This window comes from Enterobacter cloacae complex sp. IR5401 (assembly GCF_049238425.1).
Classification (GTDB): Bacteria; Pseudomonadota; Gammaproteobacteria; order Enterobacterales; family Enterobacteriaceae; genus Enterobacter; species Enterobacter hormaechei_C.
This window is the reverse complement of record NZ_JBMKHN010000009.1, coordinates 57,672-170,326: the sequence shown is the minus strand read 5'-3', so window position 1 is coordinate 170,326 and position 112,655 is coordinate 57,672. Positions and strand designations below refer to the sequence as shown.

Sequence of the window (112,655 nt, the reverse complement as noted above, 5' to 3'; positions counted from 1 at the left end):
CAAAACCTCGTTGAGACAGTAAGTTACGCTCTGCCATCATGGCCGTACAGAAACCACTCAACAGGATTATCGACATGGCTAGCGCAGCTAAACCAGCCCGTAAGAAATTCCGCGTTGCTGTCTCCGGTGCCACCGTTGACGGGCGTGAAATTCGCCCTGAGCACCTTCGTGATGCAGCAGCAAACTACAGCCCGGACGTGTACGGCGCACGCGTCAACGTGGAGCACTATCTTTCGCCTTTCCCCGGCAGTGATTTCGGTGCGATGGGGGATGTTACGGCGCTGAGTGCTGAAGATATCAGTGAAGGCCCGCTCGCCGGACGTACCGCGCTTTACGCCGAGATTGAACCTTCTGAGCGCATGAAGAAGCTGACGGAAGAAGGCAAGAAAATTTACTCCAGCATTGAGCTGCACCCGCAGTTTGCGCTTGACGGCAAGGCGTATGTCATGGGGCTGGCAATGACCGATACCCCGGCGAGCCTCGGCACCGAGCGCCTGAAGTTTGCCGCGCAGCAGCGTCAGCAGGTTATGTCCTTCAACAATCAGCAGGGTGAAGCCCCGCTGTTCACCGATGCCATTGAGGCCGAAATCATCGAACTGGCTGAGCAGCGCAGCGATGAGGGTAAACAGTGGTTCGCGCGCGTCATGGGGATTATCGGGAAAGGCCGTAAATCTGACGGTGAGCAATTCAGCCAGGTGCGTGACGCCGTGGAGAACGTCGCCCAGTCCCATGCCGAACTGCTGGACAGCTTCAACGACCTGAGCCGCGCCCGCGAGCAGGACAGCCAGGCCATCCAGAAGCTGACCTCCGATCTTGCCGCGCTGACCAGCAAGCTGGGAAGCACAGACGCCAATTTCAGCCAGCGGGAACCCGCGAGCGGTGGCGCTAACGCGCAACTGGCTGATTACTGATATTCACAAAGAGAGCAGAGAACATGGATAACAATACCCGCCAGCTATTTGATCAGTACATCGCCCGGCAGGCACAGCTCAACGGCGTATCAACCGCCGCTGTCGCTGCAAAATTTGCCGTAGATCCTACGCGTCAGCAGCGCCTTGAACAGGCCGCACAGCAGGATGATTCTTTCCTGAGCAAAATTAATGTGTTTGGCGTAAACCAGCAGATCGGCCAGAAAGTCCTGATCGGCAGCAAAGGCCCGATGGCTGGCGTAAACAACAGCGTTACCAGTCGTCGCAACCCTGGCTCAAATCATTCAATGGAGCCGTTCGACTACATGTGTCGCAAGGTCAACTATGACTACGGCATCAGCTATGAACAGCTTGATGCATGGGCGCACATGCCGGAGTTCCAGCCGCTGATCAGTAAGGCAATGGCCCGCCAGATGTCGCTTGACCGCATCATGATTGGCTTTAACGGCGTGAAGTACAGCGACCCGTCTGACCGTGCCGCTAACCCGCTGTTGCAGGACTGTGGCATTGGCTGGCTGGAAAAAATCCGCCAGGAAGCGCCGCACCGCGTCATTTCCAATGTGACGATCACCTCGCGCGATGAAGATAACAAGATTGTCGCAAAAGGCACCTACGGCAACATTGGCGCTGCGGTGTACGACGCCAAAAACAGCCTGATGGATGAATGGCACAAACGTAACCCGGATAACGTGGTGATTCTGGCGGGCGACCTGCTGACGAGCAGCAATTTCTCGGCCATCAACGCCTTAAGCCAGACCAACCCGAATACCGAAACGCTGGCCGGTCAGCTGATTGTTGCGCAGGAGCGCGTAGGCAACATGCCGACCTTTATCGCGCCTTACTTCCCGGTGAATGGCGTGCTGATCACGCCGTTCAAAAACCTGTCGGTGTACTACCAGCGCGGCGGTCTGCGCCGGACGATCAAAGAAGAGCCGGAATACAACCGTGTTGCAACGTATCAGTCTTCAAACGATGACTTCGTCATTGAAGACTACGGCAATGTTGCGTTCATTGACGGCATTCAGTTCGCCCAGACCGAACAGGCTGGCCAGTGACAGACGCGGCGGGGGAATTCCCCCGCCATGACGGGGAGAAGTGACAATGTTAACACCGGCACAAAAACATTTTCAGAAGGTCATGGCAGAACGCCGGGGCCAGGCGGATGAAGAATCCGATATCCAGCGCACTGCGCATGAGCAAATTCTGCATCGCCTGCGTATGGATTTGTCCCGCCTCAGCGGCGTGCAGTCCGAAGAAACCAAAGCCGAAATGAAAAAATCCATGCTGCCTGAATATGAGGGATGGATTGAAGGCACGCTCGACGGCGACAGCGGGCGGCAGGATGAAGTCATTACCAGGCTGATGGTCTGGGCGATTGACTGTCGTGACTATGCGCTCGCGTTGAGGCTGGGGCGCTATGTGGTGCGCCACGGGCTGACGCTGCCGGATAACTTCAACCGCACGGCAGCTACCTTCCTGACCGAAGAAATGAGCAAACCGGTGCTGACGCTTGCCGCAGCTGATGCTGACGCTGATTTATCGGCCAGTACCGCAGTGCTTGATGAAGTGGCGGACATTGTCGCCGACAGTGATATGCCGGATGTGGTACGCGCCAAATTGTGCAAAGCCCGCGCGCTTGCCCGCCGTGGTGCGACTGATATCACGACCAAAGCTGAGGCGCTGGCGCTGTTCCGTGAGGCGCTGACGCGAAACACTAATGCCGGGGTAAAAAAAGAGATCGCAACGCTTGCCCGTGAAGTTAAGAAGCTGTCTGCGGATAGCGGCACGGGTGAAGGTGACTCGGCCAGCACCCACAAAACTGACGGTACTGCTGATCCCGTCCCTGAAAAAAGCGCCACCGCCAGCGCAGCAGGTAAAGCGACGACGCGTAAAACCACGACCAGGGCGGCAACAGGCAAAACGACAAAGCGCAAGCCTGCCAGCCAGAAAAAGAATTAACGACTTCGGCCCCGTCCGACAGGCGGCGCGGGTGGATATCTGACCGTTTACGGTCTTTTAACCACCCGCCCACCGCCTGATTTATGGGAGATAAGTGCATGAGCAGCCTTGTGGCAAATAAGCGCGTGTTGCCTGCCGACAGCGATACGCCTGATGTTGATGATGGTGATACCACCGTCAGCGCCGGGGACTTCTGGCCGGTGATTAAGCTGGCCGATCTTCGTCTGGCCGCGCGCATCACTGGCGGCATCACCACGTCCAGGCTGATGCACGTCACCACGGAAGCGGTAGCCCATGTCACTGCGCAGTTGCTTGACTGGCGTGCCGGTCAGGTCAAAGCAGGTTTTCAGTCGCTGGAAGATGTGCCTTCAGCCCTGCCATCAGGTGAGATGGAAAAGCTGGTTATCAATGGTGAAAACGTGAAGGTGTACCGCTTCCGCCGCGCAGTCTATTCGATTGCCAGGGCGCTGGTACTTGAAGGCTATCGCGACGTTGATACCACGGCGAAAGGCGATAAAGACGCCGCCGCGCTTGACCTGCAACGGGATGATCTCTGGCGGGATGCCCGCTGGAGTATCGCTGACATTCGCGACACCCCGCGCCTCTATGCGGAGCTTTGCTGATGAAAGTGAAGGCATTGCAGGGGGATACGGTGGATTTGCTTTGCTGGCGTCACTACGGCACCACGCAGGGCGTGACCGAAAAAGTGTTGTCTGCCAATCCCGGACTGAGCCAGCAGGTTTTTCTTGATGCCGGTCAGGAGATTGAACTGCCGGAAATCGCGCGTAAAGCGACACAGGAGATGGTGCAGCTATGGGATTAAGTTTTTTTCAGCGCCTGAATGACTGGCTGACATTCACGATGTCAGCGATGGTCACGAGTATCGGCGTCATGACACTAAGCGAAAAGATTGCGCTGGCCGGTCTTCTCGTCGGGATGGTTTTTGGTGCCCGTGGATGGCTCTATCGCGCCCGCATCGAACGGGGGCAGAAGCGTCGCAACGAACTGATTAACCAGATCCTTGAGCAGGCAGAACACAGACAGATGAGTGAGTCAGAGCGCCGGGCGCTTGATCTTCTGCAACAGAATGAGCCGGAAGATGAAACAGCTTATTAAAAAATGCTCCATTGCGGCCATTGTTGCGCTGGGTATAACGCTGAGTCCTGGCGCGTTGCGCACCACGCCTGAAGGCCAGCAGAAGATTGCTGGCTGGGAAGACTGCCGGAATACGCCCTACTACTGCACGGCTGGCGTGCTCACGGTCGGAATTGGTTCGACGGGACGTGTTGAAAAGCGTGAGTACAGCAACAGCGAGATCGCCGGTCGCTGGATTAACGATATGCGGCACGCTGAAAACTGCATAAACCAGAATTTTGAAGGCGCGCATATGCCGCAGTCTGCCTTTGAGGCCATGACGGATGCCGGTCTTAATGTGGGGTGTACTGGACTGATGTGGTTCACGGACGGCCAGAAGCGAAAGCAGCGCACGACCATCTGGAAAAAGGCGCAGGCGCATGAATGGCAGGCGATGTGTAATCGGCTGACGGACTTTGTAAACAGCGGCGGTAAACGCAGCCAGGGGCTGGTTAACCGGAGAACGGATTTTAAGGCGTGGTGCCTGCGTGACGTGGAGTCTGGAAAGTGAAGATTACAGCCATCTTATGTGCGTTGCTGGCGCTGACCTCTGGTGGCCTGCTCTGGCAGACACATCAACGCGGTAAAGACTCCGTCCGTAACGAGGAGCTTTCCCGCGAGGTGAAGAGCAATGGTGAGGTGCTGGGCGAGCTGCGTGCGCTGACTGCTGACGCCCGCGAAGTTCTTGCACAGCTGCGGGCAACCGAACAGCAAAGAAACGCCGAGGGAGAAAAGCGACGTGAATACATGCGCGATGCCATCAAAGACGATACGTGTGCCAGTACTGTTGTGCCTGCTTCTGTCAGTAACAGCCTGCAACACCGTACCGCCGCAGCCGCAAATGAAAATCGTGCACGAACCGGTGCCGGAAAGCCTGACGGCAGCAACGCCAGCGCCGGAACTGACCGCCCCGGTAACGTGGGGCGCAATAGCCATCTGGAGTGATCGCCTGCGCGATGCGCTGGATACCTGCAACGCCGATAAGGCGGCGATAGCCGATCTCGATCTGCGCCGCCTGAAAAGACTGACTGACCACGCGAGGGCAACACCATGACTTTATTCGACTACCTGAGCGCTCACCCTTACTGGACGCTTATTTATCTGCTGATCATTGCGGGCGCGATTGAACGTTTCGGGCGTTAAGAAGGTATCACCATGCTGAAAGCTGACTCACTGCGAGAGACCCTGACGCGCGCTAACAAATGGTGCAGGGCCAATCCTGAAGCCTTCACCGTTTTTGTGGAAGAAGGGAATATCGAGACGACCGGCGAAACGCCATCGTTTATGTACCGCTATACCCTGGTGCTGTTTGTAATGAACTTTGCGGGTGATATTGATGATTTCACGCTGCCGTTAATGGCATGGCTCTGGCACAACCAGCCCGATCTGCTGCTGAACCCGGAGAAGAACCGGAACGTTAAATTTACGACCCTTATCAACAACGACGATACCGCCGACATTCTTTTTGAAATGCCCCTGCACGAGCGCGTAAAGGTCACTCTGGACGCAAAAGGCATCCCCAGGGCGGAGCATTTACCGGAACCTAAACCACGTATCCCGTCAGCGGACGGAGACTGGAGCGCCATCTTTGAGGATGTGACGTGGGAGGCTGACGCGCATGAGTAACGATCTCTTCCGTGAGCTGGATCAGGTCTTCAGCGACATACTCGCGGGCACCTCGCAGGCCGGACGTGTTCGCACTGCCCGCGCTATAGGCCAGGCACTGCGAAAGAGCCAGCAACAGCGCATCAAAGCACAGCAAAACCCTGAAGGCTCGCCATATCCTGCCCGCCGTCGCCGGGTGTTGCGCTCTCAACAAGGTATTGTTTTTGTGTGGCAGGGTGAGATCCGCCGCCTGAAAAACTGGCACGGTGGCCGGGGAAAATACGGGCGAACCATTACTGGCTTTGACGAAGAGCGCAACGATATTCGCACGTTTTACCGCAGTGATATTGAGCGTTACATCGAGATCAATACGCGCTCAGTGCGCCGCAGCACTGCGAAGAAAGTGCCGATGTTTCAGCGGCTGCGCAGTTATCGCTTTCTCAAAATGCGCGCTGATGCAGGCGGCACATCCGTGGGTTATGACGGCGTGGCGGCACGCATTGCGCGTGTGCACCAGTACGGCCAGCGCGATCAGGTTGGGCCGGGTGCCTTTGCTAAATATCCGGTGCGTGAGCTACTGGGCTTTACCGCGGGCGATGAGCTGATGATTACGGAACAGGTGATTAACAGCCTGGGGAGTGCCGCACGATGAGCGCTGAACTGATCCGCCTGCTGGAAAATATCCTCCGCGTCGGCGTCGTTATTGCCGTTGATGAAGAGAGCTGGCGCGTGCGCGTGCAAAGCGGCGAGCTTCAGACCGACTGGCTGCGCTGGAACACCACGCGCGCCGGGGCATTCAGTATCTGGGTGCCGCCTTCCGTGGGTGAGCAGGTCTGGCTGGGCTGTATCGGTGGCAACCCTGAAACGGCGGTCATTATCGGCAGTCTCTACAGCAGTGACAACCCTGCGCCGGGCAGCAGCCTGAAAGAGATTGTACTGACAGCACCAGACGGCGCGTCTTTCCGCTATGACGCAGAAGCCAGCGCGCTGGAAGCGCAGGGCATGAAGACAGCACATATCAAAGCCTCTGCCAGCGTCACGCTTGAAACACCGATTGTGGAATGCACCGACCATCTGAAAGCGCGGACGTTCGAACTGTCGGAGGGCGGCACGATGAAGGGCAATGTTACCCATTCTGGCGGATCGCTTACATCTAACGGGGTGACGGTTCATTCGCACGTACATGGTGGTGTGCAGGGTGGCAGCAGCAACACCGGGGGGCCGAAATGACAGTCCGCTATACCGGAATGAACCCGGACGGCACGGGCCAGCTTACCGATACCGATCAGCTGTGGCATTCAGTACGCGACATACTGACCACGCCGCTGGCAAGCCGGGTGATGCGACGGGATTACGGCAGCATGATCCCAGATCTGCTGGATGAACCACAGAACGAAGTGACACGCCTGCAATGCATGAGTGCGGCGGTAATCGCCCTGACGATGTGGGAGCCGCGTATTGCCCTGAACGGCATCAATATCATTTATTCAAAGGATGGCGCTGTCACCGCTGAACTGGTCGGTATTATCACCGAAACCATGCAGACGGCTGGCAGTTCGTTGACGCTCAGGAGTGGCAGCAATGGCAACAGTTGATTTATCGCAGCTACCGCAGCCGCAAATTATCGAAGTCCTGGACTTTGAAGTCATACTCAGCGAGGTCAAAGCCGTCATGCTTGCGGCATTCCCACAGGAACAGCAACCATCTGTTTCCGCCGCGCTGGAGCTGGAATCCGAACCGCTGAACGTGATCGCTCAGGTGATTGCCTATCGTGAAATGACGCTTCGCCAACGCATCAATGAGGGCGCAGCGGCATGTATGCTGAGTCATGCCGTATCAACCGATCTTGATAATCTCGCAGCCAATCTGAATACCGAACGTCTGATCACCACCCCGGAAACGGCAACTGCTGACGCGGAAATGGAAAGTGATACCGCGCTGCGCCTGCGTGCTCAGTCTGCATTTGAAGGCCTGAGCGTGGCCGGTCCCACCGGGGCATATGAATATTTTGCAAAGAGCGTCAGCGGAAAAGTGGCGGACGCGAGAGCAACCAGCCCGTCGCCCGCTGTCGTGATCGTTTCTGTGCTTTCCACAGAAGGTGACGGTACGGCATCGGCAGAATTACTGAGTAGCGTCAGAAATGCCCTCAATGACGAAAACATACGACCTGTCGGTGACAGGCTCACGGTGCAAAGTGCTGCAATTATTGATTATCAAATCAGGGCGCAGCTTTATTTTTATCCCGGTCCTGAGTCTGAGCCGATCCTTACCGCTGCGCAAAACGCCCTTCAGTCATGGCTCACTCAGCAGGGCAAAATTGGTCGCGATGTCGCCCGTTCGGCCATCATGGCTGCCTTGCATGTTCAGGGTGTGCAGCGGGTGGAGTTGCAGGAGCCTGTCAGCGATCTTGTGATTGATGATACGCAGTCGGCGCGCTGCACGTCCTTCGCTATCAGCAAAGGGGGAACCGATGAGTAATAGCCTGCTGCCTCCATCGGCAAGTGATTTCATGCGAAACACTGAGGAGGTGACGGAGAAGATAACTGATATTCCGGTAATGCTTCGCACCTTGTGGAACGCTGATACCTGTCCGGTGAGTCTTCTGCCTTATCTGGCATGGGCGCTTTCAGTCGACAGGTGGGACAAGGACTGGCCGGAGCAGACCAAGCGGCAATCTATCCGCGACGCCTGGCTGATTCACCGACACAAAGGCACCATCGGCGCATTACGCCGCGTTGTGGAGCCGCTTGGATACATTATCAATGTTACGGAATGGTGGGAAACCAACGATCCCCCAGGCACATTTCGCCTTGATATCGGTGTATTAGAGTCTGGTATCACCGAGGAAATGTATTACGAAATGGAGCGGCTCATTGCCGATGCCAAGCCCGCAAGCCGCCATCTTATCGGGCTAAATATTATCCAGGACATACCCGGCTACCTCTACACCGGTGCCCTGACCTATGACGGCGACATCATCACGGTTTACCCCGGATAAGTGAGAACACAATGGCAGTGAAATTTAAAACAGTTATCACCAAAGCCGGTGCGGAAAAACTCGCGGCAGCAACCATTCCGAACGGGAAAAAGGTGAACTTTACGGCGATGGCTGTGGGCGACGGTGGCGGTACGTTGCCGACGCCTGACCCGAATCAGACAAAGCTGGTCAAAGAGGTCTGGCGTCACGCGCTGAACAAAATCAGCCAGGACAAAAAGAATAAGAATTATGTCGTGGCGGAGCTCGTTATCCCGCCTGAGACTGGCGGTTTCTGGATGCGTGAAATGGGGCTTTATGATGACGCCGGCACGCTGATCGCGGTCGGCAATATGGCCGAAAGCTACAAGCCAGCGCTGGCGGAAGGTTCAGGCCGTGCGCAGACCATTCGCATGGTTATCATGGTAAGCGACATCGAGTCAGTCGAACTGACCATTGATACCTCAACGGTGATGGCAACGCAGGATTACGTTGACGACAAACTCGCGGAGCATGAGCAGTCCCGCCGCCATCCTGACGCTACACTCACCGCAAAGGGTTTCACGCAGTTAAGCAGCGCGACCGACAGCACGTCGGAGAGCGTCGCAGCAACGCCGAAAGCAGTTAAAACGGCGTATGACCTTGCCAAAGGTAAATACACGTCTCAGGACGCCACCACGGCGCAAAAGGGTATCGTCCAGCTCAGCAACGCGACCGACAGCGCGTCTGAGGCGCTCGCAGCGACGCCGAAAGCGGTTAAAGCGGTAAATGATGAACTGGCGAAAGTAAAAGACAGTCTCAAGACAGCGTCGGGTAAGGATGTCGTCGCTTCTCAGACCGATACTACAGCGGGCAGAGTGTTGACAGTTGGCTATGGGGGGCTTGGTGGGACAGCCCCACGGACAACCGTGGCCGGGTCAAACAATTATGACAATATTCCAACCGGATTACCTTCTGGCTTCTGGACGCATGCTATTGGTGGTGGCCCGTACGCTCACACTATTACACTGCTACAGGATGGAGGAGGAAACAGGGACGACAGACATCTGATTATTCCGTCAGACAGCACAGGCAAAATTGCGATTCGCTGGGATGCCGGGCAAACAAAGAGTTACCAATATTTTTATACCGATAAGAATAAACCTACAGCCGCGGACGTAGGTGCGGTTCCTAGCGGGCGCAAGGTCAATGGCCGGGCGCTGATAGCCGATATAAACGTAACCTCTCAGGATATTTTCAACGGTCAGGCTATTGGGCTTTCGACAGAGGATTTGGATACGCTGAAAACGCCGGGAATTTATTACCAACCAGCGAACGCCAATACCTCAGCCGCTAGGCACTACCCCGAAAATAACGCCGGAACGCTGGTTGTTTATAAAAATGCCGGAGTAACGCAGGTTTACAGGGTTTATAACAGTTCCAGAAGTTATACCCGGAGCCAGTATTCAACTGGTGCCTGGACTGCGTGGACGCCTGTTGATGCGTTTCCTGTTGGTGCCCCTATTCCGTGGCCGTCCGATGTGGCACCGTTCGGTTATGCCATTATGGCGGGGCAAACCTTCGATAAAGCGGCTTATCCCCTTCTGGCGGCAGCATATCCGTCAGGCGTAATTCCTGATATGCGCGGATGGACGATTAAAGGGAAGCCTGCAAGCGGTCGTGCAGTGCTGTCACAGGAACAGGACGGCATTAAATCGCACAATCACGGGGCATCAGCTTCATCAACCGATCTCGGGACGAAAAATACCAGCGCATTCGATTACGGGACGAAAACGACCAGCGCCTTTGACTACGGGACTAAAACATCAAACAGCACCGGTGCACATACGCACAGCGTTTCCGGTACTGCTGCAAGTGCTGGCGACCACAGTCACGCCCAGAGAGCATGGCGTGATGGTGGGGGCGGGAATGGCGTTTATATCGACCGTAACGTCTTTAATAAAGCCGGCTTTGTTGATACGTCATCTTATACCGTAAATGCTGGGGCACACACACACAGCGTAACGGGTACTGCGGCCAGCGCTGGCGCGCATGCGCATACGGTAGCCGTAGGGGCTCATACGCATACGGTGGCCGTAGGGTCGCACACACACTCGGTTGTTATGGGGTCGCATACCCACACCATTACCGTTGCCGCTGCCGGTAACACAGAAAACACCGTTAAAAATATCGCTTATAATTACATTGTGAGGCTTGCATAATGGCTTTTAAATTTTCTGGTAAAGACCGCACTATCCGAATTTACAACCTCCGCGCAGACACCCGAGAGTTTATTGGCGCGGGGGATGCTTATATACCGGCTAATACTGGTCTCCCGGCAGACTGCACGAACATTGCCCCGCCCGACGTGCCAGAAGGAAAAGTCGCCGTATTCAACGGGGCTGCGTGGGATCTGGTCGAGGACTATCGAAATCAAACGCTATACAGCAAAGAAACAGGCGAGCGCGTATTTCTTACCGGGCCAGGTGCATTGCCAGCAGATATAACGACAATCGCCCCTGATGGAAACTTTATGCGATGGAATGGTGAAGGCTGGGAAAAAGACACGGAGGCAGAACGCGCCGCAGCGGTGTCGTTCGCAGAAAGTGAGAAAAAACGGCTGATGCAGGAGGCAACACTCACGATTGAAACATTACAGGATGCCGTAGATTTGGGGGTAGCGACCGAGAATGAGGTCAGCATGTTGACGGTGTGGAAAAAATACCGTGTTTACCTTAGCCGGGTTTCACCTGATGCCGTGCCGGATATTGAATGGCCTGCACTCCCGGTGTGATAGCTTTCTTCTGAGTATAAAAAAGCCCGCTATAAGCGGGTTTAATCATAGGGGCATTCTTCATAGTCTTTTTCTGTTTCATCACCTGCAAACAGTCTGAGCCAGCAAAAGCCAAAGAGCCACCATGCAGCCAGACCACCAACAATCCAGAGTAAAATCATCATTATCACTTCCTCGTTAGTGGCGCAACGATAACGACAATAGCCCTTCATTGATAATGGATTAAAACGATCGAATTACATTAATCGTTCGGTCAAAACGATCGTATCGCATCAGATGCTATCCTCCGCCAAACGATTTCGCTGCCGTTACGCATGGCCGGTTTTAACCGGGCTGGCCATTGGTATCGAGTACAGTCATTTTTAACGGTGCTGTAGCACTGTCAGTTATGGCAGTGCCGCAAGGAGAGGAAGCGGCCAAGTGCCCGCTTCCGATTTATGTGGGTGCCGTCAGAACAGGCCAGACAGCGTACTACTGGCAGAGTTGTAGGCGGATGTGGCTTTATCCTTCAGCCCTGAGAGCAGATCGCCAACTGACGACGCTTGCAGGCGCTCGCGTAAGTCTTCATCACAGCGCTGGAAGCTGATCGAAAACTCTATTTTCTTCGCCTTTCCGTAACGGTCAAACTCCGTATGAGTGGCCTGTAGCCCGGTCAGCACGTACATGCCGTAAATCTGCCCCGCCCCGCTGATTAAAGGCCAGGGACGCCCGGTGTATGCCTGAGTAGCCAGGACGGTAAGAGACACGTCGCCGCCTGTAATTTCAGGGTAAAGCACCCCGTCCAGATTGATTTGCGTCTCTCCTGCGCCGATGTATTGCCATTTCGCCGATCGGTTAATACGATCGTTTTTCACATGTCGCCAGTTCAGCGAGTGGCGCAGCTGCTGGTAGGGTAGTGTCTTCAGTTCAAAAACGAACATCCCGTATATCATCATCATAATGTTGCTTCCCCTTAATCTCTGTCTTTGAAGCTACCGCGATTGAGCCGCGCAAGACGGGCCATTTCGGCATTCACCGCGTCGGCAGCAATGCGGCCAATTTCGCGCGCGTCCTGCCGGTCAACGCCGTGCAGGTGTACGTGGATTTCCCCCGTAAAGCCGCCAGCGGCAACCGGTATATTGCTGGCGCTGCGGCTGACTGGCAGAAGTTCAGCCTGCTTAACGGAAAGCGATGCCGCTACCACTGCGGGATGTTCGCTTAACCCGTTGTTCCTGACCGTGCTGGCCAGCTGCGACTCCTTCCATTCCCCACGAACGGCCAGCGCACGGGGCAGGTTTTTAAACACGATATCGCCGGGGCCGATCTTCTTCGTGTTGTCGGCTGTTGCTTTGGTGTTGCTGTCGATATTCTGCAACCGGCGCAATGTGCCGTTATCGCCGGTCAGCGGTGATGAGGGTTGAGGTGCGCCAGGCGGAACGTTTTTCACCTCAACTTTTTTCGGTGCAATTTTAGCGATATCGCCCTGAAGAAGGGCTACTTTGTCCTGAAGAACGGCCATGCGTTGCGCGTGCTCGATCTTCTTCCTGGCTTTTTCAGCTTCATCAGGCAGAACGCCGAGCTTTTCAAGGATCCATGCCAGTGTATCCAGCAGCATTTTTGCAGGCGTCAGAACAAGCTGGAGAGCACCACCAAGAACGTTACCGAATACCTCACCGGCGCTGGCGCACTTATCCAGTGTTTCCTTGCTGGACTCCATCGGGGAAAGCAGAGATTTGAACCAGTTAAAGACCTGGCTGACAGCGCTGCCTATCGCGTCAAAGATGGGGCTGAACTGCGATAAGGCGTCACGTAACGGGGCCAGACTTTCCATGATGCCGGTGAATACGCCAGCAAAAAATGCTTTAAGAGGCTCCCAGTAACGCCAGATAAGAACTCCGGCAGCAACAAACGCCGCCACTATCAGGCCAATCGGACTAAACAGCAGTGACAGCGCTGTACCCAGCATAGACACCGCAGCAGTGATCATGCTCCATATGACCGGTAAGCCTGTCAGGCGAAGAGCGAGCATTCCGAGGTTTTTAGTCAACGCTCCCAGCGCGGCACCTGGTGCAAGAAATACCCCCATAAGTGCGCCACGCATAGAGGGTATGATGGTCGAAACGCCCCGCATTTTCCCTGCTAACGAGCCGAGAACTGGCCCCCATCCGCGCACGCTTGCCATCGCCGGGCCGGAAGCCGTGCCGAGCGTTCGCAGAGCGGCAATCGTTCCGGCTATGCCTCTGCCCCCTGTCAGCAGGGTAAAACCTAACTGGAGTTTAGCCAATGGCCCCATCAGCAGGCCGACCGCCAGCGATGTGCCGCCAATGGCGGCGGTCAGTGCCAGAACGCTACCGCCGACAACCAGCAGGGATTGGGCGAGCTTTGGATTCTCCTTCGCCCACTGCGTCATATTCCCCACAACATTACTCAGCCCCTGGGTCAGGGCGCGAAGCTGGTTGTTAACGAGATCGTTAATCTGGATGCGGAACCCTTCCCAGGCGCTGTCCAGATTCTTGAAATCGCCATCAAGGTTATCCGCCATTATTTTGGCGGCTTTCTGTGCCTCACCTTTGGCGTTTTTCAGTTCACCAAGCAATTTCTGAAGTTCGCCGCTCCCGGCCGACATAACCAGGGCCTGGAATGACTTTGACGCTTCTTCACCGGCGATATCCTTGAAGAATGAGAGTTTATCGGTATCCCCGTACTTGCTGATCTTTTTATAGAGATCGGTGAGAACCACTTCAGCGGGGCGCATTTTCCCCGTTGCGTCAGCGACTTCTACGCCCAGTTCTTTTAGCGCGTTTTTTGCCCTGCCGGTTGGTGCGGCAAGGCGTGAAAATGTGGCCTGCAAACCTGTACCGGCGATACTCCCACGTAGGCCTACGTTCGCCATCACGCCGATCATGGCCGTGGTCTGTTCGACGCTGACGCCAAGGTTGGAAAGCCCTGTCCCGGCGTACTTCATCGCCTCACCGATATTTTGCAGATCGGTGTTGGTACGGGTGAACGCGCCAGTTAATACGTCGCTGACGCGATCCATTTCTTTGGGATCGAGGCGGAACTGAGACAGGATGTTTGAGCTGATATCGGCGCTTTCACCTAAATCCATCCCACCGGCCAGCGCCATATTGAGTACGCCTGGTAGTGCGGCCTGAATAGCCTGAGGAGTGAAGCCGGCCATCGCGAGAAATGCCTGCCCGCTGGCAGCGTCAGTCGTGGTGAACTGCGTTTCAGCACCCAGCTTTTTGGCCTGGTCACGAAGTGCTGAAAAGTCAAAGGAGCTTTTATCTATGCGGGTCAGCGCCTGCACGCGGGACATTTCCCGATCAAACCCAACGGCGGGTGATAAGAAACGTCCCGCTACGTAACCGGCAGCAGTGGCCCCGGCAACGGCCATCGTGCCACCGCCGCGAAGTTTGCCCGCCGTTTGCTGCATCTGGTCATAACGCCCACGTGCCTGCGTGACCGCAGCAAGTTGTCGCCGTTCCCGCTCAAGTGTCTGGTTGTACTGTTCAGTTCGACGGATGGCACTCTGAATGGTGCGGTCACTGCCGACCAGTGAAACGCCGTGGCCGCGCAACGCCTGTGAAGCGGCGCGCAGCTTGATCATTTCCTGCGTGCGTGCAGAATTCAGGCGCTCCAGCTTTGCGGCAAGCGCTGCCATATGGGCTTTCTGCTTATCTGTGAGCTGTGTACCTTCCCGCTGCGCCTGATTCAGGCCTTCAAGGGTCCGGCTGGCGTCGTCGATTTTGCGGGAGGTCTTTTGTACGCTATCGCGCAGCCGGTTGAAAGTGCGGGACTGACTGTCCAGATCTTTAATGCTGGACTGCGTTTTTTTGAGGGACTCAGACAAACCGCCCGCACTCTGGCGGGCGGAATTGACCGGGCGGGTAAGTTTATCGATCGCGCTGAACGCGACGCGGATATTAAGGCTTTTCACTGTCACTGGCTCCACTTCGGACAGCCGCCCGCTCACGCCAGGCTATGACTTCGCCCAGTTCCATCGTGAAGACTTCAGAGGGCGGCCAGTTGAAAACAACCGCGATATCAGCAACCAGATCGTCGATCAGGTCGAACCGCAGGAGTGTTACTGATTCTCCGTCTCCGCCTCGCTCGACGCTCCAGACCCCGCAGGTGTCAAAAAAGGGACGAGCGCTTCAGACAGGCTGACAAAATCGCGGGTATCCATTTCGTTGATTTCGGTCTGTTTGAGGCGTGGTGATGTAACGCGAGTCAGCAGTATCGCCACCGAATCCACATCCATATTCATCACATTAACCAGCTTCAGACCGCGCAGGGAGCCAGCCTGTTTGATCTCATCTGTGATCGTTACCTGAGTGATTTTCTCATCGCCGCGAACAACAGGTTTTGCCAGCATAATGGCGTTATCAGTTTTCTTGCTCATTCTTGAATACTCCGGGCGGCACGGGCATACCGCCACTTAACAGGTTAATCAGTTACCCATTCCCAGCGCAGACGTAATGCGGTCAGGGTAGATATTCTTGCCGTCTTTCTTGTAGATGAAGTTCAGCAGATCAAACTCAAACAGCGGCTTGTCGTCGATGGTGAGCCTGTAATAGGTGTTCTTCATCGTGTAGCTGACGGAGGTATCTTCTCCCTGCTTGCTTTCACCGCCATCTATTTCGGTGATACGTCCGCGCAGTTCGACCTCAACCAGCAGGCTTTCGCCATCGGTGTAATATTCACCGGCGAAGCGGAAGCGGGTTTCGTCGATATCGCCGCAGTAGTTCAGCAGTAGCGACTGAACCAGACCACCAACCACCATCGTGGTGTCCAGCGCGCCACTGTCCAGACCGAGATCCACCGCAGCGGAGCCAATCATACCGCCGCCCTGAAAATCTTCAGTTTTACGGGTCAGTTTTGGCAGCGTCACGGAAGATACTTTGCCGATGCAGTTGCTGCCGTTCACAAAGCAGGTGAACAGGCGCAGTTTGTGAGGAACCGCCATTTATGCACCTCCCAAGGAAGAAAACGCCGATTCGAAATACTCGTCTGTGAAGGTCTGGTAGAGCGTCAGATCTTCCATTGGCGGAACCGGCGTATATTTATAGCGAATGCGTACCTGACCCTGGCGGAGACCGGTTGTCGGGTTATCCAGGATATCAAACCAGCATTCAGCACCAATTAGCCGCCCCTGCGTCACCAGCGAATTGAGTTTGCCGCTGATGCCGCTGACCACGTCCTTGACGTTGGCCGGGGTTAGCGGTTCGTCCACTAATTCAAATTGCGCCTCAGCGATACTGTCAGCCAGAATCTGTGCCGTTCGGGTATAAACCTCAAAGATATAATCTTTGGTGTCGGTAACGCGGTTTCCCCAGAACCGGAAACCGTTACGCTTGATGAGCGTCGTGATCTCCTTGTTGTTCAGTTCGTTCGCGTCGCTGTCTTCGGCCTGAAGCGACCAGAAAACATCCTGCGAAATACCCAGCACGTTCTTGACCGCCACGTTGGAAAGCGATTTATGCCAGCCCTGATTGTTGTCAATCAGCGCGCGGAGCCCGCAGGCATAGGCCGGGGCCGGGAAGATTTCATTTTCTCCGGTCTGCGGGTTGTATGCGATGAAGTCAGGCCAGATAAGCATTAGCTCACGATAAGCGAAGGTTGCGCGGTAGGCGATAGCTTCTGCCATCGTCGTGCAGCCGTAGCAACTGGCATAAACAAACGCGCGCAGGTTCTGCGCAATGACACACAGCGCGGAGGTCACGTCTTCCGTGTCGTAGTCTGGTGCGGCCAGAATGCGCGGACGATAGCCTACCCTCTGTTCAGCCGTCAGAAATGCATACATGCCGGTATAGCTACCGTCTTCTGCCGTGCCACCCATGATGAGCTGCGACTGCGTTTTACCGCCTTCTTCTTCGGTAGCTGCTGCCACCCGCACAACGATGACCTTCGGGCTGGTCTGGTCAGCGATGGCTTTAAGCGTTTTGTACAGGGAGCCAGTTTTACCCGCCTTACCTAGTACATTGTTAACCCGCGTCAGTAAAACGGGGGTATTCAGGGGAAAGGTATCCGCGTCGGCATCATCCGCCACAGCAACGACCCCAATGACACTTGATTCAATGTCATTGATGGCCGTTACCAGGTCGGTATTCTCCCGGACGCGTACACCGTGGAAACGTGTCTCTGACATGTTAGCCACCATTACGTTATTGAGTTCGCAGTGATAATCCCTCATGTCTGAACACCACTCACGCTATTGCGGGTCTGGCCGGACTGCGACAACAAAAACCGATTTAGTCTCTCCCGCGCGCGTGGGATCCTTCGCCGGAATAAGGAGGAGGCATGGCACTTACAGACCTGACAAAATCACTTAACGACGCCGTCAACAGCTATAACGATTCACTTTCCGATGCTGTAAAAAGTCCGGGATTCAGCATTACGATGGGCGGCGAGGTGCTGACGCAGCTTGATGATCGGATCATGTCGCTGTCACTGACGGACAACAGGGGATTCGATGCCGATCAGCTGTCCATTTCCATTGATGACAGTGACGGTATGGTTGCCCTGCCGCCGCGAGGGGCTGAGCTTGCCGTATCAATTGGCTGGCTGGGTGAGCCTCTGATCTACAAGGGGCTGTACACGGTAGATGAGGTTTCCCATGAAGGCCCAGCAGATACGATTGGCATTACTGCCCGCAGTGCTGATTTTCGTGAAGAGTTCAACGTAAAGCGCGAAGTCTCATGGCATGACGTGACCGTCGAGCGCGTCGTGTCGGCCATAGCGCACCGTTACGGACTTAAGGCACAAATCAGTGAAATGCTCATGGATATTGAGATTGATCACGCCGACCAGACGCAGGAAAGCGATATGTCTTTCCTTACCCGCATGGCGGAAATGCTGGGTGCAATTGCCACTGTCAAGAACGGCAGTCTGCTGTTTATCCTGCCGGGTGGCGGTGTAACCGCTTACGGGAAGGCAATACCCTCTGCCAGTATTGACCGCACGAGTGGCGACCGTCACCGCTTTCGTATTGCCGATCGGGATGCATATACCGGCGTTCGGGCTTACTGGCTGGATCTCAATTTTGGCAAAAAGAAAAAGGTCAGCGTTAAGCGCCGCAAGCCTGCAAAGCCAAAAAAAGAGAAGAGCCACAGCCGTGAGGGCGATTACATGGAGGGCGCAGACGGTAACGTTTATGTGCTGCGCAAGACCTACCAGAATGAAGAAGCGGCAAAACGCGCGGCGGCGGCTAAGTGGCAACAGCTTCAACGTGGCGCGGCAGAGTTTTCGATCACCCTGGCGCGTGGCCGCGCTGAGTTATACCCCGAAATGCACGTCACGGTTAGCGGTTTTAAGAATGAAATTGATAATCAGGACTGGATCATTGTGCGTGCTGAGCACGTCATCGACGACAGCGGCTTTACCACCCGACTGGAGCTGGAAGCGAAAATACCTGACTGGATAGCGGAAACTGAATAAAATGAAATGGAGTTCAACTCCCACAGGGGAGCCATCATTATGTTCAGATGTCCATTCTGCGGCGCTATGGCCCGCACCCGTACCAGCCGTAAAATAACCGATATGACAATCCGGCAATATCACCAGTGTCAGAATCTGGAATGTAGCCGGTCATTCACCACGCTTAACAGCGTAGAAAGGGAGGTAACAAAGCGTGCAGGTACTGCGCCGTTACCGCCAGACTTCATCCCCCGCGATGCCTTTCCCGCCTCGCACTATGGAAATAATCAACTTAGCCTGATTATTTAAACAAAAGCCCCGTTAGTGTAACGGGGCTTTTCACTTGTCAATGCGTCCAAATCCGATAAAATCCCAATGATTTGTAACAAAAAGATAAGATTTTCATTTAAGGAGATTTGTTTATGGCATTGGTTAGCTGTCCAGAGTGTCTTAAGGATGTAAGTGATACAGCATTACGCTGCCCGTCATGTGGGAAGCAACTTAAAAAGCCACGGCGTTCACTTTTTGGAAAAGTCATCAAGTGGGCTTTTATACTGTTCAACTTATTTATGATCTACTGCCTCTTCGCAGGATTAGGTGGTAGTGGTGAAGTAATAAATCACGCAACTTCCGATGCAGAAAGAGCTGGGGCTGCAATTGGTACCGGTCTAGGTTTAATGGCAATCGCTAGTGTCTGGGTTATAGGCGACATAATCATCGGTATCCTTGTATTCCTCACAAGACCAAAGGGATGATTAAATGAAAAAGCTGTTTTTAAATGCAATAGCATCATTTATGGCACTCAATGCAGCGTCTGTATACGCAGGAAGTGAACATAAAAACTTCAATGCAGTCCTTGAATGTCGGGCTATGGAAAATAATGCTGAACGACTTTCTTGTTACGACACATCAATACCGCCATCACGAACACAAAATGCTGATAAATTCGAGAGTAGAGATCAATGCCCTGAGGAGAAAGATAACGATAAACGACTATCATGTTACGATCGCTTCTTCTCACCAACGTTTAAAGCTACAACAAGCACGATAAACACGTCAGCAAAAACTGATTATCAGCAACCTGACCGAGCTAAGTTGTTAGAGTGCCAAAGTGAAATTAATGGCACTAAAAGGCTGGCATGTTTCGACCAGTTATTCCCGCAAACTACATCCGCAGAAACTGAAGCTGTAGAAAATTCTGTTTCTAACCCTGGCAAGTGGCAAACATCAATTAGCACCTCGCCGGTAGACGACTCAAAAAACATAATCCTCTCACTTAACAGTAATGATTACATTCGAACACCTTTTGGAGAAAGTGTGATTCCAACAATGTATGTAGCCTGCCGCGAAAAGAAAACGGAGGTATTCATTAACTGGGATGTGTACCTGGGCCTTGAGCAAACGAGCATGCTCTACCGCCTGGATAAGCAGAAAGCAGTTGAAAAAGAATGGTCTATCTCAACTGATACCAAAGCGGTTTTTTACAAGGGTAGTGACATTGATTTCATTAAATCTCTAGCCAAAGCAGACAAAATGTTCACCAGAATCACCCCATACAATGAAGCCCCTGTGAGTGCAACCTTCGATCTGAAGGGCCTTTCGGATGCAATGAAACCGCTTCAAAAAGCTTGTGGTTGGAAGTAAACCAAGTTTATGTCATTAAACAGAGCTACCTTCAGACGATGAAGAGTAACTTGTTATGAAAAAAGCCCCGCTCAATAAGCGGGGCTTTGTCATTGTAATGTGGACACTTTTGTCGAAGTGTGGACGCTATGTGGACGCTGATTTTAAAAATCCCTTTCAATCAGCAATTTAAATTCTTGACCTTCCCCTTGATGGAAGGTTTAACCTTCATAACAGTTAGCGAAAAGCAGAGTGAAGGTCAACAATTGACCAGAACATTATACGGGAGTTTTGTTATGTCTCACACTATTGACCTGACACTGGACGGCCTCTCCTGCGGCCACTGTGTCAAACGCGTTAAAGAAAGCCTGGAGCAGCGTCCTGACGTGGAAAGCGCTGAGGTGACTATCGATCATGCCGCCGTGACCGGCAGCGCCAGCGCCGACGCGCTGATTGATACCATTAAACAGGCCGGTTACGGGGCGGAGTTAAGCCACCCAAAGGCTAAACCGCTGGCAGAGTCATCATCCCCGTCGGAAGCACTGACAGCGGCCACTCCTGAGCTTCCGGTAGCTGATGACATTGATGACAGCCAACAACTGCTGATCAACGGCATGAGCTGCGCCAGCTGCGTTTCCCGGGTACAAAACGCCTTACAGGCGGTACCGGGTGTAGCACAGGCACGGGTAAACCTGGCGGAGCGTACTGCGCTGGTGATGGGCAGCGCCTCCGCCGCAGAGTTAGTGCAGGCCGTGGAGAAAGCGGGCTACGGGGCGGAGGCCATCGAAGATGATGCCGAGCGCCGCGAGCGCCAGCAGGAAACGGCTGTCGCCACCATGAAGCGCTTCCGCTGGCAGGCGATTGTCGCCCTGCTGGTCGGTATTCCGGTGATGGTGTGGGGCATGATGGGTGACAACATGATGGTCACCGCTGACAACCGCACCCTGTGGCTGGTGATTGGTCTGATTACCCTTGCGGTGATGGTGTTTGCAGGCGGGCATTTCTATACCAGCGCCTGGAAGAGCCTGAAAAACCGCACCGCGACGATGGATACCCTGGTCGCCCTCGGGACCGGCGCGGCGTGGCTCTATTCGATGAGCGTTAACGTCTGGCCGCAGTGGTTCCCGATGGAGGCGCGCCATCTCTATTATGAAGCGAGTGCGATGATTATCGGTCTGATTAACTTAGGCCATATGCTCGAAGCCCGCGCGCGTCAGCGCTCGTCGAAAGCGCTGGAAAGATTACTCGATTTAACCCCGCCGACGGCCCGCGTGGTCACGGACGAGGGGGAAAAAAGCGTTCCATTGGCCGAGGTTCAGCCCGGCATGACGCTGCGTCTGACCACGGGAGACCGTGTTCCCGTTGACGGTAAGATAAGCCAGGGCGAAGCCTGGCTGGATGAAGCGATGCTGACCGGGGAGCCTATTCCCCAGCAGAAATCCGATGGCGACGCCGTGCATGCCGGTACGGTCGTGCAGGACGGCAGCGTGCTGTTCCGCGCCAGCGCGGTCGGGAGCCATACCACGCTGTCACGCATCATTCGCATGGTCCGCCAGGCGCAGAGCAGTAAGCCGGAGATTGGTCAGCTTGCCGATAAAATCTCCGCCATTTTTGTGCCGGTAGTCGTCGGTATTGCCCTGTTGAGCGCGGCAATCTGGTATTTCTTCGGCCCGGCGCCGCAGATTGTCTACACCCTGGTGATCGCCACCACGGTACTGATCATCGCCTGCCCTTGTGCCCTTGGCCTGGCCACGCCGATGTCGATTATCTCTGGCGTCGGACGCGCCGCCGAATTTGGCGTACTGGTCCGTGATGCTGACGCCCTGCAACGGGCAAGCACGCTGGACACCCTTGTTTTTGATAAAACCGGCACGCTCACCGAGGGCAAACCGCAGGTGGTGGCCGTCAGTACCGTTGGCTGTACGGAGACGGATGCCCTGCGCCTGGCCGCCGCGCTGGAACAAGGCTCCAGCCACCCGCTGGCGCGCGCCATCCTGGAGAAAGCCGGTGATGCTCGTCTGCCGCAGGTAAGTAACTTCCGCACCCTGCGCGGTTTAGGGGTCAGCGGTGAAGCCGAAGGCCATACGCTGCTGCTGGGAAACCAGGCACTGCTGACTGAACACGGCGTTGATACGTCCGCGCTGGACGCTGAGCTGAACGCGCAGGCCTCTCAGGGCGCGACGCCGGTTCTGCTGGCGAGGGATGGTCAGGTGGCGGCGCTGCTGGCCGTGCGCGATCCGTTACGCCAGGACAGCGTAGATGCCTTACAGCGCCTGCACCGCGCGGGCTATCGTCTGGTGATGCTGACCGGGGACAACCCGACCACCGCCAACGCCATCGCCAAAGAAGCCGGTATTGATGAGGTGATCGCGGGCGTGCTGCCGGACGGCAAAGCGGACGCCATCAAGAACCTGCAAAGTCAGGGTCGCCAGGTGGCGATGGTGGGCGACGGCATCAACGACGCCCCGGCGCTGGCGCAGGCTGACGTAGGAATTGCGATGGGCGGCGGGAGCGATGTCGCCATTGAAACCGCGGCGATCACCCTGATGCGCCACAGCCTGATGGGCGTGGCGGACGCGCTGGCGATTTCGAAAGCCACGTTGCGCAACATGAAGCAGAACCTGCTGGGGGCGTTCGTCTATAACTCGCTCGGCATTCCGATTGCCGCCGGGATTTTGTGGCCGCTGACCGGTACCCTGCTGAACCCGGTTGTTGCGGGTGCGGCGATGGCGCTCTCGTCAATTACCGTGGTGAGCAACGCTAACCGTCTGCTGCGGTTTAAACCGAAAGATTGAACCTTGTACCCGTACGCGCTAGCATGAACCTTTCCGTTTATGGAGCGCGTATGGGTCTGTTTAATCGTATAAAAACATCGTTTCGCGCCCTTTTTCCCCGCCGTTATGCCTGGCCCGGTATGGATATTTCGCTTCCGGGTGGGCAGCATCTGCACCTGGTGGGAAGCATTCATATGGGCACGCAGGATATGTCCCCCCTGCCCTCCGGCCTGATTAAACTACTGAAGCGCGCCGACGCGCTGATCGTCGAAGCCGACATCTCCGGCCATGAATCGCCGTTTGCCGGGCTGGAAAGCGGCCGCCCCCTGGCGGAACGTCTTAACGAGACGCAGTTGGCTGAGCTTACTCGTCTTGCGGATGAGACCGGCGTCTCGCTCTCAATGCTCGACACCCTGCCCCTGTGGCAAATTGCCATGGTGCTACAGGCAACCCAGGCGCAGCGCCTGGGGCTGCGCGGCGATTACGGTATCGATTATCAACTGCTGAATGCGGCAAGGGCGCGCAACCTGTCCGTTATTGAACTGGAAGGCACGGACAGCCAGATTGCGCTCCTTCGCCAGCTTCCCGATGACGGCAAGATGCTACTGGATGATACCCTGACCCACTGGCACACCAACGCGCGTCTGCTGCAAACGATGATTGGCTGGTGGCTGGATGCGTCGCCCGCAGACGGTAAGCTGGCGTTACCGTCGACGTTCAGTGAATCGTTGTATGATGTGCTGATGAACGCGCGCAACCAGGCGTGGCGGGAGACGCTATATGCCCTGCCTGCCGGTCGTTATGTTGTCGCGGTTGGCGCGTTGCATTTGTACGGAGAAGGGAATTTGCCGTCGCTGCTGAAATAAAAAAATGGCCAATATTTCTATTGGCCCGTCAAAGAGGAATTTCATCGTTTTTATTATACCGAAGTGACCTTCGGCTACGCCGATTGTCGCTCAAAGTAACCATCACTGCCAATACTATTGCGCAAGATGGTGCTATTTTTTAGACAAACGTCAGGCGTATGCTGCTGGCATGAATCGTCTGTCGTAAGAAGGATAGCCATGACTCCCGCCGTTAAATTACTCGAAAAAAACAAAATTTCTTTCCGGATCCACACCTACGATCACGATCCGAACGAAACCAACTTTGGTGATGAAGTGGTGCGCAAGCTGGGGCTGAACGCGGACCAGGTCTACAAAACGCTGCTGGTCGCGGTGAACGGCGATATGAAGCACCTCGCCGTAGCAGTAACGCCCGTCGCCGGACAGCTTGATCTGAAGAAAGTGGCCAAAGCGCTGGGAGCGAAAAAGGTCGATATGGCAGACCCGATGGTTGCGCAACGCACAACGGGTTATCTGGTCGGCGGGATCAGCCCGCTCGGTCAGAAAAAGCGTCTGCCCACGCTGATCGATGCGCCTTCGCAAGAATTTGAAACGATCTATATTTCTGGCGGCAAACGCGGGCTGGATATCGAACTGTCCGCAGGCGATCTGGCGAAAATGCTGGACGCGAAATTTGCGGATATTGCGCGCCGGGATTGAGAAAATTGCCCGGTGGCGCTGCGAGGTAAAAGCAAAACGGTAACAGGCGTTACCGTTTTTTGTGTTCGCGCCCTCTCCCGGTGGGAGAGGGTTGGGGTGAGGGCATCAGGCCGCACAACACTACTGCCAGCTCACCTCACCTTTCGGCTCATACGCGTTCACGTCAATCGGTGAATTTTGCTGGATAAACTGCTTCAACACTTCCGCATCAATAAACCCGGTATTTACATAGCCCGGTTTGTTATCGATATGCGGATAGCCGTCGCCGCCGGTGGCGTTAAAGCTTAACGTTGCCAGGCGGTAGGTTTTCGCCGTATCAACCGGTTCGCCTTTGATTTTGAGATCGTTGAGCTTACCGTCCTTCGCGACGAAGCTGACGTTAGCAAACTGCGGATACGCCCCGGAATCTGGCTTCATCTGCGCCACGGCGGTCAGGTAGTCAATCACCTCCTTCCCGCTCATGTCCGCATAGACCACCACGTTGCCAAACGGCTGCACTTTGAGCACGTCTTTATAGGTGATGTCTCCGCCTTCGATGGAGTCACGAATACCGCCGCCGCTCATCACGGCGAAATCCGCATTCGTGCGCGCCATCTGCGCGGCCAGCACCAGACGCCCCATGTTGGTCTGCACGAAGCGGACTTTGCTGCGGTCCCCTTCCAGTCGTCCGTTAAGCGTGCCAATCTTCACGTCCAGCTGCGCTTTCCCTTTGCTCTGGAACGACGTCAGCAGAGAGAGCATCTGCTGGTTTTCAGCGATCTCTGGCGTGTAGAGTACCCGCTCGCTTTTGCCGTCCGGGTAGGTCACTTTCTTCTTCAGGTTGACCGGGATGAGCTGATAGTGCACCAGCTTCATCTCGCCGTTACGGAATTCGAAATCCGCGCGGCCAACGTATTTACCCCACTCGTGGGCCTGTACAATCCAGATCCCGTTCTGACGATCCGGCGCGCACGGCGTGCCGGGCACATAATCTACCTGCTTTTTATTCTCAGAAGCCATGCAGACCGGATCCTGCGAATGACCGCCCACAATCATCGCCAGCGAGCCCGCTGGAAGGCTGCGCGCCATCTCCACGTCGCCCGGCGCGTTAGAGCCGTGCTGACCGTTATCGTAATGCCCCATGTGGGTGGTCGCGATAATCACATCCGGTTTTTCATTCTGCTGCAACTCCTGGATCACCAGCTTCGCTTCGTCCGCCGGTTTACGGAATTCGATGTCGGTGAAAAATTCAGGGTTGCCAATTTTGGCCGTATCGTCGGTGGTTAAGCCGATGACCGCGATCTTCAGATCCTGACGCTTGAACAGCGCCCACGGTTTAAACAAGCGCTCGCCGGTGCTTTTCTGATAAATATTGGCGGAAAGGAACGGGAATTTGGACCACTTCTCCTGCTGGCGCAACACGCTCAGCGGATTATCAAACTCGTGGTTTCCGACCGCCATCGCGTCGTAACCAATTAAATTCATGCCGCGGAAATCAGGCTCGGCATCCTGCAAATCAGATTCCGGTACGCCGGTATTAATATCCCCGCCCGACAGCAACAGCACGCTGCCGCCCTGGGCCGCGACCTCTTTACGAATGCCATCCACCAGCGTTTTTTGCGCCGCCAGGCCATATTCACCGTATTCGCTGCGCCAGAAATGGCCGTGATGATCGTTAGTATGCAGAATGGTAATTTTATAGGTTTTATCTTTTTCATACGCCTGCGCGGGCAGGCTTGTTAGCCCCCATGCGGCGATGAGCGCCAGCGCGACGCCACGCTTCATTAACTTCATCTTCTCTCTCCCTGACCCATAGACAAACGCAAAAATTACAGTGACTCACAAGAATAGACAAATAAGTTTTCAGAATTGCGACTTTCTTCAAATGTCACGGACGGGTATGTTAGTCGGATAATAATTACTCCCTGCATCTCTAATAACAAATCGACGTGGTATTTATGGCAATCAGTGAATCAACCCAGCCCGTCCAGGGCGCTCCGGCGTCGCCGCCGAAATCGCGCACTTCCTTTAAAGTATTAGGCGCAATCAGTCTCTCTCATCTGCTCAACGACATGATCCAGTCGCTGATTCTGGCGATCTACCCGCTGTTGCAGTCTGAGTTCTCATTAACCTTCGTGCAGATCGGAATGATCACCCTGACCTTCCAGCTGGCCTCTTCGCTGCTACAGCCGGTGGTGGGCTACTGGACGGACAAATACCCGATGCCATGGTCGCTGCCCATTGGGATGTGCTTCACCCTGAGCGGGCTAGTGCTGCTGGCCATGGCGGGCAGCTATGAGGCGGTACTGGTTGCCGCGGCGCTGGTGGGAACCGGTTCATCGGTGTTCCATCCGGAATCGTCCCGCGTGGCGCGTATGGCCTCCGGCGGACGCCACGGGCTGGCGCAATCTCTGTTCCAGGTGGGGGGGAACTTTGGTAGCTCCCTCGGTCCCCTGCTGGCGGCGGTGATTATCGCGCCCTACGGTAAAGGCAACGTGGCGTGGTTTGTGCTGGCCGCGCTGCTGGCGATTGTCGTCCTGGCGCAAATCAGCCGCTGGTATGCCGCGCAGCATCGCGTAAATAAGGGAAAACCAGCCGCGAAGATAACCAACCCCCTTCCGCGCAATAAGGTGATCCTTGCCGTCAGCGTGCTGCTGGTGCTGATTTTCTCGAAATATTTTTATATGGCGAGCATCAGCAGCTATTACACCTTCTATCTGATGCAAAAATTCGGATTATCGGTACAAAACGCCCAGTTCCACCTCTTTGCTTTCCTGTTTGCGGTGGCGGCAGGCACGGTGATTGGCGGCCCTGTGGGGGATAAAATCGGACGTAAATATGTGATTTGGGGCTCTATCCTCGGCGTTGCACCGTTTACGCTTGTTTTACCCTACGCAACGCTGGAATGGACCGGAATATTGACGGTGATTATTGGTTTTATTCTCGCATCGGCATTTTCAGCCATCCTGGTCTACGCGCAGGAGCTGCTGCCGGGACGTATCGGTATGGTTTCCGGCCTCTTTTTCGGTTTTGCCTTTGGCATGGGCGGCCTTGGCGCAGCCGTTTTAGGGATGGTTGCCGACCACACCAGCATCTTCCTGGTCTATAAAATCTGCGCTTTCCTGCCACTTCTGGGGATGTTGACCATATTCCTACCTGACAACCGTCATAAAGCGTAACTTCACGGCTGCCAAAGTTAAACTTTGGCAGCCGGATAACCTGATGCCATAAGGCTTTCCTCTCCCTCCCCTCAGCAAATTTATCAAAATCTGCCTTTTTTCATGCTTATTGCCTTTTTATTGTGTTTTCAACAATTATTCATAAACATAAGCGTAAAAATTGTCATAAACTATTAATCGGCTTTTTGGTATTTGCACCAAAAATGGATCACCCATCGCAAAAGGAGACGGAATGCACCACGCCACACCGCTTATCACCACCATTGTTGGTGGACTTGTGCTCGCTTTTATTCTCGGCATGATTGCCAATAAACTGCGTATTTCGCCCCTGGTAGGCTATTTGCTGGCGGGCGTGCTGGCAGGGCCCTTTACGCCGGGTTTTGTCGCAGATACCAAACTGGCGCCTGAGCTGGCGGAATTAGGCGTGATCCTGCTGATGTTTGGCGTCGGGCTGCATTTTTCCCTGAAGGATCTGATGGCGGTAAAGTCGATCGCCATACCGGGAGCGATCGCCCAGATAGGGGTGGCGACGCTGCTGGGCATGGCGCTTTCGGCGGTGCTGGGCTGGTCAATCATGACCGGTATCGTATTTGGGCTGTGTCTTTCAACCGCCAGTACCGTGGTGCTGCTGCGCGCGCTTGAAGAGAGGCAGCTGATAGACAGCCAGCGCGGGCAAATCGCGATAGGCTGGCTGATTGTTGAAGATCTGGTAATGGTGTTGACGCTGGTTCTGCTGCCCGCCGTCGCCGGGATGATGGAAAAAGAGAATATCGGCTTCGCCTCGCTGGCACTGGATATGAGCATTACCATCGGTAAAGTCGTGGCGTTTATCGCCATCATGATGCTGGTGGGCCGCCGTCTGGTGCCGTGGATCATGTCCCGCAGCGCCGCCACGGGCTCGCGTGAACTGTTCACGCTTTCAGTCCTTGCGCTGGCGCTGGGCATTGCCTTTGGCGCCGTCGAGCTGTTTGACGTCTCCTTTGCGCTGGGCGCGTTCTTCGCCGGGATGGTGCTGAACGAGTCCGAGCTGAGCCACCGCGCCGCGCACGATACCCTGCCGCTGCGGGATGCATTCGCGGTGCTGTTCTTCGTCTCCGTCGGGATGCTGTTCGACCCGCTGATCCTCATTCAGCAGCCGCTGGCCGTGCTGGGTACGCTGGCAATCATCATCTTTGGTAAGTCCGTTGCCGCCTTCTTCCTGGTGCGGATGTTCGGTCACTCGCCGCGCACGGCGCTGACCATCGCCGCCAGCCTGGCGCAGATTGGCGAGTTCGCCTTTATTCTTGCCGGTCTGGGGATGGCCCTGAACCTGCTGCCACAGGCGGGGCAAAATCTGGTGCTGGCGGGGGCGATCCTCTCCATCATGTTGAACCCGGTCTTGTTTGCCCTGCTGGAGAAATATCTCGAGAAGACCGAAACCCTCGAAGAGCTGACGCTGGAAGAGGCGACAGAAGAAGAGAAACAGATCCCGGTGGATATCTGCAACCACGCGCTGCTGGTCGGTTTTGGCCGCGTCGGCAGCCTGCTGGGTGAAAAACTGATGGCTCAGGGCATTCCACTTGTAGTGATTGAAACGTCACGCACCCGCGTCGACGAACTTCGCGAGCGCGGCATCCGCGCGGTGCTGGGCAACGCGGCTAACGAAGAGATTATGAATCTGGCGCATCTGGACTGCGCTCGCTGGCTGCTGCTCACTATCCCGAACGGTTACGAGGCTGGCGAGATTGTCGCCACAGCCCGTGAAAAATGCCCGCATATCGAAATCATTGCCCGCGCCCATTATGATGACGAAGTGGAGTACATCACCGAGCGCGGCGCGAATCAGGTGGTGATGGGTGAGCGTGAGATTGCGAATACGATGCTGACAATGCTGACGAAACCGCCGGTTGAAGAGGCAGTAACGGGGTAAGTTTTGTGCTGCCTGATGCCCTCACCCTGACCCTCTCCCGCAGGGAGAGGGAACAAACACTAAAAACGGCAACCACAGGTTGCCGTTTTACTTTTACCTGTCCCAATAAGCCTCTTCGAGGCTGTCTTCCCGTTCCGGCAGCCCCCGCGTTAAGCGCGGAGAATGCTGGTTCAGCACCTGATAACTCACGCGGTTCGCGTACTTACACACCTGCGCCAGCGAGGAATAGGTCAGCCAGTCGAAGGTATGTTTGCTGGAATTCGGCACGTTGGTTTTGTGGTAGGCGTTGGCGGTAATGTCGTGCAGCAGCGCGGCCAGCGCGCCGTCGCCCGCGCCGTTAGTGTTCATGATCTTCTCAGGGCCACCCATATACGGTGCGATGTGAGAGAAGATACGCAGCGGGTTGATGCAGTCTTTATGACGCATAGCGCGGCTGAACTCATACTGATTAAATTCGGCGATTGCGCCCGGCAGCAGCGGGTGCTGGGTTTTACGCTTGCTCTCTTCTTCCGTGAAGCCCGCCATGTACAGCCCGACCGGCCCGGCGGTGCAGAGCACCAGGTCCACCCAGTCCAGCGCCTTATCAGACGCCAGCAGCGGATCGCTTTCGCCGGTCAGCGCTTCGGCTTCTTCTTCATTCATCGCCAGAATCGAGACGTGTTCTTTCAGGAAGGCCTGCCACCACTCCGGGTTGTCGGCAATGACGAATTTGGTGCCCAGCGTCAGAACCACAGGCACGTTGTATTTCTTCGCGTACTCAATTGCCTTCATGGTTGCGTCCGGCATTGGTTCGCCCGGCTTGCAGCGCACCAGATAGGAGGTCAGTACCAGCGCAGACGCGCCCGCGATCACCTCTTCCGGGATACTTTCAGCGCGCAGCTTATTCATATGGCCGGGGCTGATGGCAAAGGTACGCTCGCCGGAATCGCTTATCAGCGTAAAGCAGCGGCCAATCGGCCCGTCAACGCCCTGTAAATAGTTCAGATCGGTGCGGCTGGAGGTATTGCAAAGGTAGCGGTAGGCGTAGCCACCGATTTCGATATTGCTGCACATCACGCCAAGCAGCACCGAGCGGTCGTCTGCCAGTACGGAGTAGTTGTGCATGGTGTTGCCGATAGTGCCGCCGGCAAACTGGTGGGTGATAAGATTTTCGCGCACCAGCTCCTGATACAGCGCTTCAGCAACGTCATCCTCAATCACCAGCGAGTGCCCGGCGCTCAGACCGTAACGTGCGACAAACGCATCATCCACTTTGGCTTCAATGTCCACCAGCGTCTGATCGATACCGACCACCCAGGCAGCGCTGGTTTCGCTTTCCTGCTGAATTTGCTGTAACAGCGGATCGCGGGCATCGACGGGGAAATAGTGTTTGGACTTACGTTTACCGGGAAATTTCATGGTCTGAACTGTGCAAAGAATACGGGCCGGGAATGGTAGCACAAACCCGGCCCGTAACGCGATCAGCGGCGGGTGGTGACCAGTGACACCATCATGTCGATGTGTTCAGGGGAGTCGTTAAGCGCAGGAATATATTCGTATTTCGTTCCGCCCGCCTCCATAAAGAACTCTTTGTTCTGGACGGCAATTTCTTCCAGCGTCTCCAGACAGTCTGCCGAAAAGCCCGGCGACATCACCTGAATGTGCTTCACGCCCTTCTCGCCCAGCATTTTTAGCGTTTCATCAGTATACGGGGTCAGCCAAGGTTCACGGCCGAAGCGCGACTGGAAGGTCATCATCACCTTCTCAGGCGGCAGGCCGAGGGCGGAGACCAGCTCGCGGGTGGTATCGCGGCAACGCTGGGGGTAATCGTCCCCTTCGTTCGCGAAACGCTGCGGAATACCGTGATAGGAGAGCAGCAGCAGATCCGGCTCGCCGTGTTTTTCAAACGACGCGCGCGCGCTGCTGGCAAGCGCCTGAATGTACAGCTCGTTATCGGCGTAGTCGCGGATAAAGGTGATACCCGGTATACGGCGGCGGGTCGCCAGAATGCGCCCCAGTTCGTCCCAGACGGCAGCTACCGTGGAGCACGAATACTGCGGATATAGAGCCAGCACCACAATGTGTTCAACGCCCTGCGCCAGCAGAGAGTCAACGGCGCTTTCCAGGGACGGCTTACCGTAGCTCATGCCGAGCGCAACGGGCATGTCCGGCAGGCGGGCGGCCAGCGCCTTCTCCTGACGACGGCTGTACACCATCAGCGGCGAGCCCTCTTCCATCCACACGGACTGATAGAGCTTTGCCACACGCGGGGAACGAATCGGCAGAATGACGCCACGCAGCAGTGGCCACCACAGCAGTCTTGGGGTATCCACGACGCGCGTGTCGCTTAAAAATTGTCGCAGGTAGCGTTTTACCGCCGCTGGAGTAGGTGCTTCTGGGGTGCCCAGATTGGCAAGCAGGATGCCGGTTTTCGCCTGACTCATTCACGCCTCTTAACCATTTGATAGGCTGTCAATTGTAGCGGAAATGCGTTTAAACGAAACCCATTGCTGCAATAGGTAAGATGAGAATTTTTCTCACCCGGGGCTCCGGGTGAGAGAGGTGCGCTTAGCCGAGAATTTTTTCCAGCTCTGCACGTACGTCAGCCACGGCTTTGGTGCCGTCCACTTTCGCGTATTTGGTGTTACCCGCCTGCGCTTCTTTGGTGTAGTAGCCGATCAGCGGTGCGGTCATCTGATGGTATTCCACCAGGCGTTTACGCACGGTTTCTTCCTGATCGTCTTTACGGGTGGTCAGCTCTTCGCCGGTCACGTCGTCTTTGCCTTCAACCTTAGGTGGGTTGAATTTAATGTGGTAAACGCGGCCAGAAGCAGCGTGTACGCGACGGCCAACGATACGGTCAACGATCAGCTCGTCCGGTACGTCGAACTCCAGCACGTAATCCACGTTGATGCCCGCTTCTTTCATGGCGTCAGCCTGAGGAATGGTGCGCGGGAAGCCGTCCAGCAGGAAACCATTGCGGCAGTCTTCCTGAGCAATGCGCTCTTTTACCAGCGCGATAACCAGTTCGTCGGTCACCAGCTTGCCTGCGTCCATGATGTCTTTAGCTTGTTTGCCCAGCTCGGAGCCAGATTTAACAGCGGCACGCAGCATGTCACCAGTAGAGATTTGCGGAATACCGTATTTCTCCATGATGAACTGAGCCTGAGTTCCCTTACCCGCGCCCGGAGCGCCAAGCAGAATAATACGCATTGCGAAAATCCCCTCAAATGTCGATTCAATTTTTCAAAAGCGCTAAACAATACCACCAGAACGGGTATCGCTCAAGGAAGGCGGGGAGGCTGAAACGGTTAATGAGGGGAGATAATTTGGGAGAGTGCGGTCTGGTGCCCTCACCCCGGCCCTCTCCCACGGGGAGAGGGAGAAGACCAGGGGAGACGTGGTCAGTTACGCCAGCAGCAGCGCATTCACACGTTTAATGAACAGGTTAGGATCTTCCAGCGTACCGCGCTCGGCCAGCAGGGACTGATCCAGCAGCAGTTCAACCCACTCCGCAAAGCGGGCGTCGTCCTGGGTATCCGCCGCGCGTTTCACCAGCGGGTGATCCGGATTAAGCTCAAAGATATATTTCACATCCGGCACGGCCTGGCCCGCCGCAGCGAACAGTTTCGCCATCTGGGTGCTCATTTCGTCCGCATCGGTGGTGACAATGGCTGGCGTATCGGTCAGACGGTGCGTGAAGCGCACCTCTTTCACGCGGTCACCCAGCAGGGTTTTCACGCGCTCAATGAACGGCTCCAGCGCCTTCTCGGCTTCTTTCGCGCTTTCGTCCACTTCATCTGCCAGCTTGTCGATGGACTCGTCAGCTTTGGCAACGGACTGGAACGCCTTACCGTCGAACTCGGTCAGGTAGTTCATCATCCATTCGTCGATGCGGTCAGACAGCAGCAGCACTTCGATGCCTTTCTTACGCAGCAGCTCCAGGTGCGGGCTGCTCTTCGCTGCCGCATAGCTGTCGGCGGTGATGTAGTAGATCTTCTCCTGCCCTTCTTTCATGCGGGAGACGTACTCTTCCAGCGACACGGTCTGGGCGGAGGAGTCGTTGTGCGTAGAGGCGAAGCGCAGCAGTTTAGCGATAGCTTCCACGTTCGCGGTGTCTTCCGCCGGACCTTCTTTCAGCACCAGGCCAAACTGTTTCCAGAAGGTCTGGTATTTTTCCGCATCGTCCTTCGCCAGTTTTTCCAGCATCTGCAACGCACGTTTGGTCAGGGCGTTACGCAGGTTACGGGTGACGGTGCTGTCCTGAAGGATTTCACGCGAGACGTTCAGCGGCAGATCGTTGGAATCGATCAGACCACGCACAAAGCGCAGGTAGTTCGGCATGAACTGCTCGGCGTCGTCCATAATGAACACGCGCTGCACGTACAGCTTCAGGCCATGCTTGTGATCGCGGTTCCACATGTCCCACGGCGCCTGTGCCGGGATGTACAGCAGGCTGGTGTACTCCTGCTTACCTTCCACACGGTTGTGGCTCCAGGTCAGCGGGTCGGTAAAGTCGTGGGCGATGTGCTTGTAGAATTCGTTGTACTCGTCGTCTTTAATTTCAGCTTTGTTACGCGTCCACAGCGCCTGCGCCTTGTTGATTTTCTCCCAGGAAACCACGGTTTCGCCGTCTTTCTCTTCCTGTTTTTCAATCTCAACCGGCAGCGCGATGTGGTCGGAATACTTGCTGATGATGGAGCGTACGCGCCAGTCGTTCAGGAAATCGTCTTCGCCTTCACGCAGGTGCAGGGTGATTTCGGTGCCGCGATCCGCTTTGGTGATGTCATCAACGGTGTACTCGCCTTCCCCTTTGGATTCCCACAGCACGCCGTTCTCGGCGCTGTCGCCCGCGGCGCGAGTGCGCACGGTGACTTTGTCCGCCACGATGAACGCCGAGTAGAAGCCTACGCCGAACTGACCAATCAGCTGGCTGTCTTTCGCCTGGTCAGAGCCCATGGACTCAAGGAACGCTTTGGTGCCGGATTTGGCGATGGTCCCGAGGTGGTCGATCACCTCGTCGCGGTTCATCCCGATGCCGTTATCGGCAATCGTCAGGGTGCGGTTCTCTTTATTGAACGAGACGCGCACGCGCAGTTCGCCGTCGCCTTCATACAGATCCGGGTTAGACAGCGCGCGGAAGCGCAGCTTGTCCGCCGCATCGGAGGCGTTGGAAATCAGCTCACGCAGGAAAATTTCTTTGTTGGAATACAGGGAATGGATCATCAGGTGCAGAAGCTGTTTTACTTCTGACTGGAAACCACGGGTTTCTTGTCCTTTCATCTAAGTCGACCTCAACAATGCCATTTAATGGGGTTGTAAAACGTTGAGTGAGAGATGGGGATAAGGGGGGAAATTTTCAAGCGGAGGCCGCGCGCGCAGCCTCCGTTTGGTCAGAAAATAATCTTGTGACGTCCGGCCAGCGAGTGCGACAGCGTGGTGCCGTCGACCATCTCCAGCTCACCGCCGACCGGCACGCCGTGGGCGATGCGGCTGGCGTCAACGCCGTACTGCGCGCACAGTTCGGCGATGTAGTTGGCGGTTGCCTCCCCTTCCACCGTGGGGTTGGTGGCGAGGATCACCTCTTTGATGGTTTCCGACTCCAGGCGCTGCTCCAGACGATCGAGACCGATATCGTCCGGGCCGATGCCGTCCAGCGGGGAGAGATGCCCCATCAGCACGAAATAGCGGCCGGAAAACTGCCCGGTTTGTTCGATGGCGTAGATGTCCGCCGGACTCTCCACCACGCAAATCTGACCGTTTTCCTGACGACGCGGGTTCGTGCAGATGTTGCATACGTCCTGCTCGGTAAAGGTACGGCAATCCGCACAGTGACCAATTTCTGACATGGCGCGGGTCAGAGCCTGCGCCAGGCGCATCCCGCCGCTGCGGTCGCGCTGCAATAGCGTAAACGCCATACGCTGCGCCGACTTCGGGCCAACGCCCGGCAGGCAGCGCAGTGCTTCCATTAACTGCGTGAGCAGCGGACTGGTTTGCATCAGAATGGCATCTTAAAGCCCGGCGGCAGTTGCATACCGCTGGAAACAGAGGCCATTTTCTCTTTCTGGGTTTCGTCGATACGGCGAGCGGCATCGTTAAACGCGGCTGCAACCAGATCTTCCAGCATCTCTTTGTCGTCTTCGAGCAGGCTCGGGTCGATTTCCACGCGACGGCAGTTATGCGCACCGTTGATGGTCACCTTGACCAGACCGGCACCGGATTCACCCGTGACTTCCAGCTGAGCGATCTCTTCCTGCATCTTCTGCATTTTTTCCTGCATCTGCTGAGCCTGCTTCATCAGGCCACCCAGACCGCCTTTTCCACCAAACATAGGCTTCTCTCTTCTTTCACGTTAAGGATTACAACCGTAAGTCAGACTCACGATCAAATGGGGCGAATACTCTCTTCATCCAGATCGGCGTCGAAGAACCGGCGCAGGGTCTGGATGTTGTTATCCGCGATAATCGACTCGCGCGCCTGCGCGAGCTTCTCTTCATAAATCGCCTGTCGCCACTCAAGCGGCGTTTTCACCGCCGGATTATCATCTTCAATGATAGTCAATTCAACCGGCACACCCTGTAATGCGGTAAGCGCCTCGGCCAGCGCCTTTTGCGCGCCTGGGGAGTTGAGGTGCCGCTGGCCAGGGCGCAGGTGCAGACGCACCTGATTACCGTCCTGCTCTTTCCAGGCGTTCAGCGCGACCTGCTCAACCAGCTTCGGCAGTTGCAGTTTGCTGACCTCTGCGGCCCAGGCGTCGCGCGCAATGGACTCTTCCGCAAGCTTCGCGGACAGCTCCGGCGTTTTTTCATGCTCCAGCGCCTTTTTCAGCGCTTTTGGCGTGGCGACCACTTCCTTGACCGTTTCAACAACGGTAGTCGCCTTCCAGCGGTATGCCTCTTCTTTCGCCGGGGCTTTTTGCTCGAGCGCGGACGGTGCCGGACGCGACTGCACGCGCTCCGTTACCGAGGCCAGTCGTTCAAGCGCGGCGTTGTTCACCGGCCGCGCTCTTGCAGGCGCTGCCGGTTCACTCTTTTTTGGTTTGGTTGCTCCCTGCGCACGTTGCAACTGGCTTCGTGCGGCAAGCACCGAACTGGTGGCATCCGACAGCGGCACGTTTTGCGGCGGCGATGCCGGTTGCGGTGGCACCTGCTGCGGTGACATTACCGCGGTCGGCGCAACCGGCGCAAAGGACTGCCGGGGCGTTTCCGGCTCCGGCAATGGCTTGCGCGGATGGAAGGCCAGTGCGCGCAGCAGCGTCATTTCAACGCCCATCCGGCGATCCGGTGCAAACGGCAGCTCTTTGCGGCCGATCAGCAGCGTCTGATAATAAAGCTGAACGTCAGCCGGCGGCACGGTGCGCGCAAGTTCACGCATCCGCTGTTCAATGGTCGCCATGTCCGCGCCAATGGCCGACGGAGACAGTTGCAGCATCGCCACGCGGTGCAGCAGGCTGAGCATCTCGACCAGCAGCGCTTCCCACTCAATGCCACGGGCGGCGGCATCGTTGACGAGGGTCATTACCCGCTCACCGTTGGCGGCAATCATCGCTTCAATAAGCGACAGCGCCTGATCGTCATCCAGCGTGCCGAGCATGGTGCTGACCGCGTCGGTGGAAAGTTTACCGTCACCGCTGGCAATCGCCTGGTCGGTCAGGCTTAGCGCATCGCGCAGGCTGCCGTCCGCCGCACGGGCCAGCAGTTGCAGCGCGCGCGGTTCATGAACAATGTTCTCTTCATCGAGAATATGCTCAAGCTGAGCGCGGATCTGCTCAACGTCCAGCGCCTTCAGATGGAATTGCAGGCAGCGCGACAGGATCGTGACCGGCAGCTTTTGCGGATCGGTGGTCGCCAGCAGGAATTTGACATGCGCAGGCGGCTCTTCCAGCGTTTTCAGCAGGGCGTTGAAGCTGTGGCGCGACAGCATGTGCACTTCATCGATCAGATAGACCTTGAAGCGGCCGCGCGCCGGGGCGTACTGCACGTTGTCGAGCAGATCGCGGGTGTCTTCCACTTTGGTGCGCGAGGCGGCGTCGATCTCAATCAGATCGACAAAACGCCCCTGCTCGATCTCACGACAGTTGTCGCACACGCCGCACGGGGTGGCGGTGATCCCGGTTTCGCAGTTCAGACCTTTTGCCAGCAGACGGGCAATAGAGGTTTTACCGACGCCGCGGGTGCCGGAAAAAAGATAGGCGTGATGGATGCGACCTAGCGACAAGCCGTTCGCCAGGGCCGTCAGCACATGTTCCTGACCGACAACGTCAGCAAAGGTTTGTGGTCGCCATTTACGGGCTAACACCTGATAACTCATGGGCAGGCTCTGCAACGCTGGAAGGTGAATTAATGGAGGGGAATGCTATCACAACCTCACCCATTGAGCGAGGTTGTGAGATATGGGATTAATGTCCCGGGAATGGCACCAGGCTGTAGCTGGTAATACCCTGTTTTTCCAGACGCTGCTCGCCGCCGAGATCGAACAGGTTAATGATGAATGCCGCGTCGGTCACTTCCCCGCCCAGACGACGGATCAGCTTCACGGTCGCTTCGATGGTGCCGCCGGTTGCCAGCAGATCGTCCACCACCAGCACTTTGTCGCCTGGCTTGATGGCATCAACGTGAATTTCCAGCTGATCGGTGCCGTATTCCAGCTCATAGCTCTCAGCAATGGTTTCACGCGGCAGTTTGCGCGGCTTACGCACCGGCACAAAACCCACGCCCATCGCCAGCGCAACCGGTGCGCCAAACAGGAAGCCACGGGCTTCAGTACCTACTACTTTGGTGATCCCGGCGTTTTTATAACGCTCAACCAGCAGTTCAATGCTGAGGGCGTACGCTTTCGGGTCTTCCAGCAAGCTGGTGACATCGCGGAAAAGAATGCCAGGTTTTGGATAGTCCTGGATACTTTTGATGCTATTTTTCAGATATTCAAGCTGCTGTGCAGTTGCGGTCATCGGTTTGTGCCTAAATGAAACAGTGTTACTCACGGCGCGCGACGAGTCGGTCAAAGTAACAGTTGTTTAACCTTTGACCAGGCGCACCTGTGCTCGAAAACGGTCGAATTTACTGGCTGTGCGCCATAATTGCAACCGCCATGATGAGGCTTCAGTGCTTTTGTTGCTTTTCATCAACCACGGGGATCCGCCACATAAAGATCAGCAGGCAAACCAGGATCGCCAGCAGCAGAATGCGCACCCACATCATTTTCACCAGCCATAACGAGACGGCGAAGGTGATCAGGATGAAGGCAATGGCGCGCGGCTTGGCCCCGGGCGGCATAGCCCGGTGTTTTTGCCAGTGCCGCAGGTAGCCGCCGAACCACGAGCGGTACAGAAGCCAGTGGTGAAAACGCGGCGACGAGCGGGCGAAGCACCAGGCGGCCAACAGGATAAACGGGGTGGTCGGCAGCAAGGGCAAAACCACACCCAGCGTACCCAGCACTACCGCGAGCCAGCCAATGATGATTAAAATAGTACGCTGCATAATGCGAATCGTTATCAAACTGAACGGCTACTTTACCACTGGAGAGCGCCTTGAAAACAGCACTGCTTCTTGAGAGGCTGCAAAATCAGCTGATCGCGCTGCGGGCGCAGGCCACACCGCTGATGGGCCACGCCACGCTGAAACCGCGCTTTGACCGGCAGCTCTTCCGCACCCGCAGCACCGTCATTCAGGATTATCTTGCTGAAGCGCAGACCAACCTCGACGAGCTTCGCCACGCGGTTGAGAGTGAACAGCAGGAACAGGTCGCGTGGCTTGCGGAGCATCTTACCGAGCAGATCACCGCCCTGCACCGGGAAATCGCCGCCTGGCCGCTACGGGCGTGGGACAGCGCCTCGCCGGGACTGGGAAAATGGCAGCGCAAGCGGCTGGAGAACCAGGAGTTTGAGCGCCGTCTGTTTGAGATGAAGCGTGAGCGCGAAGCCCGCCTGAACACCAGCGAAACGCTGGAAGAGCAGCAGTTATTAATGCGTGAAATCAGCGCGCTGGAAGGCCGCATCGTTCGCTGCCGTCAGGCGCTGGATGAGATTGAACGCGTCATTGAACGCCTGACCCGTTAACAGGAGCCGCGGATGTCACTGGAAAATGCCCCCGATGAGGTCAAACTGGCCGTCGATTTAATTATGCTGCTGGAGAATCATGCGATCCCGGCTGAGACGGTGCTGAAAGCGCTGGAGATTGTGCGGCGGGATTTTGAGGGGAAACTCCCCCCTCACCCTGCCCTCTCCCCAGTGGGGAGAGGGAAATAATTCAGGCGGGAGTAGGGTCGTCCCCCTTAATCTCGCGCTTCACTTCCGTATGCTCGTCACCTTTCTCGTTACGCAGGTGCACTTCAAGCTGGTTGAAGGCGATATTAATGTTGTTTTCACGACACAGACGGTCAATGGTGCGGTTCAGCTCATCGACGGTGTAGCTGCGATCGCGCAGTTCACGTACGTACAGGCGCAGCTCATGATCCAGCGTGCTTGGCCCGAAGGTGGTGAAGAACACGTCAGGCGCAGGATCGTGCATCACTTTAGGATGTGATTTCGCGGCTTCCAGCAGGACCTCTTTCACTTTATCCAGATCTGAACCGTAGGCCACCCCGAGTCGGATCACCACGCGGGTGGTGGTATCCGAGAGCGACCAGTTGATCAGGCGCTCGGTCACAAAGGCTTTGTTCGGGATGATCACCTCTTTACGATCGAAGTCGGTAATGGTGGTCGCACGGATGCGGATCTTGCTGACGGTCCCGGAGAAGGTGCCGATGGTGACGGTATCGCCGATACGCACCGGACGTTCGAACAGGATAATCAGGCCAGAGACAAAGTTACCGAAGATCTCCTGCAAGCCGAAGCCCAGACCCACCGACAACGCTGCCGCCAGCCACTGAAGTTTATCCCACGAGACGCCCAGCGAGCCGAATACCGTCATCGCCCCGACAATAATAATGACGTAGTTCAGGATGGTAGTAATGGCGTACGACGCCCCCTGACGCAGGTTCAGCCTCGAGAGCACCAGCACTTCCAGCAGACCCGGCAGGTTGCGGATCAACGCCCAGGCAACCACTGACGACACCAGCGCAAAGAGCAGGCTGCCCATGGTGACGCTTTTCATTACCGCAGCGCCCGCTTCGGTACCGTTGTATTGCCAGAGCGTGATACTGTCGAGGTAGGCGAAAACGGTAATTAAATCAGACCAGATGGCCCAGAACATCACCGCAAACAGGGCGATCATCACCAGCATGGTAATACGCATCGTTTGCTGGTTGACCTGCTCCAGGGCGATAGTCGGCTCTTCCTGCGGCTCTGCCCCTTCAGCCCCCTCTTTCACCTGATGCTGCCGACGGGCAACAGCACGACGATACGCAATGCGGCGCGCCGCTACGCTCAAACCACGCAGCACGGTCTGGAACAGCAGGTTCCACACAATCACCAGATAAACCGTTTCGATCCAGCGGCCTGACAGACGCAGCGTGGTATAGAAGTAACCCGTCGCCGTCAGCACCATCAGCGCCAGCGGAATGATCGCCAGCACCGTTACGGTAACCAGACGAAGATTATGGGACTCTTTATCCCGCCAGCTGTCGCGGCACATCGGCCACATAAGGACGGCAATCAGCAGCAGGTTCAGCATAATCACCAGTTGCCCCAGTACGTCATCCATCAGATGCAGCGGCGAAAGCTCGGCCACAACTGACCAGAAGTGCAGCGGCAGCAGCGCGAGGCTGATGCGTACAATCTGGCGACGCCAGTGGCTGGTGAGTTTTTCCGGCATGTTGAAGTGGCGGACGGCGACGCCATCTTTTTCCAGCACTTTCCAGCACAGGCCAAACACCAGCCAGAACAGCGCCAGCTTCTTGCTGAACGCCCACAGCAGATCGCTGATATTCAACTGCATGGTCAGCAGGATCAGGCCCACGGCGAGTATCAACAGGCAGACCGGCAGAGCACGGATCAGATCGATCAGGATCGCTTTCGGGGTGTGCAGCTGGCTGTCGTTACGCAGTTGCCCCACTTCCGAGGCCAGCTTCGCCTGGTACTGTTTCAGCCATTTCAAACGCCAGCGTATTACGCCAGCGATGAGCAGCAAAGGCAGTCCCGCCAGGAAGGCAATCATTACTGCTGGCCAGGCTTTCTCCCAGTTCACTGTAATTTTCATGCTTTTTATCTGGGATTTCAGCGTTTCCGGGAAAGATTTAAACCAGTCCCAGTCCATGGGTTTATTGCTGTTCACCCAGAAAATCTGCTGGGTCAGGATCTCCTGGAGGCTTTTAGAAACGCTCACCAGCTGCTGCTGGTTGATTTGCAGGTTAATCGCCATCATCAACTGGTTGCCCAGCTGCTTGTTGAGCTGATCGAGCAGTTCGCGGCGCATGTCCACCACCTGCAACAGCGCGTCGTGAACTTCAGCGTTCACTTCACCTGAATGGCCCTCTTCCACTTTGGCAACAAACGTGTCGCTCTGGAATAGCGCATCGCGCTGCTGGTTGACGTCAAACTGTTCAAGACGCAAATCCGCAATGCGATTGGTCATGTCTTCCAGCTCGTCGGCGGACGGCAGCGTCTGCTGTTGCTGGTAGAGAATGCGCGACAGCAGCAGGCTGCCCTTCAGGACGGCAATCTGCTCCTTGACGTTACGCTCAGCCTGCAACGCGCGATCCAGCCAGTTTTTGACCTTGATATTCTGCTGTACCAGCGCGCTGCCGTTTTCAGTCGCCTGGATCAGACGTTCGCTCAGCTGGTGGTTAATCTCCAGCTCCTGCTTCACCAGCGGGTTGGCCTGAATACGCGCCGTCTCGTCTGGCGAGACCGCTTCCTGGGCCGTTTTTTCAGTCAGGGTCAGGCGCTTGCTGTTTACCGCTTCCTGCAACAGCTGAAGTTGATGCTCAAGCCGGTTGATATTCGCGGTCACGTAGTCACGCTGTTTTTGCAGCGCATCCTGTAGCACCGTGTTGCCTTCCAGGCTCTTACGCTGCTGTTCAATCTCCGCGTTTAGCAGCGTCTGCTGGATATTCAGCAGCGTTTGCTGGGTGGGACGAAGCGCCCCTTCCCCAACGGTGACGCCATTCAGACGGTTACGTATCTGCTGTAGCTGTTGCGATGCGGAGTACATGGCGTTCTGCACGCGCTCAGGCTGGGTTTGCAGCGAAACCAGCTGGCTGTTATAGGTTGAGAGATCGGACTGCGCCGTTTGCAGATCGTCCAGCAGCTGCGCCACGCGCGACTCAAGCTGGCGCAACGACAGCGTGGCAAGCGTTTTTCGGGTTTCATCGTCGTTGTCGACGTCGCTGAGCGCATTCAGCGCCTCCGTAGCCTTACGCATGTTTTCCGGCGCCTGAGCGACCTTCTGCCTCAGCTGGGCCGTTTCGGCTTTGATGCGCTCTATCTTGTCCAGCGTTTCCAGGGTTTCCGTCAGGTCCTGCTGAACAAGTTTTTCCAGGGCGGACAGATCTTTCTGCTTATTCAGGGTGTCGAGTTGCGCCTGAACATCAGCACGCGTGGGAATGTCACTGCCGTTGTCTGCACGGGCCCAGGAAAGCGGCGCGGCTGCAAAGTAAAACAGCAGGATCAAAAACAGGGCCAGAACAAGATGTTGCGAGCGATTGATGTGCAGCATAGTTGTGAATGTGATGTGAGAAATGACCGGAAATAGTCGGGCATGAAGGATATCACGCCCGGCTGAAGCAGAATAGTACGACGGAAAGGGTCTACGATTTTTCCCGTACCCGATCAGGTAGAACGGGGGTGATGCTTACTTTGAAGGGTCGGACAGAGCTGGCACATCTCAAGAAAAATGTCGACATAGCTGCGCGCCTCTGATCTGAGATCGAACGACTCCGGAGCAAAAAGCCAGTTTTCCATCAGGCCGGAAATATAGCCGCGCATCAGGATCGCCGCCCGGCGGGTGAGTAAGGTGGCAGGAAGCATTTTGGCCTGCATGCACTCCGTGAGGACCTGTTCGATGCGATCGTAGCTTTCCAGACACAGGTCGCGTTGCGCCTGCTGAACCACCGCCATTTCGCCAACGAACTCACATTTATGGAAGATGATTTCCATCATCAGACGGCGGCGCTCTTCAACAACTGTCGCTTCAAGGATATATACTAGAATTTCTCTTAACACAGAGAGTGGATCGTGAGGGAATTTTGCCCGATACTCACTCTCAAGATCGCTAATGCTGGACTCTGAAAGCTCCCAGATTTCACCAAACAGATCGGACTTGTCTTTGAAATGCCAGTAAATCGCTCCCCGCGTGACGCCCGCGGCCTGAGCAATCTGTGCCAGCGAGGTTGCCGAAACACCCTGCTGTGAGAACAAACGCATTGCCACATCCAGAATGTGTTGTCGGGTTTCCAGCGCTTGTTGTTTGGTTTTTCGTGCCATACGTTGATGAATTTACAGGAGTCAGATTTACATACATTTATGAATGTATGTACCATAGCATGACGATAATATAAACGCAGCAATGGGTTTTTAGACTCAGGACCCTTGATCAATTTGAAATCGGACACTCGAGGTTTACATATGAACAAAAACAGAGGGTTAACGCCTCTGGCGGTCGTTCTGATGCTCTCAGGCAGCTTAGCGCTTACAGGATGTGACGACAAAGAGGCTCAACAAGGAGCTCAGCAGGTGCCAGAAGTTGGCGTCGTGACGCTCAAATCCGAACCTCTCCAGATGACAACAGAACTACCGGGCCGCACCAGCGCCTATCGCATTGCGGAAGTGCGTCCGCAGGTAAGCGGTATCATCCTGAAACGTAACTTCACCGAAGGCGGTGATGTCAAGGCAGGTGAGTCTCTGTATCAGATTGATCCAGCAACCTACCAGGCGTCTTATGAGAGCGCTAAAGGCGATCTGGCGAAAGCAGAAGCGGCAGCCAAAATTTCGCAGCTGACGTTGAATCGTTACAAGAAGCTGCTCGGCACGCAGTACATCAGCCAACAGGATTATGATTCAGCCCTGGCCGATGCGCAGCAAGCCAACGCGGCCGTTGTGGCGGCGAAAGCGGCGGTAGAAACCGCGCGTATTAACCTGGCCTACACCAAAGTGACCTCCCCTATCAGCGGTCGCATTGGTAAATCTGCCGTCACCGAAGGTGCACTGGTGCAAAACGGTCAGACCAACGCACTGGCCACCGTGCAGCAGCTTGACCCGATCTATGTTGACGTTACCCAGTCCAGCAACGATTTCCTGCGTCTCAAACAGGAGCTGGCAAGCGGTCAACTGAAACAGGAAAACGGTAAAGCCAAGGTTGAACTGGTTACCAACGACGGTATCGAGTTCTCGCAGACCGGTACACTGGAATTTTCTGATGTGACCGTCGATCAGACCACCGGCTCAATCACCATCCGGGCCATTTTCCCGAATCCGGATAAAACCCTGCTGCCGGGTATGTTCGTACGCGCCCGTCTTGAGGAAGGGACTAACCCAAGCGCCATTCTGGTTCCTCAGCAGGGTGTGACCCGTACGCCACGCGGCGATGCGAGCGCGCTGGTTGTGGGTGCCGATAACAAAGTCGAAATGCGCAATATCACTGCAACGCAGGCGATTGGCGATAAGTGGCTGGTGACGGAAGGTCTGAAAGATGGCGATCGCGTGATTATTACTGGTTTGCAAAAAGTTCGTCCTGGCGCGCAGGTCAAAGCGCAGGAAGTGAAATCTGACGACAAACAACAAGCGTCGGCCGCTGGCCAGTCAGAACAAACCAAGTCTTAACTTAAACAGGAGCCGTTAAGACATGCCTAATTTCTTTATCGATCGCCCCATATTTGCGTGGGTGATCGCCATTATCATCATGCTGGCCGGGGGACTTGCGATCCTGAAGCTGCCTGTTGCGCAATATCCAACGATTGCGCCACCGGCAGTAACGATCTCCGCAACCTACCCGGGCGCTGATGCGAAAACGGTGCAGGATACCGTTACGCAGGTTATCGAACAGAACATGAACGGTATCGATAACCTGATGTACATGTCCTCAAACAGTGACTCAACCGGTACGGTTCAGATCACCCTGACCTTTGAATCCGGTACGGATGCGGACATTGCGCAGGTTCAGGTGCAGAACAAATTGCAGCTGGCGATGCCTCTGCTGCCGCAGGAAGTACAACAGCAGGGCGTGAGCGTCGAGAAATCGTCCAGTAGCTTCCTGATGGTTGTCGGCGTGATCAACACCAACGGCACCATGACGCAGGAGGATATTTCCGACTACGTGGGCGCCAACATGAAGGACGCCATCAGCCGTACGTCAGGTGTGGGTGACGTTCAGCTGTTTGGTTCCCAGTACGCCATGCGTATCTGGATGGATCCGAATAAACTGAACAACTTCCAGCTGACGCCGGTTGACGTGATTAACGCCATCAAAGCGCAGAACGCCCAGGTGGCGGCCGGTCAGTTAGGCGGTACGCCGCCGGTCAAGGGCCAGCAGCTTAACGCCTCGATCATCGCGCAAACCCGTCTGACCTCCGCGGATGAGTTCAGCAAAATTCTGCTGAAAGTGAATCAGGACGGTTCGCAGGTTCGCCTGCGTGACGTAGCGAAAGTGGAGCTGGGCGGCGAGAACTACGACGTTATCGCGAAGTTCAACGGCAAGCCGGCATCTGGTCTGGGTATCAAACTGGCGACCGGCGCTAACGCCCTGGACACCGCGACGGCTATTCGTGCAGAGCTGAAGAAGATGGAACCGTTCTTCCCGTCAGGTCTGAAAATCGTTTATCCGTATGACACTACGCCGTTCGTAAAAATTTCGATTCACGAAGTGGTAAAAACCCTGGTTGAGGCGATCATCCTCGTCTTCCTGGTAATGTACCTGTTCCTGCAAAACTTCCGCGCGACGCTGATCCCAACCATCGCCGTACCGGTTGTATTGCTTGGGACCTTCGCGGTTCTGGCGATATTTGGCTACTCGATAAACACCCTGACGATGTTCGGGATGGTGCTCGCCATCGGCCTGCTGGTGGATGACGCCATCGTGGTGGTCGAAAACGTCGAGCGTGTGATGGCGGAAGAAGGCCTGCCGCCGAAGGAAGCAACCCGTAAATCTATGGGCCAGATCCAGGGCGCGCTGGTCGGTATCGCGATGGTACTGTCCGCGGTATTTATCCCGATGGCCTTCTTTGGCGGCTCTACCGGTGCGATTTACCGTCAGTTCTCCATCACCATCGTTTCGGCGATGGCGCTGTCGGTACTGGTTGCACTGATCCTGACGCCAGCCCTGTGCGCGACGATGCTGAAGCCGATTCAGAAAGGCGGACACGGCGAGCATAAAGGGTTCTTCGGCTGGTTCAACCGCATGTTTGATAAGAGCACGCATCACTACACCGACAGCGTGGGTAACATCCTGCGCAGCACCGGTCGTTACCTGCTGCTCTATATCATCATCGTGGTGGGGATGGCATTCCTGTTCGTTCGTCTGCCAAGCTCGTTCCTGCCAGATGAAGACCAGGGCGTGTTCCTGAGTATGGCGCAGCTTCCGGCCGGTGCGACGCAAGAGCGTACGCAGAAAGTGCTGGATGAGATGACCGACTACTTCCTGACCAAAGAGAAAGACAACGTCGAATCCGTGTTTGCGGTTAACGGCTTTGGCTTCGCGGGTCGTGGTCAGAACACCGGTATCGCCTTCGTTTCTCTGAAAGACTGGTCTGAACGTCCAGGTGCAGAGAACAAGGTAGAAGCCATTACCGGCCGCGCGATGGGCACCTTCTCACAGATTAAAGATGCGATGGTCTTCGCCTTTAACCTGCCAGCGATTGTTGAACTGGGTACGGCGACCGGCTTCGACTTCCAGCTGATTGACCAGGGCGGTCTGGGCCACGAAAAACTGACGCAGGCGCGTAACCAGCTGTTTGGCGAGGTGGCAAAACACCCTGACCTGCTGGTGGGCGTACGTCCTAACGGTCTGGAAGATACGCCGCAGTACAAGATCGATATCGACCAGGAAAAAGCGCAGGCGCTGGGTGTTTCCATCAGTGACATTAATACCACGCTGGGCGCCGCCTGGGGCGGTAGCTACGTTAACGACTTCATCGACCGTGGTCGCGTGAAGAAAGTGTACGTGATGTCCGAAGCGCAATACCGCATGCTGCCGAACGATATCAACAACTGGTACGTTCGCGGTAGCGATGGCCAGATGGTGCCGTTCTCCGCCTTCTCAACCTCGCGCTGGGAATACGGTTCGCCGCGTCTGGAGCGTTATAACGGCTTGCCATCGATGGAAATCCTCGGTCAGGCAGCGCCAGGCCGAAGCACCGGTGAAGCCATGAACCTGATGGAAGAACTGGCCAGCAAACTACCTGCGGGTATCGGCTACGACTGGACCGGCATGTCCTATCAGGAACGTCTGTCCGGTAACCAGGCCCCTGCCCTGTACGCCATTTCTCTGATTGTGGTGTTCCTGTGTCTGGCGGCATTGTATGAGAGCTGGTCGATTCCGTTCTCCGTTATGCTGGTGGTTCCGCTGGGGGTTATCGGTGCACTGCTTGCCGCGACCTTCCGTGGGCTGACCAACGACGTTTACTTCCAGGTGGGCCTGCTGACAACCATTGGCTTGTCGGCGAAGAACGCGATACTCATCGTCGAATTCGCCAAAGATCTGATGGAGAAAGAAGGAAAAGGCCTGATTGAAGCCACGCTGGAAGCCGTTCGTATGCGTTTGCGTCCAATCCTGATGACGTCCCTGGCGTTTATCCTCGGCGTTATGCCGCTGGTTATCAGCTCCGGCGCGGGCTCCGGCGCACAGAACGCGGTAGGTACGGGTGTAATGGGTGGTATGGTCACGGCGACCGTTCTCGCCATCTTCTTCGTACCGGTGTTCTTTGTGGTGGTTCGTCGCCGCTTCAGCCGCAAAAATGAAGATGTTGAGCACAATCATTCGGTAGAACATCACTGATACCGGTTTCACATGATAAAAAGGCCGCATTTGCGGCCTTTTTCATTTTCAGAAAAAATCATAAAATAGACCTATTGCTTTTCTATTTATTTTCTTCTTTTTAAATGAGGCCTGGCATAATAGGCCGATAACTTACACCAGGAACTCAGCCTTCTTTTATTATCATTTTGCGGCGTAAATTATTCGGACTATTCCTAAGTAACGGAAATTATCTGAAGATATCTGGTTTCGGACTTCACATGAAACTTTGCGCTAACTCAATGAATTTTAAGGAACCGATAAAAAACGGTTTTTTATTTGATTAACGTGGTTGCTGCAAAAGGTACATTTGCGTAAAGGCTCGCACAGTAACGATTTAATTGTAATTTTTCGTAATAGCGCGGTGAAATCTTGATCAGAGTGGCTTATAGTTAGAGTTATCAGGAACACAGCTCCCATGTGGCTAAGCAAGTTGTATCCATCCCGACATGATGTTCGGTGAGTAAAAAATCACTCAGAAGGGGATGCGCTATGGACGAGTACTCGCCAAAAAGGCATGATATCGCGCAGTTGAAATTTCTCTGCGAATCCTTGTACCATGACTGCCTTGCCAATCTTGAAGAAAGTAACCATGGCTGGGTGAACGATCCAACGTCTGCTATCAATTTACAGCTTAACGAGCTGATCGAGCATATCGCCACCTTCGCACTTAATTATAAAATTAAGTACAATGAAGATAATAAGTTGATAGAGCAAATTGATGAATACCTGGACGACACCTTTATGTTGTTCAGCAGCTACGGCATTAACGCACAGGATTTGCAGAAATGGCGTAAATCAGGAAACCGTCTATTTCGCTGCTTCACTAATGTCAGCAGAGCTAATCCGGTTAGTCTTTCCTGTTAAAATTATTACAATTACTAAGGTGAATTTATGTCTGATAAACCATTAACAAAAGTCGATTATTTGATGCGCCTGCGACGCTGCCAGTCAATTGACACCCTCGAACGTGTTATTGAAAAAAATAAATACGAGCTCTCTGATAATGAACTGGCGGTATTTTATTCAGCTGCCGACCATCGTCTGGCTGAACTAACCATGAATAAACTGTATGACAAGATCCCCTCTTCGGTATGGAAATTTGTTCGTTAATCGTTGAAGAGAGACTGTAAAGGCACTACGCCCGTTGTTAAGCTGAATTTACCTTTCGAATTACGCTTCAAGTGCAAACGCCAGGTTCCCGTATAAAACGTATTTATGCGCATAAATGTTGTGACTCCCGTCACAGCCGCTTTTAGGGAACGTTCCCTTTCTGGTTAATCCTCTTTACGCTGCGTAAAACGATTCCAGAGAGGTTCCCATGAGTGAAGAAAAACAGAAGATGATTGCAGGTGAATATTACCGCCCTGGCGATGACACGCTGAGGGCTGACCGTTTACGCGCGCGTCATCTTGTTCACCGCTATAACCATACCGCACCCGATGAGAAGGCCGAACGTCGCGCCTTATTAGCTGACCTGCTGGGTCAAAGCGAAGGCGCCTATATAGAACCGAGCTTCCGCTGCGACTACGGGTATAACATCTATCTGGGCAAAAATTTTTATGCCAACTTTGACTGCGTCATGCTGGATGTCTGCCCTGTCCGCATTGGCGATAACTGTATGCTTGCGCCGGGGGTGCACATTTATACGGCCACGCATCCTCTGGATGTGACCGAACGTAACAGCGGGCTGGAGTACGGTAAACCGGTCACCATTGGTGATAACGTCTGGATCGGCGGACGTGCGATCATTAACCCGGGCGTAACCATTGGCGATAATGCGGTTATCGCTTCCGGCGCGGTAGTGACCAAAGACGTGCCGGCCAATGCTGTCGTGGGCGGCAATCCGGCGAAAATCATTAAAATGCTCTAAGCGCATCCTGAGTAACTGTTATGCTTTTTCCTGGCATAACTGTTACTTTCATCGCGTAAACCCCTCTCATAAAATAAGCAGATCACCTGTATTTTCAACAATCATAAAGGCAAAAAATGACAGAGATACAGCGCCTGCTTACCGCCACCATCGACGATCTCAATACTCGCGAAAAGCGCGACAATCGCCCGCGCTTTAGCATCAGCTTTATTCGCAAACACCCCGGGTTGTTCGTCGCCATGTACGCCGCCTGGCTGGCAACGCTTATCGTCATGCTGAAGTCTGAAACGCTGGTCGATTCCGTCTGGCTGCTGGTAGTGCTGTTCGTGGTGTTTAACGCGTTTTTCTTTTTCGACGTCAATCCGCGTTACCGGTATGAAGATATCGACGTACTCGATTTCCGCGTGTGCTACAACGGGGAGTGGTACAACACGCGTTACGTGCCGAAGGAGCTGATCGACAGCATCCTGCACTCGCCGGCTGTCGAAGCCGGGCAAAAAGAGAAGTTGCAGAAAATGGTCACCACCAAGGGCCAGCTCTCTTTTTATGATGTCTTTACCCTTTCCCGCCCCACTGCTGCGTAATTAACGCCTGAAGACGTCGGATACCCGGCGCAAACTGCGAAGCAGAGGTATTGCCGTAACCTAAAACCAGACCGGTTTGCCCCTGCTTCGTCTCAAGGTAATATCCGCTCAGCGCAGCGGGTGCCAGCTGAAACGCTCTTGCCTGCTCCACCAGCCGCTGGTCGTCGATACCGTCAATCGCCAGCGCCAGGTGCATCCCTCCTTCTCCGGCAAGAACGCGATGCGGCGTATGAAGCTCTGCGCTTAGCACCTCTCGCAGTTGGCGGTATCGCTTACGATAAAGTCGGCGCATGGCGGCAAGATGTCGCGCATAGTGGCCTTCCTCAATAAACAGCGCCAGGGTGCGCTGTTCAGCGCGATGCCCGCCGCGCAGCAGCGAGCCGATGGCGGGACGTGCCGCCTTCGCCAGCGCTGGCGGTAACACCATGAACCCCATTCGGAGCGACGGAAACAGCGTTTTGCTGAACGTCCCCAGATACACAACGGGCGCGTTGTTGACCATACCCAGCATCGCCGGGACGGGCTCACCGGTATAACGGAATTCGCTGTCGTAATCGTCCTCAATGATCCACGCGTTGTGCTGCCGGGCCAGTTCCAGCAGCGCCAGACGCCGCCGCGCGCTGAGTACGCTTCCGTAAGGGAACTGATGCGATGGCGAGGTAAAAATCAGCGTGGGTGAAGGCGCACACAGCCCTTCCCAGCACATCCCCTCGTCATCCACCGGTATGCCGGTCATCGCCAGGCCGGTTTTGACAAAAGCGCATTTGGCGCCGCTATAGCCGGGATTTTCCACCCAGGCGACATCCCCCGGCTCGCTTAACAGCATTGTGCACAGATTGACGCCCTCCAGCGCCCCTTCGGTTATCACTATCTGGCTGGCGTCACAGTCAATGCCGCGGGAGAGCGCAAGATGGCGGGCAATGGCGGCCCGTAGCGACGGCTCGCCGGCAGGGTCGCCATACCCTAACAGGGCGCTTCCCTCCTCGCGCAGGACGCGATCGTACAACCGCCGCCATAGCGGCAAGGGGAAATAGTTGATGGCAGGCGTTCCCGGCGTAAACGCCATCACCGGAGTGTCACGCGGCACAGGCGCGGGCAGCCGGGCGACACGTTTTGTCAGCCTGACGTCCGGGTCCGGTAATGTCCGGGCAATCGTACGAGGAGCGAATTGCCCCACCCGCGTGCCCTGGCGGCTACGCAGCAAATAACCTTCGAGCGTCAGCTGGTCCAGCGCCGCGTTGACGGTATTTCGGGACACCGAGATCTGATGCGCCAGCGTTCGTGAGCCGGGCAAATGGCTGCCGGACCGAAGCCTTCCGCACAGTATGGCCTCCCGCAAAGCAAGATAGAGCGCGCGCTGGAGCGTCTCTGTCCCACGTTTTTTCAGCGCAGCATGGAGCAAGGTGTATAGCTCATCACCCGGTATATTCATCATTCCTCCTCGTGGTACCAGAAAAACATAACCTGGTGGTTCTTTTTAAGGAACCAGCAATTCATTAATCTGGAGATCTTCTTAACATCATGGAAATAAAGATGAATACATTCAATGAGTTTGGTCAACCTGTAGGGGAAAGCCTTATCGACTGGCAGCCTCGGCCGCACCCGTCCCGGGTGGTACTTCAGGGTCGTTATTGTCGGCTTGAGCCGCTGCGCATGGAGCATGCCCACGCGTTGTTCTCTGCGTATTCCGTGGCCGGAGATACCCGAAGCTGGACGTGGCTGCTGCGTGAGCCCGATGCCACCGCAGAGGAGTTTGCCGAATGGGTGGCGAGCGTAAGCGAATTAGCCGATCCCATCCACTTTACCGTTATCGATAACCAGAACCAGTCTCCTGTCGGGACGCTGTCCCTGATGCGGATCGATCCTAAAAACGGCGTCGTGGAAGTGGGACATGTTCACTTCTCGTCACTGTTAAGCCGCACGCCCATGTCGACAGAAGCGCAGTATCTGCTGATGCGGTACGTGTTCGATACCCTGGGCTACCGGCGTTATGAATGGAAGTGCAATAGCCTGAACGAACCCTCCCGCAAAGCGGCCCTGCGTCTTGGCTTTCAGTTTGAAGGGCGTTTTCGCCAGGCGCTGGTCATTAAAGGCCGAAACCGGGACACCGACTGGTTTTCAATTCTCGACAAAGAGTGGCCAGCGCTGGCGAGCGCCTTTGAAAGCTGGCTTGCCACCGACAATTTTACTGCCGATGGCAAACAGAAAAGATCCCTGGAAAGCTGGCGAGAAACGCGCGTCTAGCGCCTTTTTTTACGCCCCTGCACCGCCTTAAAGCGCGGGTTAGATTTGCAAATCACGTATAAGCGTCCCTTGCGTTTGACTATCTGGCAATCCGGGTGACGCTGTTTTGCACTGCGCAATGAGTTAAGCACCTGCATGATTAGCCTCGCTTCGCATCAAGAAAGCCGCCAAAACGCTTGCGGAAGCGTGCCGCGCTGCCATCTGTCGAGAAGGTCTTCTGCTTCCCGGTGTAAAACGGATGTGATTTAGAGGAGACATCAAGAGTAACGTAAGGATACGTTTTCCCCTCAAGCTCAATTTCACGATCTGTCTTAATCGTTGAGCCAACTTTAAAATATTCATTAGCCGTGGTGTCGTGAAACACAACGGTGCGATAGGTTGGATGGATATTCGGTTTCATCTCTGGTCTTCATGTATTGTTATAACATAACAAGATACTATCTGAGCTTTGCTGCAAAAACAACCCCTGTGACGCGCAGCCTGTTTTTGAAAGGTTTATTCAGATACCTGCCTGAGACGGTTGCATGCTATAACTATATCATTTACCGATAAAAACTTTTTCCTCTGGCGCGCAAACTCCAGGCCCGGGGCGGGCATATGGGAAGGATAAAACAGCATGCGAACCCGACATCTGGTCAGCCTGGTGACAGGCGTACTGATCTTCTCTGTGCTGGTCCCTGTGTGCCTCAGTATCTGGCTGGCGCATCGTCAGGCTGAGGAGAAATTTGTGGACGCGCTGGACAGCTATGCCTCGCGTGTCCTGATCCGTACCGACAGAGTCGTTGCGCAGGCAAAACAGGCGCTCACGCACCTACAGACATTCCACGCCCCGCCCTGCACTCCCCCGCATTTACGCGAAATGCGCCGGGTCGCGTTCTCATGGCGCTATATCCAGGAAGTGATGTATATCGATAACCTGAAACCGCTCTGCTCATCGCTTGAACAATCCAGTGATACGGCGATCTTACCGCCCCCAATGCGGATCACCGAAGATGGTTATAGCGCGTGGCTCACCTCGCAAAACGACCTCGGCATTCAGCGTTATATGGCCGTTCTGGGGAAAGGACATTATCTGGTAATGGTCGATCCGGCGTCGCTTGTGGATGTTGTTCCGTTTGGTGAAATCTCAATGGATGCCGCCCTGGTGGGCAGCTCAACCCATCATATATTTGCCAGAAGCAATGTTCTAGACCCGTATATTCTCTCTGTCGTTAAGGAGCAGCAGGACGTTACGCGCGTGCAATACAACGGCTCAATGTACGTGATGAAACCTGTACCCGAACTGGGGTTTACGGTGATCGCTTGGGCGTCGTTAAAACCGCTGGCGGCTTCCTGGCACCAGCAACTGATCATCTGGCTACCGGCTGGCATACTGCTAAGCCTGGTTGCTGCCCTTATTGTCCTGCGCATTCTCCGCCGTTTGCTGTCCCCGCGTCACCGCCTGATCGACGCGATCAACAACCGGGAGATCGAGGTTCACTACCAGCCCATCGTGGCGCTGTGTAGTGGAAAACTGGTGGGTGCTGAAGCGCTGATGCGCTGGCCGCAGCCAGATGGCAGTAACCTGTCGCCTAATCTCTTTGTTCCGCTGGCTGAGCAGACAGGGCTTATTTCAACGCTGACGCGGCTAGTGGTAAATGAGGTATTTGAGGATCTAGGCGCCTGGCTACACCATCACCCGGAACTGCATATTTCTGTCAACCTTGCGCCATCGGATTTAACGTCCCCCGAGCTGCCTCGCCAGCTGAGTCAGTTGCTCAACAAATGGGGCGTCCACCCGCGCCAGATCGCCCTTGAATTAACCGAGCGCGGGTTTGCCGATCCTGCCGTCAGCGTACCTGCTATCGCTGCATTTCGCCGCGCCGGGCACGCTATCTACATTGATGATTTTGGCACGGGTTACTCCAGCCTGAGCTATTTGCAGGATCTGGATGTCGATACTCTGAAGATTGATAAATCCTTTGTGGATGCGCTGGAGTACAAGCACGTGACTCCCCACATCATCGAAATGGCCAAATCGCTTAAACTGGCGATGGTCGCAGAAGGCATTGAAACTGAAGGGCAGATCGAATGGTTGCATCGCCACGGCGTGCAGTACGGCCAGGGCTGGTATTTCAGCAAGGCGCTGCCTAAAGAGGATTTCATTCTCTGGGCCGCGCACAACCTCAGGAAATAAACCGATTGTGCGGTGTTACGTGCGGCCACGGCAGTGGCCGCACGTTTCGGCTCAGCCGTTCTGCTGCCAGCTAAACGTGTAGCGCAGCCGGCGGTTTTGCAGAATGAAGGCCGGGGCTACGCTCGGGCTCCATGAGTCGTCCCCCCCTACGCCCATGTGAAACGCATCAAGATTCAACCAGCAGCCAGCCTCTTCCCGCAGCAAGTGCTGATGCGTTGTCTCATGCAGCTGCCGCTGGCTATAACGGCTCAGGGAGAAATGGAACTGTCCCTGCAACTGATGGGAGCCAAACGTCAGCTCGCGGGTGTCGCAGCGCAAACCGTTCTCCGTCGGGAAGATATACGGCGTCTGCATCTCTTCCAGCGGTAACGCCCAGCGCCCCTGCTGCGCCGCCAGTTTTCTGTCCGGATAGTTTTCCAGCGGGCCTAGTCCCAGCCAGCGCACCGTTTCCGGGATATCCGCCAGCATAACGCTCAGGCCCACGCGAGCGGGCTCAGGAATGTCAGACGCCACCGTCACCTGCACATCACCGTGCAGCACCCCGTGGTCATCAATCCGCCAGACCTTGCAGCTCATAAATAGCGCTTTACCCTGATGCTCCCAGACGTGCTGCGTGGTCACCACCACCTCACGGTTATGCTGCTCCGCTTCACACTGGAGGAGGCGCGCGGACATCTCATACATCCCTGCCGCTTTCCAGCGTTCCACCCACGCGTTCGGATCGATGCGGGTCGCCTCGCTGACGCCAATGTCATTGTCCAGCGGCGCGCGGGTGAAGTTATCCGTTAGCGGAGAACGGAGCGTTTCAGCGCCCTCGTTCCACCACTGGGTCAAGTTTCCGGTGAGACGGCTAAACTGCCAGCGCTGCTGCTGATGAGTAATGTCCAGCGCCTCGTCCTGCACCGTTAGCTGCGGAGGGGTTCCGCCTGCTTTCGGTGGCGCAAGGTACAGCGGCGCCGGGAGCGGCCACTGATCCCAGGCACAACGGTGGCCGGGCGGCGACCACGGCGTGGCCTGCGGCTGAACGATCTCCACGTTGAGCCAGACCTCGCCCGGCTCAGCGACAAGTTCAGGCAGCGGGATCTCAACGTGCTGCGTCCCCTCGGGCGCAACAGAAAGGGGGGTTTCGCCGGAAGCCAGTACCGCACCGTCACGCGCCACCGACCATCGCAGATACTCGTTGTCAGTATGACGGAACAGATAATCGCTCTGGATCTCGACGACCAGCGGAGCGGTGCTCACCAGCGTAAAGGTAAAGAACTGCTGGGCACGCTGCGCCTCGTAAAGGGCGGGATGCGGAGTGCGATCGGGAAACACCAGTCCGTTGAGGCAGAACTGACGGTCGTTGGGCTTATCGCCAAAATCGCCGCCGTAGGCCCAGAATACCGTGCCGTCTTCCGCTTTTTTCGTCAGCGCCTGATCGACCCAGTCCCAGACAAAGCCGCCCTGCAACCGGGGATGGCTGCGGAATGCCTGCCAGTAGCTGGCAAAGCCGCCAAAGCTGTTGCCCATCGCGTGGGCATACTCGCACAGGATCAGCGGACGGGTTTCGTCCGGCATACCAATCCACTTTTTAATCGACCACTTTGGCACCGCCGGGAACGGCTGATCCTGATCGACGCGAGCGTACATCGGGCAGACAATATCGGTTGCCGCCGTACTGGCGCCGCCGCCTTCATACTGCACCGGCCGCGTGGGATCGGTGGTTTTCAGCCAGCGGTACAGCGCATCGTGATTCGCCCCATGCCCGGACTCATTCCCCAGGGACCAGATGATGATGGACGGATGATTCCGGTCCCGCTGCACCATACGCGTTACGCGTTCGCTCATGGCAGGCAGCCAGCGCGGATCGTCCGCCAGGCGGCTCATTGGCACCATGCCATGGGTTTCAATATTCGCCTCATCAACCACGTACAGGCCGTAGCGATCGCAAAGCGTGTACCACAGAGGATGGTTCGGATAATGCGAGCAGCGCACGGCGTTGAAGTTATGCTGCTTCATCAGTTCGATGTCGCGGCGCATGGTCGCCTCATCCATCACCTGCCCCTTCTCAGGATGATGTTCGTGACGGTTCACGCCGCGGATCAGCAGCGGTTTGCCGTTAAGCTTCAGCTGGCCGTTGCTGATTTCGACGCGTCTGAAACCGACATCGCAGGCTTCAGTCTCCAGCACGTTACCCTGCGCATCCCGAAGCGATATTGTCAGCCGATAGCATTCCGGTGTTTCAGCGCTCCATAGCGCAGGAGCGTTCACGGGTATCGCCACCCTAAGCCGTTCTGCCCAACTGCCGCGTTCGTCCACGATGGCCGATCCGGGCTGCTGCGTGGTTTGCGCGCAGGCTTCGCCGTTACGCCACAGGGTAAACGCCACCTCGCATTCGGCGTAGCGTGTGCCTTCCAGCGCAACGTCAACCCGGAGTATCGCCCGATCGCATTCGGCATTCAGATCGGTCACGATCTGATAATCGGCAATTCGCGTTTCCGGTTTGTGCAGCAGCGAGACGTCACGGAAAATGCCACTCATCCGCCACATGTCCTGATCTTCCAGATAGCTTCCGTCGCACCAGCGTAACACCATCACCGCCAGGCGGTTCTGCCCCGGTCGCAGCACCGCGCTGAGATCGAACTCCGCAGGCAGACGGCTGTCCTGCGAATAGCCCATCCACTGGCCGTTACACCACAGATGAAAAGCTGAATTCACCCCGTCAAAAATAATGCGGGTTTGCCCGCTGCACATCCAGGCGTCATCCATCTCAAATGTGAGCGAGTAACAACCGGTTGGGTTTTCAACCGGAACATAGGGCGGGTTCACATTTATCGGATAGGTGACGTTGGTATAGATGGGAGTATCAAATCCCTGCATCTGCCAGTTCGACGGCACGGGCATCTCAACGGCATCAGCCAGATCGTCCGTTATCCATGCCTCCGGAACCTGCTCTGGCGCCGGGAAAAAGCTGAATCGCCAGATGCCGTTAAGCAGACGCTTGCTCCGCGAAGGCTTATCCTCGCGGGCGAAGGTTTCATCGCGCCAGCTATGAAAAGGCGCGTGTGCGGCCAGACGATTCCACTGCGTCACACCCGGGTTTTCCCAGTCACGACGCGCCAGAAGTGCGCTGAGAGTCAGCAGCAATGTAGAAGACATATCAACCTCTTTGCGAAGCGCTCACAATTTTAGCCAACATGCCCTGGTAAACGGTAGCGGTAAAGACTTTGATCGTCACCAGGCGAGCACGATCACAAAAGTGCTAGCTGCGCGCCAGTTTCTCCGCCAGCAGCGCCAGCGTTCTGAGCTGTTGCGCAAGATCTTCACGATCGGCCTGCTGTGCGGCGCGCGGCGCGGTGGAATGACGCACGCTCAACGTAACGGGAAGTTGTTCCTGCCAGCATTCGTCGTGATGGGCAGGTGCCATCAGCCACTCCACGCTGCGCTCACCGGCCTCGCGGAACGCCTGCCGAACGGTGGTGAGCGGAGGTGAAAACCACGCGCTGTCAGCCGTATCATCAAACCCGACAACCGAGATTTGCCCCGGTACCGCAACGCCTTTTTCCGCACAGGCGCGTAAAACGCCAAGCGCCATCTGATCGTTAGCGACGAGGATCGCCTCCGGCAGCTGCGCGCCCGCCAGGAGCTGATGCCCTTTCTCATAGCCCGAAGCCGCGCTCCAGTCGCCCTGCGCCACCGCAAACGCCTCCACGCCGGCCTGAGCGAGCGTGGTTTTCCATCCCGCCAGACGAGCCCGGGCAGAGACAGAACTTTCCGGCCCGGCGAGCAGCGCAATTCGCTGGTGCCCCAGCGAAAGCAGATGCTCTGCCCCCAGGGCAGCGCCCTGTTCGGCATTGAAAACGAGACTGTTAACCCGAGCTGTGGGGGACACATCGAGAAAAAGAACCGGGGTCGGCGAGGCCATTTCCTGAAGCATTTCTGCCAGGGCATCTTCCAGCGGAACGTTCACCAGCAGCGCCTCTACGCGCTGCGCCAGTAATTCCTGCAAAGCAGCCTGACACTGCGCGGGTTGCTCCACCATGGAGATGAGTACGCTAGCCCCCTGCTCCACTGCCCGGGATTTTACAGCTGAGGCGATTTGCGACGGCGCATGTAGCGCCAGATCGCTGGTCATCAGCCCCAGCGTACGGGTGCGTTTCCCGGCCAGCTGCTGCGCGCCACGGTTGGGCACATAGTGTAGCGCCGCCATGGCCTGCCGGACCTTTTCCCGCGTACGGGCAGAAACGTGTTCCGCGTCGTTAATCACCCGGGAAACGGTCTGATAAGAAACGCCTGCCACGCGGGCAACGTCATAAAGAGTGATCGCTTTCATACATTCTGGCGTCGTGAAAAGAGAAGTCTCTATTCTGACACAGTTACGCCATCATAGCCTGTGAGCGCTTCGCAAAATTAAACAATCCGCTCCGGCTGTGCAGCTTTCTGAATGCGCGGTCTCTGGCGAAACCACGGCAAACAGAGCTGGATCAGCGGGCCGATGGTTAATGCATACAGCACGGTTCCAACGCCAAACGCTCCCCCGAGGAGGTAGCCGACGATCAACACAGTCACCTCGATCGCGGTACGCACGCTGCGGATCGACCAGCCCAGCCGGGCGTGTATGCCGGTCATCAGGCCGTCGCGCGGGCCTGCGCCAAAACCCGCGCCGATATACATCCCGGTGGCAAGGGCGTTAACCACAATGCCGGAAACCAGCAGGGTGATGCGCACGGGCAGCGAGGTGAGCTCAGGGATCAGCGCCATTGACGCATCTGCCGCCAGACCAATACAAATCACATTACTGATAGTGCCCAGCCCCGGCAGCTGACGCAGCGGGATCCACAGCAGCAGCACCGCTGCCCCGGTTAAAATAATCACCGTGCCGATGCTCATCCCTGTCTGGATGGCGACGCCAAGGTGAAAGACATCCCAAGGGTCGACACCCAGATCCGAACGAATAAACATCGCGGTTGAAAGCCCGTACAGGCCTAAACCGACATAAAGTCGTACCAGACGACGTACCATTTTCTCTTCTCCGAAGTACCAGGTTCCATCTTCGGTGAAAATGGCACTATGATTAATGTCCAGTTTTCAAATAGTGGACTGCACATGTCATCACGTCGTTTTGGAAGCCAGTCTCTGGTACGCCTGTTAGGGCACTGGCAGCAAGCCTCTTCCCGTACCCCGCTGTGGCGCCAGCTGGCTGACGCGTTACGCCTGTTGATTCTGGATGGCAGGCTGGCGCTAAACACGCGCCTGCCCGGAGAGCGGGAGCTGGCCACCGCACTGAGCGTAAGCCGCACCACCATCAGCAGCGCGCTGGCGCATCTGCGGGAAGAAGGTTATCTGGAGAGCCGTCACGGCAGCGGTTCGCGGGCGATCCTGCCAGACAGCCGCGCCGTGCCCACGCTTTCCACAGCCAGTGCGGCGCTGGATCTCTCAACCGCCGCGCTCAACGCGGGGCCAGAGATCCACCAGGCCTACGCCCACGCGCTAACGGCCATCACGCCGAATCTGGCGCTGACCGGGTACGATCAGCTTGGGCTTCCGGCGCTGCGTGAAGCTATCGCCGCCCGCTACACCGCACGCGGTCTGCCCACCCGGGCAGATGAAGTGATGGTGGTGAACGGCGCCGTCAGCGGCTTTGCCCTGATCTTAAGAATGATGACCGGTCCCGGGGATCGCGTGGTGGTGGATCATCCCACTTACCCGCTGGCAATAGCCGCCATTCAGGGAGCACTATGCCGGCCCGTGGGCGTCTCGCTGCCTGAAACGGGTTGGGATACCGACGGTTTTGCCGCAACGCTCGCCCAGACCGCCCCGCGTCTGGCCTATCTGATGCCGGATTTTCATAATCCGACCGGGCGTTGCATGGATGCCGCGACGCGCCAGACCATAACCGACATCGCCGCGCAAACCCGCACCACGCTGGTGGTGGATGAAACCATGGTCGATCTCTGGTTCGATGCTCCCCCGCCGCCGCCGCTGGCCGCCTTTAACCCGGAGGCCGCGGTGATGACGCTGGGTTCCGCAGGCAAAAGTTTCTGGGGTGGGCTGCGTCTCGGCTGGATCCGCGCCTCGTCCCGCACTATCGCCACGCTCGCGCAGACGCGCGACACGCTGGATCTGGGTTCTCCGGTGCTGGAACAACTGGCCACGCTGTGGCTTATCGAAAACAGTGAAACCTTCCTGCCTGCCCGGCGGGAAATGCTGGCAGAACGTCGCGACCGCTGCGGCCAGATGCTGCGGGAACATTTCCCCGAATGGCGGTTTCAGGAAGCGGAGGGAGGGCTCTCATACTGGATTGAATTACCCGGCATGCTGGCGACGCAGCTGGCGGCACGCGCCGAGACGACAGGCATCATTATGGGCACCGGCACGCGCTTTGGGCTTTCAGGCGCGTTTGACCGCTATCTGCGAATGCCCTTCTCACTCAGTCCGCCAGAACTTGAAGAGGCATTATTGCGGATCAAACCGCTGTGGCGTGCGTTAAATAAAAGTGTAGCGCCAGTAAAACGGAGCCTGGTGTAAATTATTCGCCAGAAACAATAAAAACTGCTGACTGTAACGCATGCAGTCAGCAGTTTTCATGAAGAACAGCTTAATGTTGAGGAGGAATCGGGAAGCCTTTCAGCGAAATAATGAAATTATCCCCTTCTTTCTTTATTTTTGCACCGGTATCACACCAGTCAGACGCAATTCGAAAGAACTCATCACTTCCTACATTCCAGCCAAGACGAACATGTTTCACGTAGCCGGAACGTAACAGATTGCAGGCCTCGTTGTAGTCACTGGCAGTCGATAGTTGTTGTTTCATTTTCTCTTCTTCAGAAGTTTACGTAGTGCTTTGATTTCTTTAGGAGTAAATGGAGTTACGCTCTCTTCTTCCGTATGCTGATTATCAACATCCTCTTCCGATACTCCCGCCTCTTCTACTGCTTCAAATGCCAGCAGCAGCAGTTTCTCTGTGGTCACGCTTAAATTCTCATTATTGTCTTCCGCATAGTGGCGAAGTCTTTCTTTTAGCGCTTCATCAATTTTAACGTTTAAAACCGCAGTAACCATGATTGTCACATCCTTTCGGAACACGTGTTTAATTTAATACACGAAGATAAGTTTGTTATCCAGATATATATTTTTTAGCTTATGACAGAATAAAGGCATCCGAAAATAAAATGACAGTCTATTATTACAGGTTTATGACATTATTATTTCAGTTAAATGAAGGCTGTATTACAGAAAATACAATAGTCACATAATTTAGAAGGTTTATTCAGGGGAACAACTGAGAGGATCACAAATGGGTGGGGGCCCTGCCAGCTACATCCCGGCACCCACGTCGTCTGCCCTGGCTGCTTCCTTCCGGACCTGACCTGGTGAACAGAGTAGCGTTGCGGGAGAACCAACAGAGCCCCCATTGAGAGCGTTGATAACCAACGCGCTGGCGCATTATCCCTGTGGAGCACCTCAATTGCAAGCCGCTGACAACCGGATGCTGGATTATTGCGCAAACTGCCCCGACAATCTTCTTTATCTTCGTATAACATTACCCTTCGCTGATTTCCCGCAGGAGAAACAATGGACGAACATGACAATTTCCCACAGCGAGTGTGGCAAATCGTGGCTTCGATTCCGGAAGGCTGTGTCACGACCTATGGGGAAGTCGCCCGGCTGGCGGGTTCTCCGCGCGCGGCGCGTCAGGTTGGAGGCGTGCTGAGAAGGCTACCGGAGGGAAGCACGTTACCGTGGCACCGGGTCGTCAATCGCCATGGCGCCATTTCCCTCACCGGGCCAGACTTGCAGCGCCAGCGTCAGGCATTACTCTCAGAAGGGGTGCAGGTGTCCGGGGCAGGACAGATTGATATGCAGAAGTATCGCTGGGAGTACTGACGCCCTCTCCCGTCAACATGGAGAGGGCGAAGGAAAATTACATCTGTGTTGGGGGTGTAGGCAGAGTCGGCTGATTGGTTTGCGTTGCAACAGGCACTTCAGTTTGCTGCACCGGTACCAGGGTCAGGTCGATTTTGGTGCCGCCTTTGTTGACCGCTTCCTGTACGGTATCGGTGATAAAGACCAGCTTATCGTTGATCGTTACCGCCGCGCTCAGGAGGATACGCGCGTTAGGCTGGACGTCAGACGGGTTGTACGGCAGCACGAAGCTGAACGGCGCCTGTTTACCCTCTGTACGAACTGCACGCTGTGCAAGGACTTTAGACGGTGCATCCGCCAGAGACGCATCGGATAACGTGACCGTTAAAACCGCGTCCGGCGGCAGAGCGACTTTCTGTTTGATCCAGATGGTACCGGACACGTTGGGCTGTCGAATAGCTTGCTGTGAAAGGGTGTTAATCCCGTTTGGGGTCGCCGTTGGTACCGCTACATCGGCACTCTTATCCGCACAGGCGGACAACGCCACCGCCATTGCAACACCGCTTAACATAGGCACGAGTTTCATTGAAGTCTCCTTATCATCAATGCACCGGCGGGATCGATCCCATCCGATGTCGTTTTATTCACATAACGTAAACAAGTGTGGCACAAATCACGGATTTATGCCTAATTTTGCCCAGGTATTAAGATTATTCTACCCATCGGACCACTATCGTTTCTGCGTTATACTCAGCGTATCTTTCGCCACGGCGTTTATTGAGGACCACTATGAGTCAGGCACTGAACAATCTGCTGACATTGCTGAACCTGGAAAAAATAGAAGAAGGGCTTTTTCGCGGACAGAGCGAAGATTTAGGCTTACGCCAGGTTTTTGGGGGCCAGGTCGTGGGGCAAGCGCTATATGCCGCTAAGGAGACAGTTCCGGCAGACCGTCTGGTGCACTCATTCCACAGCTACTTTTTACGCCCCGGTGACAGCGCTAAACCGATTGTGTACGACGTGGAAGTTCTGCGTGACGGCCAAAGCTTCAGCGCCCGTCGCGTGGCGGCCATCCAGCATGGGAAACCCATCTTCTACATGACCGCCTCCTTCCAGGCGCCAGAGCCGGGCTATGAACATCAAAAAAAGATGCCGTCTGCCCCATCGCCGGACGATCTGAAATCGGAAACCGAGATTGCCCGCGCACTCGCACATCTGCTGCCGCCGCAGGTAAAAGAGAAGTTTCTGTGCGATAAACCGCTGGAGATCCGCCCGGTCGAATTTCATAACCCAATGAAGGGGCATACCGCTGAGCCCGCCCGCCAGGTGTGGATCCGCGCCAACGGCAGCGTACCCGCAGATTTACGCGTGCATCAGTACCTGCTGGGGTATGCGTCGGATTTCAACTTCCTGCCAGTTGCGCTACAGCCGCACGGTGTGGGCTTCCTCGAAAAAGGGATGCAGGTAGCCACAATTGACCATTCCATGTGGTTCCACCGTCCATTCGATATGAATGAATGGCTGCTTTATAGCGTGGAAAGTACCTCTGCGTCCAGCGCGCGCGGTTTTGTTCGCGGGGAATTTTACACCCAGGATGGTGTGCTGGTGGCTTCTACCGTGCAGGAAGGTGTGATGCGTAATCGCGGGTGAGGTAAAAAGCCCGGTGGCTATGCTTACCGGGCCTGCAAATTACGCTTTTTCAGGCCGGGTAAGGCGAAGCCGCCGCCCGGCAAGGCACTCAAATTATGCGTTATAGGCATTCTCGCCGTGGCTGTTGACGTCCAGGCCTTCGCGCTCCTGCTCTTCCGGCACGCGCAGCCCAACGGTCATATCAGCCAGCTTGTAACCGATAAAGGCCACAACACCCGACCAGACAACGGTGATCGCGATACTTTCCAGCTGTACAAGCACCTGATGCCCCATGGTTACGCCTTCTGCGTAACCCACACCGCCCAGAGATTGGGCAGCAAAGATACCGGTCATGATACAGCCGACAATGCCGCACACACCATGCACGCCGAATACATCACACGGATCGTCAACGCGCAGAACACGTTTCAGTGCGGTAACGCCCCACAGCCCCGCCAGTCCTGCGACGATACCGATCAGCAGCGCACCGCCTACGCCCACGTAACCGCACGCTGGCGTAATACCTACCAGACCGGCAATCGCCCCGGAACAGGCACCCAGCAGCGATGGCTTGCCGCGAACGGCCCACTCGCCAAATACCCATGAGAGGATAGCGCCGGCGGTTGCCACAACGGTATTCACGAAGGCCAGTGCAGCGATTTCGTTAGCGGCGCTGGCTGAACCTGCGTTGAAGCCGAACCAGCCAAAGTAGAGGATGGCGGTGCCGGTAAAGACCATCGGCAGATTGTGCGGCTTGAATGCTTCCTTCCCGAAGCCCACGCGCTTGCCAATCAGGTAGGCGCCTACCAGGCCTGCTACCGCGGCGTTGATGTGCACAACGGTACCACCCGCAAAGTCCAGCGCGCCATGGGAAGCCAACAGACCACCGCCCCAGACCATATGCGCAATCGGGATATAGGAGAGCGTCAGCCAGACCACCACGAAAATCAGTACCGCAGAGAAGCGGATACGCTCAGCCAGCGCGCCCACAATCAGCCCCACGGTGATGCAGGCGAATGAGCCCTGAAACGCGACATGAATATACTGATAGAAGCTGCCCATTACCGCGGTCAGTTCGATATTTTTCAGCATCGCCCAGTTAACGTTGCCGAAGAAGGCGTTGCCCTCCCCGAAGGCCAGCGAGTAACCGTAAACCACCCACAGCACGCACACCAGCGCGAACGTGACGGCAACCTGCGTCAGCATGGAGAGTACGTTCTTGCCGCGAATCAGGCCGCCGTAAAACAGCGCGATCCCCGGAATCGTCATGAACAGCACCAGCGCGGTGCAAATCATCATAAAGGCGTTATCGGCTTTGTCTGCCACAGCAGGTGCAGCCATTGCCAGGCCCGGCAGCAGTGCCAGCGACCCCAGACCTGTTTTCATTGTTGCTTTCTTCATTTTCTTGATCCCTATCACTGTGTGCCAGGAGTTACTTACAACGCCGCTTCGTCAGATTCGCCGGTACGGATGCGAATAACGCGCTGTAGTTCGGCAACGAAAATTTTGCCGTCGCCAATTTTTCCGGTGTAGGCCGCTTTGCTGACGACATCAATCACCTCATCAAGCTGATCGTCGGCAATCGCCACATCAATTTTCACTTTTGGCAGGAAGTTAACGCTGTATTCCGCCCCGCGATAAAGCTCGGCATGACCTTTCTGACGCCCAAAGCCTTTCACTTCGGTGACAGTCAGTCCCTGAATACCCATGGAAGACAGCGCTTCACGCACGTCTTCGAGTTTGAATGGTTTGATTACCACCGTAACCAGCTTCATATATCCCCTCCAGTCAGAATTCGGTAATGGCCGCAGCTAACACGAGAGTGATATTGCAAAGGGTGTGCCAGAAGTGAAAGGTGAGGAGGAAAGCGCCGCGGCGCGCATGCGCCGGGAAAAAGTGAAAAAAAAACGCACCATGGCAGTGCAGGGTGCGTTTCAGTTTTGCACCAACGGTTAAGTCTGTTAGCGCATTGCCTTGTTATGGTGCATCAGGCGCTGAGTGACTCTTCCTCGCGCACGCTGGCGGCCAGTTCGTCGCCTGCCAGCTGCAACTGATACATCTGCCAGTAGCGTCCTTTTGCCTCAAGCAGCGCTCTGTGCGTACCCCGTTCAACGGCCTGGCCACGGTGCAGAACCAGAATGGTATCGGCATCGACGATCGTTGACAGGCGGTGGGCGATCACCACCAGCGTAGTGTGATCCCGCACGGCAGCCAGCGCCTGCTGGATCGCCTGCTCGGTACCGGAGTCAATGCTTGCGGTCGCTTCATCCAGAATTAACACCTGCGGCGTCTCAATCAGCACGCGCGCCAGCGCCAGAAGTTGCTTTTGCCCGACGGAGAGGTTGTTGCCCTGCTCACCCAGCCGGGTATTGATCCCCTCGCTTAACCCGCGCGCCAGATCCGCCAGCTGTACCGTTTCCAGCACCTCCCATACCTGCTCAGGGGTGAAAGGACGTCCCAGCGTCACGTTGGCATAAAAGGTATCCGCCAGCACCACCGGATCCTGCTGCACCATCGCGACGCCCTTACGCAACGCGTTGTGGCTAAGCGAGGCAAGCGGCCGTCCGTCCAGACGGATCTCCCCCTGCGTCAACGGATAGTAGCCCATCAGCAAACTGGCGAGCGTGCTTTTGCCGCTGCCGGTATGCCCAACCAGGGCGACAAAACCGCGCGACGGTACCTCGAGGTTGATATCCTGCAAGACAAGCTGGTCGTCGCGGTAGGCAAACGAGACATGATCAAACGCTATGGATCCACTTTCCAGCGGGCGTTCGTCATCGCCATAGGTCTGACGCGGCCTGTCCATTAGCTCGAATACACGTTCGCCCGCGACCACTGCCTGTTGCAGCATCGACTGCTGCGTGGTGAGTTCAATCAGCGGTTCGTTAAGGCGTCCGAGGTAACTGATAAACGCGTACAGTACCCCCACCTCGATGGTTCCGCGCGTCGTCAGGCCGAACAGCATCAGCAGTCCGCACAGCACCAGCGCCGAGAAGAGGCTCAGCAGCGGACGTAACAGGAAACCGTCCAGGCGTAACGTCTGCATCCGCGCCATATAATGCGAGCGGCTGGCTTCCCCCATTCGCTCACCAAAACGCGCCTGCTGGCGAAACTGCTGAATAACGCTCATGCCGTTGATCACTTCGTTGAAGCCATCATTGATATCTGCAAGGTAAGCGCGCACGCGGCGCACGATCGGCGTGCTGTAGCGCTGGTAAATCACCATCACGATCAGCACCGCCGGGAAAATGGTGATTGCCACCAGCGCCATCCGCCAGTCCAGGCTGAACATCGCCACCAGCATCGCGCCAATTAGCGCGGCACTGCGCAGAACCGTTGCAACAACGGTTACATAGAGGTCGCGGATCACCTCGGTGTCATTGGTGACGCGCGAAATAACCTGCCCGACCGGCTGGGTATCAAACTCGCTCAGCGGCTGGCGCAGCGCGGCATCCATCACGTCCGTGCGCAGCTGCTGCACCACGCCCACGGCGGCCCGGTTAAAGAGCAGTGACTGCGCGTAATGCAGCCCTGCAGCCGTCAGCTGTAGCCCGACGTACGCCACGCCCAGCCCGGCGACCAGGCCGAGAGGCAAATAGCCTTTCGCTACCATGTTATCGATGAAATAGCTGATAAGCAGCGGACCGGTCACCTCCGCAATCGCGGCGATCCACAGCAACAGCACGGCGATGGAAAGCGGTTTGCGCCACGGTGAGCCATAGGCCAGCAGCCGTTTTAACGTCGGCCACATCTGTCCAAACTTACGCATCGGCCACCTCCTCATCCAGCGCGGCTTCAAGCTGTTGATAGCGGTACATATCCCGATACCAGCCGGTCTGCCCGGCGAGCTGCTCATGCTGACCACGTTGGGCAATATGTCCGTGCTGAAGCACCAGGATTTCACTGGCTTCGGTAAGCGCCGACAGACGGTGCGCGCTGATGATGACCGTGCGCCCCTCTCCCCACTGGCGAAGGTTATGCAGAATTTGATGTTCAGTACGCCCGTCAACCGCGGACAGCGCATCATCCAGAATCAGGATCTCAGCGTCCAGCAGTAGCGCGCGGGCAATAGAGATACGCTGTTTTTGTCCGCCGGAGAGCATAACGCCCCGCTCACCCACTTCCGTGTCGTAGCCCTGCGGCAGGCGCAGAATATCCTCGTGGACGCTGGCCAGACGCGCCACGTGCTCGATCTGGTCCTGTGTCGCGGTCGGACACCCGAGCGCAATATTGTTGGCAATGGTGTCTGAAAACAAAAACGGCGTCTGGCTGACGACCGCCAGGCGGCTGCGCCAGTCATCCAACAGCAGACGTGGCAGAGGGATGTCGTGGAAACGGATATCGCCTTCGCTCACGTCAAAATGGCGCTGAATCAGTGACAGAATGGTGCTTTTACCGGAGCCCGTCGGGCCGCAGATGCCCAGCATCTGACCAGGACGCAGCGTGAAACTGACGTTCTCAAGCACCGGATGTTCCGTTTGCGGGTAGATAAAGGCGCGGATATCAGCCTTGAGAATACCCGGACCTTCCGGTACCGGCTCGCTGCCATCGTTCACGACCGGCACTTCCGCCAGCATGGCGCGGATACGGCTGTAAGCGGCGCTCCCACGTTCAACGATATTAAACATCCAGGCCAGCGCCAGCATCGGCCAGATCATCAGCCCAAGGTACATCGCAAAGCTGGTTAACTGCCCGAGGGTCATGGTGCCTCGCACCACCATCCAGCTGCCGCCGCCCACCGCCAGCAGGTTCGCCATACCAATCGCAATATAAATTGTCGGATCGAAACGGGCATCAATACGCGCCACGCGCATGTTTTTCGCGCCGGTATCGGCGGCGTCGGCGGCAAACAGCGCGGACTGGCGGTCTTCCAGACCAAACGCTTTGATCATGCGGATGCTGGTCATGCTCTCCTGGGTGCGATCGTTCAGCGACGAGAACGCCGCCTGCGCCAGCTTAAAGCGTTCATGGAGCTGCTCGCCGTAGCGGTTAATTGCCAGCGCCATCAGCGGCATTGGCAGCAGCGCCAGCAGCGTGAGCTCCCAGCTAATTTGCGTAGACATCACAATTAATACCGCACAGCCCATCACCAGGGAATCCACCAGCGTTAACACCCCTTCACCGGCGGCAAACACCACGCGGTCTACATCGTTAGTGGCGCGGGCGATGAGATCCCCGGTACGGTGACGCAGATAAAACTCAGGGTGCTGGCGGCTCAGCTGACGGTAAAAGTCCTCGCGCAGCTCAACGGCAAGCTGATAGGACGCACCGAACAGTAGCACGCGCCAGACATAACGCAGCAGGTAAACCACCACGGCCGTCAGCACCAGCGTACCGACCCACATCATCACCCGTGCGGCGGTGTAATGTTGTTCGGTAACGCCATCCACGACGTAGCCCACCACTTTGGGGGGGATCAGTTGCAGAATGGCAATGATAATAAGCAGGGCCACTGCGCCGAGGTAGCGTTGCCACTCCCGACGAAAGTACCAGCTTAATTGGGCAAATAATCGCACGCGGTCTTTTCCTGAAGGTATTTTAAGAAGTTATTCAATGGGTAACGCTGTGGTGTATTTAATCTGTTCCATGGCGAAGCTGGAGGTGACATCGGACAAGCCCGGTACGCTATTGACCAGCCGCTTGTAAAAATCATCGTAGCGCTTCATGTCTGCCACCTGAACGCGCATCAGATAGTCGTATTCCCCCGCCATGCGCCAGAAGCCGAGCACCTCGGGCATGTCGGAAACCTGCGTGACGAAGCGGCAGTACCATTCGCTGCTGTGATGCTGCGTTTTTATCAGGACGAAGGCGGTCAGTCCAAGCCCCAGTTTTTCGGGATCCAGCAGCGCCACACGTCCCAGCAGAATGCCATCATCTTCCAGCTTTTTGAGGCGCTTCCAGCACGGTGTGGTGGTCAGATTAACGGCATCTGCCAGCGCCTGCAAAGAGAGGGTACAGTCGCTTTGCAGCAAAGAAAGCAGCTTACGGTCAATTTTATCTAACATAACCACCTCGAAGAGAAAATTATTCTCCTTACATTCTATTTTAAAGGTCAGATAGCAACAATTTTTTCTGTGCTTTTCGCTATGCTGGGCACAAAATGACAAATGGATAACTACGATGAATAGCACCTGGGTTAAACATGCCATCAGCGAAATAAATGCCGACTATCAGCGCTCGGCAGACACCCACTTAATCCGCCTGCCTCTGCCGGGATTTCCCGGTATTCAGCTCTATCTGAAAGATGAAAGTACCCATCCTACCGGTAGCCTGAAGCATCGCCTGGCGCGTTCACTCTTTTTATACGGTTTATGTAACGGCTGGATTAAAGAAGGCACCACGATTATTGAATCGTCGTCCGGATCAACTGCCGTCTCCGAAGCCTACTTTGCCCGCCTGTTGGGTCTGCCGTTTATCGCCGTGATGCCCTCATGCACGGCGAAACGTAAAGTTGAACAGATTGAATTTTACGGCGGACGCTGCCACTTTGTGGACAGCGCCTGCGAAATCTATGCGGCCTCCGAAATGCTGGCCCGCGAGCTGAATGGTCACTATATGGACCAGTTCACCTTCGCCGAACGCGCCACCGACTGGCGCGGCAATAATAACATTGCGGACAGCATTTTCCGCCAGATGACCCATGAGCCGCATCCTGTCCCCTCTTACATTGTCATGAGCGCGGGCACGGGCGGAACCTCCGCCACCATCGGACGTTATATCCGCTGTCAGGGTTATGATACGCAGCTGATGGTGGTTGACCCGCAAAACTCGGTGTTCCTCGATTACTGGCAATCCCGCGATGCGAGCCTGCGCAGCCCCGTGGGGAGCAAGATCGAAGGGATTGGTCGCCCGCGCGTCGAACCCTCGTTCATTCCGGACGTTGTGGATGAGATGCTCCGCGTGCCGGATGCCGCCAGCGTCGCGACGGCGCACTGGCTGGAGACACAGCTTGGCCGTAAAGTCGGGGCTTCTACCGGCACCAATATGTGGGGCGCGCTACAGCTGGCCGCGAGGATGCGTGAAGAAGGCCGTACCGGCTCTGTCGTCACGCTGCTGTGCGACAGCGGGGAGCGATACCTGGACACCTATTACAACGCAGAATGGGTGCAGGCCAATATTGGCGATGTTGAGCCGTGGAAAGCGCAGATTTCGCAGCTGGTGAAATAAAAAAAGCCAGGCTTTAGCCTGGCTTGCTGGAAGGGTCTCACTATTCGGGGGAATATGGGAGGTTATTTTTGTCCAGCCAATGCGTCAAAAAATGGGACACCGCTTCGTTACGACAGTGTCCGATAACCGGTAAATGCGGGAGCGCGGCGATAAGCTGCGGCATCGCGTTCCCCATAATCAGCCCACGACCTACGTTGCTCAGCATCTCGTGGTCGTTCATGGCGTCACCAAAGGCCATACAGTCCTGCATCGTCAACCCCAGATGATCGCTCAGCACCGCCAGCGCGGATCCTTTGTTACAGCCCACCGGCAGCACTTCAAGACAGTCCACCGCCGAGAAGGTCAGGTGCGCCCGTTCGCCCAGCGCCTCGTTAAGCTGAATACGCAGACGGCAGAGATCGTCGTGATCGCCACAGAAGCAGATCTTGGTCACCTTGTGTGCCGGAATGCGGCGCAAATCGATAAGCTGATATTTAAAGCCGCTGTAAACGTGAGCGTGCAGCAAGGCCGGGATCTCACGCCCGGTAAACCAGCCTTCATCATTAAAAACATGCACGCTGGCCTGCGTATCCCAGGTGCTGTGCAGGACAATGTCCGCCACCTCCGGATTAAGATCCTGACGGTGCAGCACATCGCCGTCGACGGAGTGAATGCGCGTTCCGTTGCCGGTGATCAAGAACGCATCGAGGGCAAATGTCCCCAGCAGATGGCGCATCTCCAGCACATGACGACCAGTAGCAAACGTCAGGGTAACTTCACGCTCGCGCAGGCGCTTAAGAGTGTTCAGGGTTTTCTCCCCTAAACGGTGATCCGGCATTAACAGCGTGCCGTCCATATCAAATGCAGCGAGCCGAGCCATGATTACTCCCGAAATGTGATGCGGTTAACTTGTGCATCAGTATTACGTGGGATATACGGAAGTAATAGTGAATAGATGATAATTATTGTTCCGGGTTTTTCATGCGCCAGCTTAACCGTCTTAACCAGTATCAGCGTCTGTGGCACCCGTCTGCCGGCGCACCGCAGCAGGTGACCATCAGTGAACTTGCCAGCCGCTGCTTTTGCAGCGAGCGACATGTTCGCACCCTGCTGCGCCAGGCGCAGGAGGCGGGCTGGCTAAGCTGGCACGCCCGCTCCGGACGAGGTAAGCGTGGGGAATTACGCTTTCACGTCACCCCGGATTCGTTGCGTAATACGATGATGGAAGAGGCCCTGAAAAGTGGACAGCAGCACAACGCGCTGGAGCTGGCCCAGCTCGCGCCTGAAGATCTGCGATCGCTGCTGCATCCGTTTATGGGCGGACAGTGGCAGAACGATACGCCGACGCTGCGTATTCCCTACTATCGCTCGCTGGAGCCGCTTCAGCCGGGGTTTCTCCCTGGCCGGGCGGAGCAGCATCTGGCGGGACAGGTATTCTCTGGTTTGACGCGTTTTAATGGTAACAGCAGTGAACCCACGGGCGATCTGGCGCATCACTGGGAAGTCTCTGCTAACGGCCTGCGCTGGCATTTCTACATTCGCTCCACCCTGCACTGGCATAACGGCGATAAAATAGAGACGGCACAGCTCCGGCAAAGCCTGACGGCGCTGTTATCGCAGCCCGGCATGGGCACGCTGTTCCGCAGCGTCTTACGTATCGAAACCACGCACCCGCAGTGCCTGACGTTTATTCTCCATCAACCTGACTACTGGCTGGCGCACAGGCTGGCAACCTACTGTAGCCGTCTGGCGCATCCCGATTACCCCGTGGTGGGCAGCGGTCCCTTTCGGCTGAGCGTTTTTGAGCCTGAACTGGTGCGTCTGGAAAGCCACGAGCAGTATCATCTTGGCCATCCGTTGCTTAAGGCTATCGAGTACTGGATCACGCCCCAGCTTTTTGACTACAGTCTGGGCACCAGCTGTCGCCACCCGGTGCAAATCGCTATTGGCGAGGCCGACGAACTGGCCAGCCTGCGGCTGGTGAGTAACAGCACCAGTCTGGGCTTCTGCTACCTCACGCTGAAACAGAGTCCACGTCTGAGCGAACTTCAGGCAAAGCGGCTGATTAATATCATTCATCTCTCAACGCTGCTGCACACGCTTCCCCTGAACGAAGGGCTCATCACTCCTACCGAGGAACTGCTTCCCGGCTGGGCGATCCCCCATTGGCCTGATTTAACCGACGTTGCGCTGCCAGAGGCATTGACGCTGGTCTACCACTTGCCGGTTGAGCTTCACACCATGGCCAGCCAGTTAAAAGCATACCTTGCGCGGCAGGGTTGTGAACTGACCGTCATCTTTCACGACGCCAAAACGTGGGACGGGTGCCAGCAGCTTGCCGATGCAGACATCATGATGGGAGACAGACTGATTGGCGAAGCGCCGGCGTACACGCTTGAGCAGTGGCTCCGCTGCGATGCGCTCTGGCCGCATCTGCTGAGCGCACCGGCATTCGCCCATTTGCAGGCCACGCTGGATGCGGTGCAGTCGCAGGCCGACGAGCGTGACCGACACGCAGGACTTCAGGCTATATTCAGCCGGTTAATGGAGACAGCCGTCCTGACGCCGCTCTTTAACTACCAGTATCAAATCAGCGCGCCTCCGGGCGTCAACGGCATACGCCTTAACACTCGCGGCTGGTTTGACTTCACCGAAGCCTGGCTTCCTCCACCAAACGCGTGAAGAAGCTGGTCGCCGCTTTAGCCAGGCGTTAACATGACGCTTTTACTGTAACTGTCGAGATGATCTATGAAACGTGCCGTCGTCGTGTTCAGCGGAGGACAAGATTCCACCACCTGCCTGATTCAGGCGCTTCACCAGTATGATGAAGTGCACTGCGTCACTTTTGATTATGGTCAGCGTCATCGCGCTGAAATCGAAGTCGCTCGTGAACTGGCTCTCAAACTGGGCGCCCGCGCTCATAAAGTGCTGGACGTGACGCTGTTAAATGAACTGGCCGTCAGCAGCCTCACCCGCGACAGCATTCCGGTGCCTGATTACGAACCGGATGCCAGCGGCATTCCGAACACCTTCGTACCGGGCCGCAACATTCTCTTCCTGACCCTGACGGCAATATACGCTTATCAGGTGAAGGCCGAAGCGGTGATCACGGGCGTGTGCGAAACCGACTTCTCTGGCTACCCGGACTGCCGGGATGAATTCGTGAAAGCACTCAATCACGCCGTCGATCTGGGAATGGCAAAAGAGACCCGCTTCGAAACGCCGCTGATGTGGCTGGATAAGGCTGAAACCTGGGCGCTGGCCGACTACTGGGGCAAGCTGGATGTCGTTCGCAACGAGACCCTGACCTGCTACAACGGCATTAAAGGGGACGGCTGTGGGCAGTGTGCCGCCTGTAACCTGCGCGCGAACGGTCTGAATCATTATTTTGCGGATAAAGCGGGCGTGATGGCCGCAATGCAGAAAAAGACCGGGCTGAAATAAGGGCTACCTGACCGTGCTGTCGAACAGTTTTACACCGGCAGCACGGGTAATTTTCATCAGTGTAGTCAGCGTTGGGTTACCATTTTCGGACAGGGTACCGTATAGCTGCTGACGTGAAAGCCCCGCTTTGGCTGAAATCTCTCCAATACCGCCGCGCGCTTCGATAACGCGTCTGAGGGCAATCAAATAGGCTGGGATCCCCTGGTCCTCGTAAATTTCATCCAGTGCAATTTGCAGATAGAGTTGCGCGTAAGAAGGATTTTCGCGCAGCATTTTGACTACAGCTTCATCATGGCTGACGGTACTTGAGAATTTTCGCTCACTTTTGCTCATGGAGTTTATCCTTTTGATGATCTTTCCAGTAATCTATTGCCAGCATCACATCCGCTTTCTGGCTCTTTTTGTCACCGCCGATCAGCAACAATAAGATTTCCCGGTGCTGGACCGCAAAATAGACTCGATAACCGGGACCACAATCAACCTTCAACTCCCAGACACCCTCTCTGAGATAACGGTAATCGCCAAAATTCCCCTTCTCAGCGCGGTCGATTCGCAGAAGGATCCGAAACGCCAGCTCCGGATCCTTTCGTCTCAACTTTGCTACCCAATCCTCAAACGGTATTTTTCCGTCGCGGGTTCGGTAACGTTTAACAACGTAGTCCCTGTTCATGATTTTATCCCTGAAAACCCTTCTTGTCTTTTATAAAAGACAAAAATTTACGCGATCATCAGCTCCAGCTTTTCGCGCAACTCCCCTTCCAGCGGCAACGCTTTCTGGGTTTTGAGATCGATACAGACAAAGGTGATCAGCGCATCGGCCACAATCTGCCCTTCTGGCTCCAGCGTAACGACCTGGCTCAATACACCACTTTTGCCATTCAGTTGTTGGACCTCACTGGTCACGGTGAGCACATCCCCCAGCACAGCCGGGCGGCGGTAGTTAATGTTGATATTGACGACCACAAACGCGATGTTGTGTGCGGTTAGCCACTGGAAGCTTTCGCTGTTCTCCAGGCCGTCCCAGCGCGCCTCTTCAAGAAATTCGAGGTAGCGGGCGTTATTGACGTGCTGGTAAACATCGAGGTGATAACCACGGACTTTGATTTGTGTCTGCATAGCGCAATAGCCTTTCGTTGTTATAGGTTCAGAGGTCATAACTGGTATGACCTCTTTATCCTGGCAAATTTTTGCCGCAGTGCAAGTGATTACGCGATTACAGCGTCAGGTGTGCGAGATTGCGCTCAACCAGCGCGCTGCCCATACCCGGCACCTGCTTGAGATCGTCAAGGGTTTTGAAAGGACCATACTCTTCACGATAGCTGACGATGGCCTGCGCTTTTTTGAGGCCCACGCCATTCATTACGCGGGCAAGATCGTCCGCAGAGGCAGTATTAATACTGACCCGCGTACCCTCGTCCTCAATGGCTTTCGTGCTGGCCGTCGCGTTGGCTTTAACCTGACCTTGTGACGTTGCATCGGCCTGAGTTTGTGCAGCCTGGGCTTTAGACGAGGGTGACGCCGCCAGCGCGCCCGCACTCATCCCGGAAGTGGCAATAGCCAGTGTAATTAACAGTGCTTTGATTCCACATTTCATGCTGTTTTCTCCTTGTTTGTTGACAGCCATGCCACGATAGCCGCACGGGAAAACAGGGACAAACAGCAGATTGCAGAAATGGAAAAGGCCGCGAAAGCGGCCTTTAGTTTTTGCAGAACGTTACGAAAATCTGCGAGCAGACACGTAATTATTGCTCCTGAGTGACCACATCACCCAGCTTGATTTTGGCTTCTTTACGCAGGTTGCTCATCAACGCTTCGAAAGCAATCTGGGCATTGTTCTGGGTAATTCCCTGAACCATGGCCTTCTTCTGCGCGTCTGGCAGCGTGCCGGCTTTCACTTCATCCAGCGCCAGAACCACCACGTTACCCTGCATATCGGTCGTGGTGCCAAAGACAGGTTTGTCTTTCGCCGGCAGGCTCAGACCAAACGCCGCCTGGCTGACAGGATCCTGACCGGTACGGCTCAGCGTTTTTGCTTCGCCAAAGCTCAGGCCAGCCGCTTTCAGCGCATCGTTCTTACCGGCTTTCAGGTCGGCCAGAATTTTCTCTGCATCCAGTTTTGCCTGCTGTGCCGCTTTGTTGTGTTTCACCAGCGCCACCACCTGATCTTTCACTTCCGCCAGGGGCTTCACTGCCTCGGCTTTGTGCTCGCTGACGCGCAGTACGAACGCACGATCACCGTCAACGGTAATGATGTCTGAGTTGCTGCCCGGCGTACCATTCTCACCGACCAGACCACCATTGAAAATGGCATCTGAAACCGGTTTGAAGTTCAGTTCTTCCGGCAGGTTTTCGTGGCTGAACCAGCCCGTCTCAACCGCTTTCACGCCAGCAGCCTGCTCAGCGCCCGCCAGTGATTCGTTGTCGTTGCTTGCGGCATCGCTCACTTTCTGTTGCAGAGCATAGAAGGCATCCAGCGCTTTCTCCTGCTTCACTTTCGCAGCGATATCATCACGAACGTCAGTCAGCGGCTTGGTTTTCGCCGCCACAACATCGTCCAGACGCGCCACCAGGAAGCCGACGGAGGATTTGATTACACCAGACAGTTGGCCTTTCTCTTTCAGGCCTGCATTTTTCAGCTCATCCGGGGTAGTTGACTCTTCCAGCCAGCCCATATCACCGCCGTTTTTGGCAGAAATAATGTCGGTAGATTTTGCTTTCGCTAAGGTGGCGAAATCAGCGCCTTTGTTCAGCTCATCCAGCACGGCTTTCGCTTCTGCTTCCGTTTTGGTCTGGATCACGCTGTAACGGTTACGCTGCGGCTGAGTAAACTGATCCTGATGCTGGTCATAATAAGACTGGATCTCGGCGTCAGTCGCGTTTTCCTGCATCGCAGCTGCATCCAGCTTGATATAGCTTACGCGGAACTGTTCCGGAGAGATGAAGTTGTTCTTGTTTTGCTCGTAGTAAGCATTAACTTCAGCGTCGCTAACCTGCTGTTTCGCTGCCAGTGCGTTGACATCAATCGTCGCTTCACGCACCACGCGTTGCTGCGCCACCAGTGCCGCCAGCTCTTCAGTTTCGCCTTTCAGCATGAAATCGGTGCCCACCACCGCGTTGATTAGCTGTTGCGTGGTCAACTGGTTACGCAGTGCCTGAGCGTACTGGTCAGCCGTCATACCCATCTGGTTAACAATGCTGTTGTAACGCGCGTTGTCGAACTTCCCATTAGACTGGAAAGCCAGCGTCGAGAAGATGGCTTTTTTAACCTGCTCATCGCTGATGCCCAGACCCAGGCTTTTCGCGTACTGATCCAGCAGCGCCTCGTCAATAAGGCGGTTCAGCGTCTGCTGACGCAGGTTTTTCATATAGCCTTCGTTGGCTGCAAGTTCAGAGTATTGGTCGCCCAGCTGTTGCTGCATGCGGTTACGTTCACCAGCAAAAGCGTTCTCGAACTGCCCACGGCTAATTTCCTGGCCATTCACTTTTGCGGCGTAGTTCGCGCCACCGCCGATGAGGTAACTACTCACACCGGTCAATATGAACGACACGATAATGATACCGAAAATAATCTTGAGCACGAGACTGTTAGCAGCCGTGCGTAAGCTGTCCATCATGGTGTAACAACACTCCGCTGTAGGTGACTGGTTACCTGACGCTGACGGAAAATCCTGACCGTCGCGCGTAAAAGCGTATTGTGACAAGAAAACAGGGCAATTGTCAGCCCACAACTCGCATAAACTCGCACAAATCAGGTCTGGACAAACAAAAAAGGCACATCAAACGATGCGCCCTTGTACTTTTCAGCTTCCCTGGAGCGGGAAAGCAATCAGTTTACTGCGTCTTTCAGCGCTTTACCTGCACGGAAACCCGGCACTTTAGCGGCAGCAATGGTGATCTCTTTGCCGGTCTGAGGGTTGCGGCCAGTACGGGCTGCACGCTCTTTAACCGCAAAAGTACCGAAGCCTACCAGTGCAACGTCGTCCCCAGCTTGCAGAGATTCAGTAACAGAAGCAATTAAAGCATCTAAAGCACGTCCAGCTGCCGCTTTAGAAATATCAGCACCCGCAGCAATTTTGTCAATCAGTTGAGATTTATTCACTGTTCTCTTCCTCTCTTTATAATTTATATCGCACCTGAATCCTTCACAGCGCGACCGCGCAGCAGTTATATCAGTCCTGCTATGACCTTACAACACCCGTTGTTGATGGCTAACCCAATCAGCAATCTAAATTAGCTATACAAAAAAAGGCTGGCAAGTACGAAATGACTTACCAGCCTTGTTTTTATTGGCGCTCTTTGCGCGAGGTCACTATTTTGCAGTTACAACCTGCATTCCGGACGGTTCATTTTGCAGTGCGAGAGTCAGAACTTCCTCAATGCGTTTCACCGGATGGATCTGCAAATCGGCAATAACGTTGTCCGGAATCTCTTCCAGATCGCGTTTATTCTCGTAAGGGATCAATACGGTTTTGATCCCACCGCGGTGTGCCGCCAGCAGTTTTTCTTTTAATCCGCCGATAGGCAGTACCTGACCACGCAGCGTAATTTCACCGGTCATGGCCACATCAGCACGAACCGGATTACCTGTCAGGCAGGAAACCAGCGCAGTACACATGGCAATACCCGCGCTTGGGCCATCTTTCGGCGTCGCCCCTTCCGGAACGTGAACGTGAATGTCGCGTTTTTCGTAGAAATCAGGGTTGATACCCAGTTTTTCCGCACGCGCGCGCACCACGGTCAGCGCCGCCTGGATGGACTCCTGCATCACTTCACCCAGCGAACCGGTGTAGGTCAGCTTGCCTTTGCCCGGAACACAGGCGGTTTCGATGGTCAGCAGATCGCCGCCCACTTCCGTCCATGCCAGACCGGTCACCTGACCAACACGGTTTTCGTTGTCTGCGCGACCGTAGTCGAAGCGTTGAACGCCCAGGTACGCATGCAGATTGTCGCCGTTAATCACGATGTGCTTCAGGCTCTTATCCAGCAGCAGCTGTTTCACTGCCTTACGGCACAGCTTAGAGATCTCACGTTCGAGGCTACGCACACCCGCTTCACGGGTGTAGTAACGAATAATGCCGACAATGGCGCTGTCCTCAACGGTCAGCTCGTTGGCTTTAAGCGCGTTACGCTCAATCTGCTTCGGCAGCAGGTGCTGTTTGGCAATGTTCAGCTTCTCGTCTTCGGTATAACCGGACAGACGGATCACTTCCATACGGTCCAGCAGCGGTGCCGGAATGTTCATGGAGTTCGACGTCGCCACGAACATCACATCGCTCAGGTCGTAATCCACTTCCAGGTAGTGATCGCTAAACGCCACGTTCTGCTCTGGATCAAGCACTTCCAGCAGCGCCGACGCCGGATCGCCACGCATGTCTGAAGACATTTTGTCGATCTCATCGAGCAGGAACAGCGGGTTTTTGACGCCCACTTTCGCCATTTTCTGGATAAGCTTGCCCGGCATGGAACCGATGTAGGTACGGCGGTGACCGCGGATTTCCGCTTCATCACGCACGCCGCCCAGCGCCATACGGATGTACTTACGCCCTGTCGCTTTGGCGATGGACTGGCCCAGAGAGGTTTTACCCACCCCTGGAGGCCCTACCAGGCACAGGATTGGGCCTTTGATTTTGTTCACACGGCTCTGTACCGCGAGGTACTCAAGAATGCGGTCTTTCACACGTTCCAGGCCGTAGTGGTCGGTATCCAGGATCTCCTGAGCCTGACGCAGGTCTTTTTTGACCTTGCTGCGGGCATTCCACGGAACCTGCACCATCCACTCAATGTAGCCGCGTACAACGGTCGCTTCCGCCGACATCGGAGACATCATTTTCAGCTTCTGCAACTCAGCTTCAGCTTTCTCTTTCGCCTCTTTCGGCATCTTCGCCGCGTCGATCTTACGCTTCAGCGCTTCGTTTTCATCCGGCGCATCGTCCATCTCGCCGAGCTCTTTCTGAATGGCTTTCATTTGCTCGTTCAGATAGTACTCACGCTGCGATTTTTCCATCTGCTTTTTGACGCGGTTGCGAATGCGCTTCTCAACCTGGAGCAGATCGATCTCAGACTCCATCATCGCCATCAGGTATTCCAGACGTTCGTTAACGTCGGACATTTCCAGCACGGACTGTTTGTCAGCCAGCTTCAGCGGCATATGCGCAGCGATGGTATCCGCCAGACGTGCAGGATCGTCGATGCTGTTCAGCGACGTCAGCACTTCAGGTGGGATTTTCTTATTCAGCTTGATGTAGCCTTCGAACTGGCTGATCGCGGTGCGTACCAGCACTTCCTGCTCGCGCTCATCAAGTTCCGGTGAATCAAGGTACTCTGCCTTCGCAGAGAAGTGCTCGCCATCGTCTGACAGAGTGGTAATACGCGCACGCTGTAAGCCTTCCACCAGCACCTTCACGGTGCCGTCTGGCAGCTTCAGCATCTGCAAAATAGAGGCCACGGTCCCGACGGTGAAAAGATCGTTTACACCCGGCTCATCCGTTGATGCTTCTTTCTGCGCGACCAACATGATTTTTTTATCATGATCCATGGCGGCTTCGAGGCAACGGATAGATTTTTCCCGCCCTACAAATAAGGGTATGACCATGTGCGGATAAACCACCACATCGCGCAACGGCAATACGGGGATTTCAATGCGTTCAGAACGCTCAGGATTCATAGAGCTCTCTCTTAGTTTAGTGTCCGCCAGGTAAACTGGTCATGTAACTGTGCTTCACACAACCATTAACATGTAATCCAGTATATGGGGATGTTTCCCATACATTCAACGCCATGAATACGGAAAAAGTAAAGGGGAGATAAAATCCCCCCTTTTTGATTAACTGATTGTATGAAATGGTGAATTATTCGCCAGATGCCTGCTGCGCTTCCGGTTTACCGTAAATCAGTAACGGCTTGGTCTGGCCACCAATGACGGACTCGTCGATCACGACTTTTTCGACGTCTTCCATAGAAGGAAGATCGTACATCGTGTCGAGCAATGCTGCTTCCACGATAGAACGCAGGCCACGGGCACCGGTTTTACGCGCCATCGCTTTCTTGGCAATCGCGTCCAACGCTTCGTCACGGAATTCCAGCTCAACGCCTTCCAGATTAAACAGCGCCTGATACTGCTTGGTCAGCGCGTTTTTCGGCTCTTTCAGGATCTGAATCAACGCGTCTTCGCTCAGTTCGTTCAGGGTCGCCACAACCGGCAGACGGCCGATAAATTCCGGAATCAAACCGAATTTGATCAGATCTTCCGGCTCAACCTGCGCCAGCAGCTGGCCTTCGTTTGGTTTTTCAGACGTGGCTTTCACCGTTGCGCCAAAACCAATGCCGGAGCCGGTTTCCACACGGTGAGAGATCACTTTATCCAGGCCTGCAAACGCACCACCACAGATAAACAGGATCTTAGAGGTATCAACCTGCAAGAATTCCTGCTGCGGATGTTTACGCCCACCCTGCGGTGGAACAGCCGCAACCGTACCTTCAATCAGCTTCAGGAGCGCCTGCTGCACGCCCTCGCCCGAGACGTCACGGGTGATGGACGGGTTGTCTGATTTACGAGAGATTTTGTCGATCTCATCGATATAGACGATCCCGCGCTGGGCTTTCTGTACGTCGTAATCGCACTTCTGGAGCAGCTTCTGGATAATATTTTCAACGTCTTCACCCACATAACCGGCTTCGGTCAGGGTGGTGGCATCCGCCATAGTGAACGGAACATCCAGCAGGCGCGCCAGCGTTTCTGCCAGCAGGGTTTTACCGGAACCGGTAGGCCCGATCAGCAAAATGTTACTTTTGCCCAGTTCTACGCCATTGCTGGTATCGCCGTTACGCAGACGTTTGTAGTGGTTGTATACCGCCACCGCCAGCACTTTTTTCGCCTGCTCCTGACCAATAACATAGTCGTCCAGGTGGTGGCGAATCTCGTGTGGCGTTGGTAACGCGCTGCGCTCACGGTGCGGCGCGACTTCTTTAATCTCTTCGCGAATGATGTCGTTACATAAATCGACGCATTCGTCGCAGATATACACGGACGGCCCGGCAATCAGTTTACGCACTTCATGCTGGCTTTTGCCGCAAAAAGAGCAGTACAGCAGTTTGCCCGAACCATCTTTGCGTTTATCTGTCATGAGTCCAAACCTCTTTTTAAGTTCTATGTGCCGCACATGACGACGCAAATGCCATTCTCAGACGCAAGCTGCTTACAGGCAACGTGCCGCCCTACATTAGTATAGCGGCACACTCGCGTCGCGGGCATCAATTACGATGGGTCAAAATGGAGTCGACTAAGCCGTACTCAACTGCCTCTGGCGCAGAGAGGAAGCGATCGCGCTCGGTATCGCGCTCGATCTGCTCGAGAGGTTGACCCGTATGCTGCGCCATAAGTTCATTCATGCGCGCTTTTACTTTCAGAATTTCTCGGGCGTGGATTTCAATATCCGTCGCCTGGCCCTGGTAACCACCCAGCGGCTGGTGAATCATTACGCGGGAGTTAGGCAGGCAGAAACGCTTACCTTTCGCCCCTGCGGTTAACAGGAAAGCCCCCATGGACGCCGCCTGCCCCATACAGATGGTGCTGACATCCGGCTTGATGAATTGCATGGTGTCATAAATAGACATGCCCGCCGTAATCACACCGCCCGGCGAGTTGATATACAGGTAAATGTCTTTTTCCGGGTTTTCCGCTTCCAGGAACAGCATCTGCGCCACGATCAGGTTAGCCATATGGTCTTCCACCTGGCCGGTCAGAAAGATAACGCGTTCCTTGAGCAGACGGGAATAGATATCGAAAGAACGCTCACCGCGTGAGGTCTGTTCAATAACCATTGGCACCAGCGCCATATGGGGTGCAAAGTTATCTCGTTCGCCACTGTATGACATTTCCGTCTCCTGGTTCAAAATTGAAAACACCTGCTGTACTGATTGTAACCTTATGGACGGATTATCAGCCAGTCTCAATCATCGTGATTACATACTAATGGGGGTCGCCATGCCCTATTTCAAGCATAACAACGTTTTGTTGTAACGCTAACACTGAAAGGGCGTTTTAGCACCCTTCCAGGACTAAAGCTGTGATAAAAAAAACCCGTCGCCGGAGGGCAACGGGTTTTTTGTTCAAACTTTAAACCGTTGGGGCGAAATTACGCCTGCTGGTTCATCAGTTCGGTGAAAGAGGTCTCTTTTTCGGTGACTTTCGCTTTCGCCAGTACCGCTTCTACAGCCTGCTCTTCCAGCGCGACGTTGCGCATGTTGTCCATCAGCTCTTTGTTCTTACCGTAGAACTCGATCACTTCTGATGGATCTTCGTATGCAGAAGCCATCTCTTCGATCAGGCCTTTCACACGCTCTTCGTCAGCTTTCAGCTCGTGGGTACGAATCACTTCGCCCAGCAGCAGGCCAACAACAACGCGACGTTTCGCTTGCTCTTCGAACAGCTCGCGTGGCAGTTCCATCGCTTGCTGCTGGTTGCCACCGAAGCGCTGTGCAGCCTGACGGCGCAGAACGTCGATTTCGCTGTCGATCAGGGCAGCAGGAACGTCGATGTCGTTCGCTTTCACCAGACCTTCAATCGCCTGAGACTTCACGCGGTTACGTACAGCGCCGTTCAGCTCGCGCTCCATGTTTTTACGCACTTCGGTACGCAGGCCCGCAACAGAACCGTCTTCCACGCCGAAACGCTTGATGAATTGTTCAGTCAGTTCTGGCAGTTCGCGCTCTTCCACTTTCTTCAGGTTGATAACGAACTTCGCTGCTTTACCTTTCAGGTTTTCAGCGTGGTATTCTTCAGGGAAGGTCACGTCGATGGTGAACTCTTCGCCCGCTTTGTGGCCTTTGATACCGTCTTCGAAGCCTGGGATCATACGACCCTGGCCCATCGCCAGTACGAAATCAGACGCTTTACCGCCTTCGAACTCTTCGCCGTCTACAGAACCGGTGAAGTCGATGGTTACGCGGTCTTCTGCGTCAACAGCGCCTTCTTTCTCTTTCCAGTTCGCCTGCTGCTTACGCAGGGTATCCAGCATGCCGTCAACGTCTTCGTCGGTCACGGAAACGATCGGTTTTTCAACTTCGATAGATTCCAGACCTTTCAGCTCAACTTCCGGGTACACTTCGAACTCTACGGAGTAGGTGAAGTCTTCGCCCTGCTTGTATTCGCCTGGAACGTAGTTCGGCGCACCGGCTGGATTGATTTTTTCTTTGATGATCGCGTCGATAAAGTTGCGGCTCATCAGTTCACCCAGCACATCCTGACGCACGGAAGCGCCATAACGCTGAGCAACAACATTCATTGGTACTTTGCCCTTGCGGAAGCCGTCAATACGTACTTTTTTTGCTACGTTGACCAGCTCGCTTTTCACAGCAGTTTCGATGCTGTCAGCAGCGATAGTAATCGTTACACGGCGGCCAAGGCCTTGAGTGGTTACAACTGAAACTTGCATCTTGTTACCTCAAAAAAATCACAGTGCTCGGTCAACTCTGAATCTGTCTGTTATACCGGGATGCTCTCTTATGTGCAGATTCACATTCCCTGTCGCCAGAATCATCCCGAAGACATTCAATAAGACGCGGCATTATAGCGGCATCACTTAGGTGAGTCGAGAACGGTTGGAGCATGTTGCTGCGGCTTTTTTCACACTTTAAGGCTATTTTTAGCCTTAAAAACGCGCCATCCGCTCAAAACTCAGACAAAACAAAACGGCCCGAAGGCCGTCTTGACGAAATCTGTAAGCAACATACTGGAAAAACTCCGGCGGTTGCAAATCCGATTTATCAGGCGATGGTGCCTGCACCCCGACAAGGCGGTGATGCGAATACCGTATCCTGTAGCCCTTCCCATTCCTTAATGGTGTAGGTATGCAGCGCCAGCGCATGTACGGTTGTGGAGAGTTCTTCCGTCAAGGTGCTGTAGATCAAGCGGTGTCGGTTCAGGAAACGTTCTCCCGTGAAGCGATCGCTGACCAGAACCACTTTAAAGTGGCTTTCAGAACCTGCCGGCACGTTATGACGATAGCTTTCGTCGACAACTTCGAGAAACACAGGGTTGAACGCTGCCCTTAATTTTTCTTCTATCTGTTCACGTATCATCATGAAATCACTCCTCCGACAACGCTAAGATGTCACCCATCCCTTTAAATATTAGCCGCTTTTACCGGTTCCATTACACCTTGACAACAAATATTTAGCTTTCGTCTGATTTTCTCACCCAAACGAATGAAGTTCACTATGTGGTTCATACGTTTTGTCACTTACAGGCAGAGAAAAGCGCAAAGGTGGTCAGTTTTCGGACAAGGCGATGAATTTACATGCGTTGACCACTTCCCCTGGCCGTTAGCGATGTTATGATGGCGGCAATTTTTCTCTCTTTGCTTACGATTCGTTGAGAACCCGAAAATGTTAAAAAAACTCTTCTTTCCGTTGGTAGCACTCTTTATGCTCGCCGGCTGCGCGACTCCGCCGACGACCATTGACGTTTCACCAAAAATTACCCTGCCTCAGCAGGATCCAAGCCTGATGGGCGTTACGGTCAGCATTAATGGCGCCGATCAGCGTCAGGACCAGGCGCTGGCGAAAGTGACTCGCGACAACCAGCAGGTCACGCTGACCGCCTCCCGCGACCTGCGCTTCCTGTTGCAGGAAGTGCTGGAGAAACAGATGACCTCCCGCGGCTACATGATTGGCCCAAGCGGCGCGGTTGATCTGCAAATCATCGTGAACAACCTGTACGCTGACGTCTCCCAGGGTAACGTTCGCTACAACATTGCGACTAAAGCCGATATCGCCATCATCGCTACCGCGAAGAACGGCAACAAAATGAACAAAAACTACCGTGCGAGCTATTCCGTTGAAGGCGCATTCCAGGCCTCCAACAAAAATATCGCTGACGCGGTTAACAGCGTGCTGACTGACACCATTGCCGACATGGCACAGGACACCAGCATTCACGACTTCATCAAGCAGAACGCCCGTTAATCCTGCTGACTGACCCGGTGCTTCACCGGGTCAGTTCATAAGAACATGTCCAGTCACTACTTACGCATTTTCCAGCAACCGAAATCAGCTATTCTGCTGATCCTTGGTTTCGCCTCAGGTTTGCCCCTTGCGCTCACCTCCGGCACGTTACAGGCGTGGATGACGGTTGAGAACATCGATCTTAAAACCATTGGTTTCTTCTCGCTCGTCGGCCAGGCTTACGTCTTTAAGTTCCTGTGGTCGCCGGTGATGGATCGCTATACCCCACCGTTCCTAGGGCGCCGTCGCGGTTGGTTAGCGATGACGCAGGTGCTGCTGTTGCTGGCCATTGCCGCAATGGGTTTCCTTGAGCCGTCAACACAGCTGCGCTGGATGGCCGCGCTTGCGGTGGTCATCGCCTTCTGCTCCGCTTCGCAGGACATTGTTTTTGACGCCTGGAAGACGGACGTCCTGCCAGCGGAAGAGCGTGGTGCCGGTGCGGCAATCAGCGTGCTTGGCTACCGCCTGGGTATGCTGGTTTCCGGCGGGCTGGCCCTCTGGCTTGCCGACCGCTATCTCGGCTGGCAGGGAATGTACTGGCTGATGGCCGCTCTGCTGATCCCCTGCATTATTGCCACGCTATTCGCGCCTGAACCGAGCGATGTGATTCCGGTTCCCCGCTCGCTGGAGCAGGCCGTCGCCGCACCGCTCCGCGACTTCTTTGGTCGCAATAATGCCTGGCTGATCCTGCTGCTGATTGTCCTTTATAAGCTCGGCGACGCTTTCGCCATGAGTCTGACCACCACCTTCCTGATCCGCGGCGTCGGGTTTGATGCGGGGGAGGTCGGCGTGGTGAACAAAACCCTGGGGCTGTTTGCCACGATCGTCGGCGCGCTGTACGGCGGCGTATTGATGCAGCGTCTGTCGCTGTTCCGTGCTCTGCTGATCTTCGGCATCCTTCAGGGCGCTTCGAATGCCGGTTACTGGCTGCTGTCGATCACCGACAAGCATATGATCAGCATGGCGACGGCGGTATTCTTTGAAAATCTGTGCGGAGGTATGGGCACAGCGGCATTTGTCGCCCTGCTGATGACGCTGTGCAATAAGTCATTTTCCGCCACCCAGTTTGCCCTGCTCTCTGCCCTCTCAGCCGTCGGGCGCGTGTACGTAGGTCCCGTCGCGGGCTGGTTTGTTGAAGCCCACGGCTGGCCGACATTTTATCTCTTCTCGGTGGTGGCGGCTGTGCCGGGGATTTTATTGTTGCTGGTCTGTCGCCAGACGCTGGAATATACCCAGCGGACGGAACACTTCATGCCGCGCACGGAATATCAGGCTGCCTACCGGTTTGCCCTGCGTCTGCTGATGGCAGGTTGTCTTGCGCTGGTAGTGTGGCTCGCGGTACTCATTATCAATGCGACGACCACCTTGTCGCTTCCTTTTGAAACCCAGCTGCTTGATGCAGGCGTGTTTCTCGCCATCGTGGGTATCCTGACCGGTGGGATGCTGGATTTCATGTCACTGCGGAAAACGCAGATGACATGAAGTAAAAAGCGAAAGGTTATTTCCCGTTGTAATAACGACACGAAATTATAACGGCGAAATAACCGCCATCGGCAAAAAAAATATTTGTTGTTTTGTGCGGGATAGCATTCGGAAATTATTGGAGCTTATTTCGCTACGCTATTTTCCGTTAAACGATTCAGCATTCGAAAGATTGAATTTTCGTTTTTTAGTTGTCTTTTTATTGATAATTAATTGTTAATTATTTGTGTATTTTCCGCAATGGTTATACCAATTGTCCCTTTTGCGGTATGCTGGGGCACCCTTTCGTTATAACGCCCACTCCGTGCGGCTTCCCCCGGAAAACGCGACATAATTTGCAACACTTGTGACATGTGCGGCAGAACCCGGTAACACCTTCCTGACACAGGGCTAATGATGTTTACAGTAATGTAACCTTCCCGTAAAATGCCCCCACACTTTAAACGCCACCAGACTCCCGTGGAATTGAGGTCGTTAAATGAGACTCAGGAAATACAATAAAAGTTTGGGATGGTTGTCATTATTCGCAGGCACTGTATTACTCAGTGGCTGCGATTCTGCACTACTAGACCCCAAAGGACAGATTGGACTGGAACAACGTTCATTGATACTGACGGCTTTTGGCCTGATGTTGATTGTGGTTATTCCTGCCATCTTGATGGCTGTTGGTTTCGCCTGGAAGTATCGTGCGAGCAATAAAGATGCGAAGTATAGCCCTAACTGGTCACACTCCAATAAAGTGGAAGCTGTGGTCTGGACGGTACCTATTCTGATCATCCTGTTCCTTGCTGTACTGACCTGGAAAACCACTCACGCACTTGAGCCGAGCAAACCGCTGGTTCACGATGAAAAACCGATTACCATTGAAGTGGTCTCCATGGACTGGAAATGGTTCTTCATCTATCCAGAACAGGGCATTGCTACCGTGAATGAAATCGCCTTCCCGGCGAACACTCCGGTTCAGTTCAAAGTGACCTCCAACTCCGTAATGAACTCCTTCTTCATCCCACGTCTGGGCAGCCAGATTTACGCGATGGCCGGTATGCAGACTAACCTGCACCTGATCGCGAATGAAGCAGGCACCTACGACGGTATCTCCGCCAGCTATAGTGGCCCGGGCTTCTCGGGTATGAAGTTCAAAGCTATCGCTACGCCAGACCGCGCGACTTTCGACCAGTGGGTTGCAAAAGCGAAGCAGTCTACCAACACCATGTCTGACATGGCGGCGTTCGAAAAAGTGGCTGCACCTAGCGAATACAACAAGGTGGAGTACTTCTCTAACGTGAAACCGAATCTGTTCAAAGATGTTATTGGCAAATTTATGGATCACGGCATGAGCATGGACATGACCCAGCCTGAAGGCGAGCACAACACGCACCAGGGTATGGAAGGCATGGACATGAGCCACGCGGAAACCGCTCACTAAGGGGCCGAGGAAGAAAATGTTCGGAAAATTGACACTGGATGCAGTGCCCTACCATGAACCGATTATTATGGTTACGGTGGCTGCAATTATCATTGGTGGCGCGGCCTTAGTTGGCCTGATCACTTACTTCGGTAAGTGGAGCTACCTGTGGAATGAGTGGCTGACTTCGGTTGACCACAAAAAACTCGGTATCATGTACTGCATCGTCGGTATCGTCATGTTAATTCGTGGCTTTGCGGATGCAATCATGATGCGTAGCCAGCAGGCGCTTGCGTCTGCGGGCGAAGCCGGCTTCCTGCCACCGCACCACTACGATCAGATCTTTACCGCCCACGGCGTTATCATGATCTTCTTCGTGGCGATGCCGCTGGTAATCGGTCTGATGAACGTGGTCGTTCCGCTGCAAATCGGCGCGCGCGACGTTGCGTTCCCGTTCCTGAACAACCTGAGCTTCTGGTTTACGGTTGTCGGCGTTATCCTGGTTAACCTGTCACTGGGTGTGGGCGAATTTGCTCAGACCGGCTGGCTGGCCTACCCGCCGCTGTCGGGAATTGAGTACAGTCCGGGCGTGGGCGTTGACTACTGGATTTGGGCGCTTCAGCTCTCCGGTGTCGGTACCACTCTGACCGGTATTAACTTCTTCGTGACCATCCTGAAGATGCGTGCACCAGGTATGACGATGTTCAAGATGCCAGTATTTACCTGGGCATCTCTGTGCGCCAACGTCCTGATTATCGCGTCGTTCCCAATTCTGACCGTCACCATCGCGCTGCTGACCCTGGATCGCTATCTGGGTACCCATTTCTTCACGAATGATATGGGTGGCAACATGATGATGTACATCAACCTGATTTGGGCCTGGGGTCACCCGGAAGTGTACATCCTGGTTCTGCCGGTGTTCGGTGTGTTCTCCGAAATCGCGGCAACCTTCTCGCGTAAACGTCTGTTTGGTTACACCTCTCTGGTGTGGGCAACCGTATGTATTACCGTTCTGTCGTTCATCGTCTGGCTGCACCACTTCTTCACTATGGGTGCGGGCGCCAACGTAAACGCCTTCTTCGGTATTACCACCATGATTATCGCGATCCCGACCGGGGTTAAGATCTTCAACTGGCTGTTCACCATGTACCAGGGCCGTATCGTGTTCCACTCAGCCATGCTGTGGACCATCGGCTTCATCGTGACCTTCTCCGTAGGTGGGATGACCGGGGTACTGCTGGCGGTACCTGGTGCTGACTTCGTTCTGCACAACAGTCTGTTCCTGATTGCGCACTTCCATAACGTTATCATCGGTGGCGTGGTCTTCGGCTGCTTCGCTGGCGTAACCTACTGGTGGCCAAAAGCGTTCGGCTTCACGCTGAACGAGAAATGGGGTAAACGCGCGTTCTGGTTCTGGATCATTGGCTTCTTCGTAGCATTTATGCCGCTGTACGTGCTGGGCTTCATGGGTATGACCCGTCGTCTGAGCCAGCAGATCGATCCGCAGTTCCACCCAATGCTGATGATTGCAGCGGGCGGCGCAGCGCTGATTGCCTGCGGTATTCTGTGCCAGCTGATTCAGTACTACGTGTCTATCCGTGACCGTAACCTGAACCGCGACCTGACCGGTGACCCGTGGGGTGGCCGTACGCTGGAGTGGTCTACCTCTTCTCCACCTCCGTTCTATAACTTTGCCGTAGTGCCGCACATTCATGAGCGTGACGCATTCTGGGAAATGAAAGAAAAAGGTGAAGCGTACAAGCAACCTGAACATTACGAAGAGATCCATATGCCGAAAAACAGCGGTGCGGGCATCGTCATTGCCGCCTTCGCAACGGTATTTGGTTTCGCAATGATCTGGCACATCTGGTGGATGGCGATTGTTGGCTTCGCTGGCATCGTAATCAGCTGGATTGTGAAGAGCTTTGACGAGGACGTGGACTACTACGTACCAGTCCGTGAAGTTGAAAAGCTGGAAAACCAGCATTTTGACGAGATTTCTAAAGCGGGGCTGAAAAATGGCAACTGATACTCTGGCGCACTCGACTGCCCACGCGCATGAACATGCGCACCATGATACAGGACCGACGAAAGTCTTCGGTTTCTGGATCTACCTGATGAGCGACTGCATCCTGTTCTGCTGTCTGTTCGCAACCTATGCCGTTCTGGTGAACGGCACAGCGGGCGGCCCGACCGGTAAGGACATCTTTGAACTGCCGTTCGTACTGGTTGAAACCGCACTGCTGTTATTCAGCTCCATCACCTACGGCATGGCGGCTATCGCCATGTACAAAAACAACAAGAGCCAGGTTGTCTCCTGGCTGGCGTTGACCTGGCTGTTTGGTGCTGGCTTTATCGGGATGGAAATCTATGAATTCCATCACCTGATCATGGAAGGTTTCGGCCCGGATCGTAGCGGCTTCCTGTCAGCGTTCTTCGCGCTGGTCGGCACCCACGGTCTGCACGTGACCTCGGGTCTGATCTGGATGGCGGTACTGATGTTCCAGATCTCCCGTCGCGGCCTGACCAGTACTAACCGTACCCGTATTATGTGCCTGAGCCTGTTCTGGCACTTCCTGGACGTGGTATGGATCTGTGTGTTCTCTGTTGTCTATCTGATGGGGGCGATGTAATGAGTCATTCTAACGATCATGGCGCTTCCCACGGCAGCGTAAAAACCTACATGACAGGTTTCATCCTGTCGATCATTCTGACGGTGATCCCGTTCTGGATGGTGATGAACGGTTCTGCATCTAAGCCGGTTATCCTGGGCGCAATCCTGGTGACCGCGGTGATTCAGATTCTGGTGCATCTGGTTTGCTTCCTGCACATGAACACCAAGTCCGATGAAGGCTGGAACATGACCGCCTTTATCTTTACCGTGATTATCATCGCTATCCTGGTAGTCGGTTCCATCTGGATTATGTGGAACCTTAACTACAACATGATGGTTCACTAAGAGCGGCGAGTATGTTTAAGCAATACCTGCAAGTCACGAAACCAGGCATCATCTTTGGCAACCTGATCTCCGTAATCGGAGGGTTCCTGCTGGCCTCTAAAGGCAGCATTGATTACACCCTCTTTATTTACACGCTGGTCGGTGTGTCACTGGTGGTTGCGTCCGGTTGTGTATTTAACAACTACATCGACATGGATATCGACAAGAAGATGGAAAGGACCAAAAATCGGGTGCTGGTTAAAGGCCTGATTGCCCCTTCCGTCTCGCTGGTGTACGCCACCTTGCTGGGTATTGCTGGCTTTATGCTGCTGTGGTTTGGTGCTAACCCACTGGCCTGCTGGCTGGGGGTGATGGGGTTCGTGGTGTATGTAGGCGTCTACAGCCTGTATATGAAACGTCACTCCGTCTACGGCACGCTGATTGGTTCTCTCTCCGGCGCTGCGCCGCCGGTGATTGGCTACTGCGCCGTCACGAACGAGTTCGACAGCGGTGCGCTGATCCTGCTGGCTATCTTTAGCCTGTGGCAGATGCCGCACTCCTACGCCATCGCGATTTTCCGCTTTAAGGATTATCAGGCGGCGAACATTCCGGTTCTGCCGGTCGTGAAAGGCATTTCGGTTGCCAAGAACCACATCACGCTCTACATCATCGCTTTTGCCGTGGCAACGCTGATGCTCTCTCTGGGCGGTTACGCCGGATATAAATATCTGGTGGTAGCAGCTGCGGTGAGCGTCTGGTGGCTCGGCATGGCCCTGCGCGGTTACAAAGTGGAAGATGACAAGGTCTGGGCACGCAAGCTGTTTGTGTTCTCGATTGTCGCCATCACCTCCCTGTCCGTGATGATGTCCGTAGACTTCATGGTGCCTGATTCACAAAACCTGCTGACTTACGTCTGGTAAGCTATAGCAAGGACATAAAGGGGTGCTTCGGCACCCCTTTTTTATTCATGAAATCTATTAGTAACGTATGTAATATTTGTTAAATAACCGATTATTTACCCCGCCCCTTCCCCGCACTACACTATGGCCTGCTTTTGAACTGAGGTGGTAATGAACGATTATAAAATGACGCCAGGCGAACTGCGTGCGACCTGGGGTTTAGGGACTGTTTTCTCGCTGCGGATGCTTGGCATGTTTATGGTCCTGCCCGTTCTGACCACATATGGCATGGCGTTACAGGGTGCCAGCGAAGCGCTGATCGGTCTGGCGATCGGTATCTACGGCCTGGCGCAGGCAATATTCCAGATCCCCTTTGGCTTGCTCTCCGACCGAGTGGGTCGCAAACCGCTGATTGTCGGCGGGCTGCTGGTGTTTGTGCTCGGCAGCATCATCGCCGCCCTCTCCCACTCCATCTGGGGAATTATTCTTGGGCGCGCCCTGCAAGGTTCCGGGGCGATTGCCGCCGCCGTGATGGCGCTGCTGTCAGACTTAACCCGCGAGCAAAACCGCACCAAAGCCATGGCGTTTATCGGCGTCAGCTTTGGCGTCACGTTTGCCATTGCCATGGTGCTGGGGCCCGTTATCACCCATTCACTCGGCCTGCACGCCCTGTTCTGGATGATTGCGGTGCTGGCGACCATCGGGATCGCACTCACGCTGTGGGTTGTACCTGACAGTAAAAACCACGTCCTCAACCGTGAATCCGGGATGGTCAAAGGCTGCTTCAGCAAAGTCATCGCCGAGCCGCGCCTGCTTAAGCTGAACTTCGGCATTATGTGCCTGCACATTCTGCTGATGTCCACCTTTGTCGCCCTGCCCGGTCAACTGGCCTCAGCAGGTTTTCCGGCGGCAGAGCACTGGAAAATTTATCTGGTCACAATGCTGATCTCGTTTGTCTCCGTTGTGCCCTTCATTATTTACGCCGAAGTGAAGCGCAAAATGAAACGCGTCTTCGTGGGCTGCGTGGCGTTACTGCTGATTGCCGAGATTGTGCTGTGGGGCGCCGGCCCGCATTTCTGGGAGCTGATCGCGGGCGTACAACTGTTCTTCCTGGCCTTTAATCTGATGGAAGCCCTGCTGCCGTCGCTTATCAGCAAAGAGTCTCCGGCAGGATACAAAGGCACCGCGATGGGCATTTACTCCACCAGCCAGTTTCTCGGCGTGGCGATCGGCGGGTCACTCGGCGGCTGGGTGGATGGTCTGTTTGACTCCCAGACCGTTTTCCTCGCCGGTGCGCTGCTGGCGATGCTCTGGCTGTTTGTGGCCAGCACCATGAAAGAGCCGCGTTACGTGAGTAGCCTGCGGGTAGAAATTCCCGATGACGTGGCAATCGGTAACGCGTTACAACAGCGTCTGGAAGCGACAGAGGGCGTGAGCGAAGTGCTGATTGTCCCGGAAGAGCGCAGTGCGTATGTCAAAATTGACAGCAAAGTGACTAACCGCTTTGAGGTAGAGCAGGCGCTGAAGGCCTGAAAAAATGCCCGGTTTAGCCGGGCATGATTGTCTTAATCGCGGAAGTTTTTAAACTGGAATGGCTGACCGAGATCGCCGCCACGCACCAGCGCCATCACGGATTGCAGGTCATCACGGGATTTTCCGGTCACGCGGATCTCTTCCCCCTGGATCTGCGCCTGCACTTTGAGCTTACTGTCTTTGATAAGCTTCACGATTTTCTTCTGCACGGCGCTTTCAATCCCCTGCTTCAGCTTCGCTTCCACAAACCAGGTTTTGCCGCTGTGAACAAAATCTTCCGGCACATCGAGTGAGGTCCCTTCAATGCCGCGCTTGAGCAGCTTGGCGCGCAGGATATCCAGCAACTGGTTGACCTGGAAATCAGACTCGCTCAGGACTTTGATCGTCTTGTTCGCGTCGTTCAGTTCAATGGTCGCCTCAACGCCACGAAAATCGAAACGTGACTCAACCTCACGGACAGCATTTTCTACGCCGTTACGCGCTTCCTGCAAATCAACTTCAGAAACAATATCGAAAGATGGCATCTTTTCTTCTCCCTTCATTTTTGTTGCGTTGCATAATACCCGCAACGAGGCATAACGAGAAGCTTAGCTGATGGCGCTATACTTAGCGTCATAGCACCTGGCGCCGTTGCAGGTGAGGAGGAACGATGAAAGTAACAGTGCTTGGATGCGGAGCCCTTGGCCAACTCTGGCTTACAGCGCTATGCAAACAGGGACACGACGTTCAGGGCTGGCTGCGAATTCCCCAGCCCTATTGCAGTGTGAACGTGATGGGTACAGACGGTTCAATTTTTAATGAGTCTTTAACGGCAAACGATCCGGAATTTCTTGCCACCAGCGATTTGCTGCTGGTCACGCTGAAGGCCTGGCAGGTCTCCGATGCGGTGAAAAGCCTGGCCGCCCAGTTACCTGAAAGCACGCCAATCCTGCTGATTCACAACGGTATGGGTACCATTGAAGAGCTAAAATCTGTCCGGCAACCGCTGCTGATGGGGACAACCACCCACGCGGCGCGTCGCGACGGTAACGTCATTATCCATGTTGCCAGTGGTATCACTCATATCGGTCCCGCGCGTGAACAGCCCGGCGATTACAGCTATCTTGCGGATACCCTGCAAAGCACGCTGCCTGACGTCGCCTGGCACAATAACATTCGCGCGGAACTGTGGCGCAAACTGGCGGTGAACTGCGCGATTAATCCGCTGACCGCCCTGCTGGATTGCCCTAACGGTGAACTGCGCCAGCATCCTGATCGGGTAGCGCTGATTTGCCGGGAAGTTGCCGCCGTCATTGAACGCGAAGGCTACCACACCTCAGAGTCCGATTTACGTTATTATGTCGACCAGGTCATTGAGAGTACGGCAGAAAATATCTCCTCAATGTTGCAGGATATCCGGGCTATGCGGCATACCGAAATTGATTACATTACCGGTTATCTGTTAAAACGCGCCCGGGCACACGGCATTACCGTTGCGGAAAACAGCCGTCTGTTTGAGTTAGTAAAACGAAAGGAGAGTGAGTATGAGCGCATCGGCACTGGTATGCCTCGCCCCTGGTAGCGAAGAGACAGAAGCGGTCACCACCATTGATTTGCTGGTACGTGGTGGTATTAAGGTTACTACCGCCAGCGTCGCCAGCGACGGAAGCCTGGCGATTACCTGCTCGCGTGGGGTGAAGATTCTGGCGGATGCACCGCTTGTACAGGTGGCGGACGGTGATTACGACATTATCGTTCTGCCGGGTGGTCTGAAGGGGGCTGAGTGTTTCCGCGACAGCCCGCTGCTGGTTGAAACCGTTCGTCAGTTTCATCTTTCCGGGCGTATCATCGCGGCAATCTGTGCAGCCGCAGGTACGGTGCTGGTTCCGCACGACATTTTCCCCATCGGCAATATGACCGGCTTCCCTGGTCTGAAGGATACAATTCCGGAAGACCAGTGGGTGGATAAACGCGTGGTCTGGGATCCGCGCGTTAACCTGCTCACCAGCCAGGGGCCGGGCACCGCCATTGATTTTGGCCTGAAGATTATTGACCTGCTGGTTGGGCGCGAAAAAGCGTACGAAGTCGCGTCATCACTGGTGATGGCGGCGGGGATTTATAACTACTACGAATAAAAAAGCCGGGTGGCGCCAGGTAAAAGCAAAACGGCAACCCGAGGTTGCCATTTTTAATGTTTGCGGCCTCTCCCTGCGGGAGAAGGACGGGGTGAGGGCATCAGGCCGCACTCCTCGACAATAAACTACGGGCGATACACCTTCACGTTCGCGAAGCCCTGCTCGCGCAGATACAGCGCCTGCAAACGGCTCATGACCCCACGCTCACACCACAGCAGATACGTTTTGCTCTGGTCGAGATCGCCAAACTGGGTGCTCAGCTTGTAGAACGGCAGCGAAACCACCTCCACGCCTTCCACCTGCAACGGCTTGTCATCCTGCTCATCAACAGAACGGATATCCAGAATCGTATCGTTAGCACCAAAGCCGCTGACCGTCTCCACCTCAACCACTTCCTGCTCGGTCTGCTGGGCGATCTCACGGATATCGATGTTGGACGCTTCCGCCACCACTTTTTCCAGGATGCTGAAATCGAAGTTCTCTTCTTCCGCTTCGATCTTCGCCTTCACCGCTTTAATGGTTGGACTTTTTGAGATCACACCGCAATATTCCGGCATGGTACGGGCAAAATCTTCAGTACCGATTTTACGCGCCAGATCGATGATGTGCTCTTTATCGTGAGAGATGAGCGGGCGCAGGATCAGCGTATCAGACACGTTGTCGATAAGACGCAGGTTGGTCAGCGTCTGGCTGGAGACCTGCCCCAGCGCTTCACCGGTGACCAGCGCCTGCACGCCGTAGCGCTCAGCCACTTTGGACGCCGCGCGCACCATCATACGTTTCAGGACCACGCCCATCTGGCCGTCGTCCACTTTTTCGAGGATTTCCCCGACCACCGGCTCAAAGTTGATCGCCACAAAACGCACGCGGTGAGAGCTGCCGAAGCGGTTCCACAGGTAATGCGCCACCTGACGTACGCCGATTTCATGCGCCGCGCCGCCCAGGTTAAAGAAGCAGTAGTGCACGCGGCAGCCGCGACGCATCAGCATGTAGCTGGAGACACCGGAGTCGAAGCCGCCCGAGATCAGCGACAGCACATCTTCCTGCGTGCCGATCGGGAAACCACCAATACCTTCATAACGACCCTTAACCAGCAGCAGACGATCGTTCTCGATCTCAAGATTAACGGTAACGTCCGGGTTAGTCAGGCGCACGCGCGCCGTCTCAACGTGCTGGTTCAGACCGCCGCCAACGTAGCGCTCGACTTCAATCGAGCTGAACTCGTGTTTACCACGACGCTTCACGCGCACGCAGAAGGTTTTGCCTTCGATCTGGTCGCGGTACTGTACCAGCGCCTTTTCGAAGATATCGTGCATATCGCTGAACGGAACGTCTTCCACTTCCAGAATATGATGAATACCAGGAATACGGGTCAGCGCGTCGCGAATATCAAGACGTTTGCTTTCGTCTTTCGCGCGGACTTCAACGTGGTCCCAGTGACGCACCACAGCGAGCGTTTCGTCGTAGTGTTTTAATACGTTACGAATGTTCCCGGTGAGAATTTTAATAAAGCGCAAACGCACAGATTGGCTTTTGATGGTGATTTCGGGGAACAATTTAATGATAAACTTCATGGCGGCAATGTTTCTTAGGCAAGCTTATAAAGGCTTGTAGTGGAAAATGATACAGCAGCCCACACCCGTGGCTGCATCCAGGCGCGCAAGTATACCACCATCGCGCCACTCGCGTTATTTGATAATTGCCCCGAGTCCGTTACCATGTTGGGGCGAAGAATATAAGAGTTAATTCACTATGCCGAAGAAGAACGACGCACCGGCCAGTTTTGAAACTGCGCTGAGTGAGCTTGAGCAGATTGTTACCCGCCTCGAGAGCGGCGATTTACCGCTGGAAGATGCCCTCAACGAATTTGAACGCGGTGTGCAGCTTGCGCGCCAGGGGCAGGTAAAGCTTCAGCAGGCCGAGCAGCGTGTGCAGATCCTGCTTTCCGACAGCGAAGACGCTAAAACCACGCCATTCACACCGGACGCCGAGTAAATGGATTTCTCCAACGCGCTTCAGGCGCGCGTCATCCGCGCCAACGATGCGCTGCGCCGATTCATTGAGCCGCAGCCTTTTCAGAACACTCCACTGGTTGAAGCCATGCACTATGGCGCACTCTTGGGGGGTAAACGCCTGCGTCCGTTCCTGGTATATGCCACGGGCAACATGTTCGGTATCAGCGATAAAACGCTGGACGCCCCGGCAGCCGCCGTGGAGTGTATCCACGCCTATTCCCTGATCCACGATGATTTGCCAGCCATGGACGATGACGATCTGCGTCGCGGTCAGCCAACCTGCCATATCAAATTTGGCGAAGCGAATGCCATTCTGGCGGGTGATGCGCTGCAAACTCTGGCCTTCTCCATTCTGAGCGATGCGCCGATGGTTGAAGTGAGCGATCGCGATCGTCTGGCAATGGTGTCCGAACTGGCAATGGCCAGCGGCGTCGCCGGGATGTGCGGCGGCCAGGCGCTGGATTTAGAGGCTGAAGGTCGTCAGGTTACTCTGGAACAGCTGGAGCGCATCCACCGTCACAAAACGGGCGCACTGATTCGTGCAGCCGTTCGCCTGGGCGCGCTGAGCGCGGGTGAACGCGGGCGTAAAGCCCTGCCGATTCTGGACAGATACGCAGAAAGTATCGGTCTGGCATTCCAGGTTCAGGATGACATTCTGGATGTGGTGGGCGATACTGCAACATTGGGAAAACGTCAGGGTGCGGATCAGCAGCTTGGCAAAAGTACCTATCCCGCCCTGTTGGGCCTTGAGCATGCCCAACGTAAAGCCCGGGATCTGATAGACGATGCCCGCCAGTCGCTGAATGGGCTGGCCGCGCAATCGCTGGATACCTCGGCACTGGAAGCGCTAGCGGACTACATAATCCAGCGTGATAAATAAACTATAAATCTCGATGAGCCTTTGATGAGTTTTGATATTGCCAAATACCCGACACTGGCGTTAGTTGACTCCACTCAGGAGTTACGTCTGTTGCCGAAAGAGAGTCTGCCGAAGCTGTGTGACGAGCTGCGTCGCTACCTGCTCGACAGCGTTAGCCGCTCCAGCGGCCACTTCGCCTCCGGACTTGGCACGGTTGAGCTGACCGTGGCGTTGCATTACGTCTATAACACGCCGTTCGATCAGCTGATCTGGGATGTCGGCCACCAGGCCTATCCGCACAAAATTCTGACCGGACGTCGCGATAAAATTGGCACCATTCGCCAGAAAGGGGGCCTGCACCCGTTCCCGTGGCGCGGCGAGAGTGAATATGACGTGTTAAGCGTCGGCCACTCTTCCACCTCCATTTCTGCGGGCATTGGTATTGCCGTTGCCGCCGAAAAAGAGAATAAACAACGTCGCACTGTCTGCGTGATTGGCGACGGGGCGATCACCGCCGGGATGGCCTTTGAGGCCATGAACCACGCGGGCGATATCAAACCGGACATGCTGGTGATCCTCAACGATAACGAAATGTCGATCTCCGAGAACGTCGGCGCGCTGAATAACCATCTGGCGCAGCTGCTGTCCGGCAAGCTTTACTCCTCACTGCGTGAAGGCGGTAAAAAAGTCTTCTCCGGCGTACCGCCGATCAAAGAGCTGCTTAAGCGTACCGAAGAACACATCAAAGGCATGGTCGTGCCGGGTACGCTGTTCGAAGAGCTGGGCTTTAACTATATCGGCCCGGTGGACGGCCACGATGTGCTGGGCCTGGTGACGACGCTTAAAAACATGCGCGACCTGAAAGGCCCTCAGTTCCTGCATATCATGACCAAAAAAGGGCGTGGTTACGAACCGGCGGAGAAAGATCCGATCACCTTCCACGCGGTGCCTAAGTTCGACCATACCAGCGGCTGCCTGCCGAAAAGCAGCGGCGGGATGCCGAGCTACTCAAAAATCTTCGGCGACTGGCTGTGCGAAACGGCGGCGAAAGACAACATGCTGATGGCGGTGACGCCTGCCATGCGTGAAGGCTCCGGCATGGTGGAGTTTTCCAAAAAATACCCGGACCAGTATTTCGACGTCGCCATTGCCGAGCAACACGCGGTAACTTTTGCTGCGGGCCTGGCGATTGGCGGCTACAAGCCGGTGGTGGCGATCTACTCTACCTTCCTGCAACGCGCCTACGATCAGGTTATCCATGACGTTGCCATCCAGAAGCTGCCGGTGCTGTTTGCTATCGATCGCGCGGGCATTGTGGGGGCTGACGGCCAGACGCACCAGGGCGCGTTTGATCTCTCCTTCCTGCGCTGCATCCCGGACATGGTGATCATGACGCCAAGCGACGAAAACGAGTGTCGTCAGATGCTGTATACCGGTTACCACTATCAGGACGGCCCCTGCGCCGTACGTTATCCGCGCGGTAATGCCCTTGGCGTTGAATTACAGCCGCTGGAAAAACTGGATATCGGTAAAGCTCTGGTGAAACGCCGCGGTGAAAAAGTGGCGATCCTGAACTTTGGTACGCTGATGCCGGAAGCGGCAAAAGTCGCTGAAAACCTTAATGCGACGCTGGTCGATATGCGCTTCGTGAAGCCGCTCGATGAATCTCTGATTCTGAGCATGGCGGAAAGCCATGACGTGCTGGTCACGCTGGAAGAGAACGCCATCATGGGTGGCGCGGGTAGCGGCGTGAACGAAGTGCTGATGGCGAACCGTAAAGCCGTTCCGGTGCTTAATCTCGGCCTGCCGGACCACTTCATCCCGCAAGGCACCCAGGATGAGGCGCGCGCCGACATTGGTCTGGACGCCGCCGGTATCGAAGCCAAAATCCGCACCTGGCTGGCCTGATCCCTCCCCTTTTCTGCTCCTGCTATGCTTAAACGTATTGTTTAAACAGCAGGAGCGGAACCATGCAATACACGACATTAGGAAAAACGGACCTTAAGGTGTCCCGGCTTTGCCTGGGATGCATGACGTTTGGCGAGCCTGACCGGGGAAATCATGCCTGGACGCTGCCGGAAGAGAGCAGCCGCCCCATCATCAAGCGCGCCATTGACGGCGGCATCAACTTCTTCGATACCGCCAACAGCTACTCCGACGGCAGCAGCGAAGAGATTGTTGGCCGCGCCCTGCGAGATTTTGCCCGTCGTGATGACGTTGTGGTTGCCACTAAGGTGTACTACCCGTCAGGCGACCTGGCGGAAGGCCTTTCTCGCGCGCAGATCCTGCGTTCTATTGATGACAGCCTCAGACGCCTGAACATGGATTACGTCGACCTGCTGCAAATCCACCGCTGGGATTACAACACCCCGATCGAAGAGACGCTTGAAGCGTTGAACGACGTCGTGAAAGCCGGTAAAGCGCGCTACATCGGCGCATCGTCCATGCATGCCTCACAGTTTGCCCAGGCGCTCGATCTCCAGGCACAGCACGGCTGGGCGCGCTTTGTCACCATGCAGGATCACTACAACCTGATTTACCGGGAAGAAGAGCGCGAGATGCTGCCGCTCTGCTACCAGGAAGGCGTGGCGGTGATCCCGTGGAGCCCGCTGGCGCGCGGAAGGTTAACCCGTCCGTGGGGCGAAACCACCGCCCGGCTGGTATCGGACGAAGTGGGTAAAAACCTGTATGACGATACAGAAACCAGCGATGCGTTAATTGCCGAACGCTTAGCCGGGATCGCCGACGATATCGGTGCAACGCGCGCGCAGGTGGCACTGGCGTGGCTGCTGAGCAAGCGCGGTGTCGCCGCGCCGATTGTGGGCACATCGCGGGAAGAACAGCTGGATGAGTTGTTGAGTGCGGTGGACTTATCGTTGACGCCGGAGCAGATTGCCGAGCTGGAGACGCCGTATCAGCAACATCCGGTGGTAGGGTTTAAATAAACAATTCAGGGAACAAAATCCGTAGGCCGGGTAAGCGCAGCGCCACCCGGCAATACAGAGCGCACAAAATTACGCGAAGTGATCGTACCCTTTCCAGTCAAGCGTAACCGGGGCGCCGTCGCGGACAAACAGCAGCCCTTCACTTTCCGGCATCACCTGCCCGATGCAGGTAAATTTCGCCCCCAGATGCGCTAACGCCACATCCAGTGTTCCGCGATTGAGCTCAGGCACTGTGAAGCACAGCTCATAATCTTCTCCACCGGATAACGCCCAGCGCAGCGCCTGCTCAGGCTCGGCATGGCGACGCAACGGCTCTGACAGAGGAAACAGATCCAGATCGATCCGCGCGCCCACGCCGCTGGCTTTCAGGATATGGCCGAGATCGGAGATCAGCCCGTCAGACAAATCGATAGCCGAACTGGCCCGCTCGCGCAGCGCCTGGCCGTGCAAAATACGCGGCGTGGGCCGGAGATGGCGCTTCACCAGGTACGCCGCATCGTCAGCATCTTCAACCGTTAAACGGTTCTGAAGGATTGCCAGCCCTGCCGCGCTATCCCCCGGCGTACCGGTCACGTAGATCCAGTCGCCCGGTTTTGCGCCCGAACGTTTCAGCGCGCGCCCGGCAGGCACATAGCCGTGGATTGCCAGGGTCATCGACAGCGGACCGGCAGTGGTATCACCGCCAATCAGCTGCATATCGTAATAATTCAGCTGCTCAAACAGGGCATCGCTGAAGGCTTCAAGCCAGGCTTCATCCACCTCTGGCAAGGTCAGAGCCAGCGTCAGCCAGGCCGGGTCGGCGCCCATTGCCGCCAGATCGCTGACGTTCACCGCCAGCGCTTTATACGCCAGATCGGCAGGATCGATGTCGGGCAGGAAATGTCGCCCACACACTAAGGTGTCGGTGCTGATTGCCAGCGTCTGTTTTTCGGGAATATTGAGAAGTGCGCAGTCATCGCCAATGCCGGTTTCAACATCAAGACGAGAGGTTCTGACACGGTCGAAATAACGGGCAATCAGGGAGAATTCGCCGCATGCCATACGTTATGCCTCAGCAAATAAAAGAAAAAACCGGAGCCACACTGCCCGTCAGGCAATGCAGAACTCCGGTTTGCGGATCACTTTTTGTGGGGACGGATCGCAGGTGCGGCTTTATCCAGCACGCCGTTAACAAACTTGTGGCTGTCTTCAGCGCCGAAGGTTTTCGCCAGTTCGATCGCTTCGTTGATGGCCACTTTGTACGGCACATCATCACGTTTAGACAGCTCAAACAGCGCGATACGCAACACTGCTTTTTCGACCTGGCCCAGCTCTTCGAGCAGACGGGACAGGTATGGCTTCATCAGACCATCGAGATACGCGCTATTAGTCGCCACTCCCGACAGCAGTTCACGGAAGTACAGAACGTCAACGTCTTTCACGTCCTGTTCTGACAGGAACTGGTATTCAACATCAGCGATGTCGTTCTGGGACAACTGCCAGGAGTAAAGTGCCTGGACGGCACATTCACGGGCGCGGCGACGAGCAGCAGGTTTCACGGAATTCCCCTTACAAAAAAATCAGGCCTTGATGGCTTTCAATACATTGATCATTTCAAGCGCGGTCAGTGCAGCTTCTGCACCTTTGTTACCGGCTTTGGTGCCAGCACGTTCGATGGCTTGTTCAATACTTTCGGTGGTCAGCACACCGAACGCGACAGGAATTTCAGCATCCTGCGCAACGTGCGCCAGACCATTGCTTGCACCGCCCGCAACGTATTCGAAGTGAGCAGTGCCGCCACGAATAACAGTACCCAGCGCAATCACCGCGTCGTATTTACCGGTTTTCGCCAGCGCGCCCGCTGCCAGTGGCAGTTCGTAAGCACCTGGTACCCAAACGACGGTAATGTTGTCATCTTTAACCTGGCCGATACGTTTCAGGGCGTCAACCGCACCTTCCAGCAGGCTATCATTGATGAAGTTGTTGAAACGCGCAATGGTGATGGCGACGCGAGCGTCCGGGGTAGCTACAGCAGCTTCAATAATGTTCATACTCTTCCTTTACGGGTTCATTTGGCCCCGCAGGGGGGCGGATTTTATCATAATACTTTGCGTACTGCTTCCCTATTTCAGGAGCAATTACGCTGTCGTTAAATGGAGGCAGACATCCGGGCCTACCGGACGAATCTCACTGAATGAGAGTTGCGGCGCATCGGCCAGTTTTTCAAGGCCGGGCAGCACAAACAGGCCGCGCGCGTCGTTACCTAACAGTTTAGGCGCAACGTAGACGAGAAGCTCATCCACCAGCCCCGCCTGAAGCAGTGCGCCGGCGAGCGTCGGACCGGCTTCAACCCAGATACTGTTGACCTGCTGTTTGCCGAGCAACATCATCAGCACCACCAGATCCAGATGCCCGTTATGTTCCGGCACCGTAATGCTGCGCACGCCTTGCGGCCATTCGCGCGTATCTTCTTTGGTGCGTGCAATCCAGGTTTCCCCCGGCTGCTGCACGATGCGGTGCTCCGGCGTCACGCGGTTCTGGCTATCAATAATAATGCGCAGCGGCTGACGCAGGTTCTCCTGCGGATAGAGCGCCTGCGTATCTGCATTCAGCTCTTCCCAGCGTACGGTCATGGCCGGATCGTCAGCCAGTACCGTTTCACTGCTGGTGAGAATAGCATGGCTTTGCGCGCGCAGACGTTGCACATCGCGCCTTGCCTGTGGCGAGGTGATCCACTGGCTCTCGCCGTTCGCCATCGCCGTGCGGCCATCCAGTGACGCGCCAAGCTTAAGCTGGATAAACGGGAAGCCGGTGCGCATACGCTTCAGGAAGCCTTTATTCAGGGCTTCCGCATCCTGCATCATCAGGCCGTGGCTGACGTCGATTCCTTCCTGTTGCAGACGATACAGTCCGCGGCCCGCTACCTGCGGGTTAGGATCCTGCATGGCGGCGACAACGCGCGAGACGCCCGCCGCAATCAGCGCTTCACAGCACGGCGGCGTACGCCCATGGTGGCTGCATGGCTCCAGCGTCACATAGGCCGTCGCGCCACGCGCTTTCTCCCCCGCCATGCGCAAGGCATGCACTTCAGCATGCGGCTCGCCTGCGCGATAGTGAAAACCTTCCCCCACGATCTCACCATCTTTAACAATGACGCACCCGACATTGGGGTTAGGGTGAGTGGTAAACCGACCACGCTGCGCCAGCTTCATGGCTCGCGCCATGTACATCTCGTCGTGCATGGTCTTAATCCTGTAAGCGGGCGATCTCTTCGCCAAACTCTTTGATGTCTTCGAAGCTGCGGTAAACGGAGGCAAAGCGGATATAGGCGACTTTATCGAGCTTTTTCAGCTGTTCCATCACCAGATTGCCGATCATTTTGCTCGGCACTTCGCGCTCACCTAACCCCCGCAGATAAGATTTAATGTGGTTTAACGCCATTTCGACGTCATCGGAGCTGACGGGCCGTTTTTCCAGCGCCTTGAGCATCCCGCTACGCAGTTTTTCTTCATTGAACGGTTCGCGCACATCGTTACTTTTTACCACGCGCGGCATTACCAGCTCTGCCACCTCGAAGGTGGTAAAACGCTCGTTGCACACCAGACACTGCCGACGACGACGCACGGAAGACCCTTCGCCTACAAGACGTGAGTCGATGACTTTGGTATCCACAGCGGAGCAAAATGGGCAATGCATACGATGTCCCTGTTATCTGGTTAACTGATTTCTATTTTACCCTGAACTGGCCCGACAACAAAGGAAGAGCTTTTTGAGACAAAGGATCTATGCCTGACGGCACTATCCTGTCTACCATTGCAGCAATCTGTGATTTCAAGGAATTAAACGCAATGACAAGACGTTACCTGAAAATAGTGCTGGTGGGGAGCCTGTTCACGCTTAGCGCCTGCGCACAGCAAAGCGAAGTCCGCGAGATGAAACAAAGCGTGAATACGCTTAACGTGGCGATGGACAAACTTAATAAAGAAACCGTGAAGATCACCCAGCAGAACGCGCTGAATGCCAAATCCAGCAATGGCGTTTATTTATTGCCAGGTGCAAACACGCCCGCGCGTCTGAACAGCCAGATTGGCACGCTAAAGATGTCTCTGGTGAATGTTGCAGCGAATGCCGATGGTACTCGCGCAACATTACGCATTCAGGGTGAGTCCAACGATCCGCTGCCCGCGTTCAGCGGCACCGTAGAGTGGGGCCAGATTCAGGGCACCACGGAGAGCTATCAGGAAGTGAACGTGAAGAATCAGCTCTTCACCGCCCCCGCCAGCACGCTGGCGCCGAGCGATGTTGACATCCCGCTCCAGCTGAGCGGACTGACGCCAGAACAGCTGGGCTTTATCCGTATTCACGACATTCAACCCGCCGCGCAATAACCCGCCCTTTTAGCGGAGTGAAATGTCACTCCGCTAACATTTACATTTCGTATGGATTGGCAACATAAATGATTGCCGCTACAATCGCGCCCGTCTAAAGTACGCAAACGTGAACGCAATCGATTACGTATGTGAGAGATATGTGAAACAACACATATTTTTGTGAGCAAGGATTCCTATAATAGGCTCCGCAGAAACACGAAATATTTAGAAACGCAATTCGCGCATTTTTCACTCCCGGAAGGGAATTTCAATCAGTGGCATGATTATGAAAAAAACATTACTCGCAGCCGGTGCAGTTCTGGCACTGTCCTCCTCTTTCACTGTTAACGCAGCGGAAAACGACAAACCACAATACCTCTCCGACTGGTGGCACCAGAGCGTTAACGTGGTAGGCAGCTACCATACCCGTTTCGGACCGCAGATCCGTAACGATACTTACCTCGAGTACGAAGCATTCGCAAAAAAAGACTGGTTTGATTTCTATGGCTACATGGACGCACCGGTATTCTTCGGCGGTAACACCGACGCGAAAGGTATCTGGAACCACGGTTCCCCACTGTTCATGGAGATCGAACCACGCTTCTCCATTGATAAACTGACTGGTACCAGCCTGGCGTTTGGTCCGTTCAAAGAGTGGTATTTCGCAAACAACTACATCTACGACATGGGCCGCAACAAGTCCGGTCGCCAGAGCACCTGGTATATGGGTCTGGGTACAGACATTGAGACTGGCCTGCCGATGAGCCTGTCCATGAACGTCTACGCAAAATACCAGTGGCAGAACTACGGCGCTGCGAACGAGAACGAGTGGGATGGCTACCGTTTCAAAGTGAAATACTTTGTGCCAATTACCCAACTGTGGGGCGGCAACCTGAGCTATATCGGCTTCACCAACTTTGACTGGGGTTCAGACCTGGGCGATAACGATTTCCGCGACCTGAACGGCAGAAAAGCGCGCACTAACGACTCCATCGCGTCCAGCCACATCCTGGCGCTGAACTACGATCACTGGCACTACTCTGTTGTTGCGCGTTACTGGCACAACGGTGGTCAGTGGAACGACGACGCCAGCCTGAACTTCGGCAACGGCGACTTCAGCGTTCGTTCTACCGGTTGGGGCGGTTACCTGGTCGTGGGTTACAACTTCTAATCAGTGCGGGATTGTGCGGGCTGGTGCCCTCACCCCTTCCCTCTCCCACGGGAGAGGGCGCAAACACAAAAAACGGCAACATCGTTGCCGTTTTGCTTTTACCTCGCCACCCGGCTTTTTACTGCTTCACCTTGCGCAAAAAATCCGCCAGCGACCTGTCCGCGCTTTCGCTAAAGTGTCTTTCCGTCAGCGTAATATGCAAACACCGGTCGAGACGGAAGCAGCGATAGTCATCGCGCCGTTCACACCACGCGGCCAGCAGCCAGTGCTCACCCCAGAAGAACAGCCCCAGCGGCTGAACCTCACGCCAGGTTAACTGCCCGGCTTCATCGCGATAGTGCAGCGCCAGCACACGCAGGGCAGAAATTGCCTGGTGGATCACGTCGAAACCACTACGGGAGTGTGGCTGAAGGGCAATATCCGGCGCGTAAATTCGCGTCTGTTCAGCTTTGCGGCGGCTCTCTTCTGGCAGGATCGCCAGCACTTTTTCCTGGGCCGACTCCAGCTCGCGCGACAGCGATTCCCCGCCCCAGGTTTTGAGCAGACGGATCGCCACCATCAGCGCCTCGGACTCCTTGTTGGTCAGCATCAACGGGGGTAATTCAAAACCCGACATTAGCCGATATCCGCTTCCCGCCTCGCCTTCCACCGGCACGCCGGAAAGCGACAGGTCGCGGATATCGCGGTACACCGTGCGCTCGGACACGCCAAGCCTTTCCGCCAGATGCGCTGCCGTTGTCAGACGCCTGCCCCGCAGGATCTGCACAATCTGGAACAAACGGTCAGCGCGTCGGGTCATCGGTTTACTCTCATACCGGTTGATGGAGGCCGACGCGATTACCTTCGCTGTCGGTAAACAGGGCTATAGTGCCAATGCCTTGCGGCAGTTCCAGCGGGCCAAACACGCACTCACCGCCCGCAGAAGCAATACGATCGAGCGTGGCCGCCAGATTGTCAGTATGCAGGTAAATAATAGCGCCCTGCGAAGAGGGTGTAACGCCGTCAAATTTCGCCAGCGCGCCGCCGGTGGCCGGATCCTCGTGCGGGAAAACCGCCAGCTCAGCCACGTCCATCTTCTCGCGCCGCAGCGCGACCTGCATCACCGACTCATAAAATTTGATGGCGCGATCCATATCGGCGACCGGAATTTCAAACCAGTTAATGACACTTTTCATACGTCCTCCTGCCTGTTGTTAGGGTTCAGAAGGAGTCTACGACAGGGCTCCTGACAGCATACTGTCAGGAGTGTTTGTGAGATGCAGACAAAAAAATCCCGGCCAGCAGGCCGGGATTTCGATACCGCATAAGACGCTTACGGCAGAATGGACGGCTGATCCGCCCCTTCTTTCTCGACTTTCTGCTGGATCAGATGCTCGCGCTTCATGCCCAGCTTCAGCGCCAGCGCGGACGCGACGTAGATAGACGAGGCCGTACCGATAGACACACCGATCAGCATGGTCAGCGAGAAGCCTTCCAGCACCGGGCCACCGAACAGGAACAGCATCAGGATCACCATCAGGGTGGTGCCGGAGGTGATCAACGTACGGTGCAGCGTCTGGGTCAACGACACGTTAAAGATTTCGTACGGCGTGCCGCGACGGATCTTACGGAAGTTTTCACGAATACGGTCAGATACCACGATACTGTCGTTCAGTGAGTAACCGATAACGGACATCAGGGATGCCACAATCGTCAGGTCAATCTCAATGTGGAAGAGAGACAGTATGCCCATGGTGATCACCACGTCGTGCGCCAGGGCGATAACCACGCCTGCCGCCAGTCGCCACTCAAAGCGGAAACCGACGTAAATCAGGATCGAGATCAGCGCCACAAGCAGCGCCATCGCACCGGTCTGCGCCAGGTCAGCACCAACGCTCGGGCCTACAAACTCAATACGCTTAACCGTTGCATCCTGGCTGGTCGTTTCGTTAATAACCTGAACGACCTTGCTGCCCAGCTCCTGGCTGCCGTTGGCATCGTGTACCGGCGGCATACGCACCATGATGTCGCGGCTGCTGCCGAAGTTCTGTAGCAGCGGCTCTTCAAAGCCCGCTTTTTGCAGAGACTCACGCATCTGGTCCATATCGACCGGTTTTTCCAGGGTAATTTCGATCACCGTACCACCGGTGAAATCCAGGCCCCAGTTAAAGCCTTTCACGCCCATAATGACGATGGACAAGATCAGCAGAAAACCTGAAATGCCGAAGGCCCAGTAGTCCCAGCGCATAAAGTCCCAGACTTTACGGCCGTGGTTCAATTGTTCAACAGTATATTCCTGTGCCACAACGCACTCCTCAGATAGACAGCTTTTTGACGCGCTTGCCGCCGTACAGCAGGTTCACGATGGCACGGGTGCCGACAATAGCGGTAAACATCGACGTTGCGACACCGATACCGGTAGTAATCGCAAAGCCTTTGATCGCGCCAGTACCCACTGCATACAGGATAAGAACCTTAATCAGTGTTGTTACGTTCGCATCGAAGATGGAGCTGAACGCCCCTTTGTAGCCTTCTTCAATCGCCTGCTGTACAGAACGACCGTTGCTCAGCTCTTCTTTGATACGTTCGTTTATCAGTACGTTGGCGTCGACCGCCACCGCAAGGGTTAGAACGATACCCGCGATACCTGGCATGGTTAGCGTCGCCCCCGGCAGCAGGGACATAATACCGATGATCAGCACCAGGTTGGCAATCAGCGCGGAGGTCGCAATCAGGCCGAACTTCTTATAGAAGAAGATCATGAAGATGATGGACACCGCCAGACCGGCCAGACACGCTTCCAGACCCTGTTTGATGTTCTGCATACCCAGGGTTGGACCGATGGTTCGTTCTTCAACAATCTGAATTGGCGCAATCAGCGCACCGGCACGCAGCAGCAGAGAGAGCTGACGCGCTTCGTTCGGGTTGCTGATACCGGTAATACGGAAGCTGTTACCCAGACGAGACTGGATGTTGGCGATGTTAATCACCTCTTCCTCTTTCACCAGCACGGCACGGCCATTGGCGTCTTTCTTACCGCTGTCTTTGTACTCCACGAACAGGGTCGCCATCGGCTTGCCGATGTTGTCCTTGGTGAAGTTAGACATGATGTTGCCACCTGCGCTATCCAGCGAGATGTTAACCTGCGGCTGGTTGTACTCATCCTGGCTTGAAGTGGAGTCGGTGATATGGTCACCGGTCAGGATCACGCGTTTGTACAGCACAACCGGCTGGCCTTCGCGGGTCTGCTTCACTTCGGAATCGCCCGGCACACGGCCTGAAGCCGCAGCAGCCTGGTCAACGTTGGAGTTAACCAGACGGAACTCCAGGGTCGCCGTCGCGCCCAGAATCTCTTTCGCACGGGCGGTATCCTGGA

General features: G+C 55.3%; 114 protein-coding genes, 1 other RNA gene and 1 other annotated feature (1 of these 116 only partly in view). Of the genes, 58 read left to right on the top strand and 57 right to left on the bottom strand.

Annotation, left to right across the window (positions count from 1 at the left end; translation table 11 throughout):
* Positions 1–74 precede the first annotated feature (74 nt).
* From ACOTX1_RS15205 to ACOTX1_RS15125, 17 genes are all read left to right on the top strand, one after another.
* Positions 75–911 (top strand): GPO family capsid scaffolding protein, encoded by an 837-nt coding sequence (locus tag ACOTX1_RS15205; protein WP_263521484.1) that lies wholly within the window; start codon positions 75–77, stop codon positions 909–911.
* Positions 912–934: 23 nt separating this feature from the next.
* Positions 935–1,984, top strand: coding sequence for a phage major capsid protein, P2 family (locus ACOTX1_RS15200; protein ID WP_263521483.1), 1,050 nt, complete (start codon positions 935–937; stop codon positions 1,982–1,984).
* A 46-nt stretch (positions 1,985–2,030) separates the two neighbouring features.
* On the top strand, positions 2,031–2,888 hold the full coding sequence (gene gpM / locus ACOTX1_RS15195) for a phage terminase small subunit (protein WP_421766828.1): 858 nt from the start codon (positions 2,031–2,033) through the stop codon (positions 2,886–2,888).
* A gap of 98 nt (positions 2,889–2,986) precedes the next feature.
* A complete protein-coding gene (locus ACOTX1_RS15190; RefSeq protein WP_045346400.1) occupies positions 2,987–3,511 on the top strand; it encodes a head completion/stabilization protein in 525 nt (174 codons plus the stop codon).
* Positions 3,511–3,711: a tail protein X gene (locus tag ACOTX1_RS15185; protein WP_045292873.1), complete on the top strand. Its 201-nt coding sequence runs from the start codon at positions 3,511–3,513 to the stop codon at positions 3,709–3,711. The genes ACOTX1_RS15190 and ACOTX1_RS15185 overlap by 1 nt, the downstream gene beginning before the upstream one ends.
* Positions 3,702–4,004: a hypothetical protein gene (locus tag ACOTX1_RS15180; protein ID WP_045292875.1), complete on the top strand. Its 303-nt coding sequence runs from the start codon at positions 3,702–3,704 to the stop codon at positions 4,002–4,004. The genes ACOTX1_RS15185 and ACOTX1_RS15180 overlap by 10 nt, the downstream gene beginning before the upstream one ends.
* Positions 3,988–4,533: a lysozyme gene (locus ACOTX1_RS15175; protein WP_263521481.1), complete on the top strand. Its 546-nt coding sequence runs from the start codon at positions 3,988–3,990 to the stop codon at positions 4,531–4,533. The genes ACOTX1_RS15180 and ACOTX1_RS15175 overlap by 17 nt, the downstream gene beginning before the upstream one ends.
* Positions 4,530–4,967: a DUF2570 domain-containing protein gene (locus tag ACOTX1_RS15170; RefSeq protein WP_263521480.1), complete on the top strand. Its 438-nt coding sequence runs from the start codon at positions 4,530–4,532 to the stop codon at positions 4,965–4,967. Before ACOTX1_RS15175 ends, ACOTX1_RS15170 begins: the two co-directional genes overlap by 4 nt.
* Positions 4,864–5,076: an Rz1-like lysis system protein LysC gene (gene lysC / locus ACOTX1_RS15165; protein ID WP_072189927.1), complete on the top strand. Its 213-nt coding sequence runs from the start codon at positions 4,864–4,866 to the stop codon at positions 5,074–5,076. Before ACOTX1_RS15170 ends, lysC begins: the two co-directional genes overlap by 104 nt.
* Positions 5,077–5,177: 101 nt before the next feature.
* Positions 5,178–5,648: a phage tail protein gene (locus ACOTX1_RS15160; protein ID WP_263521479.1), complete on the top strand. Its 471-nt coding sequence runs from the start codon at positions 5,178–5,180 to the stop codon at positions 5,646–5,648.
* On the top strand, positions 5,641–6,279 hold the full coding sequence (locus ACOTX1_RS15155) for a phage virion morphogenesis protein (RefSeq protein ID WP_263521478.1): 639 nt from the start codon (positions 5,641–5,643) through the stop codon (positions 6,277–6,279). The genes ACOTX1_RS15160 and ACOTX1_RS15155 overlap by 8 nt, the downstream gene beginning before the upstream one ends.
* The gene (locus ACOTX1_RS15150; RefSeq protein ID WP_263521477.1) at positions 6,276–6,857 is read left to right on the top strand and encodes a phage baseplate assembly protein V; all 582 of its coding nucleotides are present in this window, start codon (positions 6,276–6,278) and stop codon (positions 6,855–6,857) included. The genes ACOTX1_RS15155 and ACOTX1_RS15150 overlap by 4 nt, the downstream gene beginning before the upstream one ends.
* Positions 6,854–7,222 (top strand): GPW/gp25 family protein, encoded by a 369-nt coding sequence (locus tag ACOTX1_RS15145; protein ID WP_045346391.1) that lies wholly within the window; start codon positions 6,854–6,856, stop codon positions 7,220–7,222. The genes ACOTX1_RS15150 and ACOTX1_RS15145 overlap by 4 nt, the downstream gene beginning before the upstream one ends.
* On the top strand, positions 7,209–8,105 hold the full coding sequence (locus tag ACOTX1_RS15140; protein WP_045897023.1) for a baseplate assembly protein: 897 nt from the start codon (positions 7,209–7,211) through the stop codon (positions 8,103–8,105). The genes ACOTX1_RS15145 and ACOTX1_RS15140 overlap by 14 nt, the downstream gene beginning before the upstream one ends.
* A complete protein-coding gene (locus ACOTX1_RS15135) occupies positions 8,098–8,625 on the top strand; it encodes a phage tail protein I (RefSeq protein ID WP_045346388.1) in 528 nt (175 codons plus the stop codon). Before ACOTX1_RS15140 ends, ACOTX1_RS15135 begins: the two co-directional genes overlap by 8 nt.
* Positions 8,626–8,636: 11 nt before the next feature.
* Complete coding sequence (locus tag ACOTX1_RS15130; RefSeq protein WP_045346387.1) at positions 8,637–10,802, top strand: phage tail protein; 2,166 nt, start codon at positions 8,637–8,639, stop codon at positions 10,800–10,802.
* Entirely contained in the window at positions 10,802–11,374 is a 573-nt protein-coding gene (locus ACOTX1_RS15125) for a tail fiber assembly protein (RefSeq protein WP_045897024.1), read from the top strand. Before ACOTX1_RS15130 ends, ACOTX1_RS15125 begins: the two co-directional genes overlap by 1 nt.
* Positions 11,375–11,415: 41 nt before the next feature.
* Here the strand turns inward: ACOTX1_RS15125 and ACOTX1_RS15120 are convergent, their stop codons facing one another.
* The 7 genes from ACOTX1_RS15120 to ACOTX1_RS15090 all read right to left on the bottom strand — a co-directional run bounded on the left by ACOTX1_RS15120 (position 11,416) and on the right by ACOTX1_RS15090 (position 17,504).
* A complete protein-coding gene (locus ACOTX1_RS15120; RefSeq protein ID WP_263521476.1) occupies positions 11,416–11,538 on the bottom strand; it encodes a hypothetical protein in 123 nt (40 codons plus the stop codon).
* Positions 11,539–11,823: 285 nt separating this feature from the next.
* A complete protein-coding gene (locus tag ACOTX1_RS15115) occupies positions 11,824–12,312 on the bottom strand; it encodes a phage tail protein (protein WP_014072465.1) in 489 nt (162 codons plus the stop codon).
* Positions 12,313–12,326: 14 nt separating this feature from the next.
* Positions 12,327–15,293 carry a phage tail tape measure protein gene (locus ACOTX1_RS15110; protein ID WP_263521475.1) on the bottom strand — a complete coding sequence of 989 codons (2,967 nt, stop codon included), beginning with the start codon at positions 15,291–15,293 and terminating at the stop codon, positions 12,327–12,329.
* Positions 15,280–15,435, bottom strand: a complete 156-nt coding sequence (locus ACOTX1_RS15105; protein WP_032424037.1) for a GpE family phage tail protein — start codon at positions 15,433–15,435, stop codon at positions 15,280–15,282. Before ACOTX1_RS15105 ends, ACOTX1_RS15110 begins: the two co-directional genes overlap by 14 nt.
* Before the next feature lie 5 nt (positions 15,436–15,440).
* Positions 15,441–15,758, bottom strand: a complete 318-nt coding sequence (locus ACOTX1_RS15100) for a phage tail assembly protein (RefSeq protein WP_045346384.1) — start codon at positions 15,756–15,758, stop codon at positions 15,441–15,443.
* A 48-nt stretch (positions 15,759–15,806) separates the two neighbouring features.
* Positions 15,807–16,322, bottom strand: a complete 516-nt coding sequence (locus ACOTX1_RS15095) for a phage major tail tube protein (RefSeq protein WP_045346382.1) — start codon at positions 16,320–16,322, stop codon at positions 15,807–15,809.
* Positions 16,323–17,504 carry a phage tail sheath subtilisin-like domain-containing protein gene (locus ACOTX1_RS15090; RefSeq protein ID WP_045346381.1) on the bottom strand — a complete coding sequence of 394 codons (1,182 nt, stop codon included), beginning with the start codon at positions 17,502–17,504 and terminating at the stop codon, positions 16,323–16,325.
* Positions 17,505–17,656: 152 nt separating this feature from the next.
* On the opposite strand from ACOTX1_RS15090, the gene ACOTX1_RS15085 reads away from it, so the two are divergent.
* The 7 genes from ACOTX1_RS15085 to ybaK all read left to right on the top strand — a co-directional run bounded on the left by ACOTX1_RS15085 (position 17,657) and on the right by ybaK (position 24,713).
* Complete coding sequence (locus tag ACOTX1_RS15085) at positions 17,657–18,793, top strand: phage late control D family protein (protein WP_045346379.1); 1,137 nt, start codon at positions 17,657–17,659, stop codon at positions 18,791–18,793.
* Between the two features lie 39 nt (positions 18,794–18,832).
* A complete protein-coding gene (locus tag ACOTX1_RS15080; RefSeq protein WP_045346406.1) occupies positions 18,833–19,081 on the top strand; it encodes an ogr/Delta-like zinc finger family protein in 249 nt (82 codons plus the stop codon).
* Positions 19,082–19,194: 113 nt separating this feature from the next.
* Positions 19,195–19,527 (top strand): hypothetical protein, encoded by a 333-nt coding sequence (locus ACOTX1_RS15075; protein ID WP_010428212.1) that lies wholly within the window; start codon positions 19,195–19,197, stop codon positions 19,525–19,527.
* Positions 19,528–19,531: 4 nt separating this feature from the next.
* Positions 19,532–20,416 (top strand): type VI secretion system-associated protein TagO, encoded by an 885-nt coding sequence (locus ACOTX1_RS15070; protein ID WP_045346378.1) that lies wholly within the window; start codon positions 19,532–19,534, stop codon positions 20,414–20,416.
* 275 nt (positions 20,417–20,691) lie between these two features.
* A complete protein-coding gene (gene copA / locus ACOTX1_RS15065; RefSeq protein ID WP_023315546.1) occupies positions 20,692–23,190 on the top strand; it encodes a copper-exporting P-type ATPase CopA in 2,499 nt (832 codons plus the stop codon).
* A 50-nt stretch (positions 23,191–23,240) separates the two neighbouring features.
* Complete coding sequence (locus ACOTX1_RS15060) at positions 23,241–24,035, top strand: TraB/GumN family protein (RefSeq protein ID WP_023315545.1); 795 nt, start codon at positions 23,241–23,243, stop codon at positions 24,033–24,035.
* Positions 24,036–24,233: 198 nt separating this feature from the next.
* Positions 24,234–24,713, top strand: a complete 480-nt coding sequence (gene ybaK, locus ACOTX1_RS15055; RefSeq protein WP_003858950.1) for a Cys-tRNA(Pro)/Cys-tRNA(Cys) deacylase YbaK — start codon at positions 24,234–24,236, stop codon at positions 24,711–24,713.
* Positions 24,714–24,833: 120 nt separating this feature from the next.
* Here ybaK and ushA read toward each other — a convergent pair whose 3' ends face one another.
* Positions 24,834–26,486, bottom strand: a complete 1,653-nt coding sequence (ushA, locus tag ACOTX1_RS15050; RefSeq protein ID WP_023315544.1) for a bifunctional UDP-sugar hydrolase/5'-nucleotidase UshA — start codon at positions 26,484–26,486, stop codon at positions 24,834–24,836.
* A gap of 164 nt (positions 26,487–26,650) precedes the next feature.
* On the opposite strand from ushA, the gene ACOTX1_RS15045 reads away from it, so the two are divergent.
* Positions 26,651–27,871, top strand: a complete 1,221-nt coding sequence (locus ACOTX1_RS15045) for an MFS transporter (protein WP_023315543.1) — start codon at positions 26,651–26,653, stop codon at positions 27,869–27,871.
* 232 nt (positions 27,872–28,103) lie between these two features.
* Positions 28,104–29,780 carry a YbaL family putative K(+) efflux transporter gene (ybaL, locus tag ACOTX1_RS15040; protein WP_022650507.1) on the top strand — a complete coding sequence of 559 codons (1,677 nt, stop codon included), beginning with the start codon at positions 28,104–28,106 and terminating at the stop codon, positions 29,778–29,780.
* Between the two features lie 93 nt (positions 29,781–29,873).
* Here the strand turns inward: ybaL and ACOTX1_RS15035 are convergent, their stop codons facing one another.
* The 9 genes from ACOTX1_RS15035 to ACOTX1_RS14995 form a co-directional block, all read right to left on the bottom strand.
* On the bottom strand, positions 29,874–31,178 hold the full coding sequence (locus tag ACOTX1_RS15035; protein ID WP_022650506.1) for an inosine/guanosine kinase: 1,305 nt from the start codon (positions 31,176–31,178) through the stop codon (positions 29,874–29,876).
* A 62-nt stretch (positions 31,179–31,240) separates the two neighbouring features.
* On the bottom strand, positions 31,241–32,203 hold the full coding sequence (hemH, locus tag ACOTX1_RS15030) for a ferrochelatase (protein ID WP_022650505.1): 963 nt from the start codon (positions 32,201–32,203) through the stop codon (positions 31,241–31,243).
* Positions 32,204–32,327: 124 nt separating this feature from the next.
* Complete coding sequence (gene adk, locus ACOTX1_RS15025) at positions 32,328–32,972, bottom strand: adenylate kinase (RefSeq protein ID WP_006809841.1); 645 nt, start codon at positions 32,970–32,972, stop codon at positions 32,328–32,330.
* Between the two features lie 195 nt (positions 32,973–33,167).
* The gene (gene htpG / locus ACOTX1_RS15020; RefSeq protein ID WP_023315542.1) at positions 33,168–35,042 is read right to left on the bottom strand and encodes a molecular chaperone HtpG; all 1,875 of its coding nucleotides are present in this window, start codon (positions 35,040–35,042) and stop codon (positions 33,168–33,170) included.
* Between the two features lie 110 nt (positions 35,043–35,152).
* Positions 35,153–35,758 carry a recombination mediator RecR gene (gene recR / locus ACOTX1_RS15015; RefSeq protein WP_006809843.1) on the bottom strand — a complete coding sequence of 202 codons (606 nt, stop codon included), beginning with the start codon at positions 35,756–35,758 and terminating at the stop codon, positions 35,153–35,155.
* The gene (locus ACOTX1_RS15010) at positions 35,758–36,090 is read right to left on the bottom strand and encodes a YbaB/EbfC family nucleoid-associated protein (protein ID WP_003858972.1); all 333 of its coding nucleotides are present in this window, start codon (positions 36,088–36,090) and stop codon (positions 35,758–35,760) included. Before ACOTX1_RS15010 ends, recR begins: the two co-directional genes overlap by 1 nt.
* A 53-nt stretch (positions 36,091–36,143) precedes the next feature.
* Complete coding sequence (gene dnaX / locus ACOTX1_RS15005; protein WP_023315541.1) at positions 36,144–38,069, bottom strand: DNA polymerase III subunit gamma/tau; 1,926 nt, start codon at positions 38,067–38,069, stop codon at positions 36,144–36,146.
* Positions 36,750–36,814 (bottom strand) — a sequence feature (DnaX frameshifting element). It overlaps the preceding gene by 65 nt.
* Positions 38,070–38,157: 88 nt before the next feature.
* Entirely contained in the window at positions 38,158–38,709 is a 552-nt protein-coding gene (gene apt / locus ACOTX1_RS15000) for an adenine phosphoribosyltransferase (protein ID WP_000127359.1), read from the bottom strand.
* Between the two features lie 151 nt (positions 38,710–38,860).
* Positions 38,861–39,238 (bottom strand): DUF454 family protein, encoded by a 378-nt coding sequence (locus ACOTX1_RS14995; protein WP_015571246.1) that lies wholly within the window; start codon positions 39,236–39,238, stop codon positions 38,861–38,863.
* A 50-nt stretch (positions 39,239–39,288) separates the two neighbouring features.
* Here ACOTX1_RS14995 and priC point away from each other — a divergent pair, with 50 nt between their 5' ends.
* Together priC and rsmS are read left to right on the top strand one after the other, a co-directional pair.
* Positions 39,289–39,816, top strand: a complete 528-nt coding sequence (gene priC, locus ACOTX1_RS14990; protein ID WP_022650502.1) for a primosomal replication protein N'' — start codon at positions 39,289–39,291, stop codon at positions 39,814–39,816.
* Between the two features lie 12 nt (positions 39,817–39,828).
* Complete coding sequence (gene rsmS, locus ACOTX1_RS14985; protein WP_023315540.1) at positions 39,829–40,005, top strand: pleiotropic regulatory protein RsmS; 177 nt, start codon at positions 39,829–39,831, stop codon at positions 40,003–40,005.
* A gap of 1 nt (position 40,006) precedes the next feature.
* Here the strand turns inward: rsmS and mscK are convergent, their stop codons facing one another.
* Positions 40,007–43,354 (bottom strand): mechanosensitive channel MscK, encoded by a 3,348-nt coding sequence (gene mscK, locus ACOTX1_RS14980; RefSeq protein ID WP_023315539.1) that lies wholly within the window; start codon positions 43,352–43,354, stop codon positions 40,007–40,009.
* 113 nt (positions 43,355–43,467) lie between these two features.
* Positions 43,468–44,121 (bottom strand): multidrug efflux transporter transcriptional repressor AcrR, encoded by a 654-nt coding sequence (acrR, locus tag ACOTX1_RS14975; protein WP_032634428.1) that lies wholly within the window; start codon positions 44,119–44,121, stop codon positions 43,468–43,470.
* A gap of 141 nt (positions 44,122–44,262) precedes the next feature.
* On the opposite strand from acrR, the gene acrA reads away from it, so the two are divergent.
* The 6 genes from acrA to ACOTX1_RS14945 all read left to right on the top strand — a co-directional run bounded on the left by acrA (position 44,263) and on the right by ACOTX1_RS14945 (position 51,100).
* Positions 44,263–45,456 carry a multidrug efflux RND transporter periplasmic adaptor subunit AcrA gene (gene acrA, locus ACOTX1_RS14970; RefSeq protein ID WP_022650498.1) on the top strand — a complete coding sequence of 398 codons (1,194 nt, stop codon included), beginning with the start codon at positions 44,263–44,265 and terminating at the stop codon, positions 45,454–45,456.
* A gap of 22 nt (positions 45,457–45,478) precedes the next feature.
* Entirely contained in the window at positions 45,479–48,625 is a 3,147-nt protein-coding gene (gene acrB, locus ACOTX1_RS14965) for a multidrug efflux RND transporter permease subunit AcrB (protein ID WP_022650497.1), read from the top strand.
* A 510-nt stretch (positions 48,626–49,135) separates the two neighbouring features.
* Positions 49,136–49,510, top strand: coding sequence for an Hha toxicity modulator TomB (gene tomB / locus ACOTX1_RS14960; RefSeq protein WP_006809850.1), 375 nt, complete (start codon positions 49,136–49,138; stop codon positions 49,508–49,510).
* 27 nt (positions 49,511–49,537) lie between these two features.
* The gene (locus ACOTX1_RS14955; protein WP_015571250.1) at positions 49,538–49,756 is read left to right on the top strand and encodes an HHA domain-containing protein; all 219 of its coding nucleotides are present in this window, start codon (positions 49,538–49,540) and stop codon (positions 49,754–49,756) included.
* Between the two features lie 208 nt (positions 49,757–49,964).
* Complete coding sequence (gene maa, locus ACOTX1_RS14950) at positions 49,965–50,516, top strand: maltose O-acetyltransferase (RefSeq protein ID WP_023315537.1); 552 nt, start codon at positions 49,965–49,967, stop codon at positions 50,514–50,516.
* A gap of 116 nt (positions 50,517–50,632) precedes the next feature.
* Positions 50,633–51,100, top strand: a complete 468-nt coding sequence (locus ACOTX1_RS14945) for a YlaC family protein (protein ID WP_022650495.1) — start codon at positions 50,633–50,635, stop codon at positions 51,098–51,100.
* Here ACOTX1_RS14945 and ACOTX1_RS14940 read toward each other — a convergent pair.
* Positions 51,072–52,532 carry a PLP-dependent aminotransferase family protein gene (locus ACOTX1_RS14940; protein WP_023315536.1) on the bottom strand — a complete coding sequence of 487 codons (1,461 nt, stop codon included), beginning with the start codon at positions 52,530–52,532 and terminating at the stop codon, positions 51,072–51,074. The two genes, ACOTX1_RS14945 and ACOTX1_RS14940, sit on opposite strands and share 29 nt — an antisense overlap.
* Positions 52,533–52,633: 101 nt before the next feature.
* Between ACOTX1_RS14940 and ACOTX1_RS14935 the strand changes: the two genes are divergently transcribed.
* Positions 52,634–53,344 carry a GNAT family N-acetyltransferase gene (locus ACOTX1_RS14935; RefSeq protein WP_023315535.1) on the top strand — a complete coding sequence of 237 codons (711 nt, stop codon included), beginning with the start codon at positions 52,634–52,636 and terminating at the stop codon, positions 53,342–53,344.
* On the opposite strand, the gene ykgO is transcribed toward ACOTX1_RS14935, so the two are convergent.
* Positions 53,341–53,481 carry a type B 50S ribosomal protein L36 gene (gene ykgO / locus ACOTX1_RS14930; protein WP_003859006.1) on the bottom strand — a complete coding sequence of 47 codons (141 nt, stop codon included), beginning with the start codon at positions 53,479–53,481 and terminating at the stop codon, positions 53,341–53,343. The two genes, ACOTX1_RS14935 and ykgO, sit on opposite strands and share 4 nt — an antisense overlap.
* A 2-nt stretch (positions 53,482–53,483) precedes the next feature.
* Positions 53,484–53,744 (bottom strand): type B 50S ribosomal protein L31, encoded by a 261-nt coding sequence (locus tag ACOTX1_RS14925; RefSeq protein ID WP_015571255.1) that lies wholly within the window; start codon positions 53,742–53,744, stop codon positions 53,484–53,486.
* Positions 53,745–53,960: 216 nt separating this feature from the next.
* Between ACOTX1_RS14925 and ACOTX1_RS14920 the strand changes: the two genes are divergently transcribed.
* A complete protein-coding gene (locus ACOTX1_RS14920) occupies positions 53,961–55,520 on the top strand; it encodes an EAL domain-containing protein (protein WP_023315534.1) in 1,560 nt (519 codons plus the stop codon).
* 51 nt (positions 55,521–55,571) lie between these two features.
* Here the strand turns inward: ACOTX1_RS14920 and ACOTX1_RS14915 are convergent, their stop codons facing one another.
* The 3 genes from ACOTX1_RS14915 to ACOTX1_RS14905 form a co-directional block, all read right to left on the bottom strand.
* Complete coding sequence (locus ACOTX1_RS14915) at positions 55,572–58,661, bottom strand: beta-galactosidase (protein ID WP_023315533.1); 3,090 nt, start codon at positions 58,659–58,661, stop codon at positions 55,572–55,574.
* A 103-nt stretch (positions 58,662–58,764) separates the two neighbouring features.
* Entirely contained in the window at positions 58,765–59,835 is a 1,071-nt protein-coding gene (locus ACOTX1_RS14910; RefSeq protein ID WP_023315532.1) for a LacI family DNA-binding transcriptional regulator, read from the bottom strand.
* 77 nt (positions 59,836–59,912) lie between these two features.
* Positions 59,913–60,524 carry a YczE/YyaS/YitT family protein gene (locus tag ACOTX1_RS14905; RefSeq protein ID WP_023315531.1) on the bottom strand — a complete coding sequence of 204 codons (612 nt, stop codon included), beginning with the start codon at positions 60,522–60,524 and terminating at the stop codon, positions 59,913–59,915.
* Positions 60,525–60,608: 84 nt separating this feature from the next.
* Between ACOTX1_RS14905 and ACOTX1_RS14900 the strand changes: the two genes are divergently transcribed.
* Positions 60,609–62,030, top strand: coding sequence for a PLP-dependent aminotransferase family protein (locus ACOTX1_RS14900; protein WP_022650488.1), 1,422 nt, complete (start codon positions 60,609–60,611; stop codon positions 62,028–62,030).
* Between the two features lie 70 nt (positions 62,031–62,100).
* Here ACOTX1_RS14900 and ACOTX1_RS14895 read toward each other — a convergent pair whose 3' ends face one another.
* The 3 genes from ACOTX1_RS14895 to ffs form a co-directional block, all read right to left on the bottom strand.
* Positions 62,101–62,316: a hypothetical protein gene (locus ACOTX1_RS14895; RefSeq protein WP_015571263.1), complete on the bottom strand. Its 216-nt coding sequence runs from the start codon at positions 62,314–62,316 to the stop codon at positions 62,101–62,103.
* Positions 62,313–62,564 carry a hypothetical protein gene (locus ACOTX1_RS14890; RefSeq protein ID WP_006809862.1) on the bottom strand — a complete coding sequence of 84 codons (252 nt, stop codon included), beginning with the start codon at positions 62,562–62,564 and terminating at the stop codon, positions 62,313–62,315. The genes ACOTX1_RS14895 and ACOTX1_RS14890 overlap by 4 nt, the downstream gene beginning before the upstream one ends.
* Before the next feature lie 246 nt (positions 62,565–62,810).
* Positions 62,811–62,907: signal recognition particle sRNA small type (gene ffs, locus ACOTX1_RS14885), an RNA gene on the bottom strand.
* A 170-nt stretch (positions 62,908–63,077) separates the two neighbouring features.
* On the opposite strand from ffs, the gene ACOTX1_RS14880 reads away from it, so the two are divergent.
* Complete coding sequence (locus tag ACOTX1_RS14880; protein ID WP_023315530.1) at positions 63,078–63,389, top strand: MGMT family protein; 312 nt, start codon at positions 63,078–63,080, stop codon at positions 63,387–63,389.
* Positions 63,390–63,426: 37 nt separating this feature from the next.
* Here ACOTX1_RS14880 and ACOTX1_RS14875 read toward each other — a convergent pair whose 3' ends face one another.
* Positions 63,427–63,954 (bottom strand): YbaY family lipoprotein, encoded by a 528-nt coding sequence (locus ACOTX1_RS14875; RefSeq protein ID WP_003859018.1) that lies wholly within the window; start codon positions 63,952–63,954, stop codon positions 63,427–63,429.
* Positions 63,955–64,157: 203 nt separating this feature from the next.
* Between ACOTX1_RS14875 and tesB the strand changes: the two genes are divergently transcribed.
* Complete coding sequence (gene tesB / locus ACOTX1_RS14870; RefSeq protein ID WP_015571264.1) at positions 64,158–65,018, top strand: acyl-CoA thioesterase II; 861 nt, start codon at positions 64,158–64,160, stop codon at positions 65,016–65,018.
* A 93-nt stretch (positions 65,019–65,111) separates the two neighbouring features.
* Here tesB and amtB read toward each other — a convergent pair whose 3' ends face one another.
* From amtB to ACOTX1_RS14845, 5 genes are all read right to left on the bottom strand, one after another.
* Positions 65,112–66,398 carry an ammonium transporter AmtB gene (gene amtB, locus ACOTX1_RS14865; protein ID WP_022650485.1) on the bottom strand — a complete coding sequence of 429 codons (1,287 nt, stop codon included), beginning with the start codon at positions 66,396–66,398 and terminating at the stop codon, positions 65,112–65,114.
* Between the two features lie 35 nt (positions 66,399–66,433).
* Entirely contained in the window at positions 66,434–66,772 is a 339-nt protein-coding gene (gene glnK / locus ACOTX1_RS14860) for a P-II family nitrogen regulator (protein WP_006809867.1), read from the bottom strand.
* Positions 66,773–66,984: 212 nt separating this feature from the next.
* Positions 66,985–68,766, bottom strand: a complete 1,782-nt coding sequence (locus ACOTX1_RS14855; RefSeq protein ID WP_023315529.1) for a SmdB family multidrug efflux ABC transporter permease/ATP-binding protein — start codon at positions 68,764–68,766, stop codon at positions 66,985–66,987.
* A complete protein-coding gene (locus tag ACOTX1_RS14850; RefSeq protein ID WP_023315528.1) occupies positions 68,759–70,513 on the bottom strand; it encodes a SmdA family multidrug ABC transporter permease/ATP-binding protein in 1,755 nt (584 codons plus the stop codon). Before ACOTX1_RS14850 ends, ACOTX1_RS14855 begins: the two co-directional genes overlap by 8 nt.
* Before the next feature lie 30 nt (positions 70,514–70,543).
* Entirely contained in the window at positions 70,544–71,002 is a 459-nt protein-coding gene (locus ACOTX1_RS14845) for an Lrp/AsnC family transcriptional regulator (protein ID WP_015571267.1), read from the bottom strand.
* Between the two features lie 115 nt (positions 71,003–71,117).
* Here ACOTX1_RS14845 and ACOTX1_RS14840 point away from each other — a divergent pair, with 115 nt between their 5' ends.
* Complete coding sequence (locus ACOTX1_RS14840) at positions 71,118–72,164, top strand: PLP-dependent cysteine synthase family protein (RefSeq protein WP_003859036.1); 1,047 nt, start codon at positions 71,118–71,120, stop codon at positions 72,162–72,164.
* 40 nt (positions 72,165–72,204) lie between these two features.
* Here the strand turns inward: ACOTX1_RS14840 and cof are convergent, their stop codons facing one another.
* Complete coding sequence (gene cof, locus ACOTX1_RS14835) at positions 72,205–73,023, bottom strand: HMP-PP phosphatase (protein ID WP_003859037.1); 819 nt, start codon at positions 73,021–73,023, stop codon at positions 72,205–72,207.
* A 101-nt stretch (positions 73,024–73,124) separates the two neighbouring features.
* Between cof and ACOTX1_RS14830 the strand changes: the two genes are divergently transcribed.
* Positions 73,125–74,825: an SgrR family transcriptional regulator gene (locus ACOTX1_RS14830; RefSeq protein WP_023315527.1), complete on the top strand. Its 1,701-nt coding sequence runs from the start codon at positions 73,125–73,127 to the stop codon at positions 74,823–74,825.
* A gap of 66 nt (positions 74,826–74,891) precedes the next feature.
* Positions 74,892–75,587: a 7-cyano-7-deazaguanine synthase QueC gene (gene queC, locus ACOTX1_RS14825; protein ID WP_023315526.1), complete on the top strand. Its 696-nt coding sequence runs from the start codon at positions 74,892–74,894 to the stop codon at positions 75,585–75,587.
* A gap of 3 nt (positions 75,588–75,590) precedes the next feature.
* Here the strand turns inward: queC and ACOTX1_RS14820 are convergent, their stop codons facing one another.
* The 11 genes from ACOTX1_RS14820 to bolA form a co-directional block, all read right to left on the bottom strand.
* Positions 75,591–75,920 carry a DNA-binding protein gene (locus ACOTX1_RS14820; protein WP_023315525.1) on the bottom strand — a complete coding sequence of 110 codons (330 nt, stop codon included), beginning with the start codon at positions 75,918–75,920 and terminating at the stop codon, positions 75,591–75,593.
* On the bottom strand, positions 75,907–76,257 hold the full coding sequence (locus ACOTX1_RS14815; protein WP_022650479.1) for a type II toxin-antitoxin system RelE/ParE family toxin: 351 nt from the start codon (positions 76,255–76,257) through the stop codon (positions 75,907–75,909). The genes ACOTX1_RS14820 and ACOTX1_RS14815 overlap by 14 nt, the downstream gene beginning before the upstream one ends.
* Before the next feature lie 47 nt (positions 76,258–76,304).
* Entirely contained in the window at positions 76,305–76,703 is a 399-nt protein-coding gene (locus ACOTX1_RS14810) for a YbgC/FadM family acyl-CoA thioesterase (RefSeq protein WP_023315524.1), read from the bottom strand.
* 97 nt (positions 76,704–76,800) lie between these two features.
* Positions 76,801–77,181 carry a helix-hairpin-helix domain-containing protein gene (locus ACOTX1_RS14805; RefSeq protein WP_003859045.1) on the bottom strand — a complete coding sequence of 127 codons (381 nt, stop codon included), beginning with the start codon at positions 77,179–77,181 and terminating at the stop codon, positions 76,801–76,803.
* Between the two features lie 148 nt (positions 77,182–77,329).
* Positions 77,330–79,201 (bottom strand): peptidylprolyl isomerase, encoded by a 1,872-nt coding sequence (gene ppiD, locus ACOTX1_RS14800; protein WP_023315523.1) that lies wholly within the window; start codon positions 79,199–79,201, stop codon positions 77,330–77,332.
* Between the two features lie 212 nt (positions 79,202–79,413).
* Entirely contained in the window at positions 79,414–79,686 is a 273-nt protein-coding gene (hupB, locus tag ACOTX1_RS14795) for a nucleoid-associated protein HU-beta (RefSeq protein ID WP_002444653.1), read from the bottom strand.
* Between the two features lie 210 nt (positions 79,687–79,896).
* Positions 79,897–82,251, bottom strand: a complete 2,355-nt coding sequence (gene lon, locus ACOTX1_RS14790) for an endopeptidase La (RefSeq protein ID WP_006809878.1) — start codon at positions 82,249–82,251, stop codon at positions 79,897–79,899.
* A 184-nt stretch (positions 82,252–82,435) separates the two neighbouring features.
* On the bottom strand, positions 82,436–83,710 hold the full coding sequence (gene clpX, locus ACOTX1_RS14785) for an ATP-dependent protease ATP-binding subunit ClpX (protein WP_006809879.1): 1,275 nt from the start codon (positions 83,708–83,710) through the stop codon (positions 82,436–82,438).
* Positions 83,711–83,837: 127 nt separating this feature from the next.
* Positions 83,838–84,461, bottom strand: a complete 624-nt coding sequence (clpP, locus tag ACOTX1_RS14780) for an ATP-dependent Clp endopeptidase proteolytic subunit ClpP (RefSeq protein ID WP_006809880.1) — start codon at positions 84,459–84,461, stop codon at positions 83,838–83,840.
* A 260-nt stretch (positions 84,462–84,721) separates the two neighbouring features.
* On the bottom strand, positions 84,722–86,020 hold the full coding sequence (gene tig / locus ACOTX1_RS14775) for a trigger factor (protein WP_059288261.1): 1,299 nt from the start codon (positions 86,018–86,020) through the stop codon (positions 84,722–84,724).
* Between the two features lie 331 nt (positions 86,021–86,351).
* Positions 86,352–86,669 (bottom strand): transcriptional regulator BolA, encoded by a 318-nt coding sequence (gene bolA / locus ACOTX1_RS14770; RefSeq protein ID WP_003859051.1) that lies wholly within the window; start codon positions 86,667–86,669, stop codon positions 86,352–86,354.
* Between the two features lie 303 nt (positions 86,670–86,972).
* Between bolA and ACOTX1_RS14765 the strand changes: the two genes are divergently transcribed.
* The 8 genes from ACOTX1_RS14765 (at position 86,973) to ACOTX1_RS14730 (ending at position 95,847) form a co-directional block, all read left to right on the top strand.
* Complete coding sequence (locus ACOTX1_RS14765; RefSeq protein WP_003859052.1) at positions 86,973–87,551, top strand: lipoprotein; 579 nt, start codon at positions 86,973–86,975, stop codon at positions 87,549–87,551.
* A gap of 45 nt (positions 87,552–87,596) precedes the next feature.
* Entirely contained in the window at positions 87,597–89,072 is a 1,476-nt protein-coding gene (ampG, locus tag ACOTX1_RS14760) for a muropeptide MFS transporter AmpG (protein WP_023315521.1), read from the top strand.
* Between the two features lie 478 nt (positions 89,073–89,550).
* Positions 89,551–90,498 carry a cytochrome o ubiquinol oxidase subunit II gene (cyoA, locus tag ACOTX1_RS14755; RefSeq protein WP_003859054.1) on the top strand — a complete coding sequence of 316 codons (948 nt, stop codon included), beginning with the start codon at positions 89,551–89,553 and terminating at the stop codon, positions 90,496–90,498.
* A 16-nt stretch (positions 90,499–90,514) separates the two neighbouring features.
* Entirely contained in the window at positions 90,515–92,506 is a 1,992-nt protein-coding gene (cyoB, locus tag ACOTX1_RS14750; protein ID WP_022650473.1) for a cytochrome o ubiquinol oxidase subunit I, read from the top strand.
* On the top strand, positions 92,496–93,110 hold the full coding sequence (locus tag ACOTX1_RS14745; protein ID WP_003859057.1) for a cytochrome o ubiquinol oxidase subunit III: 615 nt from the start codon (positions 92,496–92,498) through the stop codon (positions 93,108–93,110). The genes cyoB and ACOTX1_RS14745 overlap by 11 nt, the downstream gene beginning before the upstream one ends.
* Complete coding sequence (locus ACOTX1_RS14740; RefSeq protein ID WP_006809888.1) at positions 93,110–93,436, top strand: cytochrome o ubiquinol oxidase subunit IV; 327 nt, start codon at positions 93,110–93,112, stop codon at positions 93,434–93,436. The genes ACOTX1_RS14745 and ACOTX1_RS14740 overlap by 1 nt, the downstream gene beginning before the upstream one ends.
* Before the next feature lie 11 nt (positions 93,437–93,447).
* Complete coding sequence (gene cyoE / locus ACOTX1_RS14735; RefSeq protein WP_003859062.1) at positions 93,448–94,335, top strand: heme o synthase; 888 nt, start codon at positions 93,448–93,450, stop codon at positions 94,333–94,335.
* 150 nt (positions 94,336–94,485) lie between these two features.
* Positions 94,486–95,847 (top strand): MFS transporter, encoded by a 1,362-nt coding sequence (locus tag ACOTX1_RS14730; protein WP_059288260.1) that lies wholly within the window; start codon positions 94,486–94,488, stop codon positions 95,845–95,847.
* A 32-nt stretch (positions 95,848–95,879) separates the two neighbouring features.
* On the opposite strand, the gene ACOTX1_RS14725 is transcribed toward ACOTX1_RS14730, so the two are convergent.
* Positions 95,880–96,371 (bottom strand): YajQ family cyclic di-GMP-binding protein, encoded by a 492-nt coding sequence (locus tag ACOTX1_RS14725; protein ID WP_017383179.1) that lies wholly within the window; start codon positions 96,369–96,371, stop codon positions 95,880–95,882.
* A gap of 125 nt (positions 96,372–96,496) precedes the next feature.
* On the opposite strand from ACOTX1_RS14725, the gene panE reads away from it, so the two are divergent.
* Both panE and yajL read left to right on the top strand, forming a co-directional pair.
* Complete coding sequence (panE, locus tag ACOTX1_RS14720; RefSeq protein ID WP_022650464.1) at positions 96,497–97,408, top strand: 2-dehydropantoate 2-reductase; 912 nt, start codon at positions 96,497–96,499, stop codon at positions 97,406–97,408.
* Entirely contained in the window at positions 97,371–97,961 is a 591-nt protein-coding gene (gene yajL, locus ACOTX1_RS14715; protein WP_023315520.1) for a protein deglycase YajL, read from the top strand. Before panE ends, yajL begins: the two co-directional genes overlap by 38 nt.
* A gap of 125 nt (positions 97,962–98,086) precedes the next feature.
* Here the strand turns inward: yajL and thiI are convergent, their stop codons facing one another.
* The gene (gene thiI / locus ACOTX1_RS14710; RefSeq protein WP_022650463.1) at positions 98,087–99,535 is read right to left on the bottom strand and encodes a tRNA uracil 4-sulfurtransferase ThiI; all 1,449 of its coding nucleotides are present in this window, start codon (positions 99,533–99,535) and stop codon (positions 98,087–98,089) included.
* 178 nt (positions 99,536–99,713) lie between these two features.
* Here thiI and xseB point away from each other — a divergent pair, with 178 nt between their 5' ends.
* The 4 genes from xseB to ACOTX1_RS14690 all read left to right on the top strand — a co-directional run bounded on the left by xseB (position 99,714) and on the right by ACOTX1_RS14690 (position 103,780).
* Entirely contained in the window at positions 99,714–99,956 is a 243-nt protein-coding gene (gene xseB / locus ACOTX1_RS14705) for an exodeoxyribonuclease VII small subunit (RefSeq protein WP_003859094.1), read from the top strand.
* On the top strand, positions 99,957–100,856 hold the full coding sequence (ispA, locus tag ACOTX1_RS14700) for a (2E,6E)-farnesyl diphosphate synthase (protein ID WP_023315519.1): 900 nt from the start codon (positions 99,957–99,959) through the stop codon (positions 100,854–100,856).
* Positions 100,857–100,880: 24 nt separating this feature from the next.
* Complete coding sequence (dxs, locus tag ACOTX1_RS14695) at positions 100,881–102,743, top strand: 1-deoxy-D-xylulose-5-phosphate synthase (RefSeq protein WP_023315518.1); 1,863 nt, start codon at positions 100,881–100,883, stop codon at positions 102,741–102,743.
* Between the two features lie 62 nt (positions 102,744–102,805).
* Entirely contained in the window at positions 102,806–103,780 is a 975-nt protein-coding gene (locus ACOTX1_RS14690; RefSeq protein WP_023315517.1) for an aldo/keto reductase, read from the top strand.
* Between the two features lie 69 nt (positions 103,781–103,849).
* Here ACOTX1_RS14690 and thiL read toward each other — a convergent pair whose 3' ends face one another.
* The 5 genes from thiL to nrdR all read right to left on the bottom strand — a co-directional run bounded on the left by thiL (position 103,850) and on the right by nrdR (position 107,455).
* On the bottom strand, positions 103,850–104,821 hold the full coding sequence (gene thiL / locus ACOTX1_RS14685) for a thiamine-phosphate kinase (RefSeq protein ID WP_023315516.1): 972 nt from the start codon (positions 104,819–104,821) through the stop codon (positions 103,850–103,852).
* 77 nt (positions 104,822–104,898) lie between these two features.
* The gene (gene nusB, locus ACOTX1_RS14680; protein ID WP_006809908.1) at positions 104,899–105,318 is read right to left on the bottom strand and encodes a transcription antitermination factor NusB; all 420 of its coding nucleotides are present in this window, start codon (positions 105,316–105,318) and stop codon (positions 104,899–104,901) included.
* Positions 105,319–105,339: 21 nt separating this feature from the next.
* Positions 105,340–105,810 carry a 6,7-dimethyl-8-ribityllumazine synthase gene (gene ribE, locus ACOTX1_RS14675; protein WP_003859098.1) on the bottom strand — a complete coding sequence of 157 codons (471 nt, stop codon included), beginning with the start codon at positions 105,808–105,810 and terminating at the stop codon, positions 105,340–105,342.
* Between the two features lie 87 nt (positions 105,811–105,897).
* The gene (gene ribD / locus ACOTX1_RS14670) at positions 105,898–107,001 is read right to left on the bottom strand and encodes a bifunctional diaminohydroxyphosphoribosylaminopyrimidine deaminase/5-amino-6-(5-phosphoribosylamino)uracil reductase RibD (protein ID WP_022650459.1); all 1,104 of its coding nucleotides are present in this window, start codon (positions 106,999–107,001) and stop codon (positions 105,898–105,900) included.
* Between the two features lie 4 nt (positions 107,002–107,005).
* Positions 107,006–107,455 carry a transcriptional regulator NrdR gene (gene nrdR / locus ACOTX1_RS14665; protein WP_003859099.1) on the bottom strand — a complete coding sequence of 150 codons (450 nt, stop codon included), beginning with the start codon at positions 107,453–107,455 and terminating at the stop codon, positions 107,006–107,008.
* Positions 107,456–107,607: 152 nt separating this feature from the next.
* Here nrdR and ACOTX1_RS14660 point away from each other — a divergent pair, with 152 nt between their 5' ends.
* The gene (locus ACOTX1_RS14660; RefSeq protein ID WP_003859100.1) at positions 107,608–108,147 is read left to right on the top strand and encodes a DUF3251 domain-containing protein; all 540 of its coding nucleotides are present in this window, start codon (positions 107,608–107,610) and stop codon (positions 108,145–108,147) included.
* A gap of 268 nt (positions 108,148–108,415) precedes the next feature.
* Entirely contained in the window at positions 108,416–109,300 is an 885-nt protein-coding gene (locus ACOTX1_RS14655) for a nucleoside-specific channel-forming protein Tsx (RefSeq protein ID WP_032610182.1), read from the top strand.
* Between the two features lie 118 nt (positions 109,301–109,418).
* On the opposite strand, the gene ACOTX1_RS14650 is transcribed toward ACOTX1_RS14655, so the two are convergent.
* From ACOTX1_RS14650 to secD, 4 genes are all read right to left on the bottom strand, one after another.
* Entirely contained in the window at positions 109,419–110,099 is a 681-nt protein-coding gene (locus ACOTX1_RS14650; protein WP_023315515.1) for a helix-turn-helix transcriptional regulator, read from the bottom strand.
* A 10-nt stretch (positions 110,100–110,109) separates the two neighbouring features.
* Positions 110,110–110,475, bottom strand: coding sequence for a VOC family protein (locus ACOTX1_RS14645; RefSeq protein ID WP_023315514.1), 366 nt, complete (start codon positions 110,473–110,475; stop codon positions 110,110–110,112).
* A 137-nt stretch (positions 110,476–110,612) separates the two neighbouring features.
* Positions 110,613–111,584, bottom strand: a complete 972-nt coding sequence (gene secF, locus ACOTX1_RS14640) for a protein translocase subunit SecF (protein WP_003859105.1) — start codon at positions 111,582–111,584, stop codon at positions 110,613–110,615.
* A gap of 10 nt (positions 111,585–111,594) precedes the next feature.
* On the bottom strand, positions 111,595–112,655 hold the 3' portion of the coding sequence (secD, locus tag ACOTX1_RS14635) for a protein translocase subunit SecD (RefSeq protein WP_003859106.1). 787 nt of this gene lie beyond the right edge of the window; the window shows 1,061 of its 1,848 coding nt (coding positions 788–1,848); its start codon lies off the right edge, out of view; its stop codon occupies positions 111,595–111,597.

Excerpts from the sequence above, each read along its gene's own strand:
- ACOTX1_RS15205 (WP_263521484.1), top strand. The coding sequence starts at position 75 with ATGGCTAGCGCAGCTAAACCAGCCCGTAAGAAATTCCGCGTTGCTGTC.
- ACOTX1_RS15200 (WP_263521483.1), top strand. The coding sequence starts at position 935 with ATGGATAACAATACCCGCCAGCTATTTGATCAGTACATCGCCCGGCAG.
- gpM (WP_421766828.1), top strand. The coding sequence starts at position 2,031 with ATGTTAACACCGGCACAAAAACATTTTCAGAAGGTCATGGCAGAACGC.
- ACOTX1_RS15190 (WP_045346400.1), top strand. The coding sequence starts at position 2,987 with ATGAGCAGCCTTGTGGCAAATAAGCGCGTGTTGCCTGCCGACAGCGAT.
- ACOTX1_RS15185 (WP_045292873.1), top strand. The coding sequence starts at position 3,511 with ATGAAAGTGAAGGCATTGCAGGGGGATACGGTGGATTTGCTTTGCTGG.
- ACOTX1_RS15180 (WP_045292875.1), top strand. The coding sequence starts at position 3,702 with ATGGGATTAAGTTTTTTTCAGCGCCTGAATGACTGGCTGACATTCACG.
- ACOTX1_RS15175 (WP_263521481.1), top strand. The coding sequence starts at position 3,988 with ATGAAACAGCTTATTAAAAAATGCTCCATTGCGGCCATTGTTGCGCTG.
- lysC (WP_072189927.1), top strand. The coding sequence starts at position 4,864 with ATGAAAATCGTGCACGAACCGGTGCCGGAAAGCCTGACGGCAGCAACG.
- ACOTX1_RS15160 (WP_263521479.1), top strand. The coding sequence starts at position 5,178 with ATGCTGAAAGCTGACTCACTGCGAGAGACCCTGACGCGCGCTAACAAA.
- ACOTX1_RS15155 (WP_263521478.1), top strand. The coding sequence starts at position 5,641 with ATGAGTAACGATCTCTTCCGTGAGCTGGATCAGGTCTTCAGCGACATA.
- ACOTX1_RS15150 (WP_263521477.1), top strand. The coding sequence starts at position 6,276 with ATGAGCGCTGAACTGATCCGCCTGCTGGAAAATATCCTCCGCGTCGGC.
- ACOTX1_RS15145 (WP_045346391.1), top strand. The coding sequence starts at position 6,854 with ATGACAGTCCGCTATACCGGAATGAACCCGGACGGCACGGGCCAGCTT.
- ACOTX1_RS15140 (WP_045897023.1), top strand. The coding sequence starts at position 7,209 with ATGGCAACAGTTGATTTATCGCAGCTACCGCAGCCGCAAATTATCGAA.
- ACOTX1_RS15135 (WP_045346388.1), top strand. The coding sequence starts at position 8,098 with ATGAGTAATAGCCTGCTGCCTCCATCGGCAAGTGATTTCATGCGAAAC.
- ACOTX1_RS15130 (WP_045346387.1), top strand. The coding sequence starts at position 8,637 with ATGGCAGTGAAATTTAAAACAGTTATCACCAAAGCCGGTGCGGAAAAA.
- ACOTX1_RS15125 (WP_045897024.1), top strand. The coding sequence starts at position 10,802 with ATGGCTTTTAAATTTTCTGGTAAAGACCGCACTATCCGAATTTACAAC.
- ACOTX1_RS15120 (WP_263521476.1), bottom strand. The coding sequence starts at position 11,538 with ATGATGATTTTACTCTGGATTGTTGGTGGTCTGGCTGCATGGTGGCTC.
- ACOTX1_RS15115 (WP_014072465.1), bottom strand. The coding sequence starts at position 12,312 with ATGATGATGATATACGGGATGTTCGTTTTTGAACTGAAGACACTACCC.
- ACOTX1_RS15100 (WP_045346384.1), bottom strand. The coding sequence starts at position 15,758 with ATGAGCAAGAAAACTGATAACGCCATTATGCTGGCAAAACCTGTTGTT.
- ACOTX1_RS15095 (WP_045346382.1), bottom strand. The coding sequence starts at position 16,322 with ATGGCGGTTCCTCACAAACTGCGCCTGTTCACCTGCTTTGTGAACGGC.
- ACOTX1_RS15090 (WP_045346381.1), bottom strand. The coding sequence starts at position 17,504 with ATGTCAGAGACACGTTTCCACGGTGTACGCGTCCGGGAGAATACCGAC.
- ACOTX1_RS15085 (WP_045346379.1), top strand. The coding sequence starts at position 17,657 with ATGGCACTTACAGACCTGACAAAATCACTTAACGACGCCGTCAACAGC.
- ACOTX1_RS15080 (WP_045346406.1), top strand. The coding sequence starts at position 18,833 with ATGTTCAGATGTCCATTCTGCGGCGCTATGGCCCGCACCCGTACCAGC.
- ACOTX1_RS15075 (WP_010428212.1), top strand. The coding sequence starts at position 19,195 with ATGGCATTGGTTAGCTGTCCAGAGTGTCTTAAGGATGTAAGTGATACA.
- ACOTX1_RS15070 (WP_045346378.1), top strand. The coding sequence starts at position 19,532 with ATGAAAAAGCTGTTTTTAAATGCAATAGCATCATTTATGGCACTCAAT.
- copA (WP_023315546.1), top strand. The coding sequence starts at position 20,692 with ATGTCTCACACTATTGACCTGACACTGGACGGCCTCTCCTGCGGCCAC.
- ACOTX1_RS15060 (WP_023315545.1), top strand. The coding sequence starts at position 23,241 with ATGGGTCTGTTTAATCGTATAAAAACATCGTTTCGCGCCCTTTTTCCC.
- ybaK (WP_003858950.1), top strand. The coding sequence starts at position 24,234 with ATGACTCCCGCCGTTAAATTACTCGAAAAAAACAAAATTTCTTTCCGG.
- ushA (WP_023315544.1), bottom strand. The coding sequence starts at position 26,486 with ATGAAGTTAATGAAGCGTGGCGTCGCGCTGGCGCTCATCGCCGCATGG.
- ACOTX1_RS15045 (WP_023315543.1), top strand. The coding sequence starts at position 26,651 with ATGGCAATCAGTGAATCAACCCAGCCCGTCCAGGGCGCTCCGGCGTCG.
- ybaL (WP_022650507.1), top strand. The coding sequence starts at position 28,104 with ATGCACCACGCCACACCGCTTATCACCACCATTGTTGGTGGACTTGTG.
- ACOTX1_RS15035 (WP_022650506.1), bottom strand. The coding sequence starts at position 31,178 with ATGAAATTTCCCGGTAAACGTAAGTCCAAACACTATTTCCCCGTCGAT.
- hemH (WP_022650505.1), bottom strand. The coding sequence starts at position 32,203 with ATGAGTCAGGCGAAAACCGGCATCCTGCTTGCCAATCTGGGCACCCCA.
- adk (WP_006809841.1), bottom strand. The coding sequence starts at position 32,972 with ATGCGTATTATTCTGCTTGGCGCTCCGGGCGCGGGTAAGGGAACTCAG.
- htpG (WP_023315542.1), bottom strand. The coding sequence starts at position 35,042 with ATGAAAGGACAAGAAACCCGTGGTTTCCAGTCAGAAGTAAAACAGCTT.
- recR (WP_006809843.1), bottom strand. The coding sequence starts at position 35,758 with ATGCAAACCAGTCCGCTGCTCACGCAGTTAATGGAAGCACTGCGCTGC.
- ACOTX1_RS15010 (WP_003858972.1), bottom strand. The coding sequence starts at position 36,090 with ATGTTTGGTGGAAAAGGCGGTCTGGGTGGCCTGATGAAGCAGGCTCAG.
- dnaX (WP_023315541.1), bottom strand. The coding sequence starts at position 38,069 with ATGAGTTATCAGGTGTTAGCCCGTAAATGGCGACCACAAACCTTTGCT.
- apt (WP_000127359.1), bottom strand. The coding sequence starts at position 38,709 with ATGACCGCAACTGCACAGCAGCTTGAATATCTGAAAAATAGCATCAAA.
- ACOTX1_RS14995 (WP_015571246.1), bottom strand. The coding sequence starts at position 39,238 with ATGCAGCGTACTATTTTAATCATCATTGGCTGGCTCGCGGTAGTGCTG.
- rsmS (WP_023315540.1), top strand. The coding sequence starts at position 39,829 with ATGTCACTGGAAAATGCCCCCGATGAGGTCAAACTGGCCGTCGATTTA.
- mscK (WP_023315539.1), bottom strand. The coding sequence starts at position 43,354 with ATGCTGCACATCAATCGCTCGCAACATCTTGTTCTGGCCCTGTTTTTG.
- acrR (WP_032634428.1), bottom strand. The coding sequence starts at position 44,121 with ATGGCACGAAAAACCAAACAACAAGCGCTGGAAACCCGACAACACATT.
- acrA (WP_022650498.1), top strand. The coding sequence starts at position 44,263 with ATGAACAAAAACAGAGGGTTAACGCCTCTGGCGGTCGTTCTGATGCTC.
- acrB (WP_022650497.1), top strand. The coding sequence starts at position 45,479 with ATGCCTAATTTCTTTATCGATCGCCCCATATTTGCGTGGGTGATCGCC.
- tomB (WP_006809850.1), top strand. The coding sequence starts at position 49,136 with ATGGACGAGTACTCGCCAAAAAGGCATGATATCGCGCAGTTGAAATTT.
- ACOTX1_RS14955 (WP_015571250.1), top strand. The coding sequence starts at position 49,538 with ATGTCTGATAAACCATTAACAAAAGTCGATTATTTGATGCGCCTGCGA.
- maa (WP_023315537.1), top strand. The coding sequence starts at position 49,965 with ATGAGTGAAGAAAAACAGAAGATGATTGCAGGTGAATATTACCGCCCT.
- ACOTX1_RS14945 (WP_022650495.1), top strand. The coding sequence starts at position 50,633 with ATGACAGAGATACAGCGCCTGCTTACCGCCACCATCGACGATCTCAAT.
- ACOTX1_RS14940 (WP_023315536.1), bottom strand. The coding sequence starts at position 52,532 with ATGAATATACCGGGTGATGAGCTATACACCTTGCTCCATGCTGCGCTG.
- ACOTX1_RS14935 (WP_023315535.1), top strand. The coding sequence starts at position 52,634 with ATGAATACATTCAATGAGTTTGGTCAACCTGTAGGGGAAAGCCTTATC.
- ykgO (WP_003859006.1), bottom strand. The coding sequence starts at position 53,481 with ATGCAGGTGCTTAACTCATTGCGCAGTGCAAAACAGCGTCACCCGGAT.
- ACOTX1_RS14925 (WP_015571255.1), bottom strand. The coding sequence starts at position 53,744 with ATGAAACCGAATATCCATCCAACCTATCGCACCGTTGTGTTTCACGAC.
- ACOTX1_RS14920 (WP_023315534.1), top strand. The coding sequence starts at position 53,961 with ATGCGAACCCGACATCTGGTCAGCCTGGTGACAGGCGTACTGATCTTC.
- ACOTX1_RS14915 (WP_023315533.1), bottom strand. The coding sequence starts at position 58,661 with ATGTCTTCTACATTGCTGCTGACTCTCAGCGCACTTCTGGCGCGTCGT.
- ACOTX1_RS14910 (WP_023315532.1), bottom strand. The coding sequence starts at position 59,835 with ATGAAAGCGATCACTCTTTATGACGTTGCCCGCGTGGCAGGCGTTTCT.
- ACOTX1_RS14905 (WP_023315531.1), bottom strand. The coding sequence starts at position 60,524 with ATGGTACGTCGTCTGGTACGACTTTATGTCGGTTTAGGCCTGTACGGG.
- ACOTX1_RS14900 (WP_022650488.1), top strand. The coding sequence starts at position 60,609 with ATGTCATCACGTCGTTTTGGAAGCCAGTCTCTGGTACGCCTGTTAGGG.
- ACOTX1_RS14895 (WP_015571263.1), bottom strand. The coding sequence starts at position 62,316 with ATGAAACAACAACTATCGACTGCCAGTGACTACAACGAGGCCTGCAAT.
- ACOTX1_RS14890 (WP_006809862.1), bottom strand. The coding sequence starts at position 62,564 with ATGGTTACTGCGGTTTTAAACGTTAAAATTGATGAAGCGCTAAAAGAA.
- ACOTX1_RS14880 (WP_023315530.1), top strand. The coding sequence starts at position 63,078 with ATGGACGAACATGACAATTTCCCACAGCGAGTGTGGCAAATCGTGGCT.
- ACOTX1_RS14875 (WP_003859018.1), bottom strand. The coding sequence starts at position 63,954 with ATGAAACTCGTGCCTATGTTAAGCGGTGTTGCAATGGCGGTGGCGTTG.
- tesB (WP_015571264.1), top strand. The coding sequence starts at position 64,158 with ATGAGTCAGGCACTGAACAATCTGCTGACATTGCTGAACCTGGAAAAA.
- amtB (WP_022650485.1), bottom strand. The coding sequence starts at position 66,398 with ATGAAGAAAGCAACAATGAAAACAGGTCTGGGGTCGCTGGCACTGCTG.
- glnK (WP_006809867.1), bottom strand. The coding sequence starts at position 66,772 with ATGAAGCTGGTTACGGTGGTAATCAAACCATTCAAACTCGAAGACGTG.
- ACOTX1_RS14855 (WP_023315529.1), bottom strand. The coding sequence starts at position 68,766 with ATGCGTAAGTTTGGACAGATGTGGCCGACGTTAAAACGGCTGCTGGCC.
- ACOTX1_RS14845 (WP_015571267.1), bottom strand. The coding sequence starts at position 71,002 with ATGTTAGATAAAATTGACCGTAAGCTGCTTTCTTTGCTGCAAAGCGAC.
- ACOTX1_RS14840 (WP_003859036.1), top strand. The coding sequence starts at position 71,118 with ATGAATAGCACCTGGGTTAAACATGCCATCAGCGAAATAAATGCCGAC.
- cof (WP_003859037.1), bottom strand. The coding sequence starts at position 73,023 with ATGGCTCGGCTCGCTGCATTTGATATGGACGGCACGCTGTTAATGCCG.
- ACOTX1_RS14830 (WP_023315527.1), top strand. The coding sequence starts at position 73,125 with ATGCGCCAGCTTAACCGTCTTAACCAGTATCAGCGTCTGTGGCACCCG.
- queC (WP_023315526.1), top strand. The coding sequence starts at position 74,892 with ATGAAACGTGCCGTCGTCGTGTTCAGCGGAGGACAAGATTCCACCACC.
- ACOTX1_RS14820 (WP_023315525.1), bottom strand. The coding sequence starts at position 75,920 with ATGAGCAAAAGTGAGCGAAAATTCTCAAGTACCGTCAGCCATGATGAA.
- ACOTX1_RS14815 (WP_022650479.1), bottom strand. The coding sequence starts at position 76,257 with ATGAACAGGGACTACGTTGTTAAACGTTACCGAACCCGCGACGGAAAA.
- ACOTX1_RS14810 (WP_023315524.1), bottom strand. The coding sequence starts at position 76,703 with ATGCAGACACAAATCAAAGTCCGTGGTTATCACCTCGATGTTTACCAG.
- ACOTX1_RS14805 (WP_003859045.1), bottom strand. The coding sequence starts at position 77,181 with ATGAAATGTGGAATCAAAGCACTGTTAATTACACTGGCTATTGCCACT.
- ppiD (WP_023315523.1), bottom strand. The coding sequence starts at position 79,201 with ATGATGGACAGCTTACGCACGGCTGCTAACAGTCTCGTGCTCAAGATT.
- lon (WP_006809878.1), bottom strand. The coding sequence starts at position 82,251 with ATGAATCCTGAGCGTTCTGAACGCATTGAAATCCCCGTATTGCCGTTG.
- clpX (WP_006809879.1), bottom strand. The coding sequence starts at position 83,710 with ATGACAGATAAACGCAAAGATGGTTCGGGCAAACTGCTGTACTGCTCT.
- clpP (WP_006809880.1), bottom strand. The coding sequence starts at position 84,461 with ATGTCATACAGTGGCGAACGAGATAACTTTGCACCCCATATGGCGCTG.
- tig (WP_059288261.1), bottom strand. The coding sequence starts at position 86,020 with ATGCAAGTTTCAGTTGTAACCACTCAAGGCCTTGGCCGCCGTGTAACG.
- bolA (WP_003859051.1), bottom strand. The coding sequence starts at position 86,669 with ATGATGATACGTGAACAGATAGAAGAAAAATTAAGGGCAGCGTTCAAC.
- ACOTX1_RS14765 (WP_003859052.1), top strand. The coding sequence starts at position 86,973 with ATGTTAAAAAAACTCTTCTTTCCGTTGGTAGCACTCTTTATGCTCGCC.
- ampG (WP_023315521.1), top strand. The coding sequence starts at position 87,597 with ATGTCCAGTCACTACTTACGCATTTTCCAGCAACCGAAATCAGCTATT.
- cyoA (WP_003859054.1), top strand. The coding sequence starts at position 89,551 with ATGAGACTCAGGAAATACAATAAAAGTTTGGGATGGTTGTCATTATTC.
- cyoB (WP_022650473.1), top strand. The coding sequence starts at position 90,515 with ATGTTCGGAAAATTGACACTGGATGCAGTGCCCTACCATGAACCGATT.
- ACOTX1_RS14745 (WP_003859057.1), top strand. The coding sequence starts at position 92,496 with ATGGCAACTGATACTCTGGCGCACTCGACTGCCCACGCGCATGAACAT.
- ACOTX1_RS14740 (WP_006809888.1), top strand. The coding sequence starts at position 93,110 with ATGAGTCATTCTAACGATCATGGCGCTTCCCACGGCAGCGTAAAAACC.
- cyoE (WP_003859062.1), top strand. The coding sequence starts at position 93,448 with ATGTTTAAGCAATACCTGCAAGTCACGAAACCAGGCATCATCTTTGGC.
- ACOTX1_RS14730 (WP_059288260.1), top strand. The coding sequence starts at position 94,486 with ATGAACGATTATAAAATGACGCCAGGCGAACTGCGTGCGACCTGGGGT.
- ACOTX1_RS14725 (WP_017383179.1), bottom strand. The coding sequence starts at position 96,371 with ATGCCATCTTTCGATATTGTTTCTGAAGTTGATTTGCAGGAAGCGCGT.
- panE (WP_022650464.1), top strand. The coding sequence starts at position 96,497 with ATGAAAGTAACAGTGCTTGGATGCGGAGCCCTTGGCCAACTCTGGCTT.
- yajL (WP_023315520.1), top strand. The coding sequence starts at position 97,371 with ATGAGCGCATCGGCACTGGTATGCCTCGCCCCTGGTAGCGAAGAGACA.
- thiI (WP_022650463.1), bottom strand. The coding sequence starts at position 99,535 with ATGAAGTTTATCATTAAATTGTTCCCCGAAATCACCATCAAAAGCCAA.
- xseB (WP_003859094.1), top strand. The coding sequence starts at position 99,714 with ATGCCGAAGAAGAACGACGCACCGGCCAGTTTTGAAACTGCGCTGAGT.
- ispA (WP_023315519.1), top strand. The coding sequence starts at position 99,957 with ATGGATTTCTCCAACGCGCTTCAGGCGCGCGTCATCCGCGCCAACGAT.
- dxs (WP_023315518.1), top strand. The coding sequence starts at position 100,881 with ATGAGTTTTGATATTGCCAAATACCCGACACTGGCGTTAGTTGACTCC.
- ACOTX1_RS14690 (WP_023315517.1), top strand. The coding sequence starts at position 102,806 with ATGCAATACACGACATTAGGAAAAACGGACCTTAAGGTGTCCCGGCTT.
- thiL (WP_023315516.1), bottom strand. The coding sequence starts at position 104,821 with ATGGCATGCGGCGAATTCTCCCTGATTGCCCGTTATTTCGACCGTGTC.
- ribE (WP_003859098.1), bottom strand. The coding sequence starts at position 105,810 with ATGAACATTATTGAAGCTGCTGTAGCTACCCCGGACGCTCGCGTCGCC.
- ribD (WP_022650459.1), bottom strand. The coding sequence starts at position 107,001 with ATGCACGACGAGATGTACATGGCGCGAGCCATGAAGCTGGCGCAGCGT.
- nrdR (WP_003859099.1), bottom strand. The coding sequence starts at position 107,455 with ATGCATTGCCCATTTTGCTCCGCTGTGGATACCAAAGTCATCGACTCA.
- ACOTX1_RS14660 (WP_003859100.1), top strand. The coding sequence starts at position 107,608 with ATGACAAGACGTTACCTGAAAATAGTGCTGGTGGGGAGCCTGTTCACG.
- ACOTX1_RS14655 (WP_032610182.1), top strand. The coding sequence starts at position 108,416 with ATGAAAAAAACATTACTCGCAGCCGGTGCAGTTCTGGCACTGTCCTCC.
- ACOTX1_RS14650 (WP_023315515.1), bottom strand. The coding sequence starts at position 110,099 with ATGACCCGACGCGCTGACCGTTTGTTCCAGATTGTGCAGATCCTGCGG.
- ACOTX1_RS14645 (WP_023315514.1), bottom strand. The coding sequence starts at position 110,475 with ATGAAAAGTGTCATTAACTGGTTTGAAATTCCGGTCGCCGATATGGAT.